Source organism: Lentihominibacter hominis (assembly GCF_014385065.1).
Taxonomy (GTDB): Bacteria; Bacillota; Clostridia; order Peptostreptococcales; family Anaerovoracaceae; genus Lentihominibacter; species Lentihominibacter hominis.
The window spans coordinates 519,045-634,387 of sequence record NZ_JACRTA010000001.1; the positions used below are offsets into that span (position 1 = coordinate 519,045).

Here is a 115,343-nt window from a genome sequence, read left to right on the forward strand (position 1 = left end):
GTCCCTCGAAAAAATCTATCTGAGGATGCATGTCTTTTCCTTCAAATTCATCATAAAAAGAAAAAACCGTATCAAATACAATTTTCGCAAAATCAACAACCTCCATATCGATTCGGTAATTCTCATTTTGAAGCTTTGTATAGGTGAACAGTTCTTCCAACATATCTTTCAAACTGGTTATCCTGTTTTGTATAATTGAAATATAGTGGTTTCTTTCATTCTCTTTATCACTCTTTGAAAGAAGCTGAAAATATCCGTCCATAGATGTAAGCGGAGTTCTGATATCGTGGGATAAATTAGTAATAATCTCTTTCAGATTCTCCTCATTGTGCTGAGAATCTTTTTGTATTCTGCGGGATATATCTACGATTTCATTTATTCCGTCGGTCAATTCGTTCAACTCGGGAAAAGGTAATTCTGATGTAATCCGCAAATTTGTCTGCTTACTGTTTATAAAGGTCAGCTGCCTGCATGTCCTCCTGACCTGCCGTCTGTAAGCGGTCAATATCACAGTTGCAGTAATCGCCGCAGCCGTAGCGGCAGCCGCCCATATTATCATACGTCCTCCTACCTGACATCACGTCTTTTTATCACCGTTATAGCAAGAATAACCGCCGCAAAAGCAAATGCTACTCCTACCAAAACACTTCTCATCATTTCATCTGAAGATGCTGATATGCCTGTCATAGTTATATTGCCATCCAAAAGATAATTATTAATATCAAATTCCCATACCGGGTTTATATCATATACCATCTTATTGACAGCGGAACATATAGGAACCTCCAGACCTGCACAAATCAGTATCCCTGCCGTCATACTAAAAGCTGTGCTGCGAGTCAGTATTGATAAAAACATGATCAGCAATGCAAATCCCAAATGGAGAAGATACTGAACACCAAGGAATTTGCATAAAGATAAAACTGATCCCATATACAGATCACTGCCCCATAATATAAATCCCGTTGCCGCCGTAACCAGTGAAAAAACAACTATCATAAAAAAAACTTGAATTGCTATAGCAGTAAATTTGGAAATTATCAAGACTCCCCGGCCAGGAAACTGTCCTATGATATTCTTAATATATCCGTTTTTCTGTTCAGCATTAGCAAACATAGCTGCAAATATTACACAGAGAATGGAAAGAAGCCCGCTTTTTATTTCTGAACTTATCAGGCTGCCCACCTCGATTTTTCCTGTCATCCATTCAGGGTCAGGCCAAACAGCTATTCCTATCTGCCTGCCGGATTCCTCTTCTGTAACTGCATTCACAGGATCACTTTTCATCAATTCTATATCAGAATCTGTCATAACAGCACTAAAAATCGCCAGCGCAATGACAAAAATAAGAATGATCCATGTAGATCTTGAATGTATCAGACGATACATATCCATCTTTATTAAATTAAACATATTCAGCACCTCCAGTCAAATTAAGATAATAATCTTCAAGAGCCTCATTCTTGACAGTTATCCCCATTGTCTTTACGCCATTTTCGGCTAAAGACATAGTGATATCTCCACTGTCATTCAGTCGCTCAAAAATCTGAATGGTGCTGGCATCCACGACTTTATAACGTTTGATTCCCATACTTTCAAGGACAGTACAAGCCCTTCCGGTATCATCAGTTTTTAGTTCAATCCTCTCGCTGCATTTTGCAAGAAGCTCCTCTCTTGTCATTTCCTGAAGCAATACACCGTCATGTATAATCCCATAATTAGTTGCAATTTTTGATAATTCTTCCAGAATATGACTTGAAATAATAAATGTTATGTTTTTCTCTTTATTCAGTTTCGATAGAGTCTCCCGTATCTCAGCTATCCCCTGTGGATCAAGACCGTTAATAGGTTCGTCTAAAATAACGATATCCGGATCTCCTACAAGCGCAAGAGCAATACCCAGACGCTGTTTCATTCCAAGTGAAAAATTCCTGATTTTTTTCCGGCCCGTATTTTCAAGTCCCACTATCCTAAGTAAGTCGTCTATACAGCCTTTCTTCCTCACTCCCATAGCCAGACATTTAAGTTTCAAATTTTCTCTTGCTGACATATTGGGATACACACCGGGAGCTTCTATCAGTGTCCCGATGCGGGACATATACGGACTCACATTTTTTCCTGTCTTTCCAAACAGCGTAAAATCTCCTGCTGTAGGTGATGCCAGACCACTTATTATTTTCAGTATTGTTGTTTTTCCTGCACCATTGCGCCCGATCAATCCGTATATATCTCCCTGTCTGATGTGAATATTCACAGAATCAACAGCTTTGTGCCTTCCGTATTGTTTCGTTAAACCATTGGTACACAGTAAGTATTCCATTTAAACTCCTCCTTTGCTTCACATCTTTATTCTACAGTGAAATCACCAATAAAACGCAAAGCAAAGTTAAAGAAAGTATAAAGTTATCTGGCAAGCCTAAAACCTATGCCCCATACAGTTTCGATATATTCTTCTTCTGTAACTTCTTTAAACTTTTTTCGTATATTACTGATATGCACATTAATGGTTTTATCTTCTCCTATATATACATCTTCCCATGCGTAATCATAAATATCCTGCTTTGAATACACTCTGCCGGGATGCATGAGCAAAAGTTCAAGAATCTTAAACTCCTGCTTTGTCAAAAATATCTCTTCATTATTTATGTAAGCTTTAAAGAAAGACGGTTTCAGAAGCAAATTTTTGTATTGCATCTGTTCAGAGTCTCTGTCTTTTTTCTCGGAAAAACGTCGTATCTGAACTCCTGCTCTTGCCACCAGTTCCTGAATCTCAAAAGGTTTAGTTATATAATCCTCAGCTCCATCCGTCAAAAGCCCTACCTTACTGTCAAGACTGTCTTTTGAGGAAACCACCATAACAGGAATTTTCTGCAGTGTCTTTATCTTAGGCAAAAGCTCCTCACCTGAAATTCCCGGGAGCATCAAATCCATTACTGCCAGATCATAATTTTCTCTTTCAAGATAAATCAGGGCTTCCGTCCCTGAAAACGCCTGAGTACAATTATACCCTGCCTTCTCGAGAGCCTTTGTTATTATATTATTTATATCCGTATCATCTTCAATGACGATAATATTTTTCATTGTTCTCCCCTTATGTGCTCAACAAAACAGAACTTTTCCTGATATATATCTTACATAAATATATAAAAATACATCTATTCGGTATTTTAAATTTTTCCAAGAAGAAATTTTTTTAAATCTGCTAAAAACCTCACCTGCTGTTTTTTTAAAAAAGATTTTGCAAATGGCCTCATAATACACTTTTTAACTTCTACATACTCTGTAAAATCTATTTCGGTCCCGCCATCCTTAGCAGAAAAAATTCCAACCCAGTGCCCCTTCATATTACTGTTGCTAATATCAAACTCCCAACGCCTTAATGGGACTGAAACAGTAACGGTAAATTCAGTAGGATAATCATTTTTGTCATATTCAATAAACTGTTTTTCGTTTATCGTCTCTGTTTTACTTAAATCACTTCGCCATTTAACATAATCCTCAACTGTTGTCACAGCTTCCCAAACTTTCTGAACATCACACCGCATAACAGTCTTTATATTCGATATTGCCATTTACAAATGCACTCCCTAAAATACAATTTTATCTTAAACTACAAATACTTAAAATTTGAACAAAAAATCTTTAAAAAGTTTCGTAAAATTTCACAATATATCACATTTTTAAAAATGTCGATGTACGGGTATATAGCTATGCTATTCAAACTCTATTGTCCCCGGTGGCTTTCCCGTACAATCGTACAGAACTCTGTTAACATGCTTTACTTCATTTATGATTCTGGTTGTCACCTTACCTATAACCTCCCACGGAAGCTGAGCTGCCTCTGCCGTCATAAAATCACTGGTAAATACTGCTCTTAGAGCCACAGCATAATCGTATGTTCTAAAGTCACCCATGACTCCAACACTCCTCATATTCGTAAGAGCTGCAAAATACTGTCCGAGAGTTCCCTCCCGTCCGGATTTAGGGATAAGTCCGGCTTCCATAGCTGCCGCAATTTCCTCTCGGTAAATAGCATCCGCATCTTGAACAATTTTTACCTTTTCTTCCGTGACTTCTCCCACTATTCTAACACCGAGGCCGGGACCGGGGAATGGCTGACGGAACACCAAATATTCCGGTATCCCTAATGCAAGCCCCGTTTTCCTAACCTCGTCTTTAAACAGCATCCTGAGAGGTTCTATTATTTCCTTAAATTCCACATGATCCGGAAGCCCTCCTACATTATGATGAGATTTTATCACAGCAGATTTTCCAAACCCGCTCTCGATAACATCAGGATATATCGTTCCCTGTACAAGAAAATCAACAGCTCCAATCTTTTTTGCCTGTTCCTCAAAGACTCTGATAAATTCCTCACCTATTATTTTTCTCTTCTCCTCCGGCTCACTGATCCCCGAAAGCCTGTCATAAAATCTCTTCTGAGCATTCACTCTGATAAAATTAAGATCGTAGTTTCCTTCAGGTCCAAATACAGCTTCTACTTCATCTCCTTCATTTTTTCTCAGAAGACCGTGATCTACAAAAACACATGTCAACTGTTTTCCCACTGCCTTTGAAAGAAGAACAGCCGCAACAGAAGAATCTACTCCACCGGAAAGTGCGCAGAGGACCTTTCCGGAACCCACCTTTCTTCTCACAGCCTTTATGGCATCATCTGCAAAAGATCCCATCTCCCAGTCTCCGGAACATCCGCACACATCTTTTACAAAGGCGCTCAACATTTTAGAACCTTCTTCAGTATGCATCACCTCAGGATGAAGTTGAAGAGCATATATCTTCCTTGCTCTGTTTTCCATCGCCGCTACAGGACACACATCAGTATGAGCAGTTACCGTAAATCCTTCCGGCGGCATGCTTATATAATCAGTATGGCTCATCCAGCAAACAGTCCTGTCTGATACGTTCCTGAAAAGGCCGCCTTTCTCATCTATAGTTAACTCTGTCCTTCCGTACTCACTTACAGGAGCAGTTTCCACTCTGCCGCCCAGCTGATGAGCTATGAGCTGGGCCCCATAACAGATTCCGAGAATAGGTATTCCCATATCATAAAGCTCCCTTGAATACTGTGGAGAATTATCTCCGTAAACACTGTTCGGCCCTCCTGTAAAAATTATTCCTTTAGGCTTCGCAGCTTTTATATCTTCAAGACTTATTGTATAAGGATGCACTTCACAATAAACGCTGCATTCCCTTACGCGGCGGGCAATCAGCTGATTATACTGCCCGCCGAAATCCAAAACTATGATTTTCTCATGTTTCATATATAGTATTCCCTTTCAAATTATATCTTTGATATTATATCCTCGCAGTCTAAGAAAAAATAGCCGATAACGGCTATTTTTCATTATCGGCACAGCCTTAGCCTGTTGCTTCAGCAAAGCCGTTCTTTATCTGTTGCTGTTTCCGGAAGTATCTCTGAGGATAACATCATGCGCTCCGCCCTCTACGATACTCGTAGCTGACACTACAGTAAGTTTTGCATTCTTCTGCAAATCAGGTATAGTAAGAAGCCCGCAGTTGCACATGGTAGATTTTACTTTCTGAAGTGACTGCCTTACATTATCACTCAGAGGTCCCGCATACGGTACATATGAGTCCACGCCCTCCTCGAAAGAGAGCTTACTGTCTCCTCCCATATCATATCGCTGCCAGTTTCTTGCTCTGTTAGAACCTTCACCCCAGTATTCTTTCACATAACTTCCGTTTATAGTCAGTTTTGCAGTAGGCGACTCATCAAACCTTGAGAAATACCTTCCAAGCATGATGAAATCAGCTCCCATAGCCAGAGCCAGAGTCATATGATAATCATAAACTATACCTCCGTCCGAACAAATAGGAACATATACTCCTGTACGTCTAAAATAATCATCTCTAGCCTTTGCTACTTCTATGACAGCTGAAGCCTGTCCTCTTCCAATACCCTTTTGCTCTCTGGTTATACATATAGAACCGCCGCCGATACCAACTTTTACAAAATCAGCTCCCGCATCTGCAAGATAGTTAAATCCTTCCTTATCAACAACGTTGCCGGCGCCTATCTTTACACTGTCCCCATACTTTTCACGAACAAAATCCAAAGTCATCTTCTGCCATTCTGTGAATCCTTCTGATGAGTCTATACAAAGCACATCAGCTCCGGCTTCCACAAGAGCAGGTATCCTTTCCCTGTAATCTCTGGTGTTTACTCCCGCTCCCACCATATATCTCTTATGTCCGTCAAGAAGCTCATCAGGATATGCCTTATGTGTATCATAGTCCTTGCGAAAAACAAAATATGCAAGTCTCTGGTTCTTACCGATTATAGGAAGTGCATTAAGTTTATTATCCCACAATATATCATTGGCTTCGGAAAGCGTTACCCCTTCCTCGGCATATATAAGCTTTTCAAAAGGTGTCATAAAATTACATACCTTCTCATCAAGAGACATTCTGCTTATACGATAATCTCTGCTTGTCACCAGTCCTACCATTTTTCCTTCTGCCGTACCGTCCTCGGTTACTGCTGTGGTGGAATGCCCTGTCCTCTCTTTGAGGTCCAACAGTTCTCTTAAAGTCTGATCCGGTCTGATATTTGCGTCACTTGTGACAAATCCGGCCTTATGAGACTTTACCTTCCGCACCATTTCAGACTGACTTTCTATGCTCTGGGAGCCAAATATAAATGAAATTCCGCCTTCCTTAGCAAGAGCTATCGCAAGTCTGTCTCCCGAAACCGCCTGCATAATGGCAGATACCAGGGGTATATTCATTTTTATAGCAGATTCTTCTCCCTTTCTGAATTTGACTACCGGTGTCTTTAAAGAAACATTATCCACCCTGCATTCTTTTGATGAATATCCCGGTACTAAAAGATATTCATTAAATGTTCTGGATGGTTCATCGAAAATATATGCCATAATTACCTCCTGCTTTTAATACAAACTATAATATTACATTTTATCTCAAATCAGCACAATTTACAATTCAATTCAACAATTATATAAAGGTTTGCAAAAAAAACATATACTCCCATACTCCTCATATGCAAAAGCCTCAGCGTCGGATATATCTCCCGTGCTGAGGCTCTCCCGTTTATTATGATACAAAAGCTTTATATATAGCTCTTATAGCTGTTTCAAAATCCTTGTTTTCTACTCCTACGATAATATTCATCTCACTGGACCCCTGATCTATCATCCTAATATTAATCTTTTCCTTTGCAAGAGCGTTGAACAACGCTGCTGCAACACCCGGCCTATATGACATCCCATGTCCCACGGTAGCAATAAGCGCCATATCTTCAAAGACCTCTATTGTATCAGGCTTAAGCTGACGTTCAAACTCTTCAACGATCTCATCCAGCTTTCCATCTATTCCGTCGTTATCCAAAACTACAGACAATGTATCTACGCCGCTGGGAATATGCTCGATGGGTACATCGAAATCTTCCAAGATAGCTGTCATTTTTCTTATAAATCCTCTTTCACTGCTCATTAGATTCTTATACATGGCTATTACAGTAAAATCCTTATAGCCTGCTATTCCCGCTATTATCTGTCCTTCTTCCAGCTTCGCCGGCTCGGATGTTATTATAGTTCCGGGATCTTCAGGTCTGTTTGTATTCCTTATATTGATAGGAATATTTGCTACCCTTGCCGGATAAATGGCATCTTCATGAAGCACAGAAGCTCCCATATATGAAAGCTCCCTAAGCTCTTTATATGAAACTGTGCTAATCGGCTTAGGATTCTTCACTATCCTCGGATCTGCCATAAGGAATCCGGATACATCTGTCCAGTTCTCATAAACATCAGCGCCAACAGCTCTTGCCACCAATGCTCCTGTAATATCGGAACCGCCTCTTGAGAAAGTCTTCACCGTGCTGTCTATCTTCGATCCGTAAAATCCAGGTATAACAGCTGTATCATGATTAGAAAGTTCTTTCTTTATAGCTTTATCAGTTAACTCCTCCATGAATCTCCCTTTTTCATCGAATTTAACCATTTTCGCAGAATCCACAAAATCATATCCCAAGTATGCTGCTATCAGCATAGCATTGAGATATTCACCTCTGCTGGCTATATAATCTGCACTGGCTCCGGCTTCAAGATTCTTTTTGATTTCTTCAAATTCATAGGAAAGATTAACATCAACGCCAAGATTTACCTCCACTGCCATGAATCTGTCGCATATCACTTGGAATATCTGCTGATAAGGAATCTTATGTTCTATATGCGTTTTGCAGAGATACAACAAATCTGTCACCTTGCTGTCTTCGGAAAATCTTTTCCCCGGCGCCGATACCACCACATATTTTATATCTTCATCATTTTTGATAATCTTGCGTATCTTTTCTATCTGCAAAGCGTCTGCTACAGAAGAACCTCCAAACTTTGCGACTTTAACTCCCATATTTTCTAAATCTCCTTTCATATCTCTGATTGCTGAAAGCAATCATGCAGGTTACATCGTATCATTTTACTTATTTGACAAATCAGCAGCCTTTCTGAGAATTTCTGCCTTATCGGTCTTCTCCCACGGCAAATCTATATCTGTTCTTCCGAAATGTCCGTAAGCAGCTACCTGCCTGTATATAGGTCTTCTGAGGCCCAGATCTCTGATTATCGCCGCAGGTCTGAGATCAAAATTTTCTTCGACTATCTGAGCCAGCTTTTCATCTGAGATCCTGCCTGTTCCAAATGAGTCGACAAGTATAGATACAGGTCTGGCTACACCTATCGCATACGCCAGCTGAATCTCGCATTTATCAGCAAGCCCTGCAGCTACCATATTCTTCGCCACATATCTCGCAGCATATGCCGCTGATCTGTCAACTTTCGTAGGATCTTTCCCGCTGAAAGCCCCTCCTCCGTGACGTGCATAACCTCCGTATGTATCAACGATTAGTTTCCTTCCGGTTAGCCCTGAATCTCCATGAGGTCCGCCGATAACAAATCTCCCTGTAGGATTTATGAAATATTTTGTTTGATCATCCAGAAGGCTACTGTCCACCACAGGCTTTACCACATGTTCTATCAGATCTTTTCTTATCCTGGAAAGCTCCACATCCGGATCATGCTGTGTGGATATCACTATAGTATCTATCCTTTTAACTTTATCATCTTCGTATTCAACTGTTACCTGAGTCTTCCCGTCAGGCCTCAAATAAGTCAATATACCATCTTTTCTGACATCCGCCAATCTCTTGGAAAGTCTGTGAGCGAGAGATATAGGCATAGGCATCAGCTCAGGTGTTTCATTACACGCAAACCCAAACATCATTCCCTGATCGCCCGCACCCGTCTCGTCAGACAAATCCGCCTCATCATTAAGCTGCCCCTCTTTATATTCAAGAGCTTTATCGACTCCCATGGCAATATCGGCAGACTGTTCATCTATAGCTGTAAGAATAGCACACACATTGCCGTCAAACCCATACTCGCAGTGATTATATCCTATATCACAGATAACTTCTCTGGCCAGTTTCTGAATGTCTATATAACATTCTGTACTTATTTCTCCCATTATCATAGCATATCCTGTATTCACAGTAGTTTCAGCCGCTACTCTTCCCATAGGGTCTTTTTCCATTATAGCATCTACTATAGCATCGGAAATTTGATCACATATTTTATCCGGATGTCCCTCCGTAACAGATTCCGATGTAAATAATTTTTTCATCATTACCTCCATAAAGAAAAACCTCTTTCAGAATTAGAAAGAGATCGTTTACCGTTTTCTTTCCTCATCTTTCAGACCGCAATATCTGTAGGATTTAGCACCTTCTGTACTTTAACATACAGGGGTTGCCGGGCTTCACAGGGCCTATTCCCTCCGCCGCTCTTAATAAGGAATTATTTGATTTTCCTTATTAATTATATATCAATTAAATTCTCTGTCAATAGATGGCGCTAACTTTATTTCTCTTGTATTTTTCCCCAAATAAGGTATACTTTCTGTATCGACCGCATAATTTTTGCAACAGAAAAAAATCAATGAGGTATTTAATTTGAGCAAACCTAAATTAACTGTTATCGAAGGAGGTCTTTCCTCCTCAATAGAAAAACGGAATAAATACTTTGTCTCTGCCTATGTTACTGATACGCGACTAATGGGTGTCCTTTCAATATATGCAAGATGGAAGATTTCCGATACAGATCCGGATTCTGATCTGCATCAATTTTTTTATATAGATTGTGAAGAGGCGGGTCTTGAAACTTATAAGAGTATTATAGGCAATGATTTTGAAAAACTGAACTATATAGAACAAGCTCTCATAGGTGGATTAGGTGCAAAAAAAATAAGCCTTTCCGAACGCCATCTCCGAGGTCTTATAACATACTACAAGCGATTCAATCAGATCCACAGTCTTCCCCTGCCGCCAAATTACGGGGAATACGGCTTTATAACTGAGCCTGAAACTACGCTTACATCCGATGAAATGAAAGCCCTCATGAATGAAATATGCAGCGAGATTACATCTGATTATCAGGTTATAAATTATTTTCTCATGAGATGCTTCGGCAGAGACCGCCAGGGGGCGACTTACCTTGCCGACAAAAGTGTTCCGGTAGATTTATATGATAATTATCACCAAGCTACTTTCTGCAAAAACGTTATTGATGCTGAACGTACTTATGAAGACGATGCCGTCTCTTATCTCTGCGAATCTCTTATAGAGCAGAACAATAGTTATGAAGTAGTCATTTCAAAAGTAGTGGTAAAAAATCTGAAAGTCGTTTCTTTCAGTAAATGTTCAGGCTTTGACATCAGCACTGCAGAAGCTGCAATGATGCTGGCAAAGCCTGAATATATAACTGTATATGAAGTTCTTCTTTCCGACGATGATATGGATAACAACATAGGAGAACTTACGGTCAATCTTGATACCATAATGTCCACCCACGAAAACGGCAGAATGTTTATGGCATTCAAGAAAAACAACGACCATGTTGACGAAAGAGTTTTCCGTCTCAGCAACGATGTCAAAGGAGTATACTTTTTGACTGATTTCGGTCAGCTTATAGTATCCGCATACAGCCTTCCCGACATACGATATCTGGAGAACAAACTCAAGGCAAGTCCTCTGGCTCCTTTTTTAATGACCACTGCAAAATATGAATTCAAAGAACCTGTTCTTTTTGAATTTATACAAAGTGATTTTGAAGACTTTGAGGACTTTCTCAATTTTATAAAGAATGAATAAGTTCAGCAAACAATGTTTTGCTGATTCTTTTTACCGGAGCGGCAGAGACATTGGAAAGTACTGATATCGTCATGTCCAGCTCCGGACACATCCAGAAACTTGCTCTGAAACCGATGTCCGTTCCCTCATGTCCTATCAGATGATATCCTTCCTGTTCTCTCATAAACCATCCTAAGCCCATCTTTTCTCCATTATTGGGAACAACCGCATACTCTTGCCACATCTTATCATATGTTTCTGACGAGAACGCCTTTCTGTCAAGATTGAATCTTCCCCATTTAAGCATATCCTCAACGTTGGTAGTAAGCGTAGAGCTCGGAGCGTGCTGCCTGCTGTAAGGATAATACTTCGCCATTATCAAATTTTTATCTGAATCTCTCTCATGAGGCATAGCCATTCTCAGAGTATCTATATAATCAAGTTCAAGACTTCCTCCGGTTCTTTCTATAGTAAGAACCGTGGTATTCTCCATTCCCGCAGGTCTAAAGCAGTTTTCCTTTATGAATTCATCAAACAGTTTGCCGGAAACTTCTTCTATAACGGCTCCCAAAAGCTCATATGCAATACTGCTGTAGATAAAACCTCCCTTACCCGGTTCACAGAGCATTCGTCCTTTCAAAACTTCATCAGAAACTACGTAATTCCTGAGAGACTCTGCATCTACAACTTTATCTCCCCATTTCCATTCCCAGTCCTCTACCGGAACATCATGCAGCCCCGATATATGACATAACATCTGGTACAGTTTGATATCCCTGCATCTCTTGTCATCCATTTCCCAATAAGGCAGCAGATCCACCAGTCTGTCATCAAGATCTATCTTTTTCTCATCTACCAGCTTCATAATACCCATGGCGGTCATCATTTTAGACGCGGAAGCACAGTGATACACATCGTTTTTATCTATAGGATCTTTCGTTATAAAATTCCTGTATCCCCTGGCGCCGGTAAATCGTTCATCTCCAATCATAACCCCCAAAGCGACACTTGGTACATCGTAGATTTCCATAGCTTTATCGAGAAAAGCTCCACATAGATCATTCAGTTTTAATCCTTCTTTTACCATTGTAATCAAATTCCTTTCATATGTATATATCCCATCGCCTGCTACAGCGACACGGATTTTCTTTAATGAGCTATTCTATTTTATCATATTGTGTCAGACCATCACAATGCTTGGACAACAGCTGAAAAGAAATTTTCACTTACAGGTTCAATTGGAGCCTCTGATGTGTTGGACAAAATCACCATAGCTGCATCAAGCTGAGGACACAGCCAGAAACTTGTTCTAAAACCTACATCTCCTCCTTCATGTCCTATAAGGCGAAAACCATCCTGATTTCTGATAAACCATCCCATTCCCATTTCGGCACCCTTGTCAGGAGCGTCAACACGTTCAGTCCACATCTTATCATAAGATTCTGCAGATACTGCTTTTTTATCAAGATTGAATCTTGCCCATCTCAAAAGATCCACTGTATTCGATGTCAAAGTCGAGCTGGGAGCATGCTGTCTCGAATATGGATAAACTGTTTCAAGAACGACAGATCCGTCAGCTTTCCGTCTGTGAGGCATAGCCATTCCGGCCTTATCTACATTGTCAAGCTCCAAACTACCTGCTGTCCTTTCAAAAGTCAGAAACGTAGTATCACCCATTCCTGCAGGTTTAAAAAAATTCTCTGCAATAAATTCCTCAAAACTCTGCCCGGAAAATTCCTGTATTATCAGTCCCAGCAAATCATAGGAAAGATCACTATACATAAATTCAAAATCTTCCGGATCACTATTCATAACAACTCTTTTAACTTCATCAGAAATAGCATGCTTCCTAAGAGAATCCTCCCCCTTTTCCGCTGATTTCCAGTCCAATTCTTCGATATCCTGAAGTCCCGAAATATGACTCAACATATGATGAAGCCTGACTTTTTCACATCGTTTATCAGCGATTGACAAATATGGTAATAAATCGACTAATTTATCCTGCAAATCGAGCTTTTTCTGATCTACAAGCTTCATTATTCCTGTCGAAGTAAATGTTTTAGATATAGACGCACAGTGAAAAATGTCGTTCGGTTTCATTTTATCCCCGGTGATATAATTTCTGAATCCCCTGGAATCAACAAATATCTCATCTCCTATCATCAATCCCATAGCCAGTCCCGCCATATCATTGAGATTCGCAGTATCAAGAACGCCCCTACATATATCCGCAAGTTTTGCGGTTTCTTTTGCCATTGAAATACAACTCCTTTTTAAGTATAATTATGATATATAATATCATGAAAGTTTGTAATTTCAATGAATTCTTGTTATGAGAAGAATATTTTAGGAGTAAGAAATGAAATACAGAACCTTTGCAAAAATAAACGAAAAAGTCTCTCTTCTGGGAATGGGCGCAATGAGGTTTCCTGAAGAAAAAGACGGAAAAGTTGATGAAAACAACGCTGTGTCTATCATAAGGGCAGCAATTGATTCCGGAATTAACTACATAGACACTGCCTATCCCTATCTCAGCGGACAAAGTGAAGTCATCGTCGGCAAAGCGTTAAAGAACGGATATAGAGAAAAAGTTCTGATCGCCGATAAAATGCCTATCTGGTTAGCCAAAGATGAAAATCACATGAAAGAAATATTTAATACACAGCTTAAACGTCTGGATACTGATTCCATTGATATGTACCTTGTACACAGTGTAAATGTTCCTAACTGGAAGCGTGTAAAAAAGCTTAAACTTATGCCTTTTCTTGAAGAAATGAAAAAAAAGGGTAAAATAAAACACATTGGCTTCTCTTTTCATGATTCCTATGAGTTCTTCGAGGAAGTTTTGGACGATTATCCTTGGGAATTCTGTCAAATACAGCTCAACTATATGGATAAAAATATCCAAGCAGGCATCAAGGGTCTGAAACTGGCTGCAGAAAAAGGTATAGGAGTCATCATCATGGAACCTCTGAAAGGAGGGAGACTTACATCTGCCATACCTCCAGCTGTGCAGAAGCTGTGGGACAGCGCAGAAACAAAAAGAAGCCCTGCAGAATGGGCTTTTAAATGGCTGGCAGAGATGCCTGAAGTCACACTTATTCTAAGTGGAATGAGCTCTATGAAGCAGCTCGAGGAGAATATAAGAATAATTACTTCTGATGATCTTACCATATTGACTGATGAAGAAAAAAAACTGATCAACAAAGTATCGGATGAATATAACAGACTGATCAAATATTCATGTACGGGTTGCGAATATTGTCTGCCATGTCCTCAGAAACTTAATATTCCCGATCTTCTGGAATACTATAATGAATGGAATACTTATGGTCAAAACCCTTCTACAAAAATGGAATATATCGATTGGGTCGCTAAGGGCCGTCATGCCTCTGACTGTATCGGCTGCAGAAAATGCGAGAAAAAATGTCCTCAGAACCTACCGATTGTTCAGGCATTAAAAGAAGCTTCCGAGGCATTCGGGATATAGGTTATAAAATATACGGCGGATTACTATACAGTTAATTCCGCCCTTTTTTATTGCTCTTCCCTATGTTTACATAATTAAAAATATGTATTCTTTATTACATTTAAAATAAAAAATACATATTTTTTCTCATTATCAATAAAAAGTCTTTAAAGGACAAGATTGTTTCTAAATATTTCTCCCAAGCTCCCGACATTTATCAAGAGTCTCCTCAGTCCCATTATCAGGATCACAGACAGCAATCACTCCTCTGTCCTCAAGATCCATGTAATCTAAAATACCATTATATTCTCCGATAGCGCCGTCATAAACATCCGGTGACATTGAACTGAGCATCAATGCAGCCTTCGTAGCTACAGGAGGGTGATCAATAGCATAAATACGCTGAATAGCCGCCTGGATCTGTGCCGTCATAGTAAAATAGTATATCGGCGAGGCAAATACAAGAGCTTCACATTCTTCAAGCTCAGGATATATTTTAATCATATCATCCTTTTGGATACACTCTCCATCCCCCTTAGTATGACAATATTCACAAGCAAGACATCCAGCAATCTTCATCTTGCCCACATTTAAAACAGTCACTTCATGACCGGCTTCTTCCGCGCCTCCTTTGAAAGCCTCAACCATAGCATTAGTATTCACTTCACGTGGACTTCCCATTAAAACCGTTATTTTCATCATATCCTCCTATTTATCAAATTATTATTGATTTTTCATTTTACATCAAAATTTTTTATTTGTCACTATACCTATAACCGGCACATAAAATTTTCACGAACTGTTCCATATTTCCAAACCATAGACTTTGCTATGTTTTTTTAATAAACATGCTTTATCTGCTGTAAAAGAAAACGGCACAGCCGAAGCCGCACCGTTTAAAAACGATCTTGTACAGTTTTCACTATGTATTTTTATTTACCTACTGCATCCAAGAAAGCTTTTTCGTTTAATTCGTCTGCGTATTCTGAATCCATTTCTTTGATTCCTGCAGGGAATTCATACTTAGCCAATCTTTCTACGAACGGATCCGGATCGAAATGCTCAGGACCCCAAGCGCCTGCATCGCTCCAGATTCCTTTTGCGATGAGTTCCATCATGATTACAGGACCTACTGCAGTCTGCGCAACTACTGAGTTAGTAGTATACTTCTTAATGCATTCCTGGTTATCAGCAATCTGATACAGATATACTGATCTGTACTTTCCGTCTTTCCATCCGGTTACCCAAGTACCTGCGCAACCCTTACCTGTCATTGTTGTTGTTGCGTCAACAGGGCTAGGGATTACTTTGCAGACAAAATCTCTTGGAGTGATCTCGCTGTCTCCTACCTTAATCTTAGTTTTCTTATCTGAAAGACCATATTCAAATAATACCATTAATTTTCTTCTGAATTCAGCAGGAACACCGTACTTGAATGTTACTCTGTTACAATCAATTTCTCTTGGAACGAGAAGTACTTCTTCGTGCTCTACATTTACTACTTCTACGTCGCCGATTCCGCCAGGGAAGTTGAAGATCTCAGGTTCTGAGAACTGTTCCGTACAATACCAGTGACCTTCAGGATGTTCTTCGTCTTTTTCCCAGATTACAGGAGGCTGCAAGCATTCCTCGATAGTTGTCCATACTGAAAAACCAAAGTCTGAATCAGTATTCCCATAGTTATCTCCATCTCTTACATCAACTCTGTCTATCTTATCGAATAAATGCTTATCTGCATACTTAGCAAATACGTCAGCCATTCCCGGCTCTACACCTGAACCGCATATAGCGATTTTACCGGAAGCTTCCCATTCCTTCTGCTTAGCAAACTGATAATCTCCTAATTTGATATTAGCTAATTCATAAGGTTTCTCAGGATGTTCTGTACCTAATGTCATAGCACAGTCAAGATAACCGATCTTTGCTTCTAAGCAAGTATCGAAAATAGTTTCATTCATTCTTGGATCACAAGCATTCATAGCGAAATCAATGTCATGCTCAGCAACTACTGATTTAATGCTGTCAGCATCCATTGCATTGATCTGTGCAGGAACAAACTTTCCTCCGCCGCAGATCTCGTTGGCTACTTTCTTTGCTCTCTCAACGTCATAGTCAGCAACTACAACCTTCTCAGCCCAATCAGCCTCTGCTCCCTGTCTTGCAATAATCTTAGCTGCAGACGTACCAACTCCGCCTGCACCAATGATAAGTAATTTCATCTTTTTACCTCCATTTTAATATTGTCTAAACAATAATTTTCACTTTAATATGATGTATTATATTAATACTATCCTTTTTATCAGAAAATTTCAACAACACCTTTGTTCTAAAAGACGTATAAAGTTGCGTTTTTGCTCAAAGAGTGACAGCTATTCGATATGCATGCAATATACTCCATCCTGCTAAAGCAACCTTCCTTTTAACAACTGGTTAGAATCCTATATCTATACTCTGTCAATAAGTATAAGCTCTGCTCCAATACCATCAAATATCGTTCTGACACTTAATGCATCCGAACTTATATAATTGCCCGTACTAACTTTAGCCTCGGAAGAAAGCTTGTTTATAAGATTATCTCTTACACTTCGCTTTGTTTTTGTATTAGTCTCTCCGCTAATCTTAGCAAGCAGGTGCTCTCTCTCAAGACGATATCTTATTATTCGAAAATTACCTGAAAGCCCTGTACATCTGACTAAAAACTCTATTTCGTTTTCATAATTACGTACAATTCTCAGTAAATCTTCCTTATTCATGATTTTCCTGAGGTTTCTGCCGGCATTTTCATCAAAATTATACACAAGGATACTTAGGCTGTTAAGTGCCCCCGGATATTTACATTTAGTCGAAACTATATAATTTTCTCCGGAAGTTATTATCCCCTCGCTCATCTCCATGAATTTTCTATATGGCTCTGCCAGCACTTTATTAACATCTCTTTCCATTATTTCTGACATCACAGGAGGCTTCTTTTCAATTTCCGCATAATCATCATATATGTCTATATCTATGATAACAGGTTTAATCTTAAGCTTGTCAGCATAATCAGCATAGATACCCTTCACTTGTTTTCTTATAGCACTCTCTATTTGAGCAGGCGTAGCGAGAGTGTACTGTGCAGCAATATCACGGCTTATTATCTTTCCTATATACTTTTTTCTGTACTCCAGAGGATGCATACCAAACCACTGTTCAAAATGTTTTATGTAATATCTCACGGCAGAAAATCCGGTTTCCTCTGCTATGGCTCCTATTTTTTTATTCGTTCCCAAAAGCAGTCGTTCAGACTCCTCTACTCTTATATAACTAAGCAAGTCCTGAAAACTCAATCCTGTAGCTTCTTTTATTATATGAGAAAGATAATAAATGCTCAGGTGTTCTCTATCTGCAATCTCACTGAGTGTCAGCTTTCTCGTATAATTATCATACATATAATCAGTAATTCTGTTGAGTCTTCCTGCAAGGATTTTATTTCCTTTATTTTTCAGTTCATTTTTAAAGCGGCCGTTTTCCATGACAAAGTACTGAAAATCTGAGAGCAGACATGCTATGAGATTATGAGTACTCTCTATTACTTTGTGTTCATAGCCATATCCTTTCTGAAGTATCTCCATCATTATCTTGGCAAGCAGTGTCCTCAATACCTCTAAGCTTTCATCACTATCATCCTCTATATCTGTAACAAAAAAATTATTCTTTAGATTGTCATAATATCTTGAAAAATACGCCAGATCCATCTGAAACATCATTACGATATTGTCTTCTTCCGTCTTTTGAAAACTGTGCATCTCTCTGTCATTCAGGATAAAAATATCACCTTGCTTAAGTGTATAGGTATAATATCCATTTCTAAGAATTACGCTCCCTTCCAGAACATAAACCACCTCCATATCATCATGAAAATGGATAGGGTATTCATCGATACTGGCAGTTACTACATTGATCGGCAGCTCATCTTTGTAAATAATTTTTTCTTTCAACATTTTTACTCCTACCTTTACATTAAGTTTTATGTCAACCTATGTTCTTTTTATCCTCGACAACTTTCAACAACCAATTAGCTTTTAAAATATCAGCTTTTCAGAAGTTATCCACAGTTTTTTATAGATTGTATACGATTTTATCCAAAAGATGCTGTGGATAATTATTTTTTATATTTCCCCCATTTTTCAACGTTTATATCTGTCAAGTACCTTTTTTCAGCCAAAGTTATCCACAATTTTGTTCTTTTTATTTAACTATAAATAAAAACCTTTAAAATTCAACACTTTTACTGCTTAACATATTATCTTGAACTCAAATATTCACAAATACAATCACTTAGATTCTCAGAGATTTTTATCTGGAATTTTTTGTTTTTTAAGTTTCCGGCATCTTCAGGATTAGATAAAAAACCGCATTCGACTATTACTATCGGACCGGTTATATTTTTTAGCAAAAACACATCGCCTTTACCAAGCTCAGTTCTCTTTTTGTCTGTATTTATTTCATTATTAAACTTACTCTGGATTATTTCAGCAGCCTTCTTGCTTGCCTCAACTGCTTCTTCACTTCCATAAGACGGATAAAAAACCTGCGCTCCCTTAACAGAGCTGTCCTGCGTAAAACTGTTCAGATGTATGCTTACTGTCAAATCAGCCTTCGAATCATCTATTATACGCTTTCTTTCCTTCATATCCTGTGTTTTAAGACTTCTTATGGTACCTTCCTGAGATTCATCATACAGCCCTTCATCCTTATACCGGGTCATTATTACTTTTACACCCTCACCTTCAAGCTGTTTTTTCACTTGTTCTGCAATAGATAGATTAATATCTTTTTCACTGGTTCCGTCGCTGCTTTGTGCACCGCCATCCATTCCTCCATGCCCCGGATCCAAAACAACCACCGGCTTCTCTGCTTTTTTCCATACATATGAAGCCATTTCATTACGGCCGGGAATGCACAATACTGTACACACCAATACGAACGTCGCTAAAATATAAATACCTTTGCTCTTCATCTCACACCTCGCAAACATCCTTACTGGATTTTATTAAAACGAGGCTGCCTTTATTACAGCAAATTAATTATCTTGTATTTATTATAAAACACTTTTTAAAATTTTAACAGCATTTATTTGACTTTTTTGCCGCCGAAATATAAACTTCTATTGATATACTTGCTATTTCACAGGGGGTAGATATAAAATGAAAACAACAAAATTATACCAACAGAACAGATACATCAAAAATTGGAATACTGTTATAACATCAGTAGAAAGATCCGAAAACAATATCAAAGACTTTCTCATTACACTGAAAAGCACAGCTTTTTTCCCGGAAGGCGGAGGTCAAAGCTGTGATACAGGTCATATAAACGGTTATGTTGTTACAGATGTCCAAGAATATAAAGGAAATATATATCATACTGTAAAAACAGTTTCCCCGGATCAGTCTCTGTCCGAAATAATGACTCCCGGGACTGCCGTATCATGTTCTATAGATTGGGAACGGAGATTTGATAATATGCAGAGGCATTGCGGAGAACATATACTTTCCGGAATATTTCACAGTATGTTTGGAGGAGTCAACAAAGGATTCCATATGGGCCACGATCATATGACTATAGATATTTCCCTTGAAGAAAAGCCTGAAATAACAGAAATAACATTTGAAGATGCTATAAGAGCAGAACTTGAAGCCAATAAAGTCATCTGGTCAGATGCGCCCGTGACTGTTCTGAAATTCGACTCCAGAAAAGATGCAGAAAAGCTGCCTTTGCGAAAGGCTCTTGCTTTTGATGAGGACATTTCCATCGTATGTATAGGCTCTGCTGAAAACGTTTCAGACTGTGTCGCCTGCTGCGGAACTCACCCTGACACCGCAGGTCAAGTAGGTTTGATAAAGGTATATAAAGTAGAAAAATATAAAGGTATGTTCAGAATATATTTTGAAGCCGGACAAAGGGCTTTAATGGATTATAATATAAAACACCATATCCTCAGCGATCTTTCAAATAAATACTCTTCTTCTATAGAAGACTTTCCCAAAAAGCTTAAAGCGCAAGAAGAAAAATCTGTCGATATAAAAAATGAGCTTTTTCATTTAAAAAAAGCTTTCATAGAAGAGCAGTGCGGCAAACTGGATGAAATCCTCCGCAAGACACATGCTTCAGAGCCCAGCTCTGAGATAATAGTATATACACTTCCACAACTTTCCACAGATGATGTTTTCATTATGGCGAAAAAATATATAAATAAAAGCAAAAATCTAATCCTTCTTTACTCACAAAAGGATACATCATATATCCTCATTTCTGATGGAATCGTAAATTGCAGCCTTCTTGTAAAAGAATTCGCTCATGAATGCGGAGGGAAAGGAGGCGGAAACAGTTCTTCTGCCAGAGCTATATTCAATTCTTTCCAAGACGCAGAAATATTTGCAGAAAAGATCAGACAAAATTACAGAAAAATAAATGGAGAAAAACATGAACGATAGCTTTATGAAAGAAAAACCTATTTTACCGCTGTTTATTTCCATGGCGTTGCCCATGGTCATCTCAATGCTTGTAAATTCTCTGTACAATATAGTCGATAGCTTTTTTGTAGCACAGATCAACGAACAGGCTATGACTGCTCTATCTCTTGTCTATCCCGTACAAAATCTAATAAATGCTGTAGCCATAGGGTACGGGGTAGGAATAAGTGCGGTGATTTCTATATTTCTGGGAGAGGAAAACCATGAAAAAGCCAATATCACAGCCACTCAAGGATTGCTCTTTGCAATAATACACGGTTTTACCATCACTATACTGAGTATAGCTGTCATGCCTGCTTTTCTGAATGTATTTACCAATGATGAAACTGTAATTGAATACGGAACACAATACTCCGTCATAGTGTTTTCCTTTTCTACAGTTATCATGGCAGGACTCTCATTTGAAAAAATTTTTCAGTCTGTAGGAAAAATGAAAGTTACCATGATCGGTCTGTTATGCGGATGTATCTCCAATATCATACTTGACCCACTGTTGATCTGGGGTATAGGTATCTTTCCTGAAATGGGTATCTCGGGGGCTGCGCTGGCAACAGGTATAGGGCAAGTCATTACTCTGCTTATATATCTTGTAATCTACAAAATCCGACCGCTTCCTGTTAAAATAAAGCGGCCATATTTATCTCCAGATAAGCAAATAATTCTCAGGCTCTATGGGATTGGTGTACCTGCCATACTCAACTTAGCCCTTCCGTCCCTTCTTATCTCATGCCTCAACTCAATACTGTCAGCATATTCACAAAGCTATGTGCTTATTCTTGGTGTTTACTATAAACTGCAAACATTTATTTATCTTCCCGCCAACGGAATAGTACAGGGCATGCGGCCTCTTATCGGTTACAATTTCGGAGCCGGAGAATTCCACAGAGTAAAAAGAATATATAGCACAGCTCTGTGTATGAGCTGCGGTATGATGGTCCTCGGAACAGTAGTATGTCTCGTCGCTCCCGAACAGCTGATGAGCCTTTTTACTCACAATCAAGAAACTGTTTTATATGGAAAAACAGCTCTCCGTATAATAAGCGCAGGTTTTATAGTATCTGCTATATCGGTAACTTCCTCAGGCGCCCTCGAGGGTCTTGGCAAAGGGATTCAATCTCTTGTCATATCTCTGTTCAGGTATGTGATAATCATTCTTCCTTGCGCATATATTCTCTGTTTTTTTACCGGACCTACAGGAGTATGGACAGCTTTCGCCATAACGGAGATAACAACAGGTATTATATCTATTGTCATATATAAAAAAGCAGTCAGATTAAAATAATCTGACCGCTTTTTATATTTCACTGTAAATTTACTGTATATATATGGTCACATATCTTGCTCCCCAGCTTATACACTGACTCTGAGTATCCATATATATATCTATGGTATTTCCCTTTATATTGCCGCCTGTATCCTCTGCACGTCTGGCTCCGACTCCTTCAATATACACATTTGATCCCAAAGGTATAACACTTGGATCCACTGCGATCTCTCCGACTCTCGCTCTGGTTCCCATAGCAGTTCTTCCTCCGCCGGTATAGGCATAAGCTTTGACTACAAGTTTTCGGCTGTAAGACTTACCGTCAAAACTTATTCTCGTTCCCTTCGCTATAACTTTATCTACAGCAGCAGTTACTGCAGTTCTCGAGATTTCCTTACGTGATGATTCCACTCCGTCTATATAAGTAACGCTGTACGTAACACTGTCTTTCCCTTCACTGCCTTCCGTTACCACTTTAGTTTTGCCTTCATCCAGAGAACTGTCATTCTTCTCCACAGTCTCAAAAGGAACAGTCTCCTCAACAATTTCCTCTTTGATAACAACTCTCTGCACGACAATTTCCATATCTTTAGTCAGCATAGAATCCATAGAAGGTGTGACAATATCTTCTGCGCCTACCTTCACTCCGGCTTCCTTCAAAGCTTCATCTACAGTATTGGTAAGAGTTTTATATGATTTCGTCTCACCATCTGCCGTGACTTTAAAATCCGTGGCATGATCTATCTCTATCTCCATACCATCATGTATAAAAGCTGTAAGCGGCTCTGATATATAATCTTTATCATGAAACTCTATATCCTCTTTTTCCAGAAATGTCTCTACTGTATGAGCTTTACTTGAAAAAGTAAAATCTTCACCGTTTATTGTAGCATTTACTTCCCTGGGTATCATTGTCGTATATATGAACACAACAGAAAGAAGTATAAAAAACGATGCTGCTATAGATCCCTGAAATAAATACTTCCTATAAAAAGGTGACTTTTTTTCACCCTGATTTTCCTCTCCTGTATCACAGGATAAGAGCTCATTCTCATCTTCCGGCAGCTCCGATTCTATCTCCGCAGCTTCGGTGCATACCCATACATTCTCTTCACCTTCAATCTCGTAATTACTTTCTTCCGCTTCGTCAATAGTTTCCTCTGTAATATCCGAAACATCAGCAATCTCAATTTTATCAGAAGACTTATCACATATCTCAACTTTTTTAGTTTCTTCAGACTTTATCGAAATCTCAGCATTATCAGCCTCTTCATCATAAGTTTCTTCTATGTATCTTTCCTCACCGCCGGCATCAGCCTCTGATACAGCGATACGGCAAACTTCATCCCTTATATCCTCCGCATCATCTTGCACTCCAATTTCCAACTTATCCGTTATATCTACTGTAAGTTTCTGTTCTGTATCTGTTTCATCAATTACGGCTTCAGCAAATACTTCATCTATGTCTAATCTGTCGTTAGTATGTATACGGACGTTTTTCTCTTCTTTTTCAAATACATCCCTGATATTTATTTTCATACTATTCCCCCAACATAAATTTTATACGTATATATACATATGAATTTCATTGTAACAAAAAAAGAGCATTTGTCAAGTTTTGCGGCAACTTAACCTGTTAATGCTCTTTTTCACTTCCATTTATTTGAATATTTATGAATAAAAATTTATTTTATTCTATATTATACCTAAATCACCTTTTTCTTCTTAATCAAGCTCTGATAATCTGTAAATAGCTTCAGCATATATCTTCGTAAGTTTCATCATATTCTCTACCGAAATCTTCTCATTTTTCTGATGCATCAAATCAGGATCACCGGGAAACTGCGCTCCGAAAGCAATGGTATTCTTCACAGCTCTCGCATAAGTTCCTCCGCCTATAACCAAGGGTTTTCTTCCATCACCCGTATATCTTCTGTAGATATCCACCAAAGTAATAACCAGCGGATCGTCATCCGGTACATATATAGGCTCCTGATGCTTTCCTTTTACTATTCCCAGATCATAACCATCAAGAACTGCCATGATGCCTTCATATATCTGCTTATCATTGAAAGTAACAGGATATCTCACATTTATAGTAAGCTGGGCAGTTTTCCTGTCAGCTTCTATCATACCCACATTAAAAATAAGTTTACCTGAAGGTTCGTCTTCAAAGCCACAGCCTATACGTTCCCCATGAAAATCATATCCAATACACTTATTATAAAAATTTATAAAATCATTAATGCTCTCATTGGCAAAATTAAGCTGACCAAGGAATTCCATCATTATAGAAATAGCATTTTTACCCTGCTGCGGTTTTGCACCGTGAGCAGATACCCCACGTGTTGTTATTTCAAAACTTTTCCCCGCTCCCTTACAATTTATCTTGCAATCTCTTTTATCACGAAACTCTGCAACCTTCTGTTTTATTTTATCATACCCTGCTCCCGAACTGTCATACAAGACCGCCCGCGCAAAATCTGCCACAGAGTTTGCTGCCGTCCCGCCTTTAACAGAACTAAGCTCAAGGCCCTTTTCTCCAAAACTGTCAAACTTTTTAACTATATCAAAAACGATAATACCCATCTCGCCATGAATAGCAGGAAAATCCCCGTCAGGAGTAAAACCCATATCAGGCACACTGTGCACATGACTAAGATAATACTCCATACCATCCCAGTTAGTCTCCTCATCAAGCCCAAGTATAAGCCTTATAGTCCTTTTCGGTTTATACCCACATTCTTTCAAAGCTTTCATAGCATAAAAAGAAGCTATTACCGGTCCTTTATCATCTGTAGCTCCCCTTCCGCAGATATAACCGTCTGTTATCTCTCCTCCATAAGGATCAAAATCCCATCCATCGCCTTCCGGCACAACATCAAGATGTCCTATTACTCCAACTATACCTTCATCTGTACCATCGAAATCTATATGCCCGCCGTAATTATCAGCATTATAGACCCCAAAACCTTCTTTTTCTGCCATATCAAGCATATACTTAAAAGCCTCATGAACTTTTTCCCCAAAAGGTTTATCTCCTGACGCATCTGATACCACACTTGGTATAGATATAAGATCAGACAGAGACATGAACATCTCTGTCTGATTTTTATTTATTTTTTCACCGACATTCTTTAACAGTGTCATATTTTACAGTACCGCCTCTACTCCTGCAATTTCAGGATAACTTTCTTTTAATATTTTTTCAACTACTCCCTTTATGGTCATCTGTGCGCCCGGGCATCCTGCACAATGTCCCTGCAGCCTTACCTTTACTACATTATCGTCAGTATACTCTACAAATTCGATATCTCCGCCGTCTCTCTGAAGAAAAGGTCTTATTTGATCTAAAGCATCTTTAATTTTCTGTTCCATTTTAACTCTCCTTTATTGTTCATAATAACGCCGGAAACCCGGCGAAGCTGACTTTTTTATTATTCACATATCTAAACAATATATGACACTCTCTTTCATTATTCCTTCTATAGCGGCTCCATCGTATATAAAGAAATAATCTCGTCATTCTTCCACGTACTTATATATGCAGTTTTTATCGGATCTCCGCTTGTATTAAAAGTTATCGTCCCCGATGCGCCCTGAAATTCATTTTGGCTTTTAAGAATTTCTTTTATCTCTTCACCCGTCGCATCGTCATCCGCTTTATCTATAGCATCAAGGGCTATGACATAAGCATCATATCCAAGGGCTACCGAATCTTCAGGAACACTGTCTTCACCATATTTCTCATGATAAGCTTTCAAAAACTTTTCCGCCTCTTTATTTACTGTTTCTTCTGCTGAATAAAAATTTACAAAAGCAGTATTTGTCTCTGTAGCGGCCCCCTTCGTAAGAGATTTAAATTTCTTGTCGCTCCATTCCTTATCGCCGAGAAACATAACCTCTATCCCCATCTTATTAGCCTGCTTTATTATATTAGCACAGTCCGTGACATCTCCCGGAAGCAGAACACTTTTTACGCCTGACTTTTCTACAGCTTCCAACTGTTTCTCAAAATTTTTAGCCCCGGGTTTATAGTCTTCATATACTGTTATAGCATCTTCATTATCCGTCTCGGCTTTTATTCTGTCAGTAAAGGCCGTTGCCATGGCCATAGCCGCATCATCACCCTCAGGCAACAACACACCGGCTGTAACTTCCTTTTTTTGCTCCAACACATATCTGGCAAGAATATCTCCCTGATTTGAATCCACATAACAAACTCTGAAATAATAATCGTTATTACTGGTAACCAGCGGGTTAGTATTTGTCACAGCAATAGCCGGTATCTTAGCATCTCTTATGTAATCGCCGGCCACCATAGAATACACGCTTCCATAACTGCCCAATATAACAGTAGGCTTTTTCAATATCAGTTCCTTAATGGCTGTCTCTGCCGCATTGATATCCGAAGCGTTATCCGCATATTCAAGCTCTACAAATTTTCCGTTTACAGTAGGATACATCTCGTGAGCCAGTTCTATACCCTTGACCTCAAGTTCTCCATGTTGGCTGTCAACTCCAGTTATAGGTTCATATACTCCGATCTGAATCGTCGCCTTATTATCTTCAGGCTTATCTATAAAGGCCGCCTTAAAATTATCAAACGTCGTACATCCGGCAAAAACTGTTACAGATAAAATCATTAGTAAAATTATTGCTGTCACTTTATATATTTTCACGGTATTCACCTTTCCACACTATTACTGTCCATGATTATTAGTTATTATAACACGACGTCTCTATCTAGGTAAAGTGTAAAGCTGGTGTACTTTTTTTGCATTATTTTAGCAAAAAGTATTGCATTCTTTACCAAAATAGTATATTATACAAGAACAGCAAATGAAAATAATAATTAATTGAAAAATCAAAAGGAGGAGATCAATATGAAATGGGTATGTTCAGTATGCGGTTACACTCATGAAGGACCTGAACCACCGGAGAAATGTCCACAGTGCGGAGTTCCTGCGGATAAATTTAATGCAGTTGAAGACGGAGAAATTGAATTCGTCGATGATCACGTAGTAGGTGTAGCGCAGGGTGTTGATCCGGAGATCATCCAGGGATTAAGGGATAATTTTAACGGCGAATGTTCAGAAGTAGGTATGTATCTTGCTATGGCACGAGTAGCTCACAGAGAGGGTTATCCTGAGATCGGACTCTATTGGGAAAAGGCGGCATGGGAAGAAGCCGAACACGCTGCCAAGTTTGCAGAGCTCTTAGGAGAAGTGGTAACCGATTCCACTAAGAAAAACCTTGAAATGAGAGTTGATGCGGAAGCAGGCGCTTGTGCCGGAAAGAAAGAGCTTGCAACAAAAGCTAAACAGCAAAATCTGGATGCCATCCACGACACTGTTCATGAAATGGCCAAGGATGAGGCAAGACACGGCAGAGCATTTCAGGGACTACTTAAGAGATATTTCGGTTAGTATACAACATCTTCATAATTTACAACATAAAAAAGAAGCTGTCCCTTATTACAGGTCAGCTTCTTTTGCTTTACAGAACTTTACTTAAAAAGCTCTGAGTTCTCTCATTTTTAGGATTATTGAAAAGTTCCTCAGGAGTCCCTTGTTCCATTATAACTCCCTGGTCTATAAATAAAACTCTATCTGCAACCTCTCTGGCAAAACCCATCTCATGAGTAACAATAACCATAGTCATACCGTTTTCTGCCAGAGCTTTCATAACATTAAGTACTTCTCCCACCATTTCAGGATCCAGAGCTGAAGTAGGTTCATCGAACAGCATAACTTCCGGTTCCATAGCCAGAGCTCTTGCTATAGCTACTCTTTGCTTCTGTCCCCCCGAAAGAGATGCTGGATATGCATCAGCCTTATCCGACAGGCCAACCATTTCAAGAATTCTCCTGGCACTGTTCTCAGCCGCTGATCTACTGATACCTTTAACCTTAACAGGCGCAAGCGTTACATTATCAAGAACAGTCATATGAGGAAACAAATTAAAATTTTGAAATACCATTCCGAGTTTTTCTCTTATCTGATCAATATCTACTCCGGGGACATTTATCTTCTCACCATCAATAAAAACTTCACCGCCTGTAGGTTCTTCAAGAAGATTGAGACATCTGAGAAATGTACTTTTTCCGGAACCCGAAGGCCCTATCACACAAACAACTTCTTTTTCCTTTACAGTTTCACTTATTCCACGAAGAACACGCAATTTTCCAAAAGACTTTTCTAAATTTTTAACTTCTATCACTTTGCGCCAGCCTCCTCTCTATGTATGCCACCAATCTTGACAGCGTAAGCGTCATAACCAGGTATACGATGGCAACACCTATATAAGCTTGAAATGACAAAAACGAAGATGAAGCCCACAAGGTGCCTCTTCTGGTTATCTCAACTATACCGGCCACAGACAAAATCGAAGTTTCCTTTATAAGTGTTACAAACTCGTTTCCCAGCGCCGGAACTATTATTTTGAATGCCTGAGGAACGATTATATATCTCATAGTTTGTCCGCTGCTCAGCCCTAAAGACCTCGCAGCTTCCGTCTGGCCTATATCCACAGCCTGAAGACCGCTTCGTATAATCTCTGCCATGTAAGCCGAGCTGTTTACTCCGCACGCTATGAATCCCACTATTATCATATGCTCCCAGTTAAACTGTATCCCCATAGTGGATTTTATAAGTTGTGGAACGCCATAAGCTAATATCAGAACCTGAACGAGCAAAGGTGTCCCTCTCAAAATATCTACATATATTGTCGCCAATCCTCTGAGTACTTTAAATTTCGACCGTTTTGCTATAGCAACAAAGAGCCCTATTATCAAACCTCCGATTATGGCTACAAACGATATGGTGATGGTGACCGGGATACCTCTCGCTGCTACAACTATACCCTGCAAATACTCCGCCAAGCTAACGCCTCCTTTAAAAGTTAAAAAGCCGGTTCTGCCATCTGATTCGGCAGCAGACTTTTTGAAGCTTTGAAAATATCAAAAATGATATCTCCTGTATGATAAAAAAAACGACCTTTGGCTGAACCGACAGCCAAAGGTCGACTGAAAATCCTTTTTATAATTTCCGTTTTACAGCCTTGCTATTTATTGAACCATTCATCTACAAGTTCATCAAATGTTCCGTCTTCTTTGATATTTTTAAGACCTGCATTAATCTTTTCCAAAAGCTCATCATTACCTTTTTGTACCGCAAATCCATAATTTTCAGCATTAAGAGCATCTCCGACCATTTTAATCTTGTCAGTCTGTTTCTTCATATAAGCCTCTGTTACAGGTTTATCATTAATAACAGCGGCAACATCTCCATTGATAAGCTGCATCATAACTGTGTCAAGACCATCTAATATTACAGCTTCCTTTATCTTGCCTTCTTCTTTAAGTTCCTTTACCTTCTCAGCTCCTGTAGTTCCTGTCTGAGCCGCAACCTTCATGTCAGAAGTAAGATCATCTATACTTTTTATAGTATCATTGTCCACTGTTACAGCAACATATAGCTGAGATTCATAGTATGCATCACTGAAATCCACTTCTTTCTGCCTTTCAGGATCATCTTTGTTCATACCTGCTGCGACGATATCGATATTCCCGGCTTTCAAAGCAGGCACAAGCCCGTCAAATGACAGATTTTCAAACTCAACGTCAAAGCCCTGATCTTCTCCGATAGCTTTTATAAGATCCATATCAAGTCCTACGATATTCTGCTCGTCATCAGTAGTATCAAACGGTGGGAATGTAGGTTCAGTTCCAACTTTGTATACTACTGTATCTCCGCTCTCCTTATCACTGCCGCCGCATGCTGACAGAGAAAAAGCGAGAACCATAACAAGCAAAACCGCCATTATACTTTTTTTCATCTTTAGTTCTCCTTCTACATATTTTTCGTATTATTTACATTACCTTATAATTATACACATATTAAGAATAATATTCAAGAATTAATTATATCCGTTTCCCCCGCCTTGATATCACATTGTTTTAAACATATCCCTCATAAATTTCAAAGCATCGGAAAACCCCCTGTGATACGCAGCTTTGCCGTATTCCGCTCCTTTTTCCGTTTTCATAAACAGCACGTCTTCTATCATCTCCCACTGTTCTGAGGTGAAATTTTCCTTATCTAAACCGCTTACCTTTTCATCTGTCTTATCACGATACGTTTTCTCTATATCCGGTTTCTTTTTTCTCTCAGAAATATTTAAAATACTCTCCATATCTCCATCAGAGTGCTTCTTATATCCCTGATCCATATTCTTATACAGCTGGAATCCAGCCATCACCCCCGACTCAAAATACACATAGTCATGTATCGCCGCAAAATCCGTTATTATGTTGAGAAGCTCATCATCATTCCTGTCAAGCTCCGGGTACTTACGTTCCAGCTCCAGCAATATATCGTCGTAGGACTCTTCGATCTTGCGGTCATAATTATCTACCATTTCTCCTCCAGAATCCGTACCGTAAATCAAAAATGCCATCAGATTTTCGATTTTTATCTTTTCAAACAGTCCCTTTAGTTCTGACATTATCTCTCCTCTTTTCCGGAAAATTTCCCTATATAATGCAAATGCCGCGGATATCTCATTATACTCGAATATTCATACATTTTCAATATCCGAGCATAAGTTTACAATTATTTAAAAGCTACATGGAAAGGGAAACAATTATGATTAGCTATGCTCCACTATTCAAAACCATGTCTGAAAAGAACATGTCTTCTTATGCTCTTTTCAAAAACGGCTTTTCAAAAGCCACTTATTATTCCATTCAAAAAGGAAACAGTGTCAGTACCAACACCATAAATCAATTATGCAAGATACTGGACTGTTCGGTTTCCGATGTCATGGAATACATAGATACCGACCAGTGAGAATTCATTCGGAATATATGCGTGTATTTTCGTACATGTTTAATTTCCGAGTATACGGTTATAATAAACTCATGAGGTGTATCTATGATTAGTTATAAACCATTATTTAAAACTATGCAAGAAAAAAACGTCAGTTCTTATGAACTTGCAAAACGTGGATTCTCACGTTCCACATATTACGCAATAAAACACGGAAAGAGCGTCACAACCAATACGGTATCTCAGTTATGCTCTATTTTGGAATGCGGAGTATCTGATGTGATGGAGTACATCGATGAATGTGATGATGACGAGTCTGATAAATAGACATATTTTTTTGCTTAATTTATGTGACTTCTTTTTATAATTTCCTAAAGTATTTGAAGTCTCCCTTTTAAAGTTTTAAAATAAAATTAAAGATATCATTGATTTATAAGGGAGATTCACAGATGAAAGAAAAAAAAATGAAAAACTGGGTCATAGTAAGACCCAGAAAACCAAAAGAATGGATAATATTCATTCTCATGGTGGGAAGTATTCTTCTCACAATTTCACCTATCGTAAATGTATTTAACAAGCCTATTGTTTTCCTCGGACTTCCGCTGATGTTCTGGTTAGCTATAGGTGCTCTCATCATTGTCATAATAGTACTCAATATTGCATACAGATGGGGGGTTCATTAAATGACATTCATATCTGCATGGGGACCCTTTATCATCACCATTCTCTATACGATTACAGCCTGTATACTGGGTTATAGCGCCAAAGGAAAACTTGATATGGATAAAATGGAAAACTGGTCTTCATCAGGAAACACGATGGGGGTTATCGTCATGATTTTCCTTACAGGTGCAGGAAATGTCAGTTCCTATACTTTTCTCGGGGCTCCCGGCTGGGGATACAGCCGCGGAGTAGCATGTCTTTATGTAGTGGTCTATATGGCATTCATCGTATATGCTTGCTATCTTATGTCTCCCAGAGTTACACGTCTCGCACTCAAAAGCGGGTACAGAACTCAGGCTGAAGGTATCGGTGCCAGATTCGAATCGCCTTTTTTGCGAATTTTATGCGGCATAGTAGGCGCCTTCGCAGTTATCGGCAATTCTCTGGTTCAGGTAATAGGCTCCGGAAATATTCTCAACGTAATGAGCCATGGCGCTATACCATTATGGCTGGGAGAGTTGATAATCGTATCAGCCATAGCTTTCTATGTTTATAAAAGCGGCCTCAGAGCCATCGGATGGACAAATGTGCTTCAAGGTGTAATGATGTTCTGTCTATCTATATTAGTGGGGCTTTTTGTCGTATATACAGCGATAGGAAATCTCAATATAGCTGAAGCATTCAAAACGCTGCAGGAGACTTCACCTCAGTATTTAACTTTGCCGGGTGCCATGAATAATTTTCCTCCCATATACTGGACTACATCAATACTTATAAGTGTCTTCTCCTTCTGGCCCCAATTCTGGGTATGGGCAGCCGGAGCAAAAGATGAAGATACTGCCAGAAGACAATATCTATATGTACCTATATTTTATTTTGTTATGATACCTATGATGATCGTAGGTTTGGTATGTGTCTTCGCTTATACGGAATTCAGCGGTGATTCAACAGATCAAGTAGCCCTGCAATATTGCCTTGACAAGCTTCCCTGGTGGATGGCAGGACTGCTGGGTGCCGGAATACTGGCTGCATCTCAGTCATCAGCCGAACCACAATTTCATACGAGTACATTTACAATCACTCACGATGTCATAACACCTATTGCAAAACTTTCCCCTGAAAAGGAAGGACGACTCCAAAGAAAACTTCTTCTTATAGTCATTTTTTTCATTGCCTTTCCTCTCTCAGTAACTAATCCGGGAGAGCTTGTAAACATACTTCTGGTTTGTTACGGCTTCATCGGGCAGCTTTTTCCGTGTATGTTAGGTGTACTATGCTGGCCGAGAGCCACAAAAACAGGGGCTATAGCCGGATTAGCGGCAGGCGTGTTGGTCGTGGCACTTTTTAACATAGTGTGGCCCAATCCACTTTATGTACACGCAGGTATATGGGGCCTCTTAGTAAATCTTCCGGTTTTCATTGTAGTAAGTTTATTTACAAAGCCTGCTTCAGAGGAGACATTACGTAAATTTTTCCCCGATTACATTATGGATCAGCTTTATGAGGAAGTTTAAGGAGGGATTCAATGAACAGATCGCTTTCAATGTATGCAGATATAATACTAAAGAATGGTATTGTGATAACTGTTGATAAACATAATTCGATATGCGAAGCAATAGCTATAAAAAATAACAAGATAGTATATATAGGAGATAACTACGAAGTAGAGAAGTGGCATGACAATAATACAAAAGTCATAGATCTTAACGGCCGAGCTCTTCTGCCGGGTTTTATAGATTCTCATATGCATCTTGGAATGACAGGGCAAAATGCTGCTGTAATCATAGACTGCAACAGTAATAACGTATCCACTATAAAAGGTATACAGGAAAAAATACATCAAGCTGCCTTAAAAACCCCTAAGGGAAGTTGGATCAAAGCAACTGGATATGAACAAAGTAAACTTGCAGAAGGCAGACATCCTACGAGAGATGATCTTGATGAAGCTGCCCCTGACCATCCTGTACAACTGACAAGGTGCTGCCTTCATATGGGCGTCTATAACACGCTTGCTCTCAAAGCCGGAGGAATAACCGGTCCCGAAATGTTTTCCCCCGGAGAAGTAGTCATAGACGAAAACGGACGAATGACAGGACTTCTTAAAGAAACTGCCTGTACTTATATGTGGGATAAGGTAATATATACAAAAGAAGAATACATGAGGTCTTTCAAAGCCGCTAATGATATTCTCTTGAGCTACGGAATTACAAGCATGCACGATGGCAGTTTCTACGGTGAAGAAACTATCGGACTTTATCAGGAAGCGTGCGAAAAAGGTCTGATAAAAGTGCGTATGTACAATCTGCTCTATCATGCCTACGGCAAAACAAAAACTATAGAATGGATAAATAAATTCATAGCTACAGGTATCAAAGGCGGTCTTGGCAATGAAGCTTTCAGACTGGGTCACGTTAAAATACTGATAGACGGAAGTACCAGTGGACCTTCTTGTGCTACTACAAAGCCATACAGTCATAATCCCCATTTAAAGGGAATTCAATTATATACGCAGGAAGAATCAGACGACATTATCATCAAAGCGCATAATGCCGGATTCAATGTATCAGCCCATGCAGTAGGAGATGCAGCAGTGAATGTCATACTTACTTCTATAGAGCGGGCAATGGATCAAAATCCCCGACCTTGCAGACATAGAATAGAACACTGCGGAATCATCGATGAAAATCTGCTGAAAAGAATAAAAAAAGCCGGCATAGTACCTGTGCCGAATCCGGGATTTTTCAACGAAAATGCTGAAATATACATCAAATATTACGGTGATCGTGTAAACTATATGTTTCCGTTAAAATCATATATTGATAACGATATCATCGCTGCGCTCGGATCAGATTCTCCCGTAATCAATGCTAACCCTATGATAGGAATATACGGCGCCATGACAAGAGCTGATAAATGCAGCGGTATGATAGCCGGCGCCGGACAATGCATAGGTATAATGGATGCCATAAGAATGTATACTTATAACGGTGCCTATGCTTCTCTTGAAGAAAACATCAAAGGAAGCCTTGAACCCGGCAAACTTGCCGATATGGTAGTTTTATCCGAAAATATATTGGAAACCTCTACAGAAAACATCAAATCAATTAAAACAGATATGACCATACTGGATGGAAAAATAGTATACGAAAGATAAACCAGAAAAAAACTGATCTTTCGGAACATTACCGAAAAAGATCAGTTTTTTATTATGCAAAATTATCTATCGTTACTTTTCTGATTTTCTTAAGGCTTTATGCCTGAATGCTTTCTGTCTTAAGAGGTTTCTGCGTCTTCTTAATAACGACAAGCACGACAACGAGAATCAGAAGTCCCGCAGGAAGTGATATCCAAGCGCTTCTGGTAAATCCTGCTATTATATATGTAACAAATGAAATAGCTGCTACTGTCATAGCATACGGAAGCTGCGTAGTAACATGTGCTACATGATTGCATCTGGCTCCGGCACTTGACATGATGGTAGTATCCGAAATAGGCGAACAGTGATCTCCGCATACTGCTCCCGCCATGCAGGCTGAAATCGAAATAATCATGAGTTGCGGATCATTGCCTTGGAAGACTTCTACAACAATAGGAATAAGTATTCCAAACGTCCCCCATGATGTTCCCGATGCAAAGGCAAGAAAACATCCTATGGCGAATATTATAGCCGGCAGTAAATTCATAAATGATCCGGCAGCAGATTCTGTAGCCACTGATACAAACTCGGCAAGGCCTAAACTGTCTGTCATGGATTTAAGCGTCCATGCCAGCGTAAGTATCAATATAGGCGCTACCATGGCCTTAAATCCTTCAGGAATACAATCCATGCTCTCTTTGAATCCAAGAACTCCCCTTGCCATATAAACTATAACTATGATTATAAGAGCAAATATACTTCCAAGCGACAATCCTACAGATGCATCACATCCAGAGAAAGCCTCCACAAAGCCCGTACCGCTGAAAAATCCACCAGTATAAATCATACCCACAACGCATGATATGATCAAAATGATAATAGGAAGAACCAGATCTATAACTTTTCCGTCTTTCCTGTGAGACGCTTTATCGGTTGTAAGTGCTTCTGTATCATCAGCTTTCTGTTCCTGTATTTTATCAGCGTACTCTCTCATTTTTGCATAGTCAAACTTCATCCCAACAATCAGGAACATCATTGCTATCGTCAAAAGCGCATAAAAATTAAACGGAATTGCCTGAATGAACAGAGTAAAACCATTCTCTCCCTCAACAAAGCCTGTCACTGCGGCCGCCCATGATGATATCGGAGCTATGATACACACAGGTGCAGCTGTAGCATCTATAAGATATGCAAGCTTTGTACGATTTACTCCGTTGGCTTCTGCCAAAGGAGACATTACGCTTCCTACTGTAAGACAGTTAAAATAGTCGTCTACAAATATAAGAATTCCTAATACTATAGTAGCAAGCTGAGCTCCTGTTTTCGTTTTTATCCTCTTGCTGGCCCATACGCCAAAAGCTTTCGATCCTCCTGATTTATTGAGGAGAGCGACTATAACTCCCAGGATAACAAGGAATACTAATATCCCCACATTATATGCATCTGACAGAGAACCTACTATACCGTCACTGATAACATGTGTCAGCGTTCCCTCAAAACTTCCGGCATAAAGAACTCCTCCTATAACTACTCCTATAAACAATGAACTGTATACTTCTTTGGTGATAAGTGCAAGCAGTATAGCTGCCACCGGCGGAACTATCGCCCACGCAGTAGCATACAAAGCAGGTTCCTCTGCCCCTGCCTCTTCTGCAAAAGCAAACATCGGACATATCATTATAAGTGATGTGACAAGCATCACTATCCGAGCCGCTCTGTTTCTAAAACTCTCCATTTTTTCCTCCAGATATTAGTGCGTTTAATATTATTATTTTATAAAAAATACCATGAACATTGTATTAATCAATATCCATGGTAAAGAAAATCCATTATGGGATCTCCATGGATAGCTCTCCACTTATGTGACAGTCCGCCGCATATTCTGCGGCGGCCCAGAAGCCAAGGCCGGGGACCAAAACTCCTTCGGCGAAGTTTCCTTTCATTTATCCAATATACCAACTCCCTATGTCAGATCGAAAAAATTACTGATAAACTCCGCGCCTCTATCCTGTTATTTTAAAATTTTATTCTGTCATATATGACTAAACTAATTCCAAGAATGCCATTTCAGCATTGTCTCCCTGTCTGGGTCCAAGCTTGAGGATTCTTGTGTATCCACCCTGTCTGTCTTCGTACTTCGGTGCGATTTCATCAAACAGTTTAGCTACTACAGTTTCGTCGTATACATATGCCAACACCTGTCTTCTGGCGTGGAGATCTCCACGCTTAGCAAGTGTTATCATTTTTTCTGCCTGTCTTCTGGCTTCTTTAGCTCTGGTATCGGTAGTTGTTATTCTGCCTTCTCTAAAAAGATCAGTTACCAGATTTCTCAACATCGCTTTTCTGTGAGCTGAAGATCTGCCTAATTTTCTATATCCTGGCATCGCTGTATCCTCCTATATTATTTTATCTTATTCGTCACTCTGTCTGAGGCTTAGATCTAATTCTTCAAGTTTATGTTTAACCTCATCCAATGACTTTTTACCCAAGTTTCTAACCTTCATCATGTCTTCTTCGCTTCTGTGAGTAAGTTCCTCTACAGTATTGATTGCCGCTCTCTTGAGGCAGTTGAAAGAACGAACTGAAAGTTCCAGCTCCTCGATAGTCATTTCAAGTGCCTTTTCTTTCTGATTTTCTTCCTTTTCAACCATGATTTCCATGCTTTCGGTAGAATCGGTAAGTTCCACAAACAGACTTAAATGCTCCTGCATAATCTTTGCGCCTATCGACACTCCTTCACTTGGGGTTATAGAACCATCTGTCCAGATTTCAAGGATCAACTTATCATAGTCGGTCACCTGTCCCACTCTCGTATTCTCCACCGTGAAGTTTACCTTCTTTACAGGTGTGTAAATCGAGTCTGTAGGTATTACTGATATAGGTGTATTCTCATCCTTATTCATATCAGCGGGAACATATCCTCTTCCCCTTGCCAGATTAATCTCCATTATGAGCGTTGCATTCTCTTCAAGCGTAGCGATATGAAGATCCTGATTAAAGATTTCCACATCTGAATCCCCCAGAATATCCGCAGCGGTCACTTCTTTAGGTCCTATAGCATTGATGAGAACTCTCTTTGTATTTTCACCGCTAAGCTTTATTGCAAGCTTTTTGAGATTGAGAATAATTTCAGTAACATCCTCTTTTACTCCCGGAATGGTAGAAAACTCATGAAGAATACCATCGATCTTGACCGAAGTAACGGCAACGCCCGGAAGTGAACTCAAAAGAATTCTTCTCAGGCTGTTTCCAAGGGTAGTGCCATAGCCTCTCTCAAGAGGCTCTACTACGAATTTTCCATAATTGGAATCTTCGTCTGAAAATATACATTCGATTGTTGGTTTTTCGATTTCTATCACTCAAAACCCTCCTTTTCATTCCAAAACTGTAACGGTCAGTCAATGGATTACTTGGAATACAATTCGACGATTAAGTGTTCTTCTATTGGCGTGTCTATCTGTTCTCTTGTAGGATCAGCGAGAACTGTTCCCTGCAGCTTTTCTCTGTCAACAGTGAGCCACTGAGGAATCCCTACAGTCATATCCTTGATCTCCTGGAACTTAGGTGAGCTTACGCTCTTTTCCTTAACCTTGATCACATCTCCCGCCTTTACCTGATAGGAAGGAATGTTCACTTTTTTACCATTTACCGTGAAGTGACCGTGAACAACCAGCTGTCTTGCTTCTCTTCTGGTCAATGAAAGTCCCATTCTGTAAACTACATTGTCCAGTCTCTTCTCCAGCATAATCAAAAGGTTTTCACCTGTGATACCCTTTTTCTTTGATGCTTTTTCAAATGTATTTCTGAACTGTTTTTCCTGAACTCCGTAAACGAATTTTGCTCTCTGCTTCTCGCGAAGCTGAAGGCCGTATTCGCTCATTTTTTTCATGCTTTTCTGAGGAGCTCTCTTTGACTCCTTAAAAATACCCAAGTGACTTGGATCGATCTGAAGGGATCTGCATCTCTTCAAAATAGGATCTCTGTTTACTGCCATAATCGTTTTCCTCCCCTCTATTAGACTCTTCTGCGCTTAGGCGGTCTGCATCCATTGTGCGGTATCGGCGTGATATCTTTAATCATCGTGATTTCAAGACCTGCAGTCTGAAGAGCTCTAATAGCTGCTTCTCTGCCGGATCCAGGGCCTTTTACATAAACTTCTACTGTCTTTAACCCGTGCTCCATAGCTCCCTTTGCAGCTTCTTCAGCAGCTGATTGCGCAGCAAACGGAGTTGACTTTCTTGAACCCTTGAAGCCCAGCGAACCTGCGCTCGACCATGAGAGGGCATTTCCTGCCATATCAGTCAGGGTCACCAATGTATTGTTAAAGGTAGCCTGAATATGAGCCTGGCCTTTTTCAACATTTTTACGTTCTTTTCTTTTCTTTCTAACAGCCTTTTTTACAGCTTTAGCCATATCAATCTACCTCCTTTACTTCTTCTTTCTTCCTACAGTCTTTTTAGGACCTTTTCTTGTTCTGGCGTTTGTCTTGGTCTTCTGACCCCTTACAGGGAGACCTCTTCTGTGTCTGATCCCTCTGTAACATCCGATCTCCATGAGTCTCTTGATGTTCATATTGACATCTCTTCTGAGATCACCTTCCACCATGTAATCGGATTCAATAACTTTTCTGATCTTACCGGCCTCATCTTCTGTGAGATCTTTTACCCTTGTGTCAGGGTTTATTCCGGTCTTTTCTAAGATTGTTCTTGAAGTCGCCCAGCCTATACCGTAGATATAGGTGAGACCTGCTTCGATTCTTTTTTCGTTTGGTAAGTCTACACCGGCTATACGAGCCATATTTTCCTCCTATTCCCATCTTCCGTCACGTATCCACACCGAAGACTTATGTCGGCGGTCGTAATATAAACGGGATGTTCTTTTATGTTACACATATATTTATATGGAAAAAATATCTATGCTTATACATAAAATGTATACACAAACTATTTTTTCTATAAACCTTGTTTAGTTAAAAGCCACTGCCTTACAATCAGGCATTCTTTTAACCCGATAGAAATTCTTTTTCTTTTAGCCCTGTCTCTGCTTATGCTTAGGATTTTCACAGATAACCATTACCTTGCCTTTTCTCTTGATTACCTTACACTTTTCGCAGATAGGCTTTACGGAAGCTCTGACTTTCATTTTAATCCTCCTTCTACGCTTTGCCTCTCCATGTGATCCTGCCTCTGGTAAGATCATACGGTGATAATTCTACTTTCACCTTATCCCCGGGGATAATTCTGATATAATTAGTTCTTATTTTACCGGAAACATGTGCTAATACTTTATGCCCGGTTTCAAGTTCTACAATGAACATTGCGTTAGGTTGCGCTTCAATTACCTTACCTTCCGCTTCTATGACATCCTTCTTCGCCATTTTTAACACCTCGCTTTTAGTCAGCCAAAGTGAGCAATTCAGGCTCACCATCGGTTATAACCACAGTATTCTCATAATGGGCTGACAGCTTACCGTCCAAAGTAACTACAGTCCAGTCATTAGAAAGAGTCCTGACATCATATCCGCCTTCGCATATCATAGGCTCGATAGCAAAGACCATACCTTTTGCAAGTCTCGGACCTCTCCCTGCTTTGCCGTAATTAGGAATCTGCGGTTCTTCATGCATATTCTGTCCCACGCCGTGTCCTACGAAATCCCGTATCACAGAAAATCCTTCGCTTTCTGCTTTAGTCTGGATTGCATGAGAAATATCTGACAGCCTGCAACCAACCTTGCAAAACTCAAGACCGGAAAAAAAACTGTCTCTCGTTGCATCTATGAGCTTCTGCGCGATATCACTTATCTGGCCTACACCATACGTTCTCGCAGCATCGCTGACATATCCTTTATAAGTAGATCCTACATCTACGCTGACGATGTCGCCTTCTTTAATGATTCTCTTCTTTTCAGGAATACCATGCACAACTTCATCGTTTATCGATACACATGCGCTGGCAGGAAATCCGCCATACCCTTTAAAGGTAGGTATCATTCCGTTTTTTCTTATAGTGTCTTCAACAAATTTGTCTATATCCGCGGTAGATATGCCGGGTCTGATGAAACTTTCAAGTTCTTTCAGAATAAATCCTGTCACCTTCCCCGACTCTCTCATCAAATCTACTTCCTGATCCGATTTAATAATAATCATGCTTACTCACCTAATATATCCACTATAGCATTGAATACGTTTTCCAGACCTATCGTACCGTCTATATGTGATATGTTTCCGGCTTTTTCATAGTAATCTATGAGCGGTTTGGTTTCGTTATTATAAACTTCGATCCTGTTGGCAGCTGTCTCCTCATTGTCATCAGCTCTCTGAATAAGGGGTGCCCCGCACACATCGCAGATACCTTCAACTTTAGGAGGGATGTTCACAACATGGAAGGATGCTCCGCAAGTCTTGCAGACTCTTCTTCCTGTGAGCCTTATCATAAGCTCCTCTTTATTTACATCTATATCCAGAACATGATCTATCTTCTTGCCCTGTCCGGCAAGAAATTCATCAAGCTTTTCAGCTTGAAATACTGTTCTCGGGAATCCATCAAGAAGAAATCCGTCTTTGCAGTCATCCGCTTTGAGTCTGTCTGTAGCGATCTCTACCACCAGTTCATCGGGAACCAATTCACCTTTATTCATATATTCCTGGGCTTTCTTGCCAAGTTCAGTACCTTCCTTGATATTAGCTCTGAAGATATCACCTGTTGATATATGAGGAATATTGTATTTCTCGATTATCTTGGCTGCCTGGGTACCTTTTCCGGCTCCCGGAGGGCCTAATAATATTAAATTCATACTTACTACCTCCACTAATTCTTTTAAGGAATATTTATTTTAAGAAACCTTGATAGTTTCTCATTACCATCTGCTGCTCCAGCTGTTTCATAGTATCCAGAGCTACCCCTACCGCTATCAGAAGTGACGTTCCTCCAAAGTGGAAATTAAGTCCTCCCAACTGACTCACTACTGTAGGCAGGATAGCAACTGCTGCCAAGAACAATGCTCCTACAAAGGTAATTCTTGTCATAACTCTGTTTAAGTATTCAACCGTAGCCTTTCCCGGTCTTATACCAGGTATAAATCCTCCGTTTGCTTTCATATTCTGAGCTACTTCCAAAGGATTGAAAGTCACAGATGTATAGAAGTAAGTGAAGAAGATTATTAAAACTATGTTAAAAATCGCATATACCCAAACACCCGGTGTTCCTGTAGGAGAAAGCCATTTTTCAATCCAAGCCGCAGCACCGCTGTCACTGTCCATAAAGTACGTAATTGTAAGTGGAAATTGTAGGAATGACATAGCGAATATTACGGGAATAACACCTGCCTGATTTACCTTAAGCGGAATATGAGTGGCCTGCCCCCCATACATCTTTCTTCCCACAACTCTCTTAGCATACTGAACCGGGATTCTTCTCTGACCTTGCTGAACTTCTATGATGCCTACGATTACCAGAACGCAGAACAGCACGAATATTATCAGTGTAACGATACTCATGCTGCCATCCTGTAACTTTACCCATATTTCTTGGATAGCAGCAGGCAGTCTTGAAACTATTCCTGCGAATATTATCAACGATATACCGTTTCCGATACCGTATTCGTTTATTTGCTCACCCAACCACATCAGGAATGATGTTCCTGCTGTAAGCACCAGAACTATCACGGCTACCGAAAAGACGTCGGTGCTGATAAGAGCCTGTCTGAAGAGCCCTATCGAAACACCTATCGCCTGTATGATCGCCAGAACAACCGTAAGATAACGAGTATACTGAGCAATTTTTTTTCTTCCTTCGGTTCCCTCTTTTGCCAATCTTTCCAGTGAAGGGACGGCTATTGTCAAAAGCTGAAGAATGATGGAGGCCGTAATATATGGCGTGATACTTAACGCAAATATAGTAAAGTTACTGAATGCGCCTCCCGAGAACAGATTAAACAGAGCAAAAAGTCCTGTTTCGCTATCAAAGGTTTGGGCAAGAATCTCTCTGTCAATTCCCGGAACGGGGATCTGGGAGCCTATTCTGAAAATCAACAGCATAACAAGCGTAAATATGATTTTCTTCCTGATATCAGGAATATTCCAAGCTTTAGCGACTGTTCTGATCATCTCCATTAGATCACCTCTGCCTTTCCTCCGGCAGCTTCTATTTTCTCTACTGCAGTCTTGCTGAACTTATGAGCCTGAACAGTAAAGTTCTTCTCGATAGTTCCATTTCCTAAAATCTTTATTCCGTCTTTAACCTGCTTAACTATGCCGGCTTCTGCCAGAAGCTGCGGTGTGATTACCGTTCCCGCATCAAATCTATTGAGATCCTCAACGTTCAAAGCAGTGTATTCTGTTCTCCAGATATTAGTAAATCCTCTCTTTGGAATTCTTCTGTAAAGAGGCATCTGTCCGCCTTCAAAGCCAGGTCTTACACCGCCTCCGCTTCTTGAGTTCTGTCCGTTCATACCTCTTCCGGCAGTAGTTCCCTGACCTGTCGCTGTACCACGGCCTTTTCTCTTAGGTGCCTTAGTAGCACCAGGAACAGCTTTTAATTCATGAAGTTTCATTCTATCCGTCACCTCCTATCCTATAGTTCTTCTACAGTCAAAAGATGCGGTACTTTGTTTATCGCTCCTCTTGTTACAGGGGAGTCAACAAGTTCTACTGACTGGTGCATCTTCTTAAGTCCCAACGCTTCTACAACTTTTTTCTGCTTTGGGGAAGCGCCAATAACACTTTTTGTCAATGTGATCTTAATCATCTTTGCCATTGTTTCTTCCTCCCTCTATCCTAAAATCTCTTCCTTAGTCTTTCCTCTTTTAGCTGCGACTTCTTCCAAAGTCATAAGGCTCTTAAGTCCGACTAATGTTGCATAAGCCATGTTTCCGGTATTATTGGAGCCGATGGACTTAGCTCTTATATCCTTAATACCCGCCGCTTCTAAAACAGTACGAACCGATGAACCCGCAATTACTCCGGTACCCGGAGCAGCCGGCATCAGCAGCACTTTTCCAGCGCCGAAAATACCAAGATTTCTGTGAGGAATCGTAGTTCCTACTGTAGAAACCGATATAATGTTCTTCTTTGCATCTTCTGTAGCTTTCCTTACTGCTTCAGGAATCTCCTGAGCCTTACCGAGACCAACTCCTACGTGTCCGTCTCCGTCACCTACTACTACTGTAACACTGAATCGCATGTTTCTTCCGCCCTTAACGGTTTTGGCAACACGTCTTATGCTTACGATAGTTTCGTTTAAGTCCAGCTTTGATACATCTATAGTATTTCGCATTCAACTTACCTCCTGTTAGAACTTCAAACCTGCTTCACGAGCACCGTCAGCCAGTTCCTTAACTCTTCCGTGATAAAGGAATCCGCCTCTGTCAAAGGTAACTTCTTCTATACCTTTAGCAAGTGCTCTCTTTGCAATAGCTTCTCCTACTGCTTTTGCAGCATCTTTGTTACCGCCGTATCCGATTGCGGACTTTAATTCCTTGTCGACAGTCGATGCTGAAGCAAGTGTAACTCCGTTTACATCGTCGATAACCTGAACGGAAATATTCTTACTACTTCTGAAAACGCAAAGTCTAGGCTTCTCAGGAGTTCCATAAACGTTTTTTCTAATTCTCTGATGTCTGGCGACACGCTTATCATTTCTGCTTTCTTTAGCCATTTTATTTTACTCCTTTCTTTATGATGAAGCCCCGGTCTTACCTTCTTTTCTGCGGATATATTCGTCTTCGTATCTGATACCTTTAGCTTTGTAAGGTTCAGGTATTCTCCAAGCTCTGATATTCGCAGCATAGTTTCCGACCTTCGCTTTGTCTATACCTTTAACGATAATAGTTGTAGCATCCGGCGCCTCTGTTGTGATCCCGTCAGGATCCTCCATCTCTACAGGATGTGAGTAACCGAGATTCATAACCAGCTTCTTTCCCTTTTTCTCAGCTTTATAACCAACGCCCACAAGCTGAAGTTTCTTTTCATAACCTTCAGTAACGCCGATCACCATATTGCTTATAAGGGCTCTTGCCAGACCGTGCTGAGCTCTTCTCTCAGCATCGTCACCTGTTCTTGATACTGTAACTACATTGTCTTTATTTTCTATAGTTAATAATTCGCTGACCTTTTCCTGCAATTCGCCTTTAGGGCCTTTCACCGTAACGACATTTTTATCGTCTACTTTGACCTCTACGCCGGCAGGAAGATTGATGGGTTTTTTACCTATTCTTGACATTTTTATTTCCTCCTACCATACATAACAAATTACTTCTCCGCCGATTCCAAGTTTTCTTGCTTCTTTATCGCTGATAACACCCTTTGAAGTGGAGATTACTGCGATGCCTAAGCCTCCTAAAACTCTTGGGATTTCATTAGCCTTAGCATATGACTTAAGACCCGGCTTTGAAATCTTTCTTATTCCGCTTATAACCTTTTCTTTATTAGGACCATACTTCATTGTAACTGTTATAACACCCTGCTTATTATCTTCAGCTACAGCAAAATCCTCGATATATCCTTCTTCCTTCAATATCCCAGCTATTGCCTTCTTCATCTTTGACGCCGGGATATCAACTGTCTTATGACCTGCAGTATTTGCATTCCTGATTCTCGTCAGCATATCTGCAATAGGATCTGTCATTGTCATTATTCTGTTCTCCTTCCTCCGTTAGTATTGCAGCACTTGTCCTCACGATTGCTCCTAAGAGCAGAGTGATGGAATGTGCGCCGTCATATGTCGCAGCGCTTCAGCGCGTGGCGACCAACGACGTCTCGTAAACCGCAACTTTACGGATAGTAGTTTTAACTTATATTTTTACCAGCTTGCCTTTTTAACACCAGGGATCTCACCCTTATAAGCAAGCTCTCTGAAGCAAATACGGCAAATACCATATTTTCTCAGCACTGAATGTGGTCTTCCGCATATTCTGCATCTTGAATACGCACGTGTTGAAAACTTAGGTTTTCTCTGCTGCTTCACTTTGAGAGATGTTTTAGCCATTCTTTCCCTCCTATTATAATTTTCGAGCGTAGTCGAGGAAATTTCAAAGAAATTTACCTCACGGCAACTCCGTTATCAATGGTAATTTCTTTACTTTTCAAACGGCAAACCAAGTCCTGCCAGCAATGCTGCTGCTTCTTCATCAGTATCAGCCGTTGTAGTGAATACGATGTTCATTCCTTTTATGGTATCAACCTTATCATAGTTGATCTCAGGGAATATCAGCTGTTCCTTGATACCCATTGAGTAATTTCCTCTTCCGTCAAATGAATTCTTGCTTACTCCTTTGAAGTCTCTTACTCTCGGAAGAGCGATGTTGAAAAGCTTGTCGATGAAGGTATACATGTTTTCGCCTCTTAAAGTAACTTTGGCGCCTACAGGCATTCCCTGTCTTACTTTAAAGTTTGCGATAGACTTTCTCGCCCTTGTTACCACAGGTCTCTGGCCTGCTATCAGACTGATCTCCTCAACGGCACTCTCCAATATCTTGGCGTTTTCCTTAGCTTCACCAAGTCCCATGTTGATAGTAACCTTTTCAAGCTTAGGTACTTCCATTACGTTGTCATATTTAAACTGTTCCATCAATGCCGGGAACACGTCGTTTTTATAAGATTCCTTTAATCTTGCCAAAATCGTCTCCTCCTTTCTTAGTCTATTACGGCTCCGGTCTTTTTAGCTATTCTGACCTTCTTACCGTCTTCTGCTTTATAGCCGACTCTGCTCGGCTGTTTTGCTTTCGTATCGTAGTACATAACGTTCGAAACATCAATCGGCCCTTCCTGATGCTTTATCTCAGCAGCTTCTTTCTGAGTCTGCTTCTGATGTTTTGTCTGAACATTAACACCTTCTACTATTACTTTGCCCTCTTTAGGCATAGCTTTCAATACTTTACCGATTGTACCTTTATCTTTACCGGCAAGCACGATTACTGTGTCATCCTTCTTAATTCGCATCTCGTACACCTCCTATAATACTTCCGGTGCCAAGGACACTATCTTCATGAAGCCCTTCTCTCTCAGCTCTCTTGCTACAGGGCCGAAAATACGGGTTCCAACCGGTTGTAAATCTTCCTTTATAATTACTGCTGCATTCTGGTCAAACTTCACATAGCTGCCGTCTGCTCTTCTGGCACCATGCTTCGTTCTTACAACAACGGCTCTGACTACTTCGCCTTTCTTTACAACTCCACCCGGTGTCGCATCCTTCACTGCGCAAACGATCACATCACCGATATTGGCATACTGACGGCTTGTTCCGCCTAAAATACGTATACATAAAAGTTCTTTAGCGCCGGAGTTGTCAGCAACCTTTAATCTTGTTTCAGTCTGAATCATTGTTAGGCGCCTCCTTTACTTCACTTTCTCAACAATATTAACAAGTCTCCATCTCTTATCTTTGGACAGAGGTCTTGTTTCCATAATTCTAACTTTATCACCGATCTGGCATTCATTGTTCTCGTCGTGAGCCTTGACCTTCTTAGTTCTCTTTACAGCCTTTCCGTAAAGGGAATGTCTTACGAAGTCTTCAACGGCTACGACAATTGTCTTATCCATCTTGTCGCTTACAACCATGCCAACTCTTGTCTTTCTTCTGTTTCTTTCAACTGCCATAATACATCCTCCTTTCCGTTATCCTTGAGCCTTTGCAAGTTCTTTTTCTCTGATAATGGTCTTAACTCTGGCGATATCTCTCTTTGTTTCACGCATTTTTATCGGATTTTCGAGCTGACCTGTAACGTGCTGGAATCTGAGATTAAAAAGATCTTTTTTCATCTTTGTTAACTCTGCATTCAGTTCCGCTTCTGACATTTCTCTGATTTTCTTCAATTCCATTATGCTTCACCACCCTTTGCTAATTCCTGGCCTTTGATGGCAAATTTACACTTAACCGGCAGTTTGTGTGCTGCAAGTCTCATCGCTTCTCTTGCCTGATCCTCTGTAACACCTTCGATCTCAAACATAACTCTGCCTGGTTTTACTACTGCTACCCAATACTCAGGAGCACCTTTACCGGAACCCATACGTACTTCTGCAGGTTTCTTAGTCACTGGTTTATGAGGGAAGATTTTGATGTAAACCTTACCACCTCTCTTAACAGATCTGGTCATAGCTATTCTGGCTGCTTCTATCTGATTTGAAGTTATCCATCCACATTCCGTTGCGGCAAGACCATAATCACCATAAGTGACAGTATTGCCTTTTGTAGCCTTGCCTTTCATTCTGCCTCTGTGGACTCTTCTACGTTTAACGCGCTTTGGCATTAACATGACGACGTCCTCCTTTCACTAATGTCTATTCGTTGGCTTCTGCTGACGCAGGTGCTTCAGCAGTAGTCTGTGCTTCTTGAACTTGTGCTTCCTGAGCTGCAGCTGCCTCCTCTGCAGGTTCAACTTTCTTAACCTTTCTTACTCTCTGGTTAACAGCCTTAGGAATCTCATTTCTCTCATTTCTTCTGTCATCTCTTCGAGGTCTTCTTTCACCATCTCTTCTCTGACGTCTGTCGCCTCTCTTTTTGCCGTCTCTTCTGTCCTTCTTTTCTTCAGGAACAGGGCTCTTAAGGCCTTTGTCAAGAATTTCTCCGTGGTTTATCCAAACCTTTACGCCTAATTTGCCGTAAGTTGTATCTGCTTCTGCGAAGCCATAGTCGATGTCAGCTCTCAGTGTATGAAGTGGCACGTTACCTTCGCTGTACTTTTCATTTCTTGCGATTTCTGCGCCGCCAAGTCTTCCTGACGCTAAAACTTTGATTCCCTTAGCACCGGCCTTCATAGTTCTGCCGATAGCCTGCTTCATGGCTCTTCTGAATGAAACTCTTCGTTCAAGAGCCTGAGCAATGCTTTCAGCTGTAAGCTGCGCGTCTAATTCCGCTCTTCTTACTTCTTTAATATCTATGAGAATCGTTTTCTTAGTCATCTTTTCAAGCTCTGCCTTAAGATCATCGATACCTGTTCCGGATCTTCCGATAACCATGCCCGGCTTAGCTGTAAGAACAATTACTTTTAATTTGTTTTCTGCCGCTCTTTCAAGCAAAATCTTTGATACTCCTGCAGTATACAGCTTTTTCTTTACGAATTCTCTTACTTTATTATCTTCAACAAGGTAATCTGCAAATTTATTCTTATCAGCATACCATTTTGAATCCCAATCTTTTATTACGCCTACTCTCAGTCCATGAGGACTTACTTTCTGACCCATTAATCGAACCTCCTATCTTAATTCTTTTCCTTAAGAGTAACGCCTACATGACTGCTTCTCTTCAAGATTATTGATGCTCTGCCTTGTGATCCGGCTCTCCATCTTTTCATAGTCGGTCCCTGGTTAGCATAAACTTCAGCGACATAAAGATTGTCCGTATTCATTTCTTTGACATCTGCGTTTGCAGCAGCTGATTTAACAACCTTCTCTACTATTTCTGCTCCTTTTCCGGGAGTGAACTTCAAAATGTTCAATGCCTCGTTTAAATCTTTTCCTCTTACCAGATCAGTAACAGGCTTAAGCTTGATAGGAGACATTCTTACATATTTTGCAATTGCTTTTGCTTCCATTCTCAATTATCTCCTTTTCTTAATCTACTTTCTTATCCGCAGAGTGTCCTCTGTAGGTTCTTGTAGGAGCAAATTCTCCCAGCCTGTGACCTACCATGTCTTCTGTGATATATACAGGGACATGCTTTCTTCCATCATGCACTGCGATCGTGTGTCCCACCATCTGCGGGAATATTGTGGATGGTCTTGACCATGTCTTGATTACTTTCTTATCGTTAGCCGCATTCAGCTCTTCTATCGCCTTAAGCAGCTTAGCGTTTACGAAAGGACCCTTTTTAAGTGATCTACCCATTGTTTATGCTCCTTCCTACTATTTTTCTCTTCTACCCTTTACGATATATCTGTTTGAATCTTTCTTCTTTTTTCTCGTCTTATATCCGAGAGCAGGTTTACCCCAAGGTGTAACAGGACTTACCCTACCGATACTTGCTCTACCTTCACCACCGCCGTGTGGGTGATCATTAGGGTTCATTACAGAACCTCTGACAGTAGGTCTTATGCCCATATGTCTTTTTCTTCCGGCTTTACCAATCTGGATATTCTGATGATCGAGATTGCCTACTTCACCGATAGTGGCTCTGCATTCGATTCTTACTTTTCTAACTTCGCCGGAAGGCAGTCTCACCTGTGCGAAATTTCCCTCTTTAGCCATGAGCTGCGCGCCGTTTCCTGCAGATCTTACCATCTGTCCGCCTTTTCCCGGCTTAAGCTCAACGTTGTGTATCACTGTACCCACAGGGATGTTTGCCAGCGGCAGAGCGTTACCGATCTTGATGTCGGCTTCCGCGCCTGACTCTATTACCGAACCTACAGTCAGCTTGTTTGGAGCGATGATATATCTCTTTTCACCATCCGCATAATTAATAAGAGCTATATTGGCTGTTCTGTTAGGATCATATTCTATAGTGGCTACAGTTCCCGGTATTCCGTCTTTATTTCTCTTAAAATCTATTATTCTGTACTTAGGTCTGTATCCGCCGCCTCTGTGTCTTACAGTGATCTTACCTCTTGAATTTCTTCCCGAGTGCTTTTTAAGAGTTACTGTAAGCGACTTTTCCGGTTTATCACAAGTGATTTCCTCGAAAGTGGAAACCGTCATGCCTCTCAAACCAGGACTGGTCGGATTGTATTTTTTAATTCCCATCGTTTCCTACCTCCTATATTACAGACTCTGGAAGAATTCGATTTCCTTACTTTTTTCTGTAAGAGTTACGATCGCTTTCTTGCTGGCCGCGGTCATACCTACGTATCTTCCCATTCTCTTCTGTTTTCCTACAACGTTCATGATATTCACTTTAGCGACTTCCACATCAAAAATCTCTTCAACCGCATTCTTGACTTCTGTCTTGTTAGCGTCTACTGCAACCTTGAATGTGTATTTTTTAACCTGCGCATCTTCCATACTTTTTTCAGAAATAACAGGCTTTATTATTACATCGTAAGGCGTTTTCATTATGAGTACACCTCCTCAATCTTTTTTACGGCTTCTTTTGTTACGATGAAGTTCGTATGATTGATAATGTCATATACGTTCATTGTTGTAACAAGAGCTGTTCTTACTCCCTTGATGTTGGCTGCGGACCTTATTGTGTTTTCGTCCTTTTCAGCCATTACGATTAATGCCTTTTTGCCGGCTTTTACGTTTTCCAGCATTTTTATCATTTCCTTTGTCTTAGGCTGATCGAACTTAATCTCGTCCATAACGATAAGCTCATTTTCAGCAGCTTTTGAAGAAAGCGCCGACAACATCGCCAGCCTTCTTAACTTCTTAGGCAATGTGTATCTGTAGCTTCTTGGCTTCGGTGCAAATACCACACCTCCTCCTATCTGTGAAGGGTCTGTCGTGCTTCCCTGTCTGTGTCGGCCTGTACCTTTCTGTCTGAAAGGCTTTCTGCCTCCTCCTCTGACTTCAGCTCTGGTTTTAGCAGACTGTGTTCCCTGTCTTCTGTTGGCTAAAATGTTTTTTATTACTGCATGAACTGCATTCTGGTTTGGTTCGATGCCGAATATCTCATCTTTTAATTCGATCTGTCCGGCTTCCTGACCTGCCATGTTTAGCATTGTCACTTTTGACATCTTACTTCCTCCTTCCTGAAGTCATCTATTTGTTCTGACCTTTAACTGCATACTGGATACGAACGATTCCGCCTTTATTTCCGGGAACCGCGCCCTTTATCAGCATAAGGTTCTGCTCTTCTATAACTTTTACCAGTTCAACGTTCTGAACAGTCACTGTTTCGCGACCCATTCTTCCCGGACCTGCGTTACCCTTAAATACTCTTGAAGGATAAGTACCGGCTGCCAGAGCTCCGGCAAGTCTCTTGTGCTTTGAGCCGTGACTCATAGGACCTCTGTGGTGTCCGTGTCTTTTAATATTACCCTGAGTTCCTTTACCCTTTGAAGTTCCTGTTACATCCAGCTTCTTTCCGGCTTCAAAATCTGCAACTGTTATCTGCTGACCGATTTCATAAGTCTCACCTTCTTCGGGTCTGAACTCTGCCAAATGTTTCTTAGGAGCAATTTCATTTTTGTCGAAATGTCCTGTCATAGGCTTATTGACTCTCTGCGGTTTTGCATCTTCATAACCGAACTGTACCGCATTGTATCCATCAGTCTCGACAGTCTTTATCTGTGTTACCGTCATAGGACCAGCTTCTACTACCGTTACAGGTACTACTGTACCATGCTCGGTAAAGATCTGAGTCATGCCCATCTTTTTACCTAAAATTGTTTTCATGGTTTATTTTTCCTCCTCCTTGTCCTTTCGTCCCGCCTCCGGAACTCAGGCACAATCATTTCTTACAGCGGAGCAAGCCCTAGCCCGATTTGTCCTGAAAATCGCGGCAGGTCTGCTGCAAGTCTTTCCCAAATCTCTGATTTGGCTGAAAGCTACTGCGCAAGCCCTGCGGTTTTCACCACAATTCTTAAGGTCTGCTCATACTAAGGGAGTTCCCTTCGCTTTTTATTTAACATCGCTCTTGTCTGTTAGAGCTTGATTTCGATATCGACACCTGCCGGCAGATCCAGTTTAGTCAACGCGTCTGTTGTTCTTGCCGTAGCACTTGTAATGTCGATCAGTCTCTTATGTGTTCTCTGTTCGAACTGTTCTCTTGAATCCTTATATTTGTGAACAGCTCTCAAAATAGTAACCACTTCCTTCTCTGTAGGAAGCGGAATAGGGCCGGAGACTTCGGCGCCTGTTTTCTTGGCAGTCTCAACAATTTTAGCTGCAGACTGATCAAGAAGTGCGTGATCATAAGCTTTAAGCTTAATTCTGATTTTTTGTAATTCGCTCATTTCTTTCCTCCTAAATTTTTTGTACTGTTTTCGCTATGCTCGTACAAGGGGTTCTTTAAAACTTGATTTTCCCACTTACGAGTTCCTCCCGAAGCCGCAGTTTCGGCGGTTCTCAGCGCGTGCACAGTGGTTTCGCTTGCTTCGTACACGGTTTCGTGTGTTCCCTATATTTTACACAAAACAAAAAATCAGCGAATCCCTTCGCCCCCATCTTTTGTGGGGACAATTCTCAGTGAAAATTCTCCTATAGCAAGGTAACTTCCCACCTCATCGCCTTACACAAGCCTTTGTAGTATATAACATTATTCAAATTTATGCAATAGTTTTAAGAAAAGTTTTTTATGTTTTTTGTTCATTAAAAATCTTGTATTTTCAATGTTTATATGGTCTTTTACACGCACACGTATCGTTGTGTTTCTTTTTTGACAGGAGCAATCCTTTTGTTTACACCATAACGCTTCATTATTTTTTGCTTTGCGAAAAAAAGACCTCAATAAGATTGCATAACTAAAAAAGAAAAGATACAAATCCCTGATTTTCCCATATACCTGCAAATCGCTATGAAATCTTTCTCATATCTCAAAAGGTTTTCTGATAACAAATCTTTTTTGTATATGAAAAAAGATCCGAAACAGTTTTTTTAAACTGCTGCAGATCTTCCTTATCACTTAAACTATCTACTCTCAGAATACCTTGAAGCAAAAATCTTTCACCGGTTTCTCATAAGATAATTACGCATTCTTGCGTCTATTATAAACTACTGTTCCTGTCGTTCCCGCTGCCAAAAGCAATACCGCCCAAAGAACCATATTGCTGCCATCTCCTGTTGCTGCACTTTCATCGTCTTTTTCCGGCTGCACTGTTTCTCCTCCGGTTCCCAGCGCAGGAATAACCTGAACTTTTTCATCAGTATACTGTTTACCTTCAAAATCTACTGTTGCAGTATATATGATTTTTCCGTCTTTATCAAAAGTTGCTTCAGTAGTTTGGCTGATTATCTGAGCTACTACCGATTCTTTATGATCAGCATCTTTTTCGCATATAAATGTTGCTGATGCAGAGGAATTATCATTCCCCCATGCCCATATAGGTTCTTTCCATACATGTCCGCAAACTTCTACTGAGCCTGTGACAGGCTCATTTGTCTCTGAATCCGCCTTGATGAAATAGGAATGACCTTTTTCTGTCGTATAAACTTTCAGTCCAACAGCACTGAATCCATCACCCATTGTTATAGCTACAGAGAGGTCTTTTTTAACTCCTTCAAAAGGTCTTCCGCCAGCTTTATTTTCAGCAGTTACATCGGCGTCAAGATGAATTCCTCCATCTGAAAAATTACGTATAGTTGCAATATCTTTATTATTGGAGGCTGCTGTAATTTTTGTGCCATTTCCTGTAATAGTAAGCGCTCCGCTACGAGCCAGAATTGCGCTCTGCGTTTCAGAATAAAGGTTAACAATTCCGCCTGTGATATCTATTCCGTCCCATCCCAAAATAGATACATCCATAGTCTCCATATCTATGTTACCGCCTTCAATGCTGACTTTGCCGCCATCAGCGGAAATCCCCAGGCCCGTCTTTCCTTTTATTTCTGTGTCAGCTCCTTTTATTGTAATATCACTCCCGCTATACAAAACATATCCTACATAATCAGAATCAGAATCCGGATCGTCAGGATCAAGAGGGAATTTTTCAAGACTGCTGCTTACATCCATTTTAGTATTGTCTACAATAATACTTCCTGATTCGCAAAATACTGCCGCCTCTGTATACACATCAATATTCAGCTTACTGTTTTTCAGGACTATAGATGATGGATCTGACTGAGAAAATATTCCCGCGCCTTCTGCATCAATATCTACCGCTGAATCTTCAACATATATGTCTCCTCCACCAGTATATATCCCATGCCAATCAGAAACAAGATGCGCATTCAAACCGCCTTTCAGAAAAATATCATTGCTCGCACATACAGGAGGAAACGCCCCATTCTGTCCTGATACTGACTCTGCCACCAGTTTTCCCGGTCCCGAAATATTCAAATCACCGCCAGAAGCATATACACTATTACCTCCTTTAGAATAAAGAGAAAGTACAGCGCCCTCATTGATATCAATATTCAGCGCTGATACAGAATTATCCCCCCAAATAGCAGTCCCCTCAATCGGAAGCTTTTCACTTCCTACGAAACAACTGCCTTCAATTGTGATATTAAATTCCCCGTCAGCTTTTTCAATGCTCACCTGCTTTTCCAAGGATACATTTTTAAGAGTAAGCGTCTTATTAGCTTTATCCAATAAGGCCGTCCCATCTCCGACAAGATTTTCCCCATCAGAGAGTTCCACTCCTCCTATTGAAACGCTTACCGTTCCTGCTGCAGACACACTCACAGGTATCATAAGCGCTGCCATAATGAACACAGCTATCAGCATCAACAAGTTTCTTTTCATTCTACACTTGTCCATAATTCCTCCTTCACACTATTTAATTTTAATACACTTACAGCAGACTATATACAATTCCCCAAAAAGATAGTCTCTTTAAGAAGTATACCCCCCCCCTTATATATTTTGCAAGATTTTTTTAACATTCTATATCAATAAATACTGCGTAGAATTTTTTCTGTACAATATCCCGATATTGCCCCCCAATACCAGTAATTCACTGCTAAAAAACTGAAAACAGCTTTCATCTGAAACCAAACCATTGCAAAATGATTATGATAATTTCAAAACAAAAAGAACCGAAACCGGCTTTTACAAGCAATTTCGATTCTTTTAGTATTTTCCGTTTAATAAAATAACTTCAATTAAACATTCTTTTTTATTATAGCCCGCTGTATCAGTCATTCCCGCCGCATAAGCCATACCGCCCAGAAAAACATATTGCCGATATCTCCCCTTTCGGCGTTTCCGTCCTTTTTCTCCGCCGCTCCGCATAAGTACAATTCCCGCCTTTATATAAAGGGCCTCTGACTTCAACTTTTACTGCAGCCCCAGCTTTTTTGTTTCTGTTCCCTTGTATCTAACACACCATATGCCATTTCCCACATCTATGATCCTATTTGTGCAGGGAATCCACTTAGACCATCAAAAGAAGACGAATACTCCATTTTGCAGTCCTCGTCAGCTTACCATCATGCTCTTCTACATCAGGCGCTTCCCTATTACTTTTAATGACAATAAAAAAGATCTCCCTTACATAGATTTATTCGGAACGCCAAAATTCAAGTATTTATCCACCTCACCATTCCGGCTCCCATTTCATCATTAGGTCTTCTCACAAATCCGGATTTCTCATAAAAACCCTCATTTCCTTTTGTTGACATTAGATTTACCATAACAAAAAGATCACCCTGAGCCAGACTGTCAAGCCATTCATTAATATATCCCAAAATCGCTTTTCCGATTCCCTGCCCCTGATACTGAGGATCCACCATAACATCTGCAATCAAATACATATATCCTCCGTCACCTATAACTCTTGCAAATCCCACGGCTCGTTCTTCGTCATAGGCAGCAATAGTATAATAAGAATTATCAAGACCCTTTTCCGCCCTTTGACGGTCAATCTGCCTCCATCCTACCGATTCTCTTAATTTATTGTATTCACTCACCGATATAAAGTTTATATATCTTATCATCTCTGTCTACCTGTCTTTCTGCAAAATATTCAAGTCTGTATATTGTTAACTCAGTTTCTCATCTTTCACATCAGCAAGAAACTCAGCCGCTTTATCCATAGCACGTCCAGCTATTTTATCTATACTTTCTCCATCAACCGTTCCTGCTGCCACCGCCGCCGAAACTATATCTCCGGCTCCCGAAGTGCTTCCAAAAGTTATCATACGCTCCGGTCTCAATATTCCTTCACAAGAGCCCTCTTTATAATAAAGACCTCCACCCTTTATCGTTATAATAACTTTATGAACCCCGGCTTTACTGAAAAATTCTCCTGCCTCCGAAAGCTGTTCCTCGCTGAGAACAGTTTCGCCGGTCATAGCCTCTGCTTCCATTCTCCCAGGCATTACGCAGTAAAATCCGGAAACAGCCTCTGCCGCCTTTATACTGCCCGGCAGATCCGAAGGATCGAAAAACAACTTCTTCCCACTGTCGTTTCCATATTTTTTCGACATATACTCAATGGATTCCTGCGGAATAGTTCCATCTATTACTATTATCTCAGCACTTTCAAGTATCTCTTCCTTTTCCTTCAACAATTCAGGAGTGATGTTTTTAAGCACAGCCCGATTACTCCTAAACATCTCTATATCTCCCAATATATTAAAAAATTCTACATCTATAGCTGTACTGCCGGGAAAAATCTTGAGGCCATCGGTACCTACTCCCGCCGATTCCAGCTCAGCTTTCACTGCCATACCAACTGTATCATCCCCCACGGCCGAAATAAATTCCGTATCATATCCCCATGAAGCCAAATTCACGGCAATATTAAAAGCACTGCCGCTGTTCTTTGCTTTTATATCATCATCTTCTTCATCCCAGCTGGCCTTAGATCCAAATCCTGACTCTCCCATACCTATATGGCTGCTTCCTTCTCTTGGCATTCTCATTTTTACCCTTACCGTTTCCTTGGCACATCCTATTACTGCAATCATTCTAAAACTCCTTTACTCTACAAAAATACTGCCGCCTATAAACTCTCTTATAATCGAATTATTTGGTATCGCCCGCTCATCTTCTACAGCATCAAAAAACTCAATAAATTTAAGCAGTCTCACAGCTTCTGCATATTCATGCTGTTCTCTTCTTACTTCTTTCAAAATAGGTACCGCATATTTCCTCAGAACTGACAGCTCATATGCCAGAGCAGAATTAAAGGTAACATCTGCTTTTATACTGTAAGGAAATATATTCTTATCCTCGCCTGCTCTTACCTTTGGCCATTGAGCGATGGTTTCCGCCGCAGAGCTGTTTCTGAATTCATAATCTCTGACTATTCTCCTTATCATCCTGCCATCCGTCGTTGTAACTCTGTTATGCCTGTCTATATTGAGCTGAGTAAATGGACTTATATATATCTTAAATTTTTCTCTGTCAGCTATACGTTCTGTAAGTTTGTCATTCAGTCCGTGTATTCCCTCTATTATGATAGGCTGATGGCGACCGATGGAAGTTATCCTTCTTCCGAAAACCTTAGTGCCTGTCATAAAATCAAATTCAGGAAGATCCACCGTCTCTCCGGACAGCAATCTGTTCATATTGTCATTGAACAAGTTTATATCAAGCGCATCAAGATTCTCAAAATTATATTGCCCATCATCATCTACCGGAGAATCATGCCTCTCCAGATAATAATCATCAGTCCCCATGTACAGCGGATCCAATCCATTAACCCTGAGCTGCACACAAAGACGCTTAGCAAAAGTGGTTTTGCCCGAAGAAGATGGCCCTGCTATCAGAATCATACGTTTTTTCTCTTTTGTAATCATATCTGCTATCTCGGCAATCTTTTTTTCATGAAGAGCTTCTGACAATAATATCAGATCCTTAGCCTTACCGCCCTTTATACTGTCATTGAGATCCGGCACATAAGACAGTCCCAGAAGCCGATGCCACTTTTTTGATTCGGCAAAAGCCCTGTATATGTTTTTGTCATCCACAAAAGCAGGTACTTTGTCAGGCTCTGAAGGCTGCGGAAATCTAAGCAGCACACCTCTTCCATACTTTATCAGTTGAAAAATACTGATATATCTTGTAGATGGCACCATAAGTCCGTAAAAAAAGTTTCTATACCCCTGTATACTATAAAATTTAGCTTTTCTGATATCTGTAGATTCCCTAAGAAGTCTGGCTTTCTCAAGATAATTATATTTTTCCCACAGTTCTATAGCCTGCTTGCGGTCGTATACTTCTCTTATTATGGGGATATCCTCTTCTGCAAGCTGTCTCATTCTCTTTTCAATATCTTTTACCTGTTCTTCTGTTATGGGCGGTTTAACTTCGATCTCCGTATACAGGCCCTTATTCAAAGAGTTCTCAATCTTTACAGGAACATCTCCCATCACATCCCTCACCGCTTTAAGATACATAAGAGACAGGCTGTTCTGATATGCCAGATCAGCACTGTGATTCCTTATATCCAAAAATTCAATATAAGAATCTTTTTGTACATTAAATGTAAGTTCTTCATATTTACCGTTTACTCTGGCTAAAAGAACCGTGTACGGCAGCACAGATTTGAATTCACGAACCAGATCTTCCAATACAACAGGTTCTGCCTTTGTTATCTCCCGATAGCCCTCACCGGATATCGTCTTTAACATAATTCTCATATATTACCCCTTTGATGCCCGACATCATTTGTGACACAAAATATATCTAGTAGTATATCATATGCACCAAAGAAAAACCACAGGACTGTACACTGCTTTTATCCGACCTGTTTCTGTTATTTACAGCAACTCAGATTAATCTTCAGAAGATTCTTCGTTTCCGACATCATTTGCTTTCCCGCGATGACGGAGCAAATCAAACATCAATCTCATTTCTTTTTCGTGAAGAGTCACACCTCTGGACATATGACTATGATCAGGGGCCCAGTCTCTTATATCATATTTGGGAGCTGAGCCATTCCAACTTACCAGATTCAACTCCTTATTCCATCCGGTTGAATACGATGCAATCACCCCTATCTTCTCAACGATATCAAAAAATATCTCCCTGTTAAAATCATTCCCACTCATTACCATTCTCCTTTTGTTTAAAAAACCCAATACTTAAGACTTCCCTTTTGTTTTTCAGCTAAGTCAGCTTAAATGTTTTTTCATTAGCAGACTTATATTATGTAAAACAATATTTATGTTATAAAATATAACATAAATGTAAATTTATGTCAATAACATCCAATAAAATATGGCAGGAAAATGTTTAAAAACTTTCCTGCCGCCATATAATTATATTTTTACATTGCCGCTTTTATCATGGCCGGTATCCTTCTGCACTTTTCTTCTGAAATAGATGCAACAGAAACCCTTAGCCCCTTTGCCAAAGGAACTATAAACAGCCCTTGTTTTTCCAGCTTAGCACTTATCTCGTCAGGATTATCACACGGAATGGATACGAAAAAACCCGCATCAAAAGGCACTGTTTCCAAATCAACTTTTGCAGCCTCCTCCTCAAAAGCTCTCCCTCTGTCCAAAAGCATATTTCTGTAATAAGCTCTTTCTTCGTTTACTTTCCGCAGAAGACTTTCATCGCTGTATATTCTGGAAAGTATCACCTGAGCCACTTTAGCACTGTTGGACCATGAACCTCTTGAAGAATACTCACAGACACGCCTGAATTCATCAGAGATATCCTTGGTTGCTGCCATGCAGATCATCGCTCCGCATCTGGTACCATAAAGAGTGTATGTCTTGGAAAGACTGTATGCTATTATCGGAAGAACATTTTCCGGAAGCTTTTCCAGCTTAGGCAAAAATTTTCTGTATTCCTCTTCATCGCCTGCAAAATCTATATATGCGGCATCTATCACAAGCGCTATAGCTTTGCCCCTCTGAGCGGTCTCGGTCAAAACTCCCACCACCTTATCCCAGTCTTCAGGGGTAAGAGAATAACCCGTCGGATTATGTGCCGGCGTATTAAGTATAATTACAAGGCTTTCCTGATCCTCAAGAAGTCTTACAGCAGTCTCTTTCAAAGACTCATAATTGAACTTCCTGTCATCTGTAAAAAGTGAAAAAGTCTCGATACTTCTTCCTATTTCTCCGGCAATAGTATTATACGGAGCCCAATGCCAGTCCGAAGTTATTATTTTATCTCCCGGTTCTGAATAATTGGCCATAACGTTTCTAAGCGCTCCTGTACCCCCCGGAGTTGCCACCGCCTCAGTAAAACTCTTTGGCTGAAAAGATCCAAACGCTGCCTTTTTAACCGCTTCCCTGAATGCAGGAATTCCGCCTATAGGCGCATAATCAGCATAATCGGCAGGATCCATATCTCTAAACACTTTATCTACCGATGACAGCACTATCAGATTGCCCTCATCGTCAAGAAGAGATCCTATAGTAGCATTTATAACTTTATCTGCGCCTTTTTCGGCAATCATTTTTTTTGCTCTGTTACTTATACCGAAAATTTTATCCTCTAACGGTATATTCCTTTCGTTCTTTCTGGCCAAAATATATTCTGACACGTTAAATCACCTCTGTTATTCCAAAATTTCAAACTGTTTGCCCTTGCGGAGCCGCTAAAAACATATGGGCTCATTATATCATAATTACAAGTAATTAGCAGTATTAATTTTCCTTTATCTGTCGATACTACGTTTATAGGAGGTGAGACGTACATGAGACAGGATAGAAAGCAAAAAGACAAACCGGCCATAGCTTTAGTTCTGTGCTTTTGTCTGATGGCACTCGTTTCCGTTTTCGTCGTAAAGGCAAACATCGACAAGATAAAAGACAATATGCAGAGTAATAAAGCGGCAGACGTTGTAAAAGAAAAAGCCGTTGATGAAAATGAGGAAACGAATACCAATATCGTAGACAGTCGGGATAATTCCGCAGCCGACGGCAACAACAGCGACTCTTCAACAGACACAGAATATATTGTTCCCATTACAGGCGATATTATCATGGACTTTTCCATGGATATGCCTATATATCAAAAAACCCTTGACCAATACATGACCCACAGCGGACTTGATATTGCGGCCCCTGTGGGAACCGCCGTAAACGCCTGCGCCGGCGGAACAGTCACAAGAATAGAAGAAGATGACAAGCTGGGTATCATAGTTGAGATAAATCACGGAAACGATACTTTGTCCGTATACGGAAATCTGGCCAAAAAAGGCCTTATAGAGCTGGGCGAAATAGTTTCCAAAGGAGATCCCATCGGTCAGGTGGGACAGACATCACTATTCGAATTTGAAGAGGAGGAACATCTTCATTTTGAAATGCGCAAAGGCGGAGAACCCACAGATCCCAGAGATTATATAAAAGGACTGTAACCGGACTACAGATCATAACCCGGCCCAAGGAAAATACTCTGCCGGGTTTTGTTTTCACCAGAACCTTGACAAACACTGTAATAAGGCTATAATTAACACATAAACTTAATATGGGGAGCTTGTGAGACAGGCTGAGAGGAAGCAAAAGCTTCGACCCATGAACCTGATGTGGATAATGCCAACGTAGGAATATTGATATGTATTTTGCATATTTAGATATGTTTATTACAAAAGTGTATGTACCTCAGGTATATACACTTTTTTCTATCCACAGAGCCAATAGGAGGTAGTGATGAATTATACAACGCAAATGGATGCCGCAAGAAAAGGAATATTGACTCCGCAGATGGAGACAGTTGCAAAAAAGGAAAACATGCCGGTAGATAAACTTCGTGGACTAGTTGCCGAGGGAAAAGCAGTAATATGTGCCAACAAAAATCATAAATGCCTTGATCCTGAAGGAATAGGCAGCATGCTGAGAACAAAAATAAATGTAAACCTCGGCGTCTCACGTGACTGTAAGGATTATGACATAGAAATGCAAAAAGTTATGAAAGCTGTAGATATGGGAGCTGAGGCCATCATGGATCTGTCAAGCCACGGAAATACTCAGCCATTTAGACAAAGACTTACTTCTGAATGCCCGGTGATGATAGGAACTGTCCCGGTATATGACAGCGTTATCCACTATCAGAGGGATCTTTCCACTCTTACAGCAAAGGATTTTATAGATGTCATTCGGCTTCACGCAGAAGATGGTGTGGACTTTGTTACTCTTCACTGCGGCATCACCAGAAAAACCATTGATCAGATCAGAACACACAAAAGAAAAACAAACATTGTAAGCAGAGGCGGAAGTCTGGTATTTGCATGGATGTCTATGACGGGTGAAGAAAATCCATTCTACGAATACTACGATGAAATCCTTGATATATGTGAAAAGTATGATGTGACCATTTCTCTGGGAGATGCCTGCCGTCCAGGATGTCTTGCCGATGCCACTGACGTATGCCAGATAGAAGAGCTTGTCCGTCTCGGAGAGCTTACAAAACGTGCATGGGATCATAACGTGCAGGTAATGGTGGAAGGCCCGGGTCATGTTCCGCTCGACCAGATTGCCGCCAATATGAAAATCCAGCAAACCATCTGTATGGGAGCACCTTTCTATGTTCTGGGACCATTAGTTACCGATATAGCAATGGGACATGATCATATAACAGCTGCCATAGGAGGCGCTGTCGCAGCAATGAACGGGGCAGCATTTTTATGTTATGTTACTCCTGCAGAACATCTGGCTCTGCCTGATGTTGATGATGTAAGAGAAGGAATCATAGCCTCAAAGATAGCCGCTCATTCAGCTGACATCGCAAAGGGAATCCAGGGAGCAAGAGATATAGATGACCGCATGAGTGATGCCAGAAGAAACCTTGACTGGGACGAGCAGTTCAGATGTGCGCTGGATCCTGAAAAGGCCAAAGCAATACGTGACAGCAGAAGCCCTGAAGAAGATCACAGTGATACATGTAGTATGTGCGGCAAATTCTGCGCTGTACGAAGTATGAATAAAGCACTGTCAGGAGAATACATAGACATTCTTTAAGTATTATTCTAAAATTGAAAAGACAGTGAATTCTTTACCGGATCCACTGTCTTTCAATCTTTAAAGGGGATAAAAAATCTTCAATTCATAATCCCTAAATTATACTATTATTTTTACGTAATTTATATTCTTTCCTCTGCCGCTGAACTTGTCCTCATATTCCGTGGTAATATCTTTTGATGGGTATTCACTGCTGTGGAGATCACGGGTCTGTTCCGCTATTTCATACCCTGCAGAGTCTATTTCCTCAAGAGTAAAGTCGTATAAATAATCATTGTCCGTCTTAAACTCTATGAAACCTCCTTTTTTAAGAGCCCATCCGTAATCTTTAAGACGATCTCTGTGAGTAAGCCTTCTTTTAGCATGCCTCGCCTTTGGCCACGGATCACTGAAATTCAGATATATTCCCGACAGTTGTCCTTCATCAAAAAACTCATCCATACTGTGAACGAATGTCAACATGAATTTAAGATTTGATACATTTTCCTGCCCGGCCGCTTTTTCAAGCGCCCGCAATATCACCGTTTCCTGTCCTTCTATGGCAATAAAATCCGAATCGGGATGTTCCATGGCTTTCTTCAATATAAACTGACCTTTGCCGCAGCCGATTTCCAGAAAAAGCGGTCTGTCGCCTGCAAAATAATTCTTACTGCCGCCACTCGGTTTTTCTATCATATACATACTGCACTCTTGCAGTCTTTTATCAAGATCTTTGGCTTTTCTCTGTCTCATTGCCGTTCCTTTAAAGCATTATCCTTTCCAAAATTATAAGTCCGATAAACACGATAAATATTGCCGATGCGACAAAGTCTCCGCTTCTCAGCTTCATGCCGTTCATACGTGTTCTTTTGATATCTCCGCCGTAACATCTTGCCTCCATAGCCATTGCCAGATCCTGAGCTATCCTGAAAGCACTTATGAATAACGGTACCAGTATAGGCACAAGAGCCTTGGCCCTTCTTATTATATTGCCGCTTTCAAAGTCAGCTCCCCTCGCCTGCTGCGCCTTCATTATTTTATCGGTCTCTTCCAGCAGAGTAGGTATAAACCTAAGCGCTATAGTCATCATCATCGCCAACTCATGAGCAGGAAGTCCTATTTTTTTGAAGGGTGAAAGAAGTGCTTCTATACCATCAGTAAGACTTATGGGCTTAGTTGTAAGGGTGAGAAGAGAAGATCCTATTATCAGAAGCACCAGCCTGACAGCCATAAATACAGCAGTCCTCAATCCCTCCCGCGTTATAGTCAGAAACCCTAAGGAAACCAACACCTCGCCTTTTATCATAAACATATTGATGATAAAAGTAAAAGATATTATCAAAAATACGGGTTTGAGACCCCGCAAAATAAATTTCAGAGGAACTTTTGATACTGCAATCACCACAGCAAGTCCCACGAAAGCAACTGCAAATCCCAGAAAATCATCTACTACAAAAAGGGATACGATATAAAGAAGTGTCGCCATTATCTTTACTCTCGGATCCAGTTTATGTACATACGAGTTTCCGGGATAATATTGTCCAAGGGTTATATCTCTTATCATTTTTTTAAAACCTTTGCTATTTCATCTGCAGCCTCGTCCATAGTAAGGCATACCGAATTTATATCCATTCCGGCTCTTTTCAGCCTCATGGTGATTTCCATAGAATCAGGAAGCGCCAGCCCCATATTCCTAAGCTCGTTTTCCCGCAGGAAAACTTCCGCCGGGGGTCCTTCCATAGCGACCTTCCCGCAATCCATTACGATTACTTTATCGGACATTCTGGCTATATCATTCATGTTATGTGAAACAAGAAATATTATATTTCGTTCCGTCTCATGTATATTTTTCACCATATTAAGTATATCCGCATGAGCCCTCGGATTCAGACCTGCTGTAGGTTCATCCAGTATCAATATCTCGGGCTTCATTGCTATAACTCCTGCTATTGCCACACGCCTCTTTTGGCCTCCGGATAAATCAAAAGGGGATACATTTTTCACTTTATCATAATCCAGTCCCACCAGTTCGATAGCTTCTTTCACTCTCTCATCAGTCTCTTCCTGGGACAGTCCCAAATTATTAGGCCCAAAAGCCACATCTTTGGCCACTGTTTCTTCAAAAAGCTGATATTCGGGATACTGAAATACCAGACCTATTTTACGTCGTATATCTCTCATAATAACGCCGTCTGCTGTGATATCAGTATCTCCAATTATGATCGATCCCGTCTTCGGCTTTAAAAGACCGTTTAAATGCTGCACCAGAGTAGACTTCCCAGATCCGGTATGACCTATTATTCCAACAAGCTGCCCATCCTCCGCTTTGAAATTCACATCTTCCAGCGCCACCGATTCATGCGGCAGCCCCTCACTGTATATATGAGTCAATCCTTTTACTTCTATCGACATAAGCAGTCCACCATATCATCTATCGTCAAGATGCCTTCCGGAATATCTATATTTCTCTCTCTGAGTTTCAGCGCCAAATCCACCGCCGGAGGAACGTCAAGACTCAAAGCTTTAAGTTCATCTGCTTTTCTGAATACCTCCGCCGGGGCTCCTTCTATTTTTTTCAGGCCTTTATCCATAACTATGATTTTATCGGCCTGGGCCGCTTCGTCCATGAAATGAGTTATCAGCAACACTGTAATGCCTCTTCTGTTCAATTTTCTGATCACCGAGAGAACCTCACTGCGTCCTCTCGGGTCCAACATTGCCGTCGGCTCATCAAAGACTATACATTCAGGTTCCATAGCTACAGCACCCGCAATAGCTATACGCTGTTTCTGCCCTCCCGACAGCATATGAGGAGCTTTTTTTCTGAAATCATACATCTCCACACCGACAAGAGCTTCATCAACACGCCTTCTTATCTCCACCGGATCCACCCCTAAGTTTTCCGGACCAAAAGCCACATCATCTTCAACTATGGAAGAGACTATCTGATTATCCGGATTCTGAAACACCATAGCAACCCTCTGACGTATATTCCATATATTATCATGATCAGAAGTATCGAGTCCATCTACCACAACTTTACCGGACGTAGGTGTAAGAAGTCCGTTTATATTCTTGGCAAGAGTTGATTTTCCTGACCCATTCTGTCCAATCACAGCAGTAAAGCTTCCTTTTTCTACCACAAAACTGACATCATCTATCGCTCTTACCGATGTGTTGTCTTCACCTTTTACATATTCAAATACCAGATTTTCTATTCTGATAAAATCCTGCATTCAGCCTTCCTCTCCTCCGTAGTAATCATCCAGCCATTTTTTCATAGTATATACATCTACTTGTCCGGGGGCTGATTCCTGCTTCCCGGAAGCAAAAGTAATACATGAACCATATTTTCCTGCCGATACCCTAGCTGGTTTTCCGTGCTCTCCCATAGCTATCATAATCATAGGTCCCACATCGTTTTTATTTAAAAAAGCTGTAGCTTTCAGCAGATTTTTCGAATCTTCTTTTGAAGATGCCATGGCCGCTACTTTACAGATATCTGCACCCATATTTGCCATTCTCTTTACTATTCCCACAAGTTCTGAAGGATTAGGCATCTCCAGAAAATCATGATGGGACAAAATGACTTTACAGCTATGTTTATGTACCTCGTCTATCTGTTTTCTCAAAAGAACTTCATCTACAGTGCTGCCGGCAGTAAAAAACTCTATATCTATAAAATCCACCAGACCCGACTGAGCCGCCAGACTTCTTATCTCCGCTATATGTTCCTGACCCATCTGCACATCGCCGCCCTGTGATTTGCTTCGAACGGTAAATATTATAGGCATTCCCGCCGCTATAAAATTAATATCATCAAGAATCTTTATTATGTCAAGATAAAACTCTTTCTGCTCCATGGCAGCTTCAAGGTTCTCTATAGCTCCGAGATATTTGTCCGCTCTCCATTCCAGAATCTGACATGGCATCTGCCTGATGCTTTCACATTCAGCGATTATTTCCTTAGGATCTGCGGAAACTATGGGAACCGCGATTTTAGGTCTTCCTGCTTCTAATACCATTTCTCTGATTTTCAGTATATTCATAACCATCTCCCTTTCAGTTTCCCAAATTGCTTTTAATTTTATCATTTTTGACAATCATTGAAAAGCCTTTGCGACATAATAATACAAGACTAAAAACTTATTCACTGCAAGGTACAAAGCCAGTTCAGCCTATTCTTTATCACATTATCTTGATAATGTGATGTTTGCTACATGATAAGAAAAAGTACGAGTTTTTCCAACTCGTACTTATTTACTTTTTTTGATTATACTATTTCTTTGTGACGGTTTTTTGTGAATATGTAAAATATGTCCTGGCAGGAGTTTTACAAAGTGCAGTAGCTATAACTACAGACAATATCATTCCTACGGCAAACTGTCCTATATTCCATGGGATTCCCAGCAAAGGGCTCACCCAGTTTCCATACATTATTCCCTCAGCAAAATAATATGCGGCGGCCATGAATAGACCGGCGATCACCATGCCAATAACCTCTAAAACAATGAACTTTTTCCCGTTCACATCATTATTCTCAAAAGCTTTCATTACTATAAGACCTAATATCAGCGCCATAATTCCCTTTATGGCAAATGTCCACGGCGCCCATGCCGCAAAGCCTCCTATAATATCACCCAACATGCCTCCAAGAGCTGACGCCAAAGCTCCGTATTTCCATCCCAGTATAAGTACCGATAAAAAAACCATGGCATCGCCAAGATGAACATACCCTTGAGTAAAAGGGATAGGAACTCTTATAAACAATATTGCCACCATGATAAGACACACCATGAGAGCTGTGAGTACGATCCTGAATGTATTGGACTTTGTTTCCATGATAAAACCTCTTTTCAAATAATTTCGTTTGTCATATACTATAATACATGATAATTGTATATAAATTAATATACAAAAATAATTATTTTTATAGTAACAGTTAGGAGTTTTATATGAAAGCTATACTTCCCCTGCTTGATGAAAGCAGAAAAAGACCTTACTATCTCCAAGTCTATGATTACATAAAAGAGGCCATCCTAACGGGGAATATCATGGAAGGTGAGAAGCTTCCGTCCCTCCGCTCTCTGTCAAGATCAACCGGTCTGAGTGTAACCACCATCGAACAATGTTATAACCAGCTTCTGGTAGAAGGCTATATTTACAGTAAAGCTCAGTCAGGTTACTATGTGACCAACGTTTTCCCTCACTCAAAAAAAGCTGCTCCTGCTGAAAGTAAAATATTGACATCATATTCCTCTATGTGCGGAAAGACATCGATTCCACTTCCCGAGAACCTGAAATATGATCCACACTGTTTTGACTTTAACAAATGGAAAAAATGTATGAATAAAGTCATAACAGAATATTCTCCTACCCTTTTCTTTGAAAGCGATCCTCAGGGGGAACTGTTTCTTCGCACCGAAATATCAAAGTATCTTTATATTTCCAGAGGTGTATCCTGCACTCCGGATCAGATAATCATCGGAGCCGGCACTCAACAGATTACCAACCATCTTTCTACTTTACTCAGAAAAATAAACATAGAAAACGTGGCTCTGGAAAATCCCGGATACATACCGGTACGAAATATTTTCAGAGACCGGGGATTTGCAATAACATCTGTAAACGTCTCTGATAAAGGTCTGATAATAGAAAAACTTCCGACAAATATAAGAACTGCGGCTTATGTAAGCCCTTCAAACAATGTTTTCACAGGCGCTGTTATGCCTATAGGCAGAAGATATGAGCTGCTTAACTGGTCAGTGGAAAACGACAGCTACATAATAGAAGATGATTATGACAGTGAACTGCGCTATTTTGGAAAGCCTATACCGGCACTTAAAAGCCTGAAAAATAATCAGCATGTAATTTATCTGGGATCATTCTCAAGTACATTATTTGCAGCTGTAAAAATCAGTTATATGGTACTTCCGGATCGGCTTGCCTCTCTGTTTTCTTCAATGGCTAAGGACTATTCCCAGACATGTTCCAAACTTGAGCAGCTTACACTGGCTCTTTTCATGGAAACAGGCAATTATCAGACTCATATCAAAAAACTGAGAAAATTATATTCTCAGAAACTGGATGAAGTTATTAATGTATTCGAAAGAGAGGCCTCTGATTTTATTAAAGTAGGAAATACTTCATCAGGAATAAATGTGATACTGAAAATAAATTCGAAAAAAAACATAGAAAAATTAAAAAAAGATGCCGAAAAATTCGGCATCCCATTAACAAGTCTCGAAGATGATCTTATAATTTTTTATTACAATCAGATCCCGTTAAAAGAAATTCCTCATCTTCTGACTGATCTGATAAAAGTGTGGCGTGCAGATTCTTGATCTTCTGTCTTCTGATGACAGCAAAAAACATCAAGAACAACATGGATACTACACTTATCACTGCACCCGCAATGAGCCCCGGCGGTCTAAAGCTCAGCTCTATCTCATGGATTCCATGTTCAAGTGAAGCAGAGATAAATACACCGCCAGTCAGATCCCTTATTTCCTGTTTCACGCCGTCTACTTTTAAAGACCATCCTTGTTCATAAGGTACTGACGTTACAAATACACCGCCTTTTCCTGCATCCACAGTACCCTTTATATAAGTATCTCCACTTGAGGTCACATCAAAAGTACTCTCAGAAAGAACACTATAGGCTTTATTCCATATATCATAATCTAACACATTCACATAACTGGTTATATCTGCCGGGTCCCTGTTTTCTTCATATTTTATGGTTATCTCAAAGACCTCTCCTGCTTCAACAGTTCCTATATTTACTATAGATCCGCAGTCATTTCTTATATCTGTGATATCATTGACATCTCCGTTTTTAGTTACAGTTATCTCTTCTGCATTTGTGGCTTCTACAAACACATAATATTTCTGTGTTTCCTCTGATTTATATTTCATAACAACTTGAGCAGGCTTGCCGCTTTCCTGTTTGCTAACACTTATTTTGCCATCTCCATTCACAGTCACATCAGCATTACTGGTTTTCACTTCAGAATGCTCTACAGAATTAAATACTGTGTCATACTGATTTGACGTAGCTGACTTCACATAACTATTCAAAACTTCAAAAGGATTATCACTTTCGGTATCCCATGTCCTTATCTCTGTTCCTGTCATATATCCTATCGAAAGCGGATATCTGCTCTGATAAAGAGAGGAATTCCCCTTTTTATCTATTTGTGTAAAATCATTGTCTTCCAAAGGCAGATTTTTGGCTATCAAATATTTCACATTGAGCATAGCATTAGTGACGGGATTCGTCTGATTATAATTAAAACGATTCTTTCCCGGTTCTCCGTCGAGACCTATCTTTTCCATTAGTTCTGTCGTATCAGAGTTTATAGAAGAAGAAAACTGTGAAAGACCTTTATAATGATACAGAGCCGGGCAGTTAAGTATATAATTGTAATCCATCTCCATTCTGGAGAATTCATTTTTTTTACCTTCAATAAGATCAGTAACATCTTCATAATTCTCAAAATATGAAGATCTCTGTGTATTGCCCACAATATCAAATGATGTACATACGGAAGATATCATCTCAGATGCTGCGATAACCACTATAAGCATAACAAAAGCCGCTTTCATTATGAGCTTTCTCTTATACAGCAGCATAACGGCACAGTAAAGTATGAGCCATGCCATCCCGCCATAGAAAAACAGATTCATATCCTCTATATTTTCTGTAAGAAGCTTCTGCGCTATCAGATAGTATGCAGTTCCTGCGGCAAGCACTACCCATATTGTCCTGTCAGCCACTTCATCCAGCTTATAAAATGCTTTGTAAGCCATACTTATGAGAATAAAACATATCACAAAAGTATATCTGTACGGCAGTTGATTGGGAAAATGCAGACCATGCCATATGAAGTCCAGTTTATTTATATTGAGACTCAGAAATAAAAATAACAAAAAAGATACATTTATCAATTTTTCTTTCACTCTGAAAGTTTTGCCCGTGATGTAAAATACAACTAATATGACCACAAGCATTCCGCAGTACAGATTAGGAAGGCCTTCTCTGTAGGTCACTTCACTGTAAGGAAGCATCTGATTTATCACATCGAGCGCATCATTATAAAATGTTATATTTTCCGGCATATCAGAAGAAATATAATAAGTGCTCTGCATACTTATATAGGTAGGGAGCAGCATGACAGCAGCCATGGCGACAGCCAGAAGAGAAAACCCCACAGCTTTGCCTGTTGTCTTTGCACAGCTCTTTATTCCCTGCCATTTTACTTTTGTAAAATACAACACCGGATAATAAAACAGAATAAAAATACAGACCATAATGGCTATATAATAATTAGTGAATACAACAAGGGCAAGGGATAGCGTATACATTACGGCCTTTCCCTCGTCAATAAGACGATTCAGACCTAATATGCACAGCGGAAGAAGAACTACAGCATCAATCCACATAATACACCAGTAATATGCCATAACATATGAACAGAGAGCATACATAGAAGCAAAAGCAACCACAGCCCAACTTTGAACCCTGTTCAGATATCTCAGATAGATTGCCATAAAACTACCCGCAAGTCCGATCTTTATAAGAAGGATAACAGTTACCCCTTCCATTATCATTTTCTTAGGAAAAAATATCAATATGAGGTTCAGAGGGCTTGCCCCGTAATATGATATAAGATTCCAGAAATTACTGCCTCCCGCGCCATGCCACGTATAAAACAGACTTCCGCCTTCCTGCAGCTTGTACTGAAGCTCGCTGAGGAATGGAACATACTGGTGATACATATCTATTACAGCTATCTGATTATCACCAAAAGGATATATCCCGGTAACTATAAGTGCTAAAACCACCAGCAGCACAGGAAGAAAAAATGATGCCACTATTAATTTATTCCGACCGAAAAACCCTTTAATCTTCATCTATATTACTTTCCTTTTCTATATATATAGGCCTTCCTTTTGTTTCCATATACATTCTGCCGATATATTCACCCATAACACTTAAAACTGTCGTTATCAAACCTCCGAAAAACAAAATAAGGCAGATAGTCGATGCGTAACCCGGAATATCTTTTCCCATTATAAGAGTCTTTAATATTTCTATCACAAGATATAAAACAGAGCCAATTGCAGTCACGCTCCCGAAAACCCCGACAAATTTAAGAGGGGAAGCTGCGAAATCTATGAAACCGTCTATAGCATATTTTGTAAGGCTCCATACAGACCATTTACTTTCACCGGATATACGTTTCACATTTTCGAACTCTATCCATCTGGTATCAAAGCCTACCCATGCGAATATACCCTTTGAAAATCTCTGATTCTCAGGCATACTTACGATAGCCCTGACCATTTTTCTGTTCATCATCCTGAAATCTACAGCTCCATCCAAAATCTCAATATCACTGTATCTGTTCATTATCCTGTAAAAAGCTCTTGCAAACAAGCTCCTGAGGCGAGGCTCGCCTTTTCTGGAAACTCTTCTGGCAGCACAACTATCACAGCCTGTTTCTTCTATAGTTTCTATCATTTCTGCCATGAGCCCCGGCGGATGCTGCAGATCCGCATCTATTATCACAGCATAATCCCCTCGTGAGGCTCTTAATCCTGCATACATGGCCGCTTCCTTACCGAAATTGCGGCTGAAAGAGATATATTTGATTTTCACATGATTATCAAGTCCCTTGATTTTTTCAAGTGTATCATCACAGCTTCCGTCGTCTATAAAGATATATCGAAATGAATACCCTGTTATAGAAGATATCACACCCTGCGTCTCATAAAAAAACATGTCGATATTCTCACCTTCATTATAGCAGGGAACTATTATATCTATTGTTTTCAGCCCTATATTCTCCATATATCATTCCTCTTGATCTTCCAACTGAATGTTCATACCATCAGTTTGCACCATATCGTCATTTTTGTCAATAAATGCCGCTTCCAACGCCATTTCGGGATATTTATTCTGTAATGTTTCTACAAGATTTTCGGCTTTTTCCTTCCCCAACATGAGACATACGGTGGAAAGTCCATCACAAAACGACGAATTTCCTCTTTTAGCCTTTATAGTTACAGACTCTAAATCGGTATCAACAGGATATCCTGTATCCGGATCAAGAACATGATGATATATGACTCCATCCTCTTCAAACTTTCTTTCATAAGTTCCGGAGGTCACAAGAGTACTATCCGCAGCCTTAACAGAGCCTATCACAGCAGTTCTGTCACTGTAAGGCCGCTGTATGCCTACATTCCACAAACTCCCGTCAGGTTTCTCTCCTATAAGTACCACATTCCCTCCTAAATTTATCATAGCTGAGTTTACACCTTTTTCCCGAAGCAGATCATCCAACCTGTCAGCAATATATCCTTTTGCTATACCACCCAGATCTACCGCCGCATCAGGATCAAGGAGTGTCACTGTATTGCCTTCTATTTTTACCTTTTTATAATCCACGGATCCCATCATCTCAAATATCTTTTCTGCAGAAGGGACCTTCGGATCCTCACCTGTAAAACCCCACAATTGAGTAAGTTTTCCTATTGTAATATCAAACTTTCCTTCTGACAGATCCCCCATCATCATACCCTGTCGTATAACTTCTGCCGTATCATCTGAAACTTCCACAGGTGTTCCGCCCGAGTGGTTTATTTTATAAATATCACTTTCCTCTATAGTCCTGCTCAAAAGTCTCTCATATTCTCTTAATACTTTAAAAGCCTCTGTCAATACAGCTTCCGCTTCATCTTCTGACATACCGGATATTGTAATGCTGCATGTGGTATTCAAAACAAAATCGTTTTTTGAAAATTCTTTATTACCGCAGCCTGTCTGTGTTATAATTGCAAAAGCTATCGATAATATCGCTGCCAATATTCTGATAAGGGTATGTCTACCTTTAGTTTTAATACTCTTTTCACTTAATTTCATCTGATACCTCCGGAGGTGATTATGTTTAAAAAGGCTGATATAATATTAGCTGCTACACTTATCGCAGCAGGCCTCGCCATATCATATATATTTTCTTTCGGACAGTCCGCCGGCAACACACTTGAAATAAGCTGCGACGGAGAAATATTCGGCTCTTATTCCCTTGAAAAAGACAGAGAAATAACCATAAACTGCGGCGAACATATCAATAAGGTCATTATAAATAAGGGGACTGTTTCAATGAGTTTTTCTGACTGCCCAGGGCAGGACTGCATACAGCAGGAAGCTATATCACATACAGGAGAAACTATCGTCTGTCTGCCCAACAGAATACTTCTTGAAATATCAGGAAACACTCGACAATACGATACTATCGCACGATAAATTATACTATATCAAACCAACGTGATGAAAAGAAAAAGAGACAAAATGGAAACACCAAATAAAACTAAAAAAATAACCACAACGGCTCTTCTGGCTGCGCTGGCTTTAATATTCTCATATATTGAAGTCCTGATCCCTTTTGCTCCGGCAATACCCGGCATAAAGCTCGGTATAGCCAATCTTGCTGTAATCGTAGTTCTGTACTTACTGGGAGCAGGATATGCCCTGCTGGTAAATATTATCAGAATATTTATCGGAGGATTGCTTTTCTCAGGATTATTCGGAACATTCTATTCTCTGGCAGGAGCACTCCTCAGTATGCTAATAATGATACTCCTTAAAAAAACCTGTATATTCTCTGTAACCGGAGTTTCAATGGCAGGAGGGGTAGCACATAATCTGGGTCAGCTCTTTGCTGCAGCTTTTCTCGTATCAAACATTAAAGTCTTTGTCTATTTCCCTGTTCTCATAATATCAGGAGTTATTAGCGGAGCTGTAATCGGCATACTTGCGTATCTTGTACTAAAAAAACTCCCAATTGACTTCCGATAAAGTTTTTCTTCAAATAAAGAATAAAATCCGACAGCTCATATCCGCTTAGCTGCCGGATCTCACATTTCTGCAGATCTGTTCTGCCTCTATACAAGACTTAACTTAAACCTTTCGCTTTCTGTAATTAACTATAGCTCCCGTAGGACACTCTTTCTCACACATCCCACAGTTCCTACAAGCTTCCAAGTCTACTTTCGCTACATTGTTCTCTACTCTTACAGCATCAAACTTACAGATCTTCTGACATTTCATACATCCTATACATCCCATGGAGCATAATTTCCTTGTCTTAGCGCCTTTTTCCAGAGATTTGCAGGCTACGAATACAAGATTCTTTTTCTTCACCATAGATATGATATTGTTAGGACACGCTTCCTCACAGGCTCCGCACCCTACACACTTTTCCCGGTCTATTTTAGCTACGCCATTACATACAGTGACAGCTTCGAATTTACATACATTATAACAGTCACCCAAGCCCAGACAGCCATAAGGGCATGCCCACTGTCCCCCGTAAAACATCTTGGCTTCTTTACAAGTATATATCCTATCATCCTCCATGATCTGTCTTGTAACACCATAGCTTCCCTGACACATCACCATCGCCACTTTAGGTTCAGCTTCTGCAGCATCCTCTCCCATAATTCCCGCAATCTGTGTCGCGACCTCAGCTCCTCCTACCGGACACAGAGCTGTACTGAGCCCCGGATCTTTTGAAAATGCTGCGGCATAATCATCGCAGCCTTTAAACCCACATGCTCCGCAGTTTGCTCCCGGAAGCACCTCCCTGATAGCTGCAACTCTCTCATCAACAGTTACATACATAAGTTTAGATGCTATGGTAAGAATGATAGCTGCTATTAAACCTATTACCGCCACTATAGCAGCCGGTATTATTATTGTTGACACTCCATACACCTCCTAACCGAATATTCCTTCAACTACACCTGAAAATCCCATGAATGCCATGGAAAGAACAGACGCAGTTATCAATGTGATAGGAACACCCTGAAAACAGTCAGGAATGCCTTTGCAGTTTTCAAGTTTTTCTCTCAGTCCTGCGAACAATACCATAGCCAGCAGGAATCCTATTCCTGCCCCTACGGAGCAAAACAATGACTCAATATAATTATATCCATCTGTGATATTCATTATAGTGACACCCAATACAGCACAGTTAGTTGTAATAAGCGGAAGAAAGACGCCGAGACTCTTGTAAAGAGGCGGCATATATTTCTTCAAGGTCATCTCCACAAGCTGTACCAGTGAGGCTATAACCAAAATAAACACCACAGTCTGCAGATATCCCATATCATATCTGTCCAAAATGTAAACTTCTATCGGCCACGTGGCTGCAGTAGCCAGCACCATTACAAAAGTTACCGCTACTCCCATTCCGACAGCAGAATCAAGCTTTTTGGAAACTCCAAGAAACGGACATATTCCAAGAAACTGAGATAACACAAAATTATTGGTAAGAATAACTGAAAACATTATGATAAGAATACTTGTCATTACTCATCAGCCTCCTTCCTCTCACATGCAGCACCACATGAATCTGCCATCATGCAGCCTTTACACCCGAATTCTTTCTTCCGTACAGACTTATCCTTCGTAAAATAATTAACCGCCGCCACTAATATGGCAAAGACAAAGAAACCGCCGGGAGCTAACATAAAAATACCGGCAGGCGTTATTGATGTCCCGGCATAAACAGAAATATTAAAAACAGTTCCACTTCCAAAAAACTCTCTGATAAGCCCCATAATTCCAAGAGCCAAAGTAAAACCGATGCCCATTCCCAAACCGTCAAGAGCAGAATCTATAACGCTGTTTTTAGAGGCGAACATCTCTGCTCTTCCTAAAATTATACAGTTTACTACTATAAGAGGAATAAACAATCCCAACGCTGAATCAAGAGCCGGCAGGTATGCTTTCAGCAACAGCTGTACTATTGTTACAAATCCGGCAATAACTACTATATAACAAGGGATTCTCACCTTACCCGGAATAACTTTTTTCAAAAGCGATATCACAATGTTTGAGCATATAAGCACAGCCATTGTAGAAACCCCCATACCAAGTCCGTTTACAGCACTTGTTGTAGTTGCCAATGTAGGGCACGTACCCAGCAAAAGCACTAATACGGGGTTCTCTTTTATGATACCCTTTGTCATTATCTGCAATTTACTCATTACTTAACACCTCCACATTCATCAAATTGCTCCAAGGCTTCTTCCACTGAGCAATATACTGCATTGGACGTGATAGTCGCTCCTGTAATCGCATCTATATCAGGATCATCTTTTATATGACCGCCGGTAACCTGATTTAATCCTCCGTACTGAGAAAGATATTTTTCAGTCATAGCTTTTGTCCCAAGACCGGGAGTCTCTGAATGATTAGTTACAGTAACACCGGTTACATTGCCTCCGGCATCTATACCCACCATAACTTCAACATTCCCCCCAAAACCTTTATACTCCGCTGTAACTGCCATACCGGATTTATTGTCAGCAATATAACAGTCTATAACACCCTCGCTCAGCTTACCCTCATACTGGGTAAAACTATCACCGGAAGGAAGCACCAGCATTCTTGCCTCATCAGCTTCCTTACGCTGATTCTCAACTATCTTGGGATTAGCCACGTTATATGTACCTGCTAAAGCCAGTGTGGTGATCAGGCATATGCATACCAGAACGATCACCGGAAAAACATTTTCTCTAAAAACGCTATTTTTCATTTCCGGCATCTCCTTCCACCGCCTTTTTAGGCACTCTGAACATGATTTTTTCCGTAATTCTGTCTATATAAGGAGTAAGGATATTCATGAGCAATATAGCAAAAGACACACCCTCAGGATATGATGCAAATAATCTTATAAGTATGGTAAACAGACCACAGCCGATACCGAATATCACTTTCCCCAGAGGAAGCATAGGAGATGTCACATAATCAGTGGCGCAGAAAAACGCTCCCAGCATTACGCCGCCGGCGCACAGATGGAATACAGCTCCGTCAAAACCTCCCCAGATAAATCCGCATACAAAGACAGTAGCAAGAAAACTCAAGGGGATATGTATAGATATAATCCTTGTGAATATAAGAAAAATGCCCCCGATAAGCAGTGCACAGGCACTGACTTCTCCTATGCAGCCCCCTACGTTTCCGAGGAACAAATCTAAATTCGATGCTGACACACTGTCTGCTCCTCCCAGCGAAAGCTGCCCGAGCGGTGTTGCCGATGTCACTGTGTCGAATCCTGTGCCTCTTGCAGTGGGCCACGTAGTCATCTCCGTGGCAAAAGACATAAACAAAAATATTCGCGCTGTTACAGCCGGATTCACCAGATTCTGTCCGATGCCTCCAAAAAGCTGTTTAATGACTACTATAGCAGCGAAACATCCTACTATGGCAATCCAATAAGGCAGACCCGAAGGGAGATTAAATGCCAACAGCACACCTGTTACAACTGCGCTGAGATCCCTTACAGTCTGTTCCTTCTTCATTATTTTATTCATCAGATACTCAAACAGTACACATGCCGCCACACATACAAGTGTGAGCATTGCAGCTCTGTATCCGAACTGATATATCCCCACTCCAAAAGCAGGCGCCAGAGCTATGAGTACCATTCCCATTATTTTAGCCGTATTTACAGGGCTAACCAGATGAGGCGCCGACGATACTTCTAAATTCCCGTGATATCTGTTATCCATTATTACTTGCCACCTCCTTCAACAATCCTTTAGCCATCTTATGCATAAAGCTCAATGGACGTCTCGCAGGACAAATATATGAACAGCTTCCGCATTCCATACATTCGGTGACCTGTAATCGTTTAAGCCTCTCGATATCTTTTCTTTCGTAAGCCTCTGCCAGAGATACCGGCAACAGGCCAAACGGGCATGCTTTAATACACATCCCGCATTTTATACATCCGGTCTCCTCAGGGATAAGCGCCTGCGGACCGTCAAATATCAATATGGCATTATTGTTTTTTACTATAGGAAAAGCATCGGAATATACAGCTCTTCCCATCATAGGACCTCCCATCAGTATTTTTCTCGGCTCTGCCTTATATCCCCCGCAGGCTTTGACTACATCGAAGATCCTCGTTCCGATAGGAACTATTATATTCTTAGGCTCTGCCACTGCATTGCCGTCTACTGTTATACGCTTAGCAGTAAGAGGCCTTCCTGTCTCCAGATACTGACCTATAAATGCTATAGTAGTTATATTCGAAAGAAGTATTCCGAGATCTGCAGGCAATACTCCGGCATTCAGGGGTTTTCCGGTTATCTCGTATACCATTACTCTCTCGGCGCCTTGCGGATATCTGGAATTCAAAACTTTTACCTCTATATCCTGAGAATGCCCCGAATTTCCTATTGCTTCCTTCAGTTTGCTTATAGCATCAGGTTTGTTTTCCTCTACGCCTATGTAAACTCTTTTCAGATCCAGATTTTTCATGGTTGCCAGTATGCCTTTTATGATATACTCTGTATCTTCCAGCATCAATCTGTGGTCTGACGTTATAAAGGGTTCACATTCTGCTCCGTTAACTATCAGAGTATCTACCTGATCCAGATTTTTCGGATTAAACTTGATATGAGTCGGAAATGATGCTCCGCCCAGCCCCACAAGTCCGCTGGCTCTTATCGCCTTTACAAAATCTTTCTGATCATTTATGACAGGCGGCTTAATCCTTTGCCATAAATCCTGTCTGCCATCAGTCTCTATGATGATGACCTGATCCTCTCCTCCTGTGATAGATCTGATTGATGAAATTTCTTTGACTGTACCCGATACGCTGGAATGTATCGGAGCACTCACAAACGCATCTGTATCCCCTATTATCTGACCCACTTTAACAGAGTCTCCTTTAGCAACCAATGGTTTGCATGGAGCTCCTATATGCTGAGCCATGGAAATACAGACGGTTTCAGGAACAGACATCTTTTCGGTAATGCAGCTGGCCGTCTTTTTTTCATGACTTACCTTGATGCTGTTCAAAGACCTCACCTTTTTTTCCATTTAAAAACCTCTCTTTCTTTCCCATTCTTCTTTTCTGTGATCTTAATCCACAGGTCGATGATATAGGTGTCAATGTGATTTTTATAGCTATTGGATTTCCCGTATAAAATGAATTATATCACAAGCATTATTTAAAAGCTATTGACATGAAGATAATTATAAGCATGTCATTTTGTTGTCCAAGCACTATATATATATGAAAGATTTAGTCAAAAAATAAAAAAATTTTTTCTGAAAATTTGCCAGATAAGGGTGTCTCAAATTTTTATCAAGGTAAATCTGCCCTTAGGAACATGCTCCCACATATCATCCACACGCATGCCTTTAAGGTTATTTTCCAGAGCTCTTATTACTCCGCTGTGAGCAACAATCATAAGATCACCGGAAGTATCCTTTTTCATTATCTCTCTCAGGGCTGATACTGCTCTATATTGCATATCGTAAAAGTTTTCTGCAGTATTGCCTATTTTGAAAGAAAATATATCTTCTCCACGCCGTCTGTATTCATCCGGATACTGTTCCCTTATTCTGCTTACAGGCTGTCCGTCCCAATCCCCTAAGGATATCTCTCTGAAGCCTTTTTCCTTCACTATCCTTATATGTCCGGTTTCCTGAGATAAATAATGTCTCAGTATCTCAGCCGACTCCTCGGCGCGTTTGAGATCGCTGGAATATATAGCTTCCACCTGCGGATGATATAATAAAAGATCAGACGCCGACTCAACGATCTGTCTTCTCCCCTCACGGCTGAGAGGAACATCATACTGTCCTATCAACATTTTTTCACAGTGCTGCCTCGTTTCACCATGCCTTATGAGAAATATACGCCTTCCCTGCGCTAAATCCCTAAGTTCTTCACGTTTGCATCCATTATTCCAGAAACTTAGAATATCATGATAACCAGCAGGCGTATCCATATCCAGCAGACAGCCTTCCTGTCTTACAGGTATCCTCGTCATTTTATCCCAATATTTATCAGTTATAGCTTTCAGTCCTCCACTTCCCTCATATCTGCAGATCTCATCGCTGTATATATGCGGAATAAACAGAGGATGGCCTTTCTTTCCTTCAAAAGTAGGAACACAAAAGAAATCATGATGTTTTTCTATCTGTGCTGACATTGTCGCTATTACGTCACTGTCTATAAGCGGGCAGTCTGCAGGCATAAGAAAATAACCGGATGCAGAAGGGAACAACTCATCTGCCCGTTTTATCCCTTTCTGAACAGAAGAAAACATACCTGAATCATATCTTTCATTATATGCTTCTTCTGCGCCTGACATATTTAAAACAGGCTGCAGCCGTTCTCTGCTGTAGCCTGTAACAACAATAATATCATCTATCCCGGCTGCCCTGACACTGCTCATCAGCCTCTCCACTGCTGTAAGCTCCCCTATAGGAAGCAACGGTTTAAAGCTTTTCATTCTGGACGAATAGCCGGCTGCCAATATTATTGCGGCAAAAGAACTTTGCCTTTTTTCTTTCTGAGCCTTTTTCATAGCTATACCTTATTCCGTCCTGCTCTCTCACTAATTATTTCAGCAACTATACTTACAGCAATCTCTTCCGGAGTCTCCGATCCTATCGAAAGCCCTATAGGTGCATGAATCTGGGAAATTTGCTTTTCCGTAACGCCTTCTTCTCTCAGAACGTCATACAAAAGACTGTTTTTTCTTCTGCTTCCTATCATTCCCAAGTACGCAAACGGTCTTTGCAGCGCCTGTCTCAATACCTTAAGATCACCTCTGTGACCCCTTGTTACAATTATTATATAACTGTCATCATCAGTCTGTATTTCATTAAAAGCGTCATCAAAATCCTTTACTACTATAGTTCTGTCTGCATAAGGAAACCTCTCACTATTAGCATATTCAGCCCTGTCATCTATTACCACAGTCCTGAAGTCCACATGCCTGAGGACCGGTTCAAGAGCATATGCGATATGACCTCCGCCGAAAATATAAGCAGTGCTCGCCAACTTAAACTCTTCGATAAAATCTCCCGGATCAGCGGCTTGTATATATTGAACCTGTATAACGGCGTCTCCCCCGCATCCCATATCAAGAGCACCTTTTTGTTTTTCATCCAACGTGAATTCATATATACGGCTCTTTTCCTTTGTTGCGAATGTATTCCGACACAGCTTTTCGGTTTCAGCTTCGAGAAGCCCTCCTCCTACCGTACCTATCGTCGTTCCGTCTTCCTTCATCAAAAGTACTGCCCCTTTTTTCCTCGGGGCTGATCCTTTTGTATCGACTACTTTGGCAATAACGAAATCTTCTCCCTGTTCAATTAGATCTCTGGCATAATATGATAACTGTTCTGACATATTCCTTTCCTTTCAAACTATACATCGCCGTTTACCTGCCTTCTGTTCTATATCTATTCTTACTACACAGTATAAAATCTATAATGGCTTTTCAGCAACCATCATAAAGTACCCTATACCATTTTTGCCATTTTCCAAGACACGTTCATCGGGCTCCACATCTATATCCTCAAAACTACTTATCCTGTATCCGATCTCTTCTAATTGTCTTTTAAGCGGTTCCGCAAACAAGATATTATTCAACCTGAAATCAACAAATCTCACGGGATTCTCTTCACAGTCGCCCTCTTTACGCGGTATTTTGCTAAGCCTCTGCGCCTCTATTCTCAGAGCCTTAAGCTGCTTTGGATCAGGATTTTTGTAATAAGCATCCGAGATTACAAGCTTGCCGCCCCTCTTCAATACACAATACGCTTCATGAAGAGCTTCATCAGGTATATTTATAAGAGTAAGCACTCGCTGCATAAAAACACCGTCAAATGTAAATGACGAATATTCATCTAAGAACTCCCCATCTCCGAATCTTACATCTATTTCAGGGTATTTTTCCTTAGCAGCGCTGACAGCAGAAAGATTCATATCTATCCCTTCCGCCAACATGCCGCACTTTCTGGCAAGATATGCTACAATATCTCCGTCTCCGCACCCTATATCCAGGATTCTGCTCCCCTTTTTAAATCCGGCAAGCTCTAAAGCTTTATCGGCAGTACAGAAATTTTCTGGTCTCCATGATATCATTTTATTCACCGCAATGTCTCAGAGACATCACACCCTCCTTTATACGCTTCACTTGATAATTATTATATCCGTCATCAAGTTATGAATCAAGAGACATGGTCTCATTATTTAAACATGCTTTCATTTTTAAGATTATTTTTGTTGTTCCAACAACATTCATATTGACAAAAGGACTGCTGTCAACGTAAAATTGCATCATAAACAATAAACTCCGATTTTTCACATGAGCCGCCGGCCATGTGAGTTCAACAGCAAAATTACTTTATAAAGTACCACTTGTGCGAAGCAGACACATATGCCAAGTCTGACTACGCACTTTTTCTTTTTTGATTTTATTTGACTAACATTTATTTTCATATGATATAATCAGACTATACAAAATCAAGAGGTGCAAATATGTGTAATTTTTTCTTCCATGACTGTAATCAAGATATAAAGAAAACAAAAGAAGATATTCTACTGGCCAAAAAACCTATAAATCTCTTATCAGGAAAAGAATACGAGGCATGCAGCTACGCTTTTCTTCCGGGGTGCCGTCTCTGTGCAGCTGAACCGGAAATAGTCGTAAAGGCTTACGACTCGCTTCGTTTCCAAAATCCCGATACTGCTATTCTCATACAATACTGCGGTTCCTTGGACATAAAAGAAAAATGGGAAGAAATGGGAAACCCCACTATAGTTACAGCATGTATGACATGTCTGGATACTCTGAAAAAAAACTATCCGGCTATTACCGTCATTTCTCTTTACGAGCATCTTCAGGAATTAAAAATAAGCGGAGGCTGTAATTCTGAAAATTATACGATATATGATCCCAGCCAAAGCAGCAGCGATGCGAGATCTGCGGTTATTGAATTAGCTGAAAATATGGGAGTCACCCTTCATGAAAAAGATAGCGGACGTTTTCCTTACCTGACATACTGCATTGACTGCAGAGATTCATTAAAAAATCAGGGAAAAGACGCAGTACATATATTAGAGCTCATATATGGAATGGGGAATTCCAATACTCATATGATCCACGAACATCACCATGACCATGAAAAAGTCAAAGACCAGCCGGAAGAATGCAGTGGCAACTGTACTGAATGCGGACTTCCGTGCGGAGGGTCTTCATCAGAACCCTCACCTTTACCTTCTGAGTCTGAAAGACTCACCAATATGAAAGAGCTGAAAGACATACTTCTTCAGCTTTTCTGGAATTGACAGCAATCTCATACTTGCTGTGAATAACAGCAAATTAATTCTCATAAAAATAGCAAATTAAAAACAATCAATGTTGTTTAAACAACATTGATTGTTTATTTTTATGTTAAAATTAGTATGAATCTACTATGAAGATTCATACTTTATCATTTAATAATTATATTATTACAGGAGGAAATATGAAAAAGATATTAACATTTGCGACAGCTGCTGTTCTTATTATGTCCATGCTTCTTATGGCAGGATGCGGCAGCAAAGATGATGACGCAGAAAAACCCGAAGTCACAGTATTGGCTGCAGCAAGCCTGACAGATGCTCTTGATGAAATCATCGAAGAATATGAAAAAGACGCAGACTGCACTATCACACCAAGCTATGCAGGCTCGGGAGATCTGGTACAGCAGATCGAAGGCGGAGCTCCTTGCGATATTTTTATTTCAGCTTCAAAAGCCAATATGGATCAGCTGGAAGAAGGGGATTATATTGATACTGACACAAGGAAAGATCTTCTTTTGAATACTCTTACCCTTATTTCCACAATAGAGAAAAAAGATTCCATAACTATGGACAGTTTGACAACTGATGCCGTAGAAACTATAGCTATCGGTGAACCTAATACTGTTCCTGCCGGAAAATATGCAAGTCAGGTTTTTGAAAACATGGGAATAACTGATCAGATATCAGGAAAGTTGGTTGAAGCAAAAGATGTACGAGCAGTACTCAACTACGTTGAAGAGGGTAATGCAGACTGCGGTTTTGTATACAGAACCGATGCCGAAATGATAGATAAAGAAAAAGGTGCTATTATAGGAGATGTTGATGAAAGTCTTCATGACCCTATCGTATATCCTGCAGCTATACTCAAAGATGCTCCTCAGTCAGAATCGGCAGCAGATTTCTATGATTTCATGCAGAGTGATTTTGCTAAGGAAGTATTCGAAAAATACGGATTCACAGTAAAATAACTTATATCAATATAACAAACTAAAAGGTAGTAAGGTAAATAACAATTATGTTTGAACCAATTATTTTATCCGTAAAAGTTGCTCTTATTGCGACAGTAATCGCCTTTTTTCTGGGAGTCTTCTTTGCCTACCTGCTTACAAAGAGAAAAGTTCCGGGTAAGAACATCTGGGAAACCATACTTATCCTTCCCATGATTCTTCCCCCATCGATAGTAGGTTATCTGCTTTTAAAAGTTTTCGGAAAGAGAGGCCCTATTGGGGCCTTTCTTCTGGATACATTCGGAGTACAGGTAGTATTCACATGGGTAGCTTGTGTTATAGCCGCTTCAGTAGTGGCCCTACCCCTCATGTATCAAAATGCCAAGGGTGCCTTTCAAAGTGTGGATCACAGCTATGAGCTGGCTGCAAAGACTTTGGGAAGCAGCCCTTTTAAAGTATTCAGAACCGTCACATTTCCTTTGTCCGGACCCGGTATCGTCAGTGGTATTGTACTTACTTTCGCCAGAGCCTTGGGTGAATTCGGAGCCACTCTAATGCTCGCAGGAAATATACCGGGCAAAACTCAAACCATACCAACAGCTATATATTATGCTGTAGTAGTAGGAAAAGATGAAAAGGCATCTGCTCTCGTGGCCATAATGGTAGTATTCAGTTTTGCTCTTGTCTTTGGCCTTAATATGTGGCTGAAAAAGAAAAATCATAAAGGAGGCTGGTGATCATGGGAGTCTCATTCAAACTGTTTAAAAAACTAAATTACTTTGATCTGGATGTAGAATTTTCTATAGAAAATGAGCTTCTTGTAATAGAGGGATCTTCCGGTGCCGGTAAAACCACGATACTCAATTGTCTTGCAGGCATTGTCACTGCCGACGAAGGAAAGATCACTATTGACGAAAAAGTTCTTTTCAGTCATACTGATAAAGTAAATATCCCTGCAGAAAAAAGAAATATAGGCTATCTTTTTCAGAACTACGCTTTGTTCCCTAATATGACCGTGAAACAAAATATACTGTATGGACTTAAAAATAAACGCGAATATAAAAAAAAGGCTACCAGAAAAGAGCTTCTCGAGTATGCCGGTTATATGATGGAGACCCTTGGTCTTTCACATCTGGCTGACAAAAACTCAAATGCTATATCGGGCGGAGAAAAGCAACGTGTTGCTCTTGCCAGAGCTATGGTGACAAGGCCGTCGCTGCTTCTTCTTGACGAACCTTTTTCTGCACTGGACGAAAATACAAAGAGCAAAATATATGATGAGTTCAGAGATTTTAAAGAATCTCTCAATATTCCCACTATACTTATAACTCATAATCACCGCGAAACTCAACTCTTCGCTGATAAGAATATAACGTTAAAGGAAGGCAGGATACTCTAATGAAAGAAGTTGCTGTAAATCAGGCTGTAGGAACTGTGCTGGCCCATGATTTGACCCAGATAATCCCCGGTCAGTATAAAGGTCCCAAATTTAAAAAAGGACATATTATTACTGAAGACGACATACCTATTCTCTTATCTATGGGTAAAAAGCACCTGTTTGTTCTTGAAAAAAACGATACAGATGTACATGAAAATGAAGCTGCATACAGAATAGCTTCGAAGGCGGCAGGGGAAGGAATAGACCTTACGGAACCTTCGGAAGGAAAAATAGAGCTCAAAGCGGCTGTTGACGGTCTTCTGAAAATAGACAAAGAAAAACTTTTTCAATTAGTCTCTCAAGATGAAATAATGTTTGCCACCATACATGAGAACATCGTAGTAAGAAAAGGAGAAAAACTGGCTGGGACAAGAATAATCCCTCTTTTCGTATCAGAAGATATTCTCTGCAAAGCCGAAGCTATATTAGCCGGGGAACCTATTATAAAAATCATACCTCTCAAAGAAATGCGCGTTGGCGTTGTAACCACCGGAAGTGAAGTATATAATGGTATAATAGAAGATGCTTTCGGACCTGTACTTATAAAAAAATTCGGACATCTGGGAAGCAAGGTGGAAAAGCAGCTTTTTGCTGATGACGATGAAAAAATGATCGCTGACTGCATAAATCAGCTTATAAAAGAAGGAATGGACATCATCGGTATAACAGGCGGTATGTCAGTTGATCCTGATGACAGAACACCTGCGGGAATAAGACGGGCAGGTGGGGAAGTTATCAGTTATGGAGCCCCTGTTCTCCCCGGAGCCATGTTTATGCTTTCATATATAAACGATATACCTGTTGTGGGTCTTCCGGGATGTGTAATGTACAGCCGTACCAGCATCTTTGATCTGATCGTGCCCAGACTTTTGGCAGGCGAGCGCATAACCAAGCAGGATATAAACAAACTGGCTCACGGCGGTCTGTGCCTTAACTGTAAAGTATGTACATTCCCTGTATGTGGATTTGGTAAAGTTTAATAATTAAAGAAGCTATCGAAATGGCGAAAATCTGCGCCAATTCGATAGCTTCTTTTATGTGTGCTCTTTTATGATAGATGTTTTTTATTATCTACATACTGACAGGTTCGGCTCCATGTTGCTGAAGTATATTTGTCAGTGCCGAAGCGCTGCTGCTATGCGCTCTGGCTATCTGAATTTTATTTCTTTTAGCCTCGTTCACGGCACTCTTAACCATCTTATGCGACACTGTATTGGTCAACAATATCATAAGATCAGGCGTACCGAGATTTTTTTTGAATCCGCTCCGTTCTTTGACAAAAACTTTGGCATTACATCCATGCTTCTCACATATTTCTTCATACTGACGGACCATCCTCTCATGTCCGCCTATAATTACAACGCTCATTGTATCCTCCCATCCTTAACCTCTTGTTTTTTATGTCATTTAGTTAGTTTTTACTAACCTATTTTTTTAAATATATGGGTATGATTTTAATATACCCATATATACGCCTTTTGTTATTAAATTATTTAGGGGTTTTAAGTTATTATTAACTAACTTGTTTATTATAATACTATAAGTTTAAAATTTTGTCAATAAATTTGGCAATAAAAGTTATATGAAATCTGCATGAATACTATTATCTAACATGACCTTCCTTATAACCGCAATGATCTGATTTTTACCAAATACCTTTGGTACAGGATAGAGCGGATTAGCCTCTTCAAGAGCCCATCGCACGATGATTTGTATATCCTTTTCCTTAATACAGTCAAAACCGGAAGGAATTGACATCTTCCGATTCACAGACTCAATCCAATTTATAAAAAGCTGTGATTTTTCACTTACCGGAATCTCACAGTCCGTTGAAAGCCCACAGATATCCGACAAATCAGCAAGCTTTTTCTCAGCGTTTTTTCCATATGCCCTCATTACATGCGGAAGTAATATAGCCATTGTTTTTCCATGAGGGATTTTATACAATCCTCCAATAGCATGACCAATAGCATGCACATATCCAACACAGCCCCTTGTGAAAGCCCTTCCGGCGTAAAAAGCCGCTGTCTGCATATTTTTTCTGTAAAATAAATTTGTCCCGTCTGAGTACGCCCCGAGAATATTGTCATGTATCAATTTTACAGACCGCTGCGCCATATGATCCTCCAAATCAGTATTATAACTGCTGTTTGTATAAGCCTCCACTGCATGACATAACGCATCCATACCTGTATAAGCTGTTATGTCCGGGGGCAGACCTATGGTTAATGATGCATCAAAAACACATATATGTGGTATTATAGAAACATCGTTTATCGACTTTTTTCGATTTGTTTTTCTGTCAGTGATCACAGCCGCCATTGTGGTTTCCGATCCGGTACCTGCAGTAGTCGGTACAGCCCACATTATAGGAACACGTTTTCTGGAATGCACTCTCAGTATCCCTTGCAACTTTTTTACTGATTTTGAAGGTCTTGCTATGCGAGCTGCAATAGCTTTACCGCAATCCATAGGAGAACCGCCCCCAAACAAAACTATTCCCTGGCCGTCTATCTGATTATACAACTTCACACCATCTTCAACCTGTGCGTCAGTAGGGTCAGGAGTAATTCTATCAAAGACCTGATACATTATACCCATATGAGCCATATTTTCCAGCATAGACAAAGGAAGGCCTCTTTTTAGCATATGTGGCCCCATTACTACCAAAACCCTATTTATATCCCTTTTCTTCATATCTGAGATCAATTCACTGCCGCTCACACTGCCTTCTATGATTTCAGGAGTATACCACGGCAGCATATACATAGCGACCTTCATAAATACCTGAAACACTCTGCATAATATCTTATACATGTCATTTTCCTCTTTATCCGGTTTTCTAAATATCAAAAAGTCATTATTTCATTATATGATAATCAAAAAGAGGCTCTGCATTAAGTTATTTTCCTTAATACAACAGCCTCACTATTGCTATCTATTCAGATTACTATTCAATAATCCTTCTTACCGCAGTAATTGCGCCATAACTCTTAGCTGTGGAAACAATTATTCCTTTTCTGGAATTGGCCGCATGCACTATGTTTCCTCCTCCTATATAAATACCTATATGCCCTGAATAACAGATGAGATCTCCCGGCTGTGCTTCGCTATAAGAAACACCTTTTCCGCAATGTGACTGAGGACCTACCGTTCTGGGCAGCGATATGCCGAACTTTGCATATACACTCTGCACGAATCCGGAACAATCGGCCCCGTTAGTAAGGCTCGTTCCTCCGTATTTATAAGGATTTCCAACGAATTGCAAAGCAAAATTTGCTACTGTTACGCCATTTCCGCTTCCCATAACCTTTCCGCCGTAATCAGTTCTTACAGTATCTTTAGGCCGTTCTTTTATTCCCTTATAAACTACAGTATCTACCGATTCATTGATAAGAGCTGTGTCAACTACTTGTGATGTGAGAACCGCACCATTGACACTGGTAACCTGATTGGTAACGATCTGATCACCGTCTGATCCTTCACTCTTGACTTTACTCTGACCTTTATAAAGATCTTCACTGTCCTCATATGTCGTTTCCGACTCAACTGACTGAACAGAACCTATTTCAGCATTTATAGTAACCGAAAAAAGAGGTTCGTCTGTATTATTCTGTTCAAGGATATAATCCACAGCTTCTTCCTCTGTAAGAACCATTGGCGACTCTTCTCCACGCTTAAGATTCTTATCATCGGTACTCAGCTTCTTATCGACTGTAACCGAATTGACCTGTGCGCCGTCAGGAGTATATTCTTTAAGAACAGTTTCTATAACCCGTTCCGCTGTCTCAGAATCCTCAACCAGAAACAGTTCTTCATCTCCGGCCTTCACAACATATGGGTCTTCTACCTTTGTTCCGTCCGCATAAACAGCATAAGGTTTAGTAAAATTCAGAACGACCACCGATGCAATCGCCAGAATTACAACTGCCGCTCCAATAAGAACTTTTTTGTAATTCTTCAAACTTGTAATCATAGTTCCGCCTTTGTTAATATCATCATCTTACTACAACATAACACTGGTTTATTATACCTTAACAGAGGCTTGCTTTAAACCCGGATGCAGGCATCTTCACATAAACTTCAATTTATGTTCTCTGCGGAATATATGTTCAGTTCATCAAAGCAAACCATATTCTTTCGCCAAATTTCTAAAGCCATCCATTGAATTTACTATCGTTTCATGGGACACACAATATGCCAGACGAACATATCCAGGGCAGGCAAAAGCAGTTCCCGGTACCATAAGAATATTATACTTCTTGGCGGCAGCGCAAAAATCATTTTCGTCCTCTACCGGTGATTTAAGGAACATATAGAAAGCTCCCTCCGGTTTTACACAATCAAATCCACACGCTTTCAAGCCTTCATACAGAGATGTTCGATTTCTGTCATAATAGTCAAGATCTACCTGTACATCCACACATCTTCCTATAACCTTCTGCTGCAGAGATGGTGCATTTACACATCCTATTATCCTGTTAGCGTTAGAAGCTGTATCAAACACAAATTCACTGTCTTCAAGCTCTGAAGGAATTACCAGATAGCCTATTCTTTCCCCCGGAAGCGACAGAGACTTACTGTAGGAATATGCTACGATAGTATTATTATAATACTTTGTAACATACGGTACTTCAATACCGCCATATGCTAACTCTCTGTAAGGCTCATCAGAAATTATAAATATCGTCCTTCCCAGTTCTTTCTGCTTTCTTTCCAGGATTTCTGCAATCTTCTTTATCGTATCCTCTTTATAGATTACTCCTGTAGGATTGTTAGGGGTATTCAGAAGCACTACTCTCGTCTTATCTGTTATGAGTTTCTCAAAGCTTTCAAGATCAGGGTAGAATGTATTTTTATCCGTAGGAGCCTGCACCACTTTCCCGTCATAATTATCTACATACCAATTGTATTCCAGAAAATACGGAGCAAAAATTATTACTTCTTCTCCCGGATTCAGTATAGTTTTAAGAGCTACATTGAGCCCGCTGGCAGCTCCGACAGTCATAAGAATATTGCCGCTTCCAAATGATGTTCCAAACCGTCTGTTAAGTGACTGCGCTATAGACTCTCTCACATCTTCAAAACCTGCGTTGCTCATATAACCATGAAGTGTTACAGGATCTTCCTCATTCAGTATATCAATAATAGCCTGTTTTATCTCTGAAGGAACAGGCGCGTCAGGATTCCCCAGACTGAAGTCATATACGTTTTCTGCTCCATGCTCAGCTCTCATCTTATCGCCTTCTTCAAACATAGTCCTTATAGCTGAATTATTGGCCATAAGAGGTTTCATCTTTTCTGCTATCATAATTAACGATTCCTTTCCTTATAAAATTTATTTCAGATTTTTTGCCAGATTACATACAAAATCCTGAACATTAGTGACAATCCCCTTTGCCGATAAGCTACCCCTATCCGACAATTTATTCACCGCAAACTCAGATGTATCTACTGCATAAAAATATACAGGACGTACTGTTCCATCTTCAAGAACCCTGTAACTTGGAGTCATGTTTCCTGCCGCTATGGTGTGAAGCACTGTAGCCATGCCTATCACCGTCGTAGTTTTCCTTATGTGGCTTCTTATAGCATCCTGTCCTATATATGTATGTTCGTATACCTCGGGAAGAGGGCCATCATCCCTTATAGAACCATTGAGCACGAAAGGTACATCATTTTTTACACAACTGTACATAATGCCATCTGCTATATTCTCTCTTTTTATAAATTCAGGTATAGAGCCGTACAAATTTACTTTGTTTATGGTATCTATATGATTGTAATGACCGTTAAAATGCGGTTTTTGATTCCTGATATTCTGTCCCAGCGCAGTTTCCAGATACCCCGCCTCAAGATCATGTGTAGCCAGAGCATTTCCCGCCAGCAAAGAATGGACATATCCGCGCTCTATAAGCTTTGAAAAAGCATCTCTGGCTTCGGCATCAAAAGCACACGCAGGACCCAGCACCCATGTAATATGTCCATATTGTTTTTCATATTTCAAAAGCTCATAAAGGCTGCTGTAATCGTGAGAAAAAGCAGTTTCCCTACTTCTTCCCTGTCTGAAAGAAAACGTAGTGCGTTCATCCTCATCCTGATCATGGAATAAAAAACTGTTTTCATTAACATAAATTCCATCTTCACATTTTTCAGTTCTTCCCAGAAAAATCATATCACCCTTTTTTATATTTCTGAACTCGCGTATATATATTTTCCCTTCTTCATATATAGCGACACAGTCCATACGTGAGTCTTCGGGAAGTATCCACTTATTCCCTACCTTAAAATATTCGGGATAAATAGATGTTGCATGAAATCCTTCCGGAGCTGTCATGTCTTTAGGCGCTGCTTTAAGTTCAGCCTCCGGAGCATTTTTAAATATATCCTGTGAAAAGTCCGGCCCTATATACTGACCAAGTTTAAATGTCATTGTTTTTGTATCCCTTTCTGCCTGAAATAACTCCTATTTTTTCTCAATCTTATCTATACCCATATATGTTCTGAGAGCTTCCGGGATGATTACTGATCCGTCGGCCTGCTGATAATTCTCTAATATTGCGGCCACAGTTCTTCCCACTGCAAGACCTGAACCGTTAAGAGTATGCACAAATTCAGGTTTTCCCTTTTCCTCAGGTCTGAATCTTATATTGGCTCTTCTTGCCTGAAAACCTTCAAAATTGCTACAGGAAGATATCTCCACATACCTTCCGTAGCTTGGCATCCACACTTCAATATCATAAGTCATTGCAGAAGAAAATCCCAAATCCCCCGTCGAAAGACGTACTACTCTGTAAGGTATATCCAGTTTCTGAAGAACTGTCTCCGCCGCATTTGTCAACGACTCAAGCTCATCATACGAAGTTTCCGGCTTAACGAACTTCACAAGTTCCACCTTGTTAAACTGGTGCTGCCTTATGAGTCCTCTTGTATCTCTTCCGGCAGAGCCTGCTTCTTTCCTGAAACATGGAGTATAAGCTGTATAATATACAGGCAGCTCTGACTCACTCATTATCTCGTTTGCTCTGAGATTAGTAACAGGGACTTCGGCAGTAGGTATAAGGAAGAAATCCTTTGCCGGCACATGAAACATATCATCTTCAAATTTAGGAAGCTGCCCTGTTCCTGTCATCGCATCTCTATTAACCATAAAAGGTGGCAATATTTCCGTAAATCCATGTTCTTCTGTATGAAGATTAAGCATAAAGTTTATTACTGATCTTTCCAATCTGGCGCCTAAACCTTTGTATACAGTAAATCTTGTCCCGGAAATCTTGGCCGCTCTTTCAAAATCCAATATATCCAAATCAGCTCCCACATCCCAGTGAGCTTTCTGTTCAAAATCAAATTCCCTTGGTTCTCCCCATTTTCTCAACTCTACGTTATCACTGTCATCTGCTCCCACCTGCACATCTTTATGAGGTGTGTTGGGGATGTTAAGGAGCGCATCTTTAAGATCTGCTTCAACCTGACTCACCTCAGCATCAAGAACTTTGATCTCCTCAGAGAGCTTTTTCATCTCCGCCATTAGTTCAGCAGTGTCTCTGCCCTCTTTCTTCATTACCGGAATCTGCTTTGAAGATACACTCTGCCTGTTTTTCATTTGTTCCACTTCTGCAAGCAGCGCTCTTCTTTTCTTATCATATGCCACTACATCGTCAATGCCGAAATCCCCTTGCCCTCTGGATTCAACAGCCTTTTTGACGTTCTCAAAATCTTCTCTTATTCGCTTGATATCCAACATATTCTCTTCCTCCGTCAAAAATTAAAACAAGTTTTTCTTGTATATTATATACAGATTCATTAGCTCTTCAACCTTTGCCTGCATTTCGATCTGCATATCAGATGCCTGATCATAATCCCCTCGGTCAAGAGCTTTCTTAATCCTTGTGAGGAGACACATTTCATCCAAGGTATCTCTGCCCAGCTGATTTCTCAGTCTCTGTATCTTCTCCCAATAATGTCTGTCATAATCCACACAATCCATATCATCATGGGCTTTACTGCAGGCTCTGACAAAATCCATGGTATCGGGAATTATTCTATCATGAAGTTCCGTAGCCCATTGCGCTCTTATAGCTTCTCTGTATGAGTCCAGCGTTATGTCTGTCATCACATCATCTCTTTTGAATATATCAAGCTTCTCAGGATTCTCATCAAAAGCTTTGATATTTTCCCATACAGTTCTTGGAGCTTTTCCGAAAAATTCATCTCTTTCTTTCTCAGTGTATTCGTCGAACACATCTTTTTCGCTTCTGTATATCCTGTCTGTATCAAGGTAAAAGTCCTTCTCACCATAAGCCTTAGAAATGGACTTCTCAAGGTCAGCAGGTGTTTTGCTATGCTCAAGAGCCTCCTTAATCCCATCCAGCATCGCCATATATGACGCAGCGAGCACCAGATATGTGTTACTTTTCGGATTAGGTGATCTCAACTCAAATCTTGTAGCCATAGTATTGCCTATCTCTCTGACCAATCCCACCAATACTGTTCTGTTCCTTGACGGCATCTTAGCACTGTGCCCCAGTGATGTCACAGTGCAGACCGGAGCTTCATACCCCGGTTTTAATCTATTGAGAGAATCATTTGTTGAGCTTACAAACGGATTTATCACATCGTAATTTTTCAGCAGCCCCATTAAGGCTCCAAAGCCCACCGGGCTCAGAAACTCATTTTCAAGATCTGCAGGCGAAAAAAGGTTTACCATTCTTCCGTCTTTTAATTTAGCCGCAACTCCCATATGAGTATGTTCTCCGTTTCCGGCGACACCTTCTACCGGTTTTGCCATGAAAGTCACTTCCAAACCATATGTTCTGAATATATCTCTTACAACATATTTAACCTGATTCTCATTATCAGCTGCCTGTATAGCAGAAGAATATTTCCAGTCTATCTCGAGCTGCTCCATAACATGATCATAATTACCTGAATTCCCCAGCTTTGCCTTTACTCCTCCGACTTCCTTATGCCCCATCTCCATATTAAAGCCATATTTCTGAAGCACAAGCATTACTTCTTCCAATGCTGTTCTAACAGGTCCCGTAGTCCTTTTCCAATATTGCTCTTTTAACATTTGCGCTGTTGAAAGCTGTTCTCTGTCGGCATCATCGTCAGGCGTCTTCACCCAAAATTCCAGCTCTGTAGCTGCTGTTATTACCAGCTTTTCTATATCATCTACACTGTCTATATCGAGATATTCGAATACATATGGATTTTCTCTCAAAAGATCCATGAGGTCTTCCTTGAAATTTTTTATTGCATCTCTTAGTATGACTCTGGATCCAACTCTTTCTGAATCATTATGTATGAGAGACGACGGTATTCTTAAAGTCCCCACAGGCAGCCCCGTCATCGGATCAGGGTAGTTGAAATTATGATCAACGAACCAGTTTACCGTTGTATCGGGAATAATATCAACCTTGGCATTATTCAATTTGGCTATTTTGGGAAGAACTACACTGGAGCCGTCTGTCTGAACTCCATTTTTAAGAAATTTTTCCATATCTGCTAAGAATTCTTCCACCGGTATCTTTTCATCGGTATCATGTCCACCTATATCAATCCCCACAAGCGACACAAATTTTACTTCGGGATGAGCGTTGAGTATACTGCTGACATCCCCCGGACTGTGTTTATCAGCCGGAATAATATAGAGCATCTTATTCAAGTCGTACGATAACATAGATCTATCTCCTTTACAAATTATTGTTTCCTTCCTGAAATACGACAGAACATTCCCGTCAAACCTAATCGGAGTAAAGGGAATGTCCTGAACGATAGTCTTATCTTATTCACTTAACATAGTTAGATACTTATCCAGTTCATTAAGATATTCGCCGTATTTTGCCCAGTCACCGTCTTGCTGTGCCTTCTGTGCATTATCAAAGGCTTCTTGGGCATTGGCTATTATTTCAGTCTGACTCAGCTGTTCACTGCTGTTTTTATCTTCGCTTGTTCCTCCTGCCGCACTGCCGCTGTCCGGACTCTCATGCGCACTGCCTTCTCCAAACAGAGAATTGAGAGCTTCAGCCAATGTAGGTTCGTAAGCAATCCTGTCCCCGTAAGCAACTATAACTCTCTTTACCTCCGGAATGCTGGAATTCGTAGCTTCCAGATAAACCGGTTCTATATAGAGCAGTGAATCTTCAATAGGAACAACGAACATATTTCCTCTGCTGTATTTAGATCCTGACGAATTCCAAAGAGAGAATTCTTTTGAAATCTCAGTATTCTGGTCTATTTGCGCCTCTACCTGCATAGGACCATATACAGTCTTGCTCTTCGGCATCTGGTACAATACCAACTCTCCGTAATTCTCACCGTCATTTCTCGCTACCAAAAGGCCCATGAGATTTTTCTTATCCTTAGGAGTAAACGGTATAGAATTAACAAATTCAGCCTTTTCCTCTCCAGGAAGCTTCATTATATAATAGTTCGGAGTCATTGCCTGCTCTTCCGTACCGTATATTTCACTGGATATTTGCCAGAGGTCCTCATTTTGATAGAACACTTTCACATCATTCATGTGATATCTCTGATATACCTGTGCCTGAATATCCAAAAGTGTACTCGGATATCTGATGTGAGCGCGTATACCTTCCGGCATATCTTCCAAATCTTTAAACAGATCCGGGAATATCTTCTTAAAATTCTGAGCAATAGGATCAGTGTCATCTACGATATAATAATCAGTCGTCCCATTATAAGCATCTATAACCACTTTTACTGAATTTCTTATATAATTTGTAGCCGAAGTCTCGCTAAACGGTTCTGAATAAGGATATTTATCCGTATAAGTATAAGCATCAATTATCCAGAAAAGTCTACCTTCCACTACCACCATATAAGGTTCCTTATCGTACTGCAGATATGGCATTATATCCTGTACTCTTTCCTTAATATTACGGTTTATCAATATCTTTGAATCATTTTTAATATTTCCGGATACCAGCATTTTAAGGCTGCGTTCTTTTAAAGCAAACATAAATCTGTTTAAAGGATTCAGCTTTATGCCTGCATCGCCTTCATATTTAGTATATTTATTTTCGTTTCCGTCAGGATAATCAAATTCATCTTCTGATGTATTCACAAGAACATAATTGTTTGTAAGTTCTCCATAATATATCTCAGGCCTTGTCACACTGATCTCTTCTACATCAGATACAGGAGGAATGCCCCCTATGAGCATGTCAGGCTGACCGCTGGCAGTTATCTTATCGACCCTCGAAAGAGTTATACCATATCCGTGAGTATATTTAAGATGTTTATTAAGCCATGTATCTTTTATGGCACTTTCATCAATTTCTCTGGCAGAGAGGAATGTCTGTGTATAGTCTCCATTTATCATATATCTGTCTACATCTACATCATTAAATGAGTAGTATTGCTTAATACTCTGTGTCTGATTGTAGAAAGTATTGGCAGGTGTGTAATCGTTGATTCTGATATTGGAAATGGTCTCTTCATTATTGCTGATATCTTCTCCCGTCAGATCATTGCTGGCCTCAAAAGCTTTCAGATTAACATCATTCAACCCGTATGCCGACTGTGTAAATTCTATATTTCTCTCAAGATATTTGCTTTCCTTATCTATTTCATCCGGAGTAACAATAAGATTCTGAACCACCAGCGATGCTCCTGTTCCCAGAAGGCCCACTGCTATCATGATCACCGGAACAGTTACTGCAGGCTTTACCTGTTTCTTTTTTATTCCCACCGCAAAACCAATAGCCGCCAATATTGACAGTACCATAATCACTCTGTAGATCCACAGCGTTATATTAACATCAGTAAATCCTGCTCCGTATACGGCACCGGTACTCCCGAACAACAAATTATACTGCTTCAGAAAAAAGTTTACGCCTACCATTATAAAAAACAGAACGCCTACTATTATAAGCTGTTTTTCTGCAATGGAAACCAACATCTTCAGATTCTTATTATCCAAAGCTCTGTTTCTTCCGGAAGGCTTTTTAAAACCTCCGCCTGCTGTTTTTCCGGTGAAAGATTCAGCAAATTTTCCAAACATACCGTTTATACTGTCGAATCCGGAACCTGCCGATGATCTATCATCTGTATCATTAGATTCCCGCCCATTCTCCTCAAATATTTTCGGGGTTCTCATAGACAACAGGACAGAATAATATATAACTGTCAAAACTGCAAAGGCTATCAATAATACAAGGACGATCTGATTTATCTCTTCTATAAAATCCAGTCTGAAAACATAGAAAGATATATCCATATTATATAACGGATCTTTTATATCAAAATCCGTACTATTAGTAAACTGCAGAAAATCAAACCACAATTTCGTAACAGCAAAAAAAGTAGTTATAGCTCCGTAAACCGCTGCAAGTCCCCATGAAATTAAATTCAGCCTTCCGTGATTTACAGGCTCATCAGAAGATATCTTTTTAAAATATCCTCTTTTGAGAAACTTAAGATATACATAAGCAAGAAAGGTCACCACCACAAAAGTAGGCACACCTATCTTCAGCTGTGTAAAAAGCTTTGTAAAAAACACTGATACATAATCCAGTTCTTTAAACCAAAGAAAATCAGTGATAAACCCTATAAGGCTTAAAAACAACATTAAAATAATAACAACTGCGATAACAACCCATAACACAGGTCTTCTCTTTTTCTTCTCCTTCGCCAAAATTTACCTCCTTTTAAACAACATAACAGGCCGATATTTTCATGACAAATTCCTTTTCAGGATATATCACATATACCTTTTCTTCGGTACTTCCTCCTATGGTTTCTCTCACCCATACATAATAGTTTTTGCCTGCCTGTCTTATTTCTCCGATCTCCAGCTCTTCAAAAGTTCCTGACGTCTTCTTGTCTTTAAGAGCAGCCACTTCCGTATAAAACTTCGTATCAGATTTTATCATATCCAAAACTTTTTCATCGCCTTTGTTCATAAGATTTACTTTATTTGACTCAAAGGCTATTATCTCGCCTATGACCTGTTCGTCATAATAAACAGGATAATTATCCTCGTCTTTACCCCATTCGACTTGAGTCATAGGCTGTGATAGGACCAGGTCCGACACCTTACCGTCCCTTTCATCGTCATATCCCAGATCCGAACTGTACACAATACTCTTTATATTCTTATCTGTATTTTTATCTTTCTGAGAATTTATAAGATCAGTTTTATCCTCCATAGGCTCGGTCCTGACCTGAGCAGCTATTACACTGTATTCAGTATCATCTCCGGTTATAAGATGAATTACTTTGTTAAGCTGATTGTCAATAAACTCAGCAGCCTTACTCTGAGGTGCAATGAATCTGACACCCATTCCCACCACTTCAACCGCTAAAATTACAATCAGAATTACAAGTACGATTTTAAGAGCAAGCCGGCCTTTTCCTCCTCTATGCTCACGCTCATCATCAGCATCTTCTGAGGAAACATTATCAAAATCAGCATCTCTTTTAGCTAAGATTTTAGCTTCTTTAGCCTTTTCTTTTTCAAGTCGCTTCTGCTCCTTCTCTCTCCTTCTCAACTCCTTCTTAGAAAGCTGAGAATCATCTTCTTCTCCGTAGAAGCCATCGCCATAAAAATCATCCATGCTGTTCTTGCCATGTTTCTTTATGTAATCAGCAGCCTCTTCATTACCATAATTGTCAAAATCATTAGTTGATGCCGCTTTACTAAACTCCTCATCTCGAGGCATGACAACAGTTTCATTCAACCCGGGCTTCTCTTCAGTTTTAAAAGTTTCTCCCAGATTTCCGGCCTGGATGGTATCGCTCATCTTAAATTCTTCTGTCTCAGAAGACTGAGGATTTTCAAGATGGTTCACACTTTCAAATTGTAAAAGCAAATCATCCACATTATCTTCAACTGTCTCTGCGTCAGTTTCTTTTTTGAAATCTATAGGCTGTGGATCTGAAGACTGTGAAATTTCTTCAGGCTCCTGTGCAGGATTCTCATTTTCTATGACATCTATAGTTTGAAGTTCCTCCACTTCGCCTGCCGCATTATCTAAACTGTCAAAAAATTCCTCATCACTTTCAGGAGCAGGATTTGCTTTTTTCGACGCAACTATTGTATCATCGCTGAGGCCTGCCATAATAGCAGCTTTATCTACTGTTCTCGTATGTACAAGATCTTTATCGGAAAGCATTGTCTCTCTTCCCGTAACAGTCTTTGCATCTTTTATTTCTGCTTCCGCCGCTGCTTTGATATCATCAGCTTCCAGTTCAGCAAAAAATGTATGTCTGGCATTAGCCATTTCGTTTATCTGATTTTTTGTAGCCTGATGAGCTTCTTCTACCTCACGGCTTACAGAACTTTCTCTTATATTATCGATACCGTCTCTCATAGCAGCTACCGTAGCTCTGATTTTGGCAGCTTCTTCATCCCTCATTCTGGCTGTCTGCTCTATCACCTTTCTTACTTCTTCCTGAGCCACTGCCTGGTTAGCTTCCTCAGCAATCTTTCTACGCTGCTCTTCAAGACGTTTCTGTGCTTCTATAGCCTCAAGCTGCTTTCTTTCCTGCTCGGCCTTAAACTTCGCTTCTGCTTCAGCAGCTAAGCGAGCTTCCTGCTGAGCTCTGATTTTGGCAGCTTCCTGAGCCGCCTTGAGATCAGCTTCAGCCTTCAATCTGGCTTCTTCTGCAGCTTTAACCTTTGCTTCTGCCTCAGCTTTCATCTTGGCTTCTTCTTCAGCTTTAAGGCGTGCCTCTTCTTCAGCCTTAAGCTTAGCTTCTGCTTCCGCCTTTATTCTTGCTTCCTCCGCAAGTTTGGCCTCTTCTTCTGCCTTTCGCCTTGCTATTTCCTGAAGTCGGGCAGCCTCTTCTTCTGCCTTCTTTTTAGCTTCTGCCTCAGCAGCTATTTTAGCTTCTTCTTCGGCTTTAAGGCGTGCTGCCTCTTGTGCTTTTCGAGCAGCTTCCTGCTCGGCAGCTATTCTGGCTTCCTCTGCCCTAACTCTGGCTTCTTCCTCAATTTTCTTTTTAGCCTCTTCTTCTGCAGCTATACGAGCCTCTTCTGCAGCTTTTTTCTGTGCCTCTGCTTCAGCTTCTTTCCTTGCTTCCTCTATCGCAGCAAGGCGGGCTTCTTCCTCAAGCCGCTTAGCTTCTTTCTCAGCCTCTTGTGCTTCTATTCTCTGAAGCACATCGGATTCAAAAGCTTTAGGCTGATAAGGCTTTACTATTCCCTCTCTTTCAAGGAAGGCTTCCATTGAAGAATCTTCCGGTATTGACTCGAATTTCTGATTAGCCAGCTCTTCCGCTTTAGAAAGCTCATGCTTAATAGAGTTTCCGGATTTTACCTTCTCATATTCTTTGTTGAGAAGCTGTTGAAACTCTTCATTCTTTCTGTTAAATGTATAAAATTTATCTATTCTGTCTGCTGCACTTAAAGGTTTGTTATCATCCTCTGTAATCCTTGCGTCAGAAGAAATTTTCTGCTGTCCGGATACCGCAGATTGGCTGTACATCTGCTGCGCTTTTCCGTCATCAGATTCAGCAGTATTTGATACAGATTCCGATACCACAGATCTGTCTATAGTATCAGGAATCTCCCGAGGATCTGCACTCCAGTCAAAGTCAATATCTTCTGTTTTTTCCACTGCTCTTGCCGGATAGTCTTCAACATTCCACTGGAATTCTTCGAACACCGGCTTTCTGGGAGCATCATCAGCCGTTACATCAGTTTCCGGTTCTGCAGAAGGCACCTGTGATTTTACCGGTACCGTTTCTTCAGATGTAATAGCTGCAGAAGCACTATGCTGTTGAGGAGCCTCTGTCGTTACAGGGCTTCCGCAGTGGCTGCAAAATTTCGAACCATCTGCAATCTCATTTCCGCAATTCTTACAATACATATGTTCCTCCTCCTGGGTATTATTCTTTGATCAATGTTTCTAATTCCGCTGCCGTATACTTCCTGCCGCTTCTTCCTATATCGTAGCCTATAGCGCCTTTAGACGCAGCCTCTGAATTATTGTCCACGTTTGCTGTTTCTATAAAATCCAAATCGATTTCGCCGTCATACTCTTTATCATACGATTCATCTATATCATTGACAGCGTTTGTTTCATTTGTTTCGATCCGTTGCTCCGTTTTCTCGGGTTCGTCATGAACCATCTCTCGATATATTTCTGTCTTTTCCTCATTGTCGAAAAGACTGTCGCCTTCTTGTTCTTCTATGAATTCTGCGACTTCTATATCTTCTATATCATTGTTTTCCGCTTTTTTTCGTTGTTCTTCTTTTCTGTTCGTCATACGTTTGTATTCACTCTCATCTGAGTCCGAACAGTCCGTCTCTCTCACCCATCCAAAAGGATCCCAGTTTCTGTTCCTTTTTGGCTTCGCTGATGTGCTTTCAGCTGTGACAGGCTCCATATATCCAATGTCACGCTTTCTTCCTGCGTTTGCAGTATTGCCCCGATCATCCGTAGGTAAATCGGAGGAGAGCCCGTATGTAAGCTTTTCTAAATTTTCTTCTATAGCTCTGATACTGTCTGTCCTCATTTCAGACTCTCGTTTCCAGATCATAAAAGAAACGACACATACCGCAACAAAAAAAACTAAGGCCACAACAACTATAACTATAATTGTCGTCATGTGATCTTCTCCTATTAGTATGGTTTAACTTCAAAACATCGGTCTAATGTATAGTTATACAATTATACAGTCTCCTGTATTATACTATATACAGGAGATAATTTCAAACACATCTGTAAAAAAGTGTATACAAAAAAGGCAGAGCCTTTTTCTTATTGTCAATGTAAGAAAAAACCTCGCCTTTTTTGGTGAAAAAAGTTTTATCTGCAGCTTGACTGTTCAGATCGGTTGGATTCTTCAGCCCTGTTTCTCTGGCTTCTCTCACTTCTTTCACGTCTTTGACTTTTCTCGTTTCTTTCACTCTTTTCATTGTTGAACTTATTGTTCATTTTATTATTTTTCATATCATATCCCTCCTCAATTTTATTTTGCGCTTATTTATTTTCTGTATGTGAGGAAATAAATTGATTTTTTTGTTGACAAGTTTTTTATAAAATGATATCATCTATTTTGCTTGACAGTAATAAACATAATAATATGCACCATTAGCTCAGCTGGCAGAGCACCTGACTCTTAATCAGGGTGTCCACGGTTCGAACCCGTGATGGTGTACCAATAACCTCAGAATTTCAATGATTCTGAGGTTTTATTTTTATAAATTTTTCACACAGTTCAACCATTCTTTCTAAAAAATAAACATTCTCATTACACATCACTGTATTTTTCTCTCATAACAACAGCTCGTAATTCCTCACAAAAAATTATTTTAATTAATTTTCTGTTATGCTATATTTAAAATATATATTTTTAGTAGGCAGGGATCATTAAAGACGAGGGTCTGTATGGAAACAGCTTTATATAAGCGTTAAAGCCGTCATTCAATACCAATGAAGCATAAACGGCGCGGTGTAAAGTATATCGGTAGATATATTCCGCAGGCATACCGATATAATGGTTTGTTAAGCCTTTATATAAATCTTTTCTCCCTCTCATTATTGCTTTATGCTCTTAAGAAAGGAGGGATTTTTGTGACTTTACAGCGGAACTTGTCGAATTTCATGAACGCTGTTCGTTCAAGCAAAAAACAATCTATTACCGAATTCGCTGAAGAAGTGGGCGTCTCGAGATCTGAAATGCAGCAAATTTTGAAAGGAACCTGTAATCTCCGCATTGACACAGTTAAATACATTGCCGATAATTTGGATGTAGATCCGGAAGCAATGCTCTTTCCTTCCTATACTGAATCACAGCAAGAGTTTGCCTTGCTCTTACTTCGCACGCTCGATGCATTTTCAAGACTTCCCAAGGAAAAACAAAAAGACGCTTCTTTTTTATTTCATGACTTAATCCTTATGATGGAGGAAAATGAATGATGACCAATAAAATATACGGATTACTGTCCAGTCTGGGCATAACTGCAAATTATGCCGGTTTTTTCTATGTGGCAGACGCTGTTTCTATGGCTTTCTCCGATACAGGGAACCTGTTGCTGGTAACAAAACGGCTTTATCCTCAAATAGCCAAACGATATAATACTTCAGCCAAGAATGTCGAACGCAACATAAGAACTATTATAAATGTTGCCTGGGAAAACAATCCTCAGCTGCTTGTAGATCTGGCTCAGAATCCACTTCCCTGTAAACCGACACCTTCGGAATTTATAGCCATTCTAACAATTTCATTATTACATTCCGAAAGCGCGTAGCGTTTTTTGCATGCTCATATTTACCGGCAGCGATTCAAAAATAGTATAGATATAAGTTTGAACGAAGAGAACTTCATACCACAAAATGAAAAAACAGACCCAGTCTGGTACATCAGAGAAAAAAGGGTGCCGTACGGCATCCTTTTTTCAGTCTTCTTCTTTTATTTCCCCATATTTAATATCTAAAATTTCTCGAATTTCTTGCCGGCCATCCAGAAGATAATCCCTACTGCAAAAGTAATAATTCCCGTAACTGTTATGACCGTAAGCATCATCTCGAAATCACTGAACAATCCCGTTTCCCATTCTTCTATATAATATTCCTCAGCCCAGTCGCCTTCATACCACTGAAGAAACCATCTTGCCAGAAGAGCGAAAACTCCCATTCCCATATAGAATCCGCCCAGTTTAAAAAGGTCATTGCGACCAAGTTTAGTCTTGGGATTTACAGGATATTTGTCAGGATCTTTTACCGTCAAACCTCCATATATTCTCTTGCAGATTATATACAGTATAGGAACAACCAGTATCCATAGAAGACCTCCCAGAAACCAGTCAGTGCCGTTAAGCAGTGTGGAAAGAATACATATAATCAGTACTGATGCACACATCAAGGTATGCATAGGAGTCCCTCCCGGTATCTTAAATGATATTTCATCCTTTGGCGTAGACTTTCTCAATATAAATGCGGCTATTACCGTCAAAGCAGTTACAATTACCATGAAAAACACATCTATGACCACAAGAAAATCAAAGCTGAAAGGAATCAATACAGCACTTACTGCAGCTACGATAATAAGGCCTACATAAGGACTGCCCTTTTTCTTTGTAAGCTTAGAAAAGAACTGAGGTCCCAGATGTTCATCAGAAAGTATAAGTATACACCTTGATCCTGTAGCCAGACATACATTAAATATAGAACACTGCCCTATTATTGCCACAATCATGAATATTACGCCAAACACCGCTCCCAGATTATCTGTCAGGATCGTCGAATATCCTATTCCTCCGGATTCTGTAGTCCATGATTCCCACTGTCCTACCGATGCCAGACCGGCCAGGGTAGGAAGAACATACGTCAATGTGATAAGAGGTATAACTATCATGAGAGCTTTCGGAATAACTCTGCTGGAATCTTTTATCTCTCCGCCAAACAATGACAATTCATCAAATCCCGAATACATCCATATACCTATCGCAAGACCTGCTCCGATACCTTCAAAAATACCTACATCATCAGGTATAAACGGATCCATAGGGTTCTGATTCCAGTTCAGAAAACCAACTGCCGCACAGGCAGCAAATGCAATGAGGATTATGATAGAAAGTACAGTACTTACTACGCTTACTTCTTTCAGTCCGAGAACGTTTATAATAAAGAATATAACGATCAGCAGAAGCTTCAGAAGATAGGCTTCCAGTTCTGTCAGCTCTACGAAGCTGCCCAGATAACTTATGGACAGTACCACGTATACCGTATTACACACTAACCCCCATATCACATTACTGAATGCCATGATAGCGAACCAGAATTCACCAAGAGCTTCTTTGACCCAGATCATCGAACCACCTTCTACAGGTCTTATAGCACCCATCTCAGCACATATCATACCATATGGATAAGCCCAGACTATCGGAAGGACAAGCAACATAACTATTGTCAATCCCGGCCCGCATTCAGGAACCATTTCTTCTATTCCGTATGCTCCTGCGCAGCAGATAGCGTAAAACATCCCTACTACAGACAGTACGCTGACTTTTGATTTCATCACATCTTTTACACCGCTTCTGGCGCCCTGTTGCTGTATGTCTTTCATGCTGTATCCTCCTTTTTCAGTTCAGATCTATAACCTTTGTATCCATAGTGATATCCAATTCCTCTGCGCACTGACGATAATAATCAACTTGATCAAAGGTCAGCATATCTGAAGATATCAAGCCTTTTTGAGTGTATTTATCCTCAACGAACATTTTTGTAAACAACGCTCCGCCCTGACCTGTCAGATACATTTCAGCGGTAAGCCCCGCCCTGTTAAATGATTCAGCTAAACCCGGAGCAAAAACATGAGTCTCCACGCGTACAGGCTTTCCGTCTTTTGTTCCTGTGGCCTCAACTACCATTGCGCCAGTATCCGAAACCAGCCCTTCTTCTATAATTTCTTTTATTTCATCATGATATTTAGGAGCAGGCGGTATATGTTTTAAAACAAGATTAAAAGGACTTATTTCTTTTCCGTCTATTGTCTCGGTATCCTTCGAGAGAAGTCCTGCCCGGTAAAGCGGTTCTGCAAAAGCCACTCCTGCACCGGCATATTTAAAATAAATATTTTTAGCTCCTTTAAAAAATTCTTTTGCATTGAGTCCCATATGAACCGGTTCATCATGATCATGTTCAACAAAACGGATTTCCTTGTCCAGATAATCATATTTGCGGTAAATAGGTCTGCTGAAAGGTTCTCCTTCAATAAGCTCTCCGTTTTCGTACGCTATAGGAGTGCCCGCCATATCACTTAAAGCCGTTACCGGCGACCACCAGAAAGGAAGAAAGCGTTTAGCTTCTACACCCTCATAGACTATAGTATAAATAGTATCGCATGTATCAAGGTATTTCATGGTATGCCTTGCCGCCACGCATATAAGTCCGGGAGCCGATCCTGTAGCAATGACTGCGGTCTTTCCTATATCACTGAAACGCTTCCCATAAACATCATACATTATCTTTATGCCTTCCACCCAGTTTTTATGGATAGATTCTGTAGCGGCAAAATCCTGATAATCACATTTTACCTCAAGTGCTGCTTCTAATACATTCTTCCCGAATTTAAGCGGGAGTCCATTTACTATCAGGTCTACACCTTCTGCCGCTTCTTTGATACTGTCTATATCAGAAGCATCCACAAGCTTTCCTTTTCCTTTCTTAAGTATTTTTACCAGATTATCCACTGCTGCCGGATCCGCATCTGCACAGATAATCTCAGATACATTTTCTTCTTCATCCATACGCTGCGCCACTGTGGAGCCCTGTGCTCCTACTCCTAATATCAATATCTTTTTCATAATTCCCCACCTTTTCTGTCATTTACTTTAAAAACATTGTAAAGTTAAAAAAGATAGGTTACTATAGATTTGTTGTTTTAAACTATATAATATTTTGAAAATTTCGTCTATTTTTTCTTATTTTCGCAATTTCCACATATTATTTTAACAAGATCAGTATATTTATAAAGTAACCCAAAGGAGACGACCTATGCTTCCCGAACACGTAGATTATTACGACAACCTTCCTTTTTCCATTTCATTTACCAACATAAAACAAGAAGGCCCTCATTATCATAAAGAAATGGAAATGGTTTTGGTTCTTCAGGGAACCGTCAGCTATAAAGTACATCATCAAAATTACCATCTTAAGTCCGGAGATCTTCTTGTGGTGGATACAGAAGATCTTCATCATATATATGATTCTTCAAAAGATGTCCTTATGCTTACAATATATATAGATCTTGAGTTCTTCAATGATCTCTATCCCAATATAGACTTTATGATTTTTGCATGCGAAGAATGCGGAGGTCAGTCAAAATCACGCCAGCAGGCTCTTCAAAACAAACTGTCCTTTCTCAAACATCATCTTGCAGAGATTATGATGATAAAGACAACCAAAGAAAATAACCATTCTCTGCTGATGGAAAAGCTAAAAGAATTCATATTCATAATGGTAAATCAATTTCAGGGATTCTTTATAGAAGATAATCAATTTCGCGCCAACAGCGATCAAATAAATTCTCTTGATCTTGACAGGCTATATCGAATAGTAAAATATATCTATGTCAATTACGACCGAAAAATCACTTTAGATGATCTGGCAGATCTGGAACATCTCAGCCCCTACTATGTGTCGCATCTGATAAAAAACACCTCCGGCCTCAGCTTTCAGAATTTCTTAAACTATGTACGTATTGAATATGCAGAGAAATTCCTGGCAGAAAATAAGTATACACTGACTCAGATAAGTGAATTCTGCGGATTTTCATCATCCTCATATTTTAATAAATGTTTCAGCTCATGGCATAATATGACACCTGCCCAGTATAAAAAACAGCTTGCTCCGTCAGAAAGAAAATATCATGGTGAAATCTGCCAGAAAACAGCTATGTCTTTGCTGGAAACCTACCTAAATGTAAGTCATTTAGACTATAAAAAAGAAGAGAAACTTCGCGCTTCTCACCATATTTTTATACCTGTGAAAACAGAATATCCTGACGGCAGAAAACTAAAGGATGTTTTTCCACTTCACATTTTACTTGATTCTCCCTCAGATATTCTCCGCATGGGATACTATAAAGAGCAACTGAAAAAACTTAAACCCACATCTATCAAAATATCCATCTCCGCTCTCAATGCCCTGCCCGAAAGTAAACAGATCCTGGGAGATCTGGCAGCTTTAGGGCTTCCTGCTGAGATAATATACAAAATGCCCAAACTTCGAAAATCATCCCCCCGCCATACAGCAGAAGCTTTTTCCGACTGCATGGAAGATCCCGGCTCATGCCTTAAATTATTCGGAAATAATTCAGCTGTTTTTACACTCGACGGTCTTCCGACCCCACAATACAATCTATATACATTGCTTGCGGAAATCAGCGGCAATGTATCAGAAATACGAGATCAATACGTTCTTATAAAAAGTGATTCAGCTATTTTTATAATACTATATCAGAAAACTGACACTCAATCATTAAACGTACACCTTCACCTTCAAGACCTGGCAAATGATCTTCTCATGATCTCAAGAATATTTTCGAAAGACCACGCTGCATCGACAACTCTGAATAATATGATATCTGCTTGTGAAATAACATCACGCCTGAAGAATCATATATACAGAGCCACAATGGGCGAAACTCATTTTTCCTGTATACACCCTAAAACAAATCCAAAGCTTGATCTCATCATAAACCCGGGAGCACTGATGATAATTGAACTTTCCATATAATATATCTACAGCACTTCAGAACTTTTGTTTTTTTTCAAAGAAATATTGCTGATGACTATCGCTGCTATTATCAACAGACCTCCGATCACCTGTACCGCCTTAAGCTGTTCATGCAGAAAAACACATCCTAATATTGTAGCAGAAACCGACTCAAGAGGAAAGATAACTCCCGCTTGATTTGCTGAAGCGTGATTGACTCCAAAAGTAAACAGCAGCTGAGTAATAAACGTACCGAAAAATATCAGATATATAAATTCAAAGAATATCGGTGCTGTCACAGTGATATTCGGAGGTGATTCTATAGCAAAAGCAAATATTATAGCTATAACAAATGTAAATATAAATTGACATCCTGTAATAAACTCAACCCCGGACTTCTCAGTAAAATAATCAGCCGATACTATAGCTCCGCCGTATCCTATAGCACTAAGCAACGTCAATATTTCTCCCGGTCCTATAGATAACTTTCCGCTGGACAGTCCTGTCACCGACATTATGCTGACACCGATTATTCCCACAAGAGCGCTCACAAATACCTTGCCTGCGGGACGTTTTTTATCTATAGCCCAAACCATAAAAGGAACAAGAACGACATATGCCGACGATATAAAAGCATTTATACCTGCATTTATAAGCTCAAGCCCCATTATCTGCAGTGCTGTAGCCATACCGAAAAACCCTCCGCATATAGCGCCTCTTTTCCAGTCCTTAAGTGTAGCCTTCTTAAAATGTTTTCTCCAAATTATGACTGCAAATACAGCAGTAAAAAACGATCTAATCGCATTACACCAGTTAGGTTCAACAATATTCAGAACATCTTTCGCCACCACATATTCTCCGCCCCACAGGAATGCAGATACTATCAAACTTATCACACCCACGGAAGCTCCGTACTTATGTACCATCTTCTCCAGCAAATTATTCACCCTCTCCATATTTTATCTATTATATATTACAGTATACTGTATGTGTACAGTCAAGGAAATTTTAAATCAGCCTGAAGAAAATGAACGGCGTTCCCCATGAGTGGAACGCCGTCATGATAAATGATAAAACGCTATACATTGACTGCACTGCAATAGATACCGGTGAAACAAGAAATCACGCTACTTATCCGCCAGCTTCTGAGTAAAATCCGACATTGCCTCGGAGATCTTTATCTGTTGCGGACAGACTGCCTCACATTGTCTGCATCCTATACATGCATTCGGTTTCTTATCATCAGGAAGAGCACTGAGAGCCATAGGCGCCAGAAAGCCCCCTTCTGTAAAAGTATGCTCATTATACAGCTTCAAAAGATCCGGAATATTAAGTCCTTTAGGGCAATGACTGGTACAGTAATGACATGCTGTGCAAGGCAATACTTTTTCACCCAGCATTTCCTCTGCGATCTTCTGAAGTTCCTCCATCTCCTTATCATTTAAAGGTCTGTCCGCTTCAAAGGTTTCTATATTGCTTTTTAACTGGTGAAAATCTGACATTCCCGACAAAATTACTTTCACAGATGGAATAGACTGAAGAAATCTAAACGCCCAAGCGGGAATCGCCTCATCAGGCCTAAGATCTTTCAGTTTTTTCTCCTGCTCTTCAGTAAGCCTTGCAAGGCGTCCTCCGCGCAAAGGCTCCATCACCCATACAGGTATTCCATATTCCTCCAGCAAATCCAGTTTTTCATCAGCTTTCTGAAAAGTCAAATCCAGATAATTAAGCTGTACCTGACAAAATTCCATTCTATCTCCGTATTTTTCAAGGAATCTCTCAGTTACATCAAAACTTCCATGTACAGAGAAGCCCAGGTGTTTTATCCTGCCATTGCGCTTCTGTTGCCATAAGTAATCCATAATACCGTATTTTTCGTCCAAATACTGCTCTATATTCATTTCGCAGACATTATGAAAAAGGTAAAAATCAAAATACTCCACACGACATTTTTCCAGCTGTTTTTCAAATATACTTTCTACCTTATCCATATTCGAAAGATCATACCCCGGAAATTTATCTGCCAAATAAAATGATTCCCTAGGGTATTCACTGAGAACTTCCCCCATTACCAGCTCAGAATTTCCTGCATGGTAGCCCCATGCTGTATCATAATAATTTATACCCTTTTCCATAGCATAGGCTACCATTTCTCTGGTCTTATCAGTATCAATTTTTGAATCATCACCTTTTTCTACCGGAAGCCTCATGGCTCCCATTCCAAGAGCTGATAATTTTTTATCTTTAAAATCTTTATATATCATGGTTATCCTCCTACACTCATTCCTTATCTGACCATACTTCCATAGCCATGCGGAATGCCGCCCAAGCCTTAGGCCACCCGGCATAAAAAGCCGCATGTGTCAAAATTTCCGCTATTTCCGTTTCTGTAATTCCATTATCTTTAGCAGACTTCAGATGATATCTGAAAGAAGAATCCACAAGTCCCTGGGACATAAGCGCCACTACTGTTACAAGGCTCCTGTCTCTTAGAGACAGTTCATCTTCACGGCTCCACACCTGACCGAATAATATATCATCATTAAGCTGCGCAAATTTAGGGGCGAATTCTCCGAGAGCCTCTCTTCCTGCCGTCTGTTTTTTCATTTTTTTGCCTCCTGACATATTTACTTTAACTTATCATAATCGTCTCTGTCTACTGCTTCCATCCATTCATTGACAGCTCCTTCCGCCGGCACTTCAATGGCAATATGCTGAAACCAGCTGTCTTTTGCAGCTCCATGCCAGTGTTTCACATTCGGCGGAATGTTCACTGTGTCCCCTGCACACAATTTTCTTGCTTCTTTCCCCCATTCCTGATACCAGCCCCTTCCGGCTGTGACAAGCAATATCTGACCGCCTCCCTCAGTGGCTTTATGTATATGCCAGTGATTACGGCATCCCGGCTCAAATGTAACATTTGCTATACCTACCTGATGGGAAGATAACATACTCAGATAACTCTTTCCATCAAAAAACTCAGCAAATGCAGTATTTTCTTCTCCTATATCAAATACTGCCCCAGGGCCCAGCTTCTTTTTAATCGTCTCTGTATCCATAATTTTACCTCCTTGCAGAATCTGTTTTTATAGTTCCGGTTTATCCTTTTATTTTAAAATCATTTCTTTTTAATTTATATATAAGATAGTCCAGACATTCTATCTGACGCTGTATCTTATGACTGTCAGACAGCAGGCGTTTTCTATGGTGAAACAATACCGCAAGCTGATCTTCACACGTTCCGTTTCTGCGGCACCTGATGAACTTTTCCGTTTCTGCGCTGCCGCATCCGGAATCTTCCAGCATTTGTCTTAAAACCTTTATCTCATTATCCGATAACATTTTTCATGCCTCCCGTTACTCTGATTTTATTCCAATTTTATATTAATAGCAAATACCTATAAACTATTACTTGCCATAATTTTTAAGAATACTTATAATGATTTTAAAAGAAACACTTTATATGCATAAGAAAGGTTATAATTGATGGAACTTCGTGTCTTACGGTATTTTCTCGCTGTAGCGAGAGAACAAAATATAACAGCGGCAGCAGAAACGCTACACGTAACTCAGCCAACCCTGTCAAAACAGTTGATGGAGCTGGAAAACGAGCTTGGAAAAAAACTGTTTATAAGAGGAAACCGAAAAATAACACTTACTGAAGACGGTATGTTTCTGCGCAAACGAGCTCAGGAGATAATAGAACTCACTGATAAAACAGAAGCCGCATTTAACGGGGGACCGGAAACCATTTCCGGTGAAATCTTCATCGGAGGAGGCGAAACAGAAGCCATACGATATATAGGCAGAGCCTTGCATCGAATGCGAAGCCTCTATCCTGACGTTCGCTTCAGTCTATTCAGCGGGAACGGGGAAGATGTATCAGAAAGGCTTGATAAAGGACTTCTGGATTTTGGCCTTTTTGTAGGAATGACAAATCTTAAAAAATATGATTATTTGCAGCTGCCTTATTATCACAAGTGGGGAGTATTGATGAGAAAAGATGATCCCTTAGCACAGCTTGAAGCCATTTCTCCGGAAAATCTTCAGAAAATTCCTATTATCTGTTCCAGACAGGCGCTGATACAAAATGAACTTTCGGGCTGGCTGGGTAAACCGTTTGAAAGTCTGGATATCATCGGAACTTATAATCTGATATATAATGCTTCCATCATGACAGAAGAAGGACTTGGATATGCACTGTGCATTGATAAACTGTTGGAACTTTTTGAAAACAGCAGCCTATGTTTCCGTCCCTTTGAACCTGCCATAAAAGCAGAACTGTTCATAGCATGGAAAAAATATCAGATCTTTTCATCCGCCGCAAAAAAAATGCTCGAGATACTTCAGCAGGAACTGGATTAAATTATCCGGCGTCATGAAAATCTGTAAAAATATATAATTTTTATTTAAGGAGGACTTCATGTCAACAAAAAATCTGATTTTGAAAGCTCTAAGAGAAAACAACCATGGTTATCTCTCAGGAGAAACACTTTCCAACCATCTGGATATATCACGCACTGCCGTATGGAAAGCAATAAAAGCACTCAGAGAAGAAGGTTATATAATACAAGCTGTAACAAACAAAGGTTATAAACTCATAGAAGAAGACGGCATCATTACCGAAGAAAATCTCCGGGCATTCCTTCCCGCAAACTATAAAAACAATGATATTCATATATATGATACACTGGATTCCACCAATACGAAAGCAAAGCAGCTGGCGCTGGAAAAAGCGCCTCATGGTACCACAATAATAGCTTTGCAGCAAACCGCAGGAAAGGGCAGGCTGGGAAGAAGTTTCTTCTCTCCCAGAGAGGGAATATATCTCAGCATTATAATCAAACCCACCTTTGATCTAAGCAGATCAATTCTGGTTACTGCAGCTGCAGCAGTGGCCGTTGCTGAAGCAGTAGAATGTGTCTGCAAACAGAAAACAGAAATAAAATGGGTGAATGATGTTTATCTGAAAGGAAAAAAAATATGCGGAATTCTGACCGAAGGGATAACCGACTTTGAAACAGGCCAGATAGATGCTCTCGTAATAGGTATAGGGGTCAATACTACAGTAAAAGGTTTCCCGGACAATATCCTTAATACTGTTGGGGCAGTAGAAGGAGATTATTCTAAAGCAGCACTGGCCGCTGA

At 40.2% G+C, this 115,343-nt stretch carries 122 protein-coding genes, 1 tRNA gene and 3 riboswitches (2 of these 126 cut by a window edge); of the genes, 26 read left to right on the plus strand and 97 right to left on the minus strand.

The features are described 5' to 3' along the window. The 9 genes from H8692_RS02440 to metK all read right to left on the minus strand — a co-directional run. Positions 1-559, minus strand: partial view of a sensor histidine kinase gene (locus H8692_RS02440; protein ID WP_177267657.1) — the 5' portion only. It extends 359 nt beyond the left edge of the window; only the first 559 of its 918 coding nucleotides appear in the window; the start codon lies at positions 557-559; the stop codon falls past the left edge of the window. A gap of 8 nt (positions 560-567) precedes the next feature. Next, positions 568-1,413 carry an ABC transporter permease gene (locus tag H8692_RS02445; protein ID WP_187524928.1) on the minus strand — a complete coding sequence of 282 codons (846 nt, stop codon included), beginning with the start codon at positions 1,411-1,413 and terminating at the stop codon, positions 568-570. Beyond that, a complete protein-coding gene (locus H8692_RS02450) occupies positions 1,406-2,320 on the minus strand; it encodes an ABC transporter ATP-binding protein (RefSeq protein ID WP_187524929.1) in 915 nt (304 codons plus the stop codon). Before H8692_RS02450 ends, H8692_RS02445 begins: the two co-directional genes overlap by 8 nt. A gap of 83 nt (positions 2,321-2,403) precedes the next feature. Beyond that, entirely contained in the window at positions 2,404-3,081 is a 678-nt protein-coding gene (locus H8692_RS02455) for a response regulator transcription factor (RefSeq protein ID WP_187524930.1), read from the minus strand. 86 nt (positions 3,082-3,167) lie between these two features. Next, positions 3,168-3,572, minus strand: coding sequence for an SRPBCC family protein (locus tag H8692_RS02460; RefSeq protein WP_177267661.1), 405 nt, complete (start codon positions 3,570-3,572; stop codon positions 3,168-3,170). Between the two features lie 141 nt (positions 3,573-3,713). Continuing rightward, the gene (gene guaA, locus H8692_RS02465) at positions 3,714-5,282 is read right to left on the minus strand and encodes a glutamine-hydrolyzing GMP synthase (protein ID WP_177267662.1); all 1,569 of its coding nucleotides are present in this window, start codon (positions 5,280-5,282) and stop codon (positions 3,714-3,716) included. 126 nt (positions 5,283-5,408) lie between these two features. Continuing rightward, the gene (locus H8692_RS02470) at positions 5,409-6,917 is read right to left on the minus strand and encodes an IMP dehydrogenase (protein WP_177267663.1); all 1,509 of its coding nucleotides are present in this window, start codon (positions 6,915-6,917) and stop codon (positions 5,409-5,411) included. A 178-nt stretch (positions 6,918-7,095) separates the two neighbouring features. Next, positions 7,096-8,412, minus strand: a complete 1,317-nt coding sequence (locus H8692_RS02475) for an aspartate kinase (RefSeq protein WP_177267664.1) — start codon at positions 8,410-8,412, stop codon at positions 7,096-7,098. Positions 8,413-8,478: 66 nt separating this feature from the next. After that, on the minus strand, positions 8,479-9,684 hold the full coding sequence (metK, locus tag H8692_RS02480; protein ID WP_187524931.1) for a methionine adenosyltransferase: 1,206 nt from the start codon (positions 9,682-9,684) through the stop codon (positions 8,479-8,481). Between the two features lie 58 nt (positions 9,685-9,742). Beyond that, a riboswitch (SAM riboswitch) is annotated at positions 9,743-9,853 on the minus strand. 156 nt (positions 9,854-10,009) lie between these two features. Here metK and H8692_RS02485 point away from each other — a divergent pair. Beyond that, positions 10,010-11,206: a hypothetical protein gene (locus H8692_RS02485; protein WP_177267666.1), complete on the plus strand. Its 1,197-nt coding sequence runs from the start codon at positions 10,010-10,012 to the stop codon at positions 11,204-11,206. On the opposite strand, the gene H8692_RS02490 is transcribed toward H8692_RS02485, so the two are convergent. Next, complete coding sequence (locus H8692_RS02490) at positions 11,190-12,272, minus strand: serine hydrolase domain-containing protein (RefSeq protein ID WP_177267667.1); 1,083 nt, start codon at positions 12,270-12,272, stop codon at positions 11,190-11,192. The genes H8692_RS02485 and H8692_RS02490 overlap by 17 nt on opposite strands. 101 nt (positions 12,273-12,373) lie before the next feature. Then, positions 12,374-13,441 carry a serine hydrolase domain-containing protein gene (locus H8692_RS02495; RefSeq protein ID WP_177267668.1) on the minus strand — a complete coding sequence of 356 codons (1,068 nt, stop codon included), beginning with the start codon at positions 13,439-13,441 and terminating at the stop codon, positions 12,374-12,376. Between the two features lie 103 nt (positions 13,442-13,544). Between H8692_RS02495 and H8692_RS02500 the strand changes: the two genes are divergently transcribed. Next, a complete protein-coding gene (locus H8692_RS02500) occupies positions 13,545-14,675 on the plus strand; it encodes an aldo/keto reductase (RefSeq protein ID WP_177267669.1) in 1,131 nt (376 codons plus the stop codon). A 165-nt stretch (positions 14,676-14,840) separates the two neighbouring features. On the opposite strand, the gene H8692_RS02505 is transcribed toward H8692_RS02500, so the two are convergent. The 4 genes from H8692_RS02505 to H8692_RS02520 all read right to left on the minus strand — a co-directional run bounded on the left by H8692_RS02505 (position 14,841) and on the right by H8692_RS02520 (position 19,653). Continuing rightward, positions 14,841-15,356, minus strand: a complete 516-nt coding sequence (locus H8692_RS02505) for a flavodoxin family protein (RefSeq protein WP_243206875.1) — start codon at positions 15,354-15,356, stop codon at positions 14,841-14,843. A 230-nt stretch (positions 15,357-15,586) separates the two neighbouring features. After that, positions 15,587-16,873 carry a saccharopine dehydrogenase family protein gene (locus H8692_RS02510; protein ID WP_177267670.1) on the minus strand — a complete coding sequence of 429 codons (1,287 nt, stop codon included), beginning with the start codon at positions 16,871-16,873 and terminating at the stop codon, positions 15,587-15,589. A 225-nt stretch (positions 16,874-17,098) separates the two neighbouring features. Beyond that, entirely contained in the window at positions 17,099-18,634 is a 1,536-nt protein-coding gene (locus tag H8692_RS02515) for an AraC family transcriptional regulator (RefSeq protein WP_177267671.1), read from the minus strand. Between the two features lie 302 nt (positions 18,635-18,936). Continuing rightward, positions 18,937-19,653 (minus strand): N-acetylmuramoyl-L-alanine amidase, encoded by a 717-nt coding sequence (locus tag H8692_RS02520; protein WP_187524932.1) that lies wholly within the window; start codon positions 19,651-19,653, stop codon positions 18,937-18,939. Between the two features lie 187 nt (positions 19,654-19,840). Here H8692_RS02520 and H8692_RS02525 point away from each other — a divergent pair, with 187 nt between their 5' ends. Then, positions 19,841-21,130, plus strand: a complete 1,290-nt coding sequence (locus H8692_RS02525; RefSeq protein ID WP_187524933.1) for an alanyl-tRNA editing protein — start codon at positions 19,841-19,843, stop codon at positions 21,128-21,130. Next, positions 21,120-22,451 (plus strand): MATE family efflux transporter, encoded by a 1,332-nt coding sequence (locus tag H8692_RS02530; protein WP_187524934.1) that lies wholly within the window; start codon positions 21,120-21,122, stop codon positions 22,449-22,451. Before H8692_RS02525 ends, H8692_RS02530 begins: the two co-directional genes overlap by 11 nt. Before the next feature lie 30 nt (positions 22,452-22,481). Here the strand turns inward: H8692_RS02530 and H8692_RS02535 are convergent, their stop codons facing one another. From H8692_RS02535 to H8692_RS02550, 4 genes are all read right to left on the minus strand, one after another. Further along, positions 22,482-23,972 carry a 3D domain-containing protein gene (locus H8692_RS02535; protein WP_187524935.1) on the minus strand — a complete coding sequence of 497 codons (1,491 nt, stop codon included), beginning with the start codon at positions 23,970-23,972 and terminating at the stop codon, positions 22,482-22,484. Between the two features lie 186 nt (positions 23,973-24,158). Continuing rightward, positions 24,159-25,583 (minus strand): dipeptidase PepV, encoded by a 1,425-nt coding sequence (gene pepV, locus H8692_RS02540; RefSeq protein WP_177267676.1) that lies wholly within the window; start codon positions 25,581-25,583, stop codon positions 24,159-24,161. 3 nt (positions 25,584-25,586) lie between these two features. Then, positions 25,587-25,811, minus strand: coding sequence for a NifU family protein (locus H8692_RS02545; RefSeq protein WP_177267677.1), 225 nt, complete (start codon positions 25,809-25,811; stop codon positions 25,587-25,589). Between the two features lie 107 nt (positions 25,812-25,918). Then, positions 25,919-27,115: an ABC transporter substrate-binding protein gene (locus tag H8692_RS02550; protein ID WP_187524936.1), complete on the minus strand. Its 1,197-nt coding sequence runs from the start codon at positions 27,113-27,115 to the stop codon at positions 25,919-25,921. 204 nt (positions 27,116-27,319) lie between these two features. On the opposite strand from H8692_RS02550, the gene H8692_RS02555 reads away from it, so the two are divergent. Further along, entirely contained in the window at positions 27,320-27,862 is a 543-nt protein-coding gene (locus tag H8692_RS02555; protein WP_177267679.1) for an NADH peroxidase, read from the plus strand. Positions 27,863-27,932: 70 nt separating this feature from the next. Here the strand turns inward: H8692_RS02555 and H8692_RS02560 are convergent, their stop codons facing one another. The 4 genes from H8692_RS02560 to H8692_RS02575 all read right to left on the minus strand — a co-directional run bounded on the left by H8692_RS02560 (position 27,933) and on the right by H8692_RS02575 (position 30,941). Then, a complete protein-coding gene (locus tag H8692_RS02560; protein WP_177267680.1) occupies positions 27,933-28,655 on the minus strand; it encodes an ATP-binding cassette domain-containing protein in 723 nt (240 codons plus the stop codon). Continuing rightward, on the minus strand, positions 28,642-29,316 hold the full coding sequence (locus tag H8692_RS02565; RefSeq protein WP_177267681.1) for an amino acid ABC transporter permease: 675 nt from the start codon (positions 29,314-29,316) through the stop codon (positions 28,642-28,644). Before H8692_RS02565 ends, H8692_RS02560 begins: the two co-directional genes overlap by 14 nt. 182 nt (positions 29,317-29,498) lie before the next feature. Then, a complete protein-coding gene (locus tag H8692_RS02570; RefSeq protein WP_177267682.1) occupies positions 29,499-30,272 on the minus strand; it encodes a basic amino acid ABC transporter substrate-binding protein in 774 nt (257 codons plus the stop codon). A gap of 111 nt (positions 30,273-30,383) precedes the next feature. Next, on the minus strand, positions 30,384-30,941 hold the full coding sequence (locus H8692_RS02575; RefSeq protein WP_177267683.1) for a hypothetical protein: 558 nt from the start codon (positions 30,939-30,941) through the stop codon (positions 30,384-30,386). A 140-nt stretch (positions 30,942-31,081) separates the two neighbouring features. On the opposite strand from H8692_RS02575, the gene H8692_RS02580 reads away from it, so the two are divergent. The 5 genes from H8692_RS02580 (at position 31,082) to H8692_RS02600 (ending at position 35,081) form a co-directional block, all read left to right on the plus strand. Next, the gene (locus H8692_RS02580; protein WP_177267684.1) at positions 31,082-31,285 is read left to right on the plus strand and encodes a helix-turn-helix domain-containing protein; all 204 of its coding nucleotides are present in this window, start codon (positions 31,082-31,084) and stop codon (positions 31,283-31,285) included. Between the two features lie 84 nt (positions 31,286-31,369). Further along, entirely contained in the window at positions 31,370-31,591 is a 222-nt protein-coding gene (locus tag H8692_RS02585; RefSeq protein ID WP_177267685.1) for a helix-turn-helix domain-containing protein, read from the plus strand. Between the two features lie 122 nt (positions 31,592-31,713). Continuing rightward, positions 31,714-31,947 carry a hypothetical protein gene (locus H8692_RS02590; RefSeq protein WP_177267686.1) on the plus strand — a complete coding sequence of 78 codons (234 nt, stop codon included), beginning with the start codon at positions 31,714-31,716 and terminating at the stop codon, positions 31,945-31,947. After that, positions 31,948-33,441, plus strand: a complete 1,494-nt coding sequence (locus H8692_RS02595; RefSeq protein WP_187524937.1) for a sodium:solute symporter family protein — start codon at positions 31,948-31,950, stop codon at positions 33,439-33,441. 11 nt (positions 33,442-33,452) lie between these two features. After that, the gene (locus H8692_RS02600; RefSeq protein ID WP_187524938.1) at positions 33,453-35,081 is read left to right on the plus strand and encodes an amidohydrolase; all 1,629 of its coding nucleotides are present in this window, start codon (positions 33,453-33,455) and stop codon (positions 35,079-35,081) included. A 97-nt stretch (positions 35,082-35,178) separates the two neighbouring features. On the opposite strand, the gene H8692_RS02605 is transcribed toward H8692_RS02600, so the two are convergent. From H8692_RS02605 to H8692_RS02790, 38 genes are all read right to left on the minus strand, one after another. Continuing rightward, positions 35,179-36,798 carry a Na+/H+ antiporter NhaC family protein gene (locus H8692_RS02605; protein WP_177267689.1) on the minus strand — a complete coding sequence of 540 codons (1,620 nt, stop codon included), beginning with the start codon at positions 36,796-36,798 and terminating at the stop codon, positions 35,179-35,181. 104 nt (positions 36,799-36,902) lie between these two features. Continuing rightward, a riboswitch (Lysine riboswitch) is annotated at positions 36,903-37,077 on the minus strand. 28 nt (positions 37,078-37,105) lie between these two features. After that, entirely contained in the window at positions 37,106-37,447 is a 342-nt protein-coding gene (gene rplQ / locus H8692_RS02610) for a 50S ribosomal protein L17 (RefSeq protein WP_177267690.1), read from the minus strand. Between the two features lie 27 nt (positions 37,448-37,474). Further along, positions 37,475-38,422 (minus strand): DNA-directed RNA polymerase subunit alpha, encoded by a 948-nt coding sequence (locus tag H8692_RS02615; protein ID WP_177267691.1) that lies wholly within the window; start codon positions 38,420-38,422, stop codon positions 37,475-37,477. 47 nt (positions 38,423-38,469) lie between these two features. Next, complete coding sequence (rpsD, locus tag H8692_RS02620; protein WP_177267692.1) at positions 38,470-39,057, minus strand: 30S ribosomal protein S4; 588 nt, start codon at positions 39,055-39,057, stop codon at positions 38,470-38,472. Positions 39,058-39,077: 20 nt separating this feature from the next. After that, positions 39,078-39,476 (minus strand): 30S ribosomal protein S11, encoded by a 399-nt coding sequence (gene rpsK, locus H8692_RS02625; protein WP_147592646.1) that lies wholly within the window; start codon positions 39,474-39,476, stop codon positions 39,078-39,080. Positions 39,477-39,491: 15 nt separating this feature from the next. Continuing rightward, positions 39,492-39,860 carry a 30S ribosomal protein S13 gene (rpsM, locus tag H8692_RS02630; RefSeq protein WP_177267693.1) on the minus strand — a complete coding sequence of 123 codons (369 nt, stop codon included), beginning with the start codon at positions 39,858-39,860 and terminating at the stop codon, positions 39,492-39,494. A 231-nt stretch (positions 39,861-40,091) separates the two neighbouring features. Beyond that, a complete protein-coding gene (gene rpmJ / locus H8692_RS02635; protein WP_147592648.1) occupies positions 40,092-40,205 on the minus strand; it encodes a 50S ribosomal protein L36 in 114 nt (37 codons plus the stop codon). Positions 40,206-40,218: 13 nt separating this feature from the next. Then, entirely contained in the window at positions 40,219-40,440 is a 222-nt protein-coding gene (infA, locus tag H8692_RS02640) for a translation initiation factor IF-1 (RefSeq protein ID WP_147592649.1), read from the minus strand. 16 nt (positions 40,441-40,456) lie between these two features. Then, a complete protein-coding gene (gene map, locus H8692_RS02645; RefSeq protein ID WP_177267694.1) occupies positions 40,457-41,209 on the minus strand; it encodes a type I methionyl aminopeptidase in 753 nt (250 codons plus the stop codon). A gap of 2 nt (positions 41,210-41,211) precedes the next feature. Further along, positions 41,212-41,856 (minus strand): adenylate kinase, encoded by a 645-nt coding sequence (locus H8692_RS02650; RefSeq protein WP_187524939.1) that lies wholly within the window; start codon positions 41,854-41,856, stop codon positions 41,212-41,214. A gap of 34 nt (positions 41,857-41,890) precedes the next feature. Further along, the gene (secY, locus tag H8692_RS02655; RefSeq protein WP_177267765.1) at positions 41,891-43,168 is read right to left on the minus strand and encodes a preprotein translocase subunit SecY; all 1,278 of its coding nucleotides are present in this window, start codon (positions 43,166-43,168) and stop codon (positions 41,891-41,893) included. Positions 43,169-43,173: 5 nt separating this feature from the next. Next, positions 43,174-43,614, minus strand: a complete 441-nt coding sequence (rplO, locus tag H8692_RS02660; protein ID WP_177267696.1) for a 50S ribosomal protein L15 — start codon at positions 43,612-43,614, stop codon at positions 43,174-43,176. 20 nt (positions 43,615-43,634) lie between these two features. Then, a complete protein-coding gene (gene rpmD / locus H8692_RS02665) occupies positions 43,635-43,817 on the minus strand; it encodes a 50S ribosomal protein L30 (protein WP_177267697.1) in 183 nt (60 codons plus the stop codon). Between the two features lie 15 nt (positions 43,818-43,832). Continuing rightward, positions 43,833-44,336: a 30S ribosomal protein S5 gene (gene rpsE / locus H8692_RS02670; protein WP_177267698.1), complete on the minus strand. Its 504-nt coding sequence runs from the start codon at positions 44,334-44,336 to the stop codon at positions 43,833-43,835. Between the two features lie 15 nt (positions 44,337-44,351). After that, positions 44,352-44,717 carry a 50S ribosomal protein L18 gene (rplR, locus tag H8692_RS02675; protein ID WP_187524940.1) on the minus strand — a complete coding sequence of 122 codons (366 nt, stop codon included), beginning with the start codon at positions 44,715-44,717 and terminating at the stop codon, positions 44,352-44,354. Positions 44,718-44,735: 18 nt separating this feature from the next. After that, complete coding sequence (gene rplF / locus H8692_RS02680; RefSeq protein ID WP_177267700.1) at positions 44,736-45,281, minus strand: 50S ribosomal protein L6; 546 nt, start codon at positions 45,279-45,281, stop codon at positions 44,736-44,738. A gap of 12 nt (positions 45,282-45,293) precedes the next feature. After that, a complete protein-coding gene (rpsH, locus tag H8692_RS02685; protein WP_177267701.1) occupies positions 45,294-45,692 on the minus strand; it encodes a 30S ribosomal protein S8 in 399 nt (132 codons plus the stop codon). Positions 45,693-45,860: 168 nt separating this feature from the next. After that, positions 45,861-46,046 (minus strand): type Z 30S ribosomal protein S14, encoded by a 186-nt coding sequence (locus H8692_RS02690; protein ID WP_177267702.1) that lies wholly within the window; start codon positions 46,044-46,046, stop codon positions 45,861-45,863. Positions 46,047-46,136: 90 nt separating this feature from the next. Beyond that, positions 46,137-46,679, minus strand: a complete 543-nt coding sequence (rplE, locus tag H8692_RS02695) for a 50S ribosomal protein L5 (protein WP_346727744.1) — start codon at positions 46,677-46,679, stop codon at positions 46,137-46,139. A gap of 14 nt (positions 46,680-46,693) precedes the next feature. Further along, positions 46,694-46,999: a 50S ribosomal protein L24 gene (gene rplX / locus H8692_RS02700; RefSeq protein ID WP_177267704.1), complete on the minus strand. Its 306-nt coding sequence runs from the start codon at positions 46,997-46,999 to the stop codon at positions 46,694-46,696. Positions 47,000-47,011: 12 nt separating this feature from the next. Then, complete coding sequence (rplN, locus tag H8692_RS02705; RefSeq protein ID WP_177267705.1) at positions 47,012-47,380, minus strand: 50S ribosomal protein L14; 369 nt, start codon at positions 47,378-47,380, stop codon at positions 47,012-47,014. Positions 47,381-47,395: 15 nt separating this feature from the next. Continuing rightward, a complete protein-coding gene (rpsQ, locus tag H8692_RS02710; protein WP_177267706.1) occupies positions 47,396-47,656 on the minus strand; it encodes a 30S ribosomal protein S17 in 261 nt (86 codons plus the stop codon). Between the two features lie 18 nt (positions 47,657-47,674). Further along, complete coding sequence (gene rpmC / locus H8692_RS02715; protein ID WP_177267707.1) at positions 47,675-47,878, minus strand: 50S ribosomal protein L29; 204 nt, start codon at positions 47,876-47,878, stop codon at positions 47,675-47,677. Continuing rightward, positions 47,878-48,312, minus strand: a complete 435-nt coding sequence (gene rplP, locus H8692_RS02720; protein WP_177267708.1) for a 50S ribosomal protein L16 — start codon at positions 48,310-48,312, stop codon at positions 47,878-47,880. Before rplP ends, rpmC begins: the two co-directional genes overlap by 1 nt. A gap of 25 nt (positions 48,313-48,337) precedes the next feature. After that, complete coding sequence (gene rpsC / locus H8692_RS02725; protein WP_177267709.1) at positions 48,338-49,240, minus strand: 30S ribosomal protein S3; 903 nt, start codon at positions 49,238-49,240, stop codon at positions 48,338-48,340. A 17-nt stretch (positions 49,241-49,257) separates the two neighbouring features. Beyond that, the gene (rplV, locus tag H8692_RS02730; protein WP_147592666.1) at positions 49,258-49,590 is read right to left on the minus strand and encodes a 50S ribosomal protein L22; all 333 of its coding nucleotides are present in this window, start codon (positions 49,588-49,590) and stop codon (positions 49,258-49,260) included. A 19-nt stretch (positions 49,591-49,609) separates the two neighbouring features. Continuing rightward, positions 49,610-49,882 (minus strand): 30S ribosomal protein S19, encoded by a 273-nt coding sequence (gene rpsS / locus H8692_RS02735; protein WP_177267710.1) that lies wholly within the window; start codon positions 49,880-49,882, stop codon positions 49,610-49,612. A gap of 18 nt (positions 49,883-49,900) precedes the next feature. Further along, positions 49,901-50,734, minus strand: coding sequence for a 50S ribosomal protein L2 (gene rplB, locus H8692_RS02740; protein WP_177267711.1), 834 nt, complete (start codon positions 50,732-50,734; stop codon positions 49,901-49,903). Positions 50,735-50,752: 18 nt separating this feature from the next. Then, complete coding sequence (gene rplW / locus H8692_RS02745; RefSeq protein WP_177267712.1) at positions 50,753-51,043, minus strand: 50S ribosomal protein L23; 291 nt, start codon at positions 51,041-51,043, stop codon at positions 50,753-50,755. Continuing rightward, positions 51,043-51,666 carry a 50S ribosomal protein L4 gene (rplD, locus tag H8692_RS02750; protein WP_187524941.1) on the minus strand — a complete coding sequence of 208 codons (624 nt, stop codon included), beginning with the start codon at positions 51,664-51,666 and terminating at the stop codon, positions 51,043-51,045. Before rplD ends, rplW begins: the two co-directional genes overlap by 1 nt. A gap of 25 nt (positions 51,667-51,691) precedes the next feature. Beyond that, positions 51,692-52,327, minus strand: a complete 636-nt coding sequence (gene rplC / locus H8692_RS02755) for a 50S ribosomal protein L3 (protein ID WP_177267714.1) — start codon at positions 52,325-52,327, stop codon at positions 51,692-51,694. A 248-nt stretch (positions 52,328-52,575) separates the two neighbouring features. Next, a complete protein-coding gene (gene rpsJ / locus H8692_RS02760) occupies positions 52,576-52,887 on the minus strand; it encodes a 30S ribosomal protein S10 (RefSeq protein WP_177267715.1) in 312 nt (103 codons plus the stop codon). A 731-nt stretch (positions 52,888-53,618) separates the two neighbouring features. Further along, positions 53,619-55,352 (minus strand): hypothetical protein, encoded by a 1,734-nt coding sequence (locus H8692_RS02765; RefSeq protein WP_177267716.1) that lies wholly within the window; start codon positions 55,350-55,352, stop codon positions 53,619-53,621. A gap of 761 nt (positions 55,353-56,113) precedes the next feature. Next, entirely contained in the window at positions 56,114-56,503 is a 390-nt protein-coding gene (locus tag H8692_RS02770) for a GNAT family N-acetyltransferase (RefSeq protein ID WP_187524942.1), read from the minus strand. A 72-nt stretch (positions 56,504-56,575) separates the two neighbouring features. Continuing rightward, positions 56,576-57,505 carry a PfkB family carbohydrate kinase gene (locus H8692_RS02775; RefSeq protein ID WP_177267718.1) on the minus strand — a complete coding sequence of 310 codons (930 nt, stop codon included), beginning with the start codon at positions 57,503-57,505 and terminating at the stop codon, positions 56,576-56,578. Positions 57,506-57,517: 12 nt separating this feature from the next. Next, complete coding sequence (locus H8692_RS02780) at positions 57,518-59,182, minus strand: nucleoside kinase (protein WP_187524943.1); 1,665 nt, start codon at positions 59,180-59,182, stop codon at positions 57,518-57,520. Positions 59,183-59,317: 135 nt separating this feature from the next. Next, positions 59,318-59,593 carry a YdbC family protein gene (locus H8692_RS02785; RefSeq protein ID WP_177267720.1) on the minus strand — a complete coding sequence of 92 codons (276 nt, stop codon included), beginning with the start codon at positions 59,591-59,593 and terminating at the stop codon, positions 59,318-59,320. A 218-nt stretch (positions 59,594-59,811) separates the two neighbouring features. Further along, entirely contained in the window at positions 59,812-61,044 is a 1,233-nt protein-coding gene (locus H8692_RS02790) for an aminotransferase class I/II-fold pyridoxal phosphate-dependent enzyme (RefSeq protein ID WP_177267721.1), read from the minus strand. Positions 61,045-61,197: 153 nt separating this feature from the next. Between H8692_RS02790 and H8692_RS02795 the strand changes: the two genes are divergently transcribed. Then, complete coding sequence (locus H8692_RS02795; RefSeq protein WP_187524944.1) at positions 61,198-61,860, plus strand: M23 family metallopeptidase; 663 nt, start codon at positions 61,198-61,200, stop codon at positions 61,858-61,860. Positions 61,861-61,961: 101 nt separating this feature from the next. After that, a riboswitch (TPP riboswitch) is annotated at positions 61,962-62,067 on the plus strand. An 85-nt stretch (positions 62,068-62,152) separates the two neighbouring features. After that, positions 62,153-63,460 carry a phosphomethylpyrimidine synthase ThiC gene (gene thiC, locus H8692_RS02800; protein WP_207722937.1) on the plus strand — a complete coding sequence of 436 codons (1,308 nt, stop codon included), beginning with the start codon at positions 62,153-62,155 and terminating at the stop codon, positions 63,458-63,460. Positions 63,461-63,559: 99 nt separating this feature from the next. On the opposite strand, the gene trmB is transcribed toward thiC, so the two are convergent. From trmB to H8692_RS02830, 6 genes are all read right to left on the minus strand, one after another. Then, positions 63,560-64,192, minus strand: coding sequence for a tRNA (guanosine(46)-N7)-methyltransferase TrmB (gene trmB, locus H8692_RS02805; RefSeq protein ID WP_187524946.1), 633 nt, complete (start codon positions 64,190-64,192; stop codon positions 63,560-63,562). 10 nt (positions 64,193-64,202) lie between these two features. Continuing rightward, positions 64,203-65,003, minus strand: coding sequence for an energy-coupling factor transporter transmembrane component T family protein (locus tag H8692_RS02810; RefSeq protein WP_177267725.1), 801 nt, complete (start codon positions 65,001-65,003; stop codon positions 64,203-64,205). After that, the gene (locus tag H8692_RS02815) at positions 65,000-65,851 is read right to left on the minus strand and encodes an energy-coupling factor transporter ATPase (protein ID WP_177267726.1); all 852 of its coding nucleotides are present in this window, start codon (positions 65,849-65,851) and stop codon (positions 65,000-65,002) included. The genes H8692_RS02810 and H8692_RS02815 overlap by 4 nt, the downstream gene beginning before the upstream one ends. Next, positions 65,842-66,675, minus strand: coding sequence for an energy-coupling factor transporter ATPase (locus tag H8692_RS02820; RefSeq protein ID WP_177267727.1), 834 nt, complete (start codon positions 66,673-66,675; stop codon positions 65,842-65,844). The genes H8692_RS02815 and H8692_RS02820 overlap by 10 nt, the downstream gene beginning before the upstream one ends. Then, positions 66,676-67,488 carry a type I 3-dehydroquinate dehydratase gene (aroD, locus tag H8692_RS02825; RefSeq protein ID WP_187524947.1) on the minus strand — a complete coding sequence of 271 codons (813 nt, stop codon included), beginning with the start codon at positions 67,486-67,488 and terminating at the stop codon, positions 66,676-66,678. A 229-nt stretch (positions 67,489-67,717) separates the two neighbouring features. After that, positions 67,718-68,281, minus strand: a complete 564-nt coding sequence (locus H8692_RS02830) for an ECF transporter S component (RefSeq protein WP_187524948.1) — start codon at positions 68,279-68,281, stop codon at positions 67,718-67,720. 113 nt (positions 68,282-68,394) lie between these two features. Between H8692_RS02830 and pdxR the strand changes: the two genes are divergently transcribed. Further along, complete coding sequence (gene pdxR, locus H8692_RS02835) at positions 68,395-69,783, plus strand: MocR-like pyridoxine biosynthesis transcription factor PdxR (protein WP_177267730.1); 1,389 nt, start codon at positions 68,395-68,397, stop codon at positions 69,781-69,783. On the opposite strand, the gene H8692_RS02840 is transcribed toward pdxR, so the two are convergent. The 3 genes from H8692_RS02840 to H8692_RS02850 are packed head-to-tail and all read right to left on the minus strand — an operon-like array spanning position 69,695 to position 74,369. After that, a complete protein-coding gene (locus H8692_RS02840) occupies positions 69,695-72,355 on the minus strand; it encodes a YfhO family protein (RefSeq protein WP_187524949.1) in 2,661 nt (886 codons plus the stop codon). The genes pdxR and H8692_RS02840 overlap by 89 nt on opposite strands. Continuing rightward, positions 72,345-73,295, minus strand: coding sequence for a glycosyltransferase family 2 protein (locus H8692_RS02845; protein ID WP_243206876.1), 951 nt, complete (start codon positions 73,293-73,295; stop codon positions 72,345-72,347). The genes H8692_RS02840 and H8692_RS02845 overlap by 11 nt, the downstream gene beginning before the upstream one ends. Positions 73,296-73,298: 3 nt before the next feature. Beyond that, positions 73,299-74,369, minus strand: coding sequence for an FAD:protein FMN transferase (locus H8692_RS02850; RefSeq protein ID WP_177267732.1), 1,071 nt, complete (start codon positions 74,367-74,369; stop codon positions 73,299-73,301). Positions 74,370-74,390: 21 nt separating this feature from the next. On the opposite strand from H8692_RS02850, the gene H8692_RS02855 reads away from it, so the two are divergent. Further along, positions 74,391-74,753 (plus strand): NusG domain II-containing protein, encoded by a 363-nt coding sequence (locus tag H8692_RS02855; protein ID WP_177267733.1) that lies wholly within the window; start codon positions 74,391-74,393, stop codon positions 74,751-74,753. Positions 74,754-74,798: 45 nt separating this feature from the next. Beyond that, on the plus strand, positions 74,799-75,305 hold the full coding sequence (locus tag H8692_RS02860) for a Gx transporter family protein (RefSeq protein WP_243206877.1): 507 nt from the start codon (positions 74,799-74,801) through the stop codon (positions 75,303-75,305). Positions 75,306-75,407: 102 nt separating this feature from the next. Here the strand turns inward: H8692_RS02860 and H8692_RS02865 are convergent, their stop codons facing one another. The 9 genes from H8692_RS02865 to H8692_RS02905 all read right to left on the minus strand — a co-directional run bounded on the left by H8692_RS02865 (position 75,408) and on the right by H8692_RS02905 (position 83,412). Then, entirely contained in the window at positions 75,408-76,214 is an 807-nt protein-coding gene (locus H8692_RS02865; RefSeq protein WP_346727727.1) for an RnfABCDGE type electron transport complex subunit B, read from the minus strand. A 12-nt stretch (positions 76,215-76,226) separates the two neighbouring features. Continuing rightward, positions 76,227-76,820 (minus strand): electron transport complex protein RnfA, encoded by a 594-nt coding sequence (locus H8692_RS02870; RefSeq protein ID WP_177267735.1) that lies wholly within the window; start codon positions 76,818-76,820, stop codon positions 76,227-76,229. Further along, positions 76,820-77,500, minus strand: coding sequence for an electron transport complex subunit RsxE (rsxE, locus tag H8692_RS02875; protein WP_177267736.1), 681 nt, complete (start codon positions 77,498-77,500; stop codon positions 76,820-76,822). Before rsxE ends, H8692_RS02870 begins: the two co-directional genes overlap by 1 nt. Next, positions 77,500-78,051, minus strand: a complete 552-nt coding sequence (locus H8692_RS02880) for an RnfABCDGE type electron transport complex subunit G (protein WP_177267737.1) — start codon at positions 78,049-78,051, stop codon at positions 77,500-77,502. Before H8692_RS02880 ends, rsxE begins: the two co-directional genes overlap by 1 nt. After that, positions 78,041-79,027 (minus strand): RnfABCDGE type electron transport complex subunit D, encoded by a 987-nt coding sequence (locus tag H8692_RS02885; protein WP_177267738.1) that lies wholly within the window; start codon positions 79,025-79,027, stop codon positions 78,041-78,043. Before H8692_RS02885 ends, H8692_RS02880 begins: the two co-directional genes overlap by 11 nt. Further along, positions 79,020-80,345 carry an electron transport complex subunit RsxC gene (rsxC, locus tag H8692_RS02890; RefSeq protein WP_187524950.1) on the minus strand — a complete coding sequence of 442 codons (1,326 nt, stop codon included), beginning with the start codon at positions 80,343-80,345 and terminating at the stop codon, positions 79,020-79,022. Before rsxC ends, H8692_RS02885 begins: the two co-directional genes overlap by 8 nt. Before the next feature lie 257 nt (positions 80,346-80,602). Then, complete coding sequence (locus H8692_RS02895) at positions 80,603-81,844, minus strand: histidine phosphatase family protein (RefSeq protein WP_187524951.1); 1,242 nt, start codon at positions 81,842-81,844, stop codon at positions 80,603-80,605. A gap of 2 nt (positions 81,845-81,846) precedes the next feature. Next, on the minus strand, positions 81,847-82,674 hold the full coding sequence (locus tag H8692_RS02900) for an XdhC family protein (protein WP_177267741.1): 828 nt from the start codon (positions 82,672-82,674) through the stop codon (positions 81,847-81,849). A 78-nt stretch (positions 82,675-82,752) separates the two neighbouring features. Next, positions 82,753-83,412, minus strand: coding sequence for a class I SAM-dependent methyltransferase (locus H8692_RS02905; protein ID WP_177267742.1), 660 nt, complete (start codon positions 83,410-83,412; stop codon positions 82,753-82,755). 396 nt (positions 83,413-83,808) lie between these two features. Between H8692_RS02905 and H8692_RS02910 the strand changes: the two genes are divergently transcribed. The 5 genes from H8692_RS02910 to H8692_RS02930 all read left to right on the plus strand — a co-directional run bounded on the left by H8692_RS02910 (position 83,809) and on the right by H8692_RS02930 (position 87,980). Continuing rightward, positions 83,809-84,618, plus strand: coding sequence for a hypothetical protein (locus H8692_RS02910; RefSeq protein ID WP_187524952.1), 810 nt, complete (start codon positions 83,809-83,811; stop codon positions 84,616-84,618). 179 nt (positions 84,619-84,797) lie between these two features. Then, the gene (gene modA, locus H8692_RS02915; RefSeq protein WP_177267744.1) at positions 84,798-85,583 is read left to right on the plus strand and encodes a molybdate ABC transporter substrate-binding protein; all 786 of its coding nucleotides are present in this window, start codon (positions 84,798-84,800) and stop codon (positions 85,581-85,583) included. A 47-nt stretch (positions 85,584-85,630) separates the two neighbouring features. Beyond that, positions 85,631-86,299: a molybdate ABC transporter permease subunit gene (gene modB, locus H8692_RS02920; RefSeq protein WP_207722938.1), complete on the plus strand. Its 669-nt coding sequence runs from the start codon at positions 85,631-85,633 to the stop codon at positions 86,297-86,299. A gap of 2 nt (positions 86,300-86,301) precedes the next feature. Next, positions 86,302-86,961 (plus strand): ATP-binding cassette domain-containing protein, encoded by a 660-nt coding sequence (locus tag H8692_RS02925; RefSeq protein ID WP_177267745.1) that lies wholly within the window; start codon positions 86,302-86,304, stop codon positions 86,959-86,961. Further along, positions 86,961-87,980, plus strand: a complete 1,020-nt coding sequence (locus H8692_RS02930) for a molybdopterin-binding protein (RefSeq protein ID WP_187524953.1) — start codon at positions 86,961-86,963, stop codon at positions 87,978-87,980. Before H8692_RS02925 ends, H8692_RS02930 begins: the two co-directional genes overlap by 1 nt. A gap of 91 nt (positions 87,981-88,071) precedes the next feature. On the opposite strand, the gene H8692_RS02935 is transcribed toward H8692_RS02930, so the two are convergent. The 11 genes from H8692_RS02935 to H8692_RS02985 form a co-directional block, all read right to left on the minus strand. Beyond that, positions 88,072-88,368 (minus strand): DUF2325 domain-containing protein, encoded by a 297-nt coding sequence (locus tag H8692_RS02935; RefSeq protein WP_177267747.1) that lies wholly within the window; start codon positions 88,366-88,368, stop codon positions 88,072-88,074. A 210-nt stretch (positions 88,369-88,578) separates the two neighbouring features. Then, positions 88,579-89,817: an iron-containing alcohol dehydrogenase gene (locus tag H8692_RS02940; RefSeq protein WP_187524954.1), complete on the minus strand. Its 1,239-nt coding sequence runs from the start codon at positions 89,815-89,817 to the stop codon at positions 88,579-88,581. A gap of 133 nt (positions 89,818-89,950) precedes the next feature. Further along, positions 89,951-90,976 carry a C40 family peptidase gene (locus tag H8692_RS02945; protein ID WP_187524955.1) on the minus strand — a complete coding sequence of 342 codons (1,026 nt, stop codon included), beginning with the start codon at positions 90,974-90,976 and terminating at the stop codon, positions 89,951-89,953. Positions 90,977-91,120: 144 nt separating this feature from the next. Further along, entirely contained in the window at positions 91,121-92,311 is a 1,191-nt protein-coding gene (locus tag H8692_RS02950; RefSeq protein WP_177267750.1) for a pyridoxal phosphate-dependent aminotransferase, read from the minus strand. 27 nt (positions 92,312-92,338) lie between these two features. Then, complete coding sequence (locus tag H8692_RS02955) at positions 92,339-93,433, minus strand: putative NPN-dependent ornithine cyclodeaminase (protein WP_187524956.1); 1,095 nt, start codon at positions 93,431-93,433, stop codon at positions 92,339-92,341. 33 nt (positions 93,434-93,466) lie between these two features. Beyond that, entirely contained in the window at positions 93,467-94,744 is a 1,278-nt protein-coding gene (gene serS / locus H8692_RS02960) for a serine--tRNA ligase (protein ID WP_177267752.1), read from the minus strand. A 21-nt stretch (positions 94,745-94,765) separates the two neighbouring features. Then, positions 94,766-96,682 carry a type I glutamate--ammonia ligase gene (locus H8692_RS02965; RefSeq protein WP_187524957.1) on the minus strand — a complete coding sequence of 639 codons (1,917 nt, stop codon included), beginning with the start codon at positions 96,680-96,682 and terminating at the stop codon, positions 94,766-94,768. 105 nt (positions 96,683-96,787) lie between these two features. After that, positions 96,788-99,661 (minus strand): UPF0182 family membrane protein, encoded by a 2,874-nt coding sequence (locus H8692_RS02970; protein ID WP_243206878.1) that lies wholly within the window; start codon positions 99,659-99,661, stop codon positions 96,788-96,790. A gap of 13 nt (positions 99,662-99,674) precedes the next feature. Continuing rightward, complete coding sequence (locus H8692_RS02975) at positions 99,675-102,839, minus strand: zinc-ribbon domain-containing protein (protein WP_187524958.1); 3,165 nt, start codon at positions 102,837-102,839, stop codon at positions 99,675-99,677. Between the two features lie 19 nt (positions 102,840-102,858). Beyond that, complete coding sequence (locus H8692_RS02980) at positions 102,859-103,581, minus strand: hypothetical protein (protein WP_177267755.1); 723 nt, start codon at positions 103,579-103,581, stop codon at positions 102,859-102,861. A gap of 200 nt (positions 103,582-103,781) precedes the next feature. After that, on the minus strand, positions 103,782-103,925 hold the full coding sequence (locus tag H8692_RS02985) for a hypothetical protein (protein ID WP_177267756.1): 144 nt from the start codon (positions 103,923-103,925) through the stop codon (positions 103,782-103,784). A 135-nt stretch (positions 103,926-104,060) separates the two neighbouring features. Here H8692_RS02985 and H8692_RS02990 point away from each other — a divergent pair. From H8692_RS02990 to H8692_RS03000, 3 genes are all read left to right on the plus strand, one after another. After that, positions 104,061-104,136: transfer RNA gene (locus H8692_RS02990), tRNA-Lys, on the plus strand. 272 nt (positions 104,137-104,408) lie between these two features. Next, positions 104,409-104,894, plus strand: coding sequence for a helix-turn-helix domain-containing protein (locus tag H8692_RS02995; protein WP_187524959.1), 486 nt, complete (start codon positions 104,409-104,411; stop codon positions 104,892-104,894). Then, the gene (locus tag H8692_RS03000; protein ID WP_177267758.1) at positions 104,891-105,226 is read left to right on the plus strand and encodes a sporulation initiation factor Spo0A C-terminal domain-containing protein; all 336 of its coding nucleotides are present in this window, start codon (positions 104,891-104,893) and stop codon (positions 105,224-105,226) included. The genes H8692_RS02995 and H8692_RS03000 overlap by 4 nt, the downstream gene beginning before the upstream one ends. A 182-nt stretch (positions 105,227-105,408) precedes the next feature. On the opposite strand, the gene H8692_RS03005 is transcribed toward H8692_RS03000, so the two are convergent. Then, positions 105,409-107,043 (minus strand): APC family permease, encoded by a 1,635-nt coding sequence (locus H8692_RS03005; RefSeq protein ID WP_177267759.1) that lies wholly within the window; start codon positions 107,041-107,043, stop codon positions 105,409-105,411. A 16-nt stretch (positions 107,044-107,059) separates the two neighbouring features. Further along, positions 107,060-108,283: a saccharopine dehydrogenase family protein gene (locus tag H8692_RS03010; RefSeq protein WP_187524960.1), complete on the minus strand. Its 1,224-nt coding sequence runs from the start codon at positions 108,281-108,283 to the stop codon at positions 107,060-107,062. A gap of 190 nt (positions 108,284-108,473) precedes the next feature. Between H8692_RS03010 and H8692_RS03015 the strand changes: the two genes are divergently transcribed. Further along, positions 108,474-110,216, plus strand: coding sequence for an AraC family transcriptional regulator (locus H8692_RS03015; protein ID WP_187524961.1), 1,743 nt, complete (start codon positions 108,474-108,476; stop codon positions 110,214-110,216). A gap of 5 nt (positions 110,217-110,221) precedes the next feature. On the opposite strand, the gene H8692_RS03020 is transcribed toward H8692_RS03015, so the two are convergent. From H8692_RS03020 to H8692_RS03040, 5 genes are all read right to left on the minus strand, one after another. Further along, positions 110,222-111,121, minus strand: a complete 900-nt coding sequence (locus tag H8692_RS03020; RefSeq protein WP_187524962.1) for a DMT family transporter — start codon at positions 111,119-111,121, stop codon at positions 110,222-110,224. 201 nt (positions 111,122-111,322) lie between these two features. Next, complete coding sequence (locus H8692_RS03025) at positions 111,323-112,459, minus strand: aldo/keto reductase (protein ID WP_177267803.1); 1,137 nt, start codon at positions 112,457-112,459, stop codon at positions 111,323-111,325. A gap of 16 nt (positions 112,460-112,475) precedes the next feature. After that, positions 112,476-112,802: a carboxymuconolactone decarboxylase family protein gene (locus H8692_RS03030; protein ID WP_177267804.1), complete on the minus strand. Its 327-nt coding sequence runs from the start codon at positions 112,800-112,802 to the stop codon at positions 112,476-112,478. Positions 112,803-112,822: 20 nt separating this feature from the next. After that, the gene (locus H8692_RS03035) at positions 112,823-113,254 is read right to left on the minus strand and encodes a cupin domain-containing protein (protein ID WP_187524963.1); all 432 of its coding nucleotides are present in this window, start codon (positions 113,252-113,254) and stop codon (positions 112,823-112,825) included. Positions 113,255-113,294: 40 nt separating this feature from the next. Then, a complete protein-coding gene (locus H8692_RS03040) occupies positions 113,295-113,537 on the minus strand; it encodes a hypothetical protein (protein WP_187524964.1) in 243 nt (80 codons plus the stop codon). Positions 113,538-113,681: 144 nt separating this feature from the next. Here H8692_RS03040 and H8692_RS03045 point away from each other — a divergent pair, with 144 nt between their 5' ends. Together H8692_RS03045 and H8692_RS03050 are read left to right on the plus strand one after the other, a co-directional pair. Next, a complete protein-coding gene (locus tag H8692_RS03045; protein ID WP_187525124.1) occupies positions 113,682-114,560 on the plus strand; it encodes a LysR family transcriptional regulator in 879 nt (292 codons plus the stop codon). 58 nt (positions 114,561-114,618) lie between these two features. After that, on the plus strand, positions 114,619-115,343 hold the 5' portion of the coding sequence (locus H8692_RS03050; RefSeq protein WP_177267807.1) for a biotin--[acetyl-CoA-carboxylase] ligase. The gene runs 256 nt beyond the window's last position; only the first 725 of its 981 coding nucleotides appear in the window; its start codon is at positions 114,619-114,621; its stop codon lies off the right edge, out of view.

Excerpts from the sequence above, each read along its gene's own strand:
- H8692_RS02495 (WP_177267668.1), bottom strand. The coding sequence starts at position 13,441 with ATGGCAAAAGAAACCGCAAAACTTGCGGATATATGTAGGGGCGTTCTT.
- H8692_RS02850 (WP_177267732.1), bottom strand. The coding sequence starts at position 74,369 with ATGAAATTAAGTGAAAAGAGTATTAAAACTAAAGGTAGACATACCCTT.
- H8692_RS02475 (WP_177267664.1), bottom strand. The coding sequence starts at position 8,412 with ATGGGAGTTAAAGTCGCAAAGTTTGGAGGTTCTTCTGTAGCAGACGCT.
- H8692_RS02940 (WP_187524954.1), bottom strand. The coding sequence starts at position 89,817 with ATGTATAAGATATTATGCAGAGTGTTTCAGGTATTTATGAAGGTCGCT.
- H8692_RS02775 (WP_177267718.1), bottom strand. The coding sequence starts at position 57,505 with ATGATTGCAGTAATAGGATGTGCCAAGGAAACGGTAAGGGTAAAAATG.
- H8692_RS02595 (WP_187524937.1), top strand. The coding sequence starts at position 31,948 with ATGACATTCATATCTGCATGGGGACCCTTTATCATCACCATTCTCTAT.
- rplO (WP_177267696.1), bottom strand. The coding sequence starts at position 43,614 with ATGAAACTTCATGAATTAAAAGCTGTTCCTGGTGCTACTAAGGCACCT.
- rpmC (WP_177267707.1), bottom strand. The coding sequence starts at position 47,878 with ATGGAATTGAAGAAAATCAGAGAAATGTCAGAAGCGGAACTGAATGCA.
- H8692_RS03010 (WP_187524960.1), bottom strand. The coding sequence starts at position 108,283 with ATGAAAAAGATATTGATATTAGGAGTAGGAGCACAGGGCTCCACAGTG.
- H8692_RS03000 (WP_177267758.1), top strand. The coding sequence starts at position 104,891 with ATGATGACCAATAAAATATACGGATTACTGTCCAGTCTGGGCATAACT.
- H8692_RS02545 (WP_177267677.1), bottom strand. The coding sequence starts at position 25,811 with ATGGAACAGAAAATTAAAGATGCTTTAGATCAAATAAGACCTTTTCTT.
- H8692_RS02450 (WP_187524929.1), bottom strand. The coding sequence starts at position 2,320 with ATGGAATACTTACTGTGTACCAATGGTTTAACGAAACAATACGGAAGG.
- H8692_RS02570 (WP_177267682.1), bottom strand. The coding sequence starts at position 30,272 with ATGAAAAAAAGTATAATGGCGGTTTTGCTTGTTATGGTTCTCGCTTTT.
- metK (WP_187524931.1), bottom strand. The coding sequence starts at position 9,684 with ATGATGAAAAAATTATTTACATCGGAATCTGTTACGGAGGGACATCCG.
- H8692_RS03020 (WP_187524962.1), bottom strand. The coding sequence starts at position 111,121 with ATGGTACATAAGTACGGAGCTTCCGTGGGTGTGATAAGTTTGATAGTA.
- rsxC (WP_187524950.1), bottom strand. The coding sequence starts at position 80,345 with ATGGAAAAAAAGGTGAGGTCTTTGAACAGCATCAAGGTAAGTCATGAA.
- H8692_RS02650 (WP_187524939.1), bottom strand. The coding sequence starts at position 41,856 with ATGAATTTAATATTATTAGGCCCTCCGGGAGCCGGAAAAGGTACCCAG.
- H8692_RS02525 (WP_187524933.1), top strand. The coding sequence starts at position 19,841 with ATGAAAACAACAAAATTATACCAACAGAACAGATACATCAAAAATTGG.
- H8692_RS02580 (WP_177267684.1), top strand. The coding sequence starts at position 31,082 with ATGATTAGCTATGCTCCACTATTCAAAACCATGTCTGAAAAGAACATG.
- H8692_RS02855 (WP_177267733.1), top strand. The coding sequence starts at position 74,391 with ATGTTTAAAAAGGCTGATATAATATTAGCTGCTACACTTATCGCAGCA.
- thiC (WP_207722937.1), top strand. The coding sequence starts at position 62,153 with ATGAATTATACAACGCAAATGGATGCCGCAAGAAAAGGAATATTGACT.
- rsxE (WP_177267736.1), bottom strand. The coding sequence starts at position 77,500 with ATGAGTAAATTGCAGATAATGACAAAGGGTATCATAAAAGAGAACCCC.
- modA (WP_177267744.1), top strand. The coding sequence starts at position 84,798 with ATGAAAAAGATATTAACATTTGCGACAGCTGCTGTTCTTATTATGTCC.
- H8692_RS02765 (WP_177267716.1), bottom strand. The coding sequence starts at position 55,352 with ATGGACAAGTGTAGAATGAAAAGAAACTTGTTGATGCTGATAGCTGTG.
- H8692_RS02455 (WP_187524930.1), bottom strand. The coding sequence starts at position 3,081 with ATGAAAAATATTATCGTCATTGAAGATGATACGGATATAAATAATATA.
- rpsK (WP_147592646.1), bottom strand. The coding sequence starts at position 39,476 with ATGGCTAAAGCTGTAAAAAAGGCTGTTAGAAAGAAAAGAAAAGAACGT.
- rplD (WP_187524941.1), bottom strand. The coding sequence starts at position 51,666 with ATGTCAAAAGTGACAATGCTAAACATGGCAGGTCAGGAAGCCGGACAG.
- H8692_RS02880 (WP_177267737.1), bottom strand. The coding sequence starts at position 78,051 with ATGAAAAATAGCGTTTTTAGAGAAAATGTTTTTCCGGTGATCGTTCTG.
- rpsE (WP_177267698.1), bottom strand. The coding sequence starts at position 44,336 with ATGCGAAATACTATAGATGTATCAAAGCTGGACTTAAACGAAACTATC.
- H8692_RS03005 (WP_177267759.1), bottom strand. The coding sequence starts at position 107,043 with ATGAAAGACATACAGCAACAGGGCGCCAGAAGCGGTGTAAAAGATGTG.
- H8692_RS02950 (WP_177267750.1), bottom strand. The coding sequence starts at position 92,311 with ATGATAGCAGAAAAGATGAAACCTCTTATGGCCAATAATTCAGCTATA.
- guaA (WP_177267662.1), bottom strand. The coding sequence starts at position 5,282 with ATGAAACATGAGAAAATCATAGTTTTGGATTTCGGCGGGCAGTATAAT.
- rplW (WP_177267712.1), bottom strand. The coding sequence starts at position 51,043 with ATGAAAACGCCTTACGATGTAATAATAAAGCCTGTTATTTCTGAAAAA.
- H8692_RS02900 (WP_177267741.1), bottom strand. The coding sequence starts at position 82,674 with ATGTCAGAACAGTTATCATATTATGCCAGAGATCTAATTGAACAGGGA.
- H8692_RS02470 (WP_177267663.1), bottom strand. The coding sequence starts at position 6,917 with ATGGCATATATTTTCGATGAACCATCCAGAACATTTAATGAATATCTT.
- H8692_RS02785 (WP_177267720.1), bottom strand. The coding sequence starts at position 59,593 with ATGAGTGGGAATGATTTTAACAGGGAGATATTTTTTGATATCGTTGAG.
- H8692_RS02995 (WP_187524959.1), top strand. The coding sequence starts at position 104,409 with ATGAAGCATAAACGGCGCGGTGTAAAGTATATCGGTAGATATATTCCG.
- trmB (WP_187524946.1), bottom strand. The coding sequence starts at position 64,192 with ATGAGACAGAGAAAAGCCAAAGATCTTGATAAAAGACTGCAAGAGTGC.
- pepV (WP_177267676.1), bottom strand. The coding sequence starts at position 25,583 with ATGACACTGTTAAAGAATGTCGGTGAAAAAATAAATAAAAATCAGACA.
- H8692_RS02510 (WP_177267670.1), bottom strand. The coding sequence starts at position 16,873 with ATGAAATTACTTATCATTGGTGCAGGCGGAGTTGGTACGTCTGCAGCT.
- rpsJ (WP_177267715.1), bottom strand. The coding sequence starts at position 52,887 with ATGAGCGAATTACAAAAAATCAGAATTAAGCTTAAAGCTTATGATCAC.
- H8692_RS02930 (WP_187524953.1), top strand. The coding sequence starts at position 86,961 with ATGAAAGAAGTTGCTGTAAATCAGGCTGTAGGAACTGTGCTGGCCCAT.
- infA (WP_147592649.1), bottom strand. The coding sequence starts at position 40,440 with ATGGCGAAGAAGGATGTCATAGAAGCGGAAGGTAAGGTAATTGAAGCG.
- H8692_RS02780 (WP_187524943.1), bottom strand. The coding sequence starts at position 59,182 with ATGAGAATTATGTTAAAGACGATATCCGGTGAGGGCTATCGGGAGATA.
- H8692_RS02820 (WP_177267727.1), bottom strand. The coding sequence starts at position 66,675 with ATGCAGGATTTTATCAGAATAGAAAATCTGGTATTTGAATATGTAAAA.
- rplN (WP_177267705.1), bottom strand. The coding sequence starts at position 47,380 with ATGATTCAGACTGAAACAAGATTAAAGGTTGCTGACAACTCCGGCGCT.
- H8692_RS02460 (WP_177267661.1), bottom strand. The coding sequence starts at position 3,572 with ATGGCAATATCGAATATAAAGACTGTTATGCGGTGTGATGTTCAGAAA.
- secY (WP_177267765.1), bottom strand. The coding sequence starts at position 43,168 with ATGATCAGAACAGTCGCTAAAGCTTGGAATATTCCTGATATCAGGAAG.
- rplF (WP_177267700.1), bottom strand. The coding sequence starts at position 45,281 with ATGTCAAGAATAGGTAAAAAACCCATCAATCTTCCTGCCGGCGTAGAG.
- H8692_RS02810 (WP_177267725.1), bottom strand. The coding sequence starts at position 65,003 with ATGATAAGAGATATAACCCTTGGACAATATTATCCCGGAAACTCGTAT.
- H8692_RS02535 (WP_187524935.1), bottom strand. The coding sequence starts at position 23,972 with ATGAAAATAAATATCAGGGATGTATTTGAAAAAGAAGAGAAAAACGTC.
- H8692_RS02575 (WP_177267683.1), bottom strand. The coding sequence starts at position 30,941 with ATGTCAGAACTAAAGGGACTGTTTGAAAAGATAAAAATCGAAAATCTG.
- H8692_RS02590 (WP_177267686.1), top strand. The coding sequence starts at position 31,714 with ATGAAAGAAAAAAAAATGAAAAACTGGGTCATAGTAAGACCCAGAAAA.
- map (WP_177267694.1), bottom strand. The coding sequence starts at position 41,209 with ATGATTATTATTAAATCGGATCAGGAAGTAGATTTGATGAGAGAGTCG.
- H8692_RS02845 (WP_243206876.1), bottom strand. The coding sequence starts at position 73,295 with ATGGAGAATATAGGGCTGAAAACAATAGATATAATAGTTCCCTGCTAT.
- rpmJ (WP_147592648.1), bottom strand. The coding sequence starts at position 40,205 with ATGAAAGTCAGAGCTTCCGTAAAGCCTATCTGCGAAAAGTGTAAGGTA.
- H8692_RS02925 (WP_177267745.1), top strand. The coding sequence starts at position 86,302 with ATGGGAGTCTCATTCAAACTGTTTAAAAAACTAAATTACTTTGATCTG.
- aroD (WP_187524947.1), bottom strand. The coding sequence starts at position 67,488 with ATGAATATACTGAAAATCAGAGAAATGGTATTAGAAGCAGGAAGACCT.
- H8692_RS02585 (WP_177267685.1), top strand. The coding sequence starts at position 31,370 with ATGATTAGTTATAAACCATTATTTAAAACTATGCAAGAAAAAAACGTC.
- rplC (WP_177267714.1), bottom strand. The coding sequence starts at position 52,327 with ATGAAAACAATTTTAGGTAAAAAGATGGGCATGACTCAGATCTTTACC.
- H8692_RS03035 (WP_187524963.1), bottom strand. The coding sequence starts at position 113,254 with ATGGATACAGAGACGATTAAAAAGAAGCTGGGCCCTGGGGCAGTATTT.
- rpsD (WP_177267692.1), bottom strand. The coding sequence starts at position 39,057 with ATGGCAGTAAACAGAGATCCTATTTTGAAGAGATGCAGATCCCTTCAG.
- H8692_RS02980 (WP_177267755.1), bottom strand. The coding sequence starts at position 103,581 with ATGACGACAATTATAGTTATAGTTGTTGTGGCCTTAGTTTTTTTTGTT.
- rplV (WP_147592666.1), bottom strand. The coding sequence starts at position 49,590 with ATGGAAGCAAAAGCAATTGCAAAATATGTAAGAATGTCTCCTATCAAG.
- H8692_RS03015 (WP_187524961.1), top strand. The coding sequence starts at position 108,474 with ATGCTTCCCGAACACGTAGATTATTACGACAACCTTCCTTTTTCCATT.
- modB (WP_207722938.1), top strand. The coding sequence starts at position 85,631 with ATGTTTGAACCAATTATTTTATCCGTAAAAGTTGCTCTTATTGCGACA.
- H8692_RS02830 (WP_187524948.1), bottom strand. The coding sequence starts at position 68,281 with ATGGAAACAAAGTCCAATACATTCAGGATCGTACTCACAGCTCTCATG.
- H8692_RS02895 (WP_187524951.1), bottom strand. The coding sequence starts at position 81,844 with ATGAAAAAGGCTCAGAAAGAAAAAAGGCAAAGTTCTTTTGCCGCAATA.
- rplB (WP_177267711.1), bottom strand. The coding sequence starts at position 50,734 with ATGGGAATTAAAAAATACAATCCGACCAGTCCTGGTTTGAGAGGCATG.
- H8692_RS02860 (WP_243206877.1), top strand. The coding sequence starts at position 74,799 with ATGGAAACACCAAATAAAACTAAAAAAATAACCACAACGGCTCTTCTG.
- H8692_RS02945 (WP_187524955.1), bottom strand. The coding sequence starts at position 90,976 with ATGATTACAAGTTTGAAGAATTACAAAAAAGTTCTTATTGGAGCGGCA.
- H8692_RS02605 (WP_177267689.1), bottom strand. The coding sequence starts at position 36,798 with ATGGAGAGTTTTAGAAACAGAGCGGCTCGGATAGTGATGCTTGTCACA.
- H8692_RS02490 (WP_177267667.1), bottom strand. The coding sequence starts at position 12,272 with ATGGTAAAAGAAGGATTAAAACTGAATGATCTATGTGGAGCTTTTCTC.
- rpmD (WP_177267697.1), bottom strand. The coding sequence starts at position 43,817 with ATGGCAAAGATGATTAAGATCACATTGACAAAAAGTGTTATTGGCGCT.
- H8692_RS02965 (WP_187524957.1), bottom strand. The coding sequence starts at position 96,682 with ATGTTATCGTACGACTTGAATAAGATGCTCTATATTATTCCGGCTGAT.
- pdxR (WP_177267730.1), top strand. The coding sequence starts at position 68,395 with ATGAAAGCTATACTTCCCCTGCTTGATGAAAGCAGAAAAAGACCTTAC.
- H8692_RS02885 (WP_177267738.1), bottom strand. The coding sequence starts at position 79,027 with ATGGATAACAGATATCACGGGAATTTAGAAGTATCGTCGGCGCCTCAT.
- H8692_RS02910 (WP_187524952.1), top strand. The coding sequence starts at position 83,809 with ATGTGTAATTTTTTCTTCCATGACTGTAATCAAGATATAAAGAAAACA.
- rpsH (WP_177267701.1), bottom strand. The coding sequence starts at position 45,692 with ATGACAATGACAGATCCTATTGCAGATATGCTGACGAGAATCAGGAAT.
- H8692_RS02985 (WP_177267756.1), bottom strand. The coding sequence starts at position 103,925 with ATGAAAAATAATAAAATGAACAATAAGTTCAACAATGAAAAGAGTGAA.
- H8692_RS02815 (WP_177267726.1), bottom strand. The coding sequence starts at position 65,851 with ATGTCGATAGAAGTAAAAGGATTGACTCATATATACAGTGAGGGGCTG.
- rplX (WP_177267704.1), bottom strand. The coding sequence starts at position 46,999 with ATGCGAATTAAGAAGGATGACACAGTAATCGTGCTTGCCGGTAAAGAT.
- H8692_RS02505 (WP_243206875.1), bottom strand. The coding sequence starts at position 15,356 with ATGATGAAAATAACGGTTTTAATGGGAAGTCCACGTGAAGTGAATACT.
- rpsM (WP_177267693.1), bottom strand. The coding sequence starts at position 39,860 with ATGGCTCGTATAGCCGGTGTAGACTTACCAAACGAAAAAAGAATCGAA.
- H8692_RS02445 (WP_187524928.1), bottom strand. The coding sequence starts at position 1,413 with ATGTTTAATTTAATAAAGATGGATATGTATCGTCTGATACATTCAAGA.
- serS (WP_177267752.1), bottom strand. The coding sequence starts at position 94,744 with ATGTTGGATATCAAGCGAATAAGAGAAGATTTTGAGAACGTCAAAAAG.
- H8692_RS02530 (WP_187524934.1), top strand. The coding sequence starts at position 21,120 with ATGAACGATAGCTTTATGAAAGAAAAACCTATTTTACCGCTGTTTATT.
- H8692_RS02690 (WP_177267702.1), bottom strand. The coding sequence starts at position 46,046 with ATGGCTAAAACATCTCTCAAAGTGAAGCAGCAGAGAAAACCTAAGTTT.
- rpsC (WP_177267709.1), bottom strand. The coding sequence starts at position 49,240 with ATGGGTCAGAAAGTAAGTCCTCATGGACTGAGAGTAGGCGTAATAAAA.
- H8692_RS03040 (WP_187524964.1), bottom strand. The coding sequence starts at position 113,537 with ATGTTATCGGATAATGAGATAAAGGTTTTAAGACAAATGCTGGAAGAT.
- H8692_RS03045 (WP_187525124.1), top strand. The coding sequence starts at position 113,682 with ATGGAACTTCGTGTCTTACGGTATTTTCTCGCTGTAGCGAGAGAACAA.
- H8692_RS02955 (WP_187524956.1), bottom strand. The coding sequence starts at position 93,433 with ATGACATTTAAACTTGGTCAGTATATAGGGCCGGACTTTTCACAGGAT.
- rplR (WP_187524940.1), bottom strand. The coding sequence starts at position 44,717 with ATGGCTAAAGAAAGCAGAAATGATAAGCGTGTCGCCAGACATCAGAGA.
- rplQ (WP_177267690.1), bottom strand. The coding sequence starts at position 37,447 with ATGCCAGGATATAGAAAATTAGGCAGATCTTCAGCTCACAGAAAAGCG.
- H8692_RS02500 (WP_177267669.1), top strand. The coding sequence starts at position 13,545 with ATGAAATACAGAACCTTTGCAAAAATAAACGAAAAAGTCTCTCTTCTG.
- H8692_RS02795 (WP_187524944.1), top strand. The coding sequence starts at position 61,198 with ATGAGACAGGATAGAAAGCAAAAAGACAAACCGGCCATAGCTTTAGTT.
- H8692_RS02515 (WP_177267671.1), bottom strand. The coding sequence starts at position 18,634 with ATGTTGAAAGAAAAAATTATTTACAAAGATGAGCTGCCGATCAATGTA.
- H8692_RS02840 (WP_187524949.1), bottom strand. The coding sequence starts at position 72,355 with ATGAAGATTAAAGGGTTTTTCGGTCGGAATAAATTAATAGTGGCATCA.
- rplP (WP_177267708.1), bottom strand. The coding sequence starts at position 48,312 with ATGTTAATGCCAAAGCGCGTTAAACGTAGAAGAGTCCACAGAGGCAGA.
- rpsQ (WP_177267706.1), bottom strand. The coding sequence starts at position 47,656 with ATGGCAGTTGAAAGAAACAGAAGAAAGACAAGAGTTGGCATGGTTGTA.
- rpsS (WP_177267710.1), bottom strand. The coding sequence starts at position 49,882 with ATGGGTAGATCACTTAAAAAGGGTCCTTTCGTAAACGCTAAGCTGCTT.
- H8692_RS02600 (WP_187524938.1), top strand. The coding sequence starts at position 33,453 with ATGAACAGATCGCTTTCAATGTATGCAGATATAATACTAAAGAATGGT.
- H8692_RS02870 (WP_177267735.1), bottom strand. The coding sequence starts at position 76,820 with ATGACAAGTATTCTTATCATAATGTTTTCAGTTATTCTTACCAATAAT.
- H8692_RS03030 (WP_177267804.1), bottom strand. The coding sequence starts at position 112,802 with ATGAAAAAACAGACGGCAGGAAGAGAGGCTCTCGGAGAATTCGCCCCT.
- H8692_RS02555 (WP_177267679.1), top strand. The coding sequence starts at position 27,320 with ATGAAATGGGTATGTTCAGTATGCGGTTACACTCATGAAGGACCTGAA.
- H8692_RS03025 (WP_177267803.1), bottom strand. The coding sequence starts at position 112,459 with ATGATATATAAAGATTTTAAAGATAAAAAATTATCAGCTCTTGGAATG.
- H8692_RS02905 (WP_177267742.1), bottom strand. The coding sequence starts at position 83,412 with ATGATATCATGGAGACCAGAAAATTTCTGTACTGCCGATAAAGCTTTA.
- H8692_RS02935 (WP_177267747.1), bottom strand. The coding sequence starts at position 88,368 with ATGAGCGTTGTAATTATAGGCGGACATGAGAGGATGGTCCGTCAGTAT.
- H8692_RS02975 (WP_187524958.1), bottom strand. The coding sequence starts at position 102,839 with ATGTATTGTAAGAATTGCGGAAATGAGATTGCAGATGGTTCGAAATTT.
- H8692_RS02520 (WP_187524932.1), bottom strand. The coding sequence starts at position 19,653 with ATGAAGAGCAAAGGTATTTATATTTTAGCGACGTTCGTATTGGTGTGT.